This is a genomic window from Streptomyces asiaticus (assembly GCF_018138715.1).
In the GTDB taxonomy this organism is placed as follows: Bacteria; Actinomycetota; Actinomycetes; order Streptomycetales; family Streptomycetaceae; genus Streptomyces; species Streptomyces asiaticus.
Genome location: NZ_JAGSHX010000006.1, coordinates 8,801,152 through 8,916,494 on the forward strand (window position 1 = coordinate 8,801,152; position 115,343 = coordinate 8,916,494).

39 protein-coding genes (2 of these 39 only partly in view) are annotated in these 115,343 nt (G+C 70.6%); 12 read left to right on the forward strand and 27 right to left on the reverse strand.

The window, feature by feature from the left end; translation table 11 throughout:
- On the reverse strand, positions 1–187 hold the beginning of the coding sequence (locus tag KHP12_RS45320) for an ATP-binding protein (RefSeq protein WP_210608965.1). 2,351 nt of this gene lie to the left of the window's left edge; 187 of the gene's 2,538 nt are visible here — the first part of the coding sequence; it begins with the start codon at positions 185–187; the stop codon falls past the left edge of the window.
- Between the two features lie 204 nt (positions 188–391).
- Positions 392–1,006, reverse strand: coding sequence for an NADPH-dependent FMN reductase (locus KHP12_RS45325; RefSeq protein ID WP_244202776.1), 615 nt, complete (start codon positions 1,004–1,006; stop codon positions 392–394).
- A 177-nt stretch (positions 1,007–1,183) separates the two neighbouring features.
- Between KHP12_RS45325 and KHP12_RS45330 the strand changes: the two genes are divergently transcribed.
- Together KHP12_RS45330 and KHP12_RS45335 are read left to right on the forward strand one after the other, a co-directional pair.
- Positions 1,184–4,450, forward strand: a complete 3,267-nt coding sequence (locus KHP12_RS45330; protein WP_211834567.1) for an AfsR/SARP family transcriptional regulator — start codon at positions 1,184–1,186, stop codon at positions 4,448–4,450.
- 69 nt (positions 4,451–4,519) lie between these two features.
- On the forward strand, positions 4,520–5,365 hold the full coding sequence (locus tag KHP12_RS45335; RefSeq protein ID WP_086884375.1) for an NAD(P)H-binding protein: 846 nt from the start codon (positions 4,520–4,522) through the stop codon (positions 5,363–5,365).
- 27 nt (positions 5,366–5,392) lie between these two features.
- Here KHP12_RS45335 and KHP12_RS45340 read toward each other — a convergent pair whose 3' ends face one another.
- From KHP12_RS45340 to KHP12_RS45350, 3 genes are all read right to left on the reverse strand, one after another.
- Complete coding sequence (locus KHP12_RS45340) at positions 5,393–6,232, reverse strand: alpha/beta fold hydrolase (protein ID WP_086884374.1); 840 nt, start codon at positions 6,230–6,232, stop codon at positions 5,393–5,395.
- Positions 6,229–7,560: an FAD-dependent oxidoreductase gene (locus KHP12_RS45345; protein ID WP_086884373.1), complete on the reverse strand. Its 1,332-nt coding sequence runs from the start codon at positions 7,558–7,560 to the stop codon at positions 6,229–6,231. The genes KHP12_RS45340 and KHP12_RS45345 overlap by 4 nt, the downstream gene beginning before the upstream one ends.
- A 170-nt stretch (positions 7,561–7,730) precedes the next feature.
- A complete protein-coding gene (locus KHP12_RS45350) occupies positions 7,731–8,384 on the reverse strand; it encodes a TetR/AcrR family transcriptional regulator (RefSeq protein ID WP_086884372.1) in 654 nt (217 codons plus the stop codon).
- Between the two features lie 172 nt (positions 8,385–8,556).
- On the opposite strand from KHP12_RS45350, the gene KHP12_RS45355 reads away from it, so the two are divergent.
- Positions 8,557–9,429, forward strand: a complete 873-nt coding sequence (locus KHP12_RS45355; protein ID WP_086884371.1) for an NAD(P)-dependent oxidoreductase — start codon at positions 8,557–8,559, stop codon at positions 9,427–9,429.
- Positions 9,430–9,598: 169 nt separating this feature from the next.
- Here KHP12_RS45355 and KHP12_RS45360 read toward each other — a convergent pair whose 3' ends face one another.
- From KHP12_RS45360 to KHP12_RS45405, 10 genes are all read right to left on the reverse strand, one after another.
- Positions 9,599–11,023 carry a flavin monoamine oxidase family protein gene (locus KHP12_RS45360; protein WP_211834568.1) on the reverse strand — a complete coding sequence of 475 codons (1,425 nt, stop codon included), beginning with the start codon at positions 11,021–11,023 and terminating at the stop codon, positions 9,599–9,601.
- A 456-nt stretch (positions 11,024–11,479) separates the two neighbouring features.
- Complete coding sequence (locus KHP12_RS45365; RefSeq protein WP_211834569.1) at positions 11,480–12,655, reverse strand: acyl-CoA dehydrogenase family protein; 1,176 nt, start codon at positions 12,653–12,655, stop codon at positions 11,480–11,482.
- Positions 12,656–12,856: 201 nt separating this feature from the next.
- Entirely contained in the window at positions 12,857–13,267 is a 411-nt protein-coding gene (locus KHP12_RS45370; protein WP_167442674.1) for a (2Fe-2S)-binding protein, read from the reverse strand.
- Positions 13,268–13,269: 2 nt separating this feature from the next.
- A complete protein-coding gene (locus KHP12_RS45375) occupies positions 13,270–14,871 on the reverse strand; it encodes an aspartate aminotransferase family protein (protein ID WP_211834570.1) in 1,602 nt (533 codons plus the stop codon).
- 129 nt (positions 14,872–15,000) lie between these two features.
- Positions 15,001–17,187, reverse strand: a complete 2,187-nt coding sequence (locus tag KHP12_RS45380; protein ID WP_211834571.1) for a discoidin domain-containing protein — start codon at positions 17,185–17,187, stop codon at positions 15,001–15,003.
- Between the two features lie 56 nt (positions 17,188–17,243).
- Entirely contained in the window at positions 17,244–18,842 is a 1,599-nt protein-coding gene (locus KHP12_RS45385) for a glycoside hydrolase family 13 protein (protein ID WP_211834572.1), read from the reverse strand.
- 30 nt (positions 18,843–18,872) lie between these two features.
- Positions 18,873–19,748 carry a carbohydrate ABC transporter permease gene (locus KHP12_RS45390; RefSeq protein ID WP_086884364.1) on the reverse strand — a complete coding sequence of 292 codons (876 nt, stop codon included), beginning with the start codon at positions 19,746–19,748 and terminating at the stop codon, positions 18,873–18,875.
- A complete protein-coding gene (locus KHP12_RS45395; RefSeq protein ID WP_086884363.1) occupies positions 19,745–20,701 on the reverse strand; it encodes a carbohydrate ABC transporter permease in 957 nt (318 codons plus the stop codon). The genes KHP12_RS45390 and KHP12_RS45395 overlap by 4 nt, the downstream gene beginning before the upstream one ends.
- 4 nt (positions 20,702–20,705) lie before the next feature.
- A complete protein-coding gene (locus KHP12_RS45400; RefSeq protein ID WP_086884362.1) occupies positions 20,706–22,049 on the reverse strand; it encodes an extracellular solute-binding protein in 1,344 nt (447 codons plus the stop codon).
- Between the two features lie 217 nt (positions 22,050–22,266).
- Complete coding sequence (locus KHP12_RS45405; protein WP_208653165.1) at positions 22,267–23,265, reverse strand: LacI family DNA-binding transcriptional regulator; 999 nt, start codon at positions 23,263–23,265, stop codon at positions 22,267–22,269.
- Between the two features lie 331 nt (positions 23,266–23,596).
- On the opposite strand from KHP12_RS45405, the gene KHP12_RS45410 reads away from it, so the two are divergent.
- The 7 genes from KHP12_RS45410 to KHP12_RS53080 all read left to right on the forward strand — a co-directional run bounded on the left by KHP12_RS45410 (position 23,597) and on the right by KHP12_RS53080 (position 102,162).
- A complete protein-coding gene (locus KHP12_RS45410; protein ID WP_210608962.1) occupies positions 23,597–23,887 on the forward strand; it encodes a hypothetical protein in 291 nt (96 codons plus the stop codon).
- 140 nt (positions 23,888–24,027) lie between these two features.
- Positions 24,028–28,746 carry a non-ribosomal peptide synthetase gene (locus tag KHP12_RS45415; RefSeq protein ID WP_211834573.1) on the forward strand — a complete coding sequence of 1,573 codons (4,719 nt, stop codon included), beginning with the start codon at positions 24,028–24,030 and terminating at the stop codon, positions 28,744–28,746.
- 23 nt (positions 28,747–28,769) lie between these two features.
- Complete coding sequence (locus KHP12_RS52620; RefSeq protein WP_211834574.1) at positions 28,770–45,917, forward strand: type I polyketide synthase; 17,148 nt, start codon at positions 28,770–28,772, stop codon at positions 45,915–45,917.
- Positions 45,918–45,974: 57 nt separating this feature from the next.
- Complete coding sequence (locus tag KHP12_RS53075) at positions 45,975–67,391, forward strand: type I polyketide synthase (RefSeq protein ID WP_308289535.1); 21,417 nt, start codon at positions 45,975–45,977, stop codon at positions 67,389–67,391.
- Positions 67,392–67,435: 44 nt separating this feature from the next.
- On the forward strand, positions 67,436–83,515 hold the full coding sequence (locus KHP12_RS51935; protein WP_246648896.1) for a type I polyketide synthase: 16,080 nt from the start codon (positions 67,436–67,438) through the stop codon (positions 83,513–83,515).
- Complete coding sequence (locus KHP12_RS53885) at positions 83,404–100,869, forward strand: type I polyketide synthase (protein WP_246648901.1); 17,466 nt, start codon at positions 83,404–83,406, stop codon at positions 100,867–100,869. The genes KHP12_RS51935 and KHP12_RS53885 overlap by 112 nt, the downstream gene beginning before the upstream one ends.
- Before the next feature lie 99 nt (positions 100,870–100,968).
- Entirely contained in the window at positions 100,969–102,162 is a 1,194-nt protein-coding gene (locus tag KHP12_RS53080; RefSeq protein WP_211834575.1) for a cytochrome P450, read from the forward strand.
- Positions 102,163–102,312: 150 nt separating this feature from the next.
- On the opposite strand, the gene KHP12_RS45560 is transcribed toward KHP12_RS53080, so the two are convergent.
- From KHP12_RS45560 to KHP12_RS45585, 6 genes are all read right to left on the reverse strand, one after another.
- Positions 102,313–102,744, reverse strand: a complete 432-nt coding sequence (locus KHP12_RS45560; protein WP_211834576.1) for a hypothetical protein — start codon at positions 102,742–102,744, stop codon at positions 102,313–102,315.
- A gap of 47 nt (positions 102,745–102,791) precedes the next feature.
- The gene (locus KHP12_RS45565; RefSeq protein WP_308017028.1) at positions 102,792–103,508 is read right to left on the reverse strand and encodes a DUF1775 domain-containing protein; all 717 of its coding nucleotides are present in this window, start codon (positions 103,506–103,508) and stop codon (positions 102,792–102,794) included.
- A 172-nt stretch (positions 103,509–103,680) separates the two neighbouring features.
- Positions 103,681–104,190 (reverse strand): TIGR03618 family F420-dependent PPOX class oxidoreductase, encoded by a 510-nt coding sequence (locus KHP12_RS45570; protein ID WP_086881561.1) that lies wholly within the window; start codon positions 104,188–104,190, stop codon positions 103,681–103,683.
- Positions 104,191–104,236: 46 nt separating this feature from the next.
- A complete protein-coding gene (locus KHP12_RS45575) occupies positions 104,237–105,721 on the reverse strand; it encodes an MFS transporter (protein ID WP_086881562.1) in 1,485 nt (494 codons plus the stop codon).
- Positions 105,722–105,839: 118 nt separating this feature from the next.
- Entirely contained in the window at positions 105,840–106,328 is a 489-nt protein-coding gene (locus tag KHP12_RS45580) for a MarR family winged helix-turn-helix transcriptional regulator (RefSeq protein WP_086881563.1), read from the reverse strand.
- Positions 106,329–106,401: 73 nt separating this feature from the next.
- Positions 106,402–107,256, reverse strand: coding sequence for a LysR family transcriptional regulator (locus KHP12_RS45585; RefSeq protein WP_211834577.1), 855 nt, complete (start codon positions 107,254–107,256; stop codon positions 106,402–106,404).
- A gap of 68 nt (positions 107,257–107,324) precedes the next feature.
- Between KHP12_RS45585 and KHP12_RS45590 the strand changes: the two genes are divergently transcribed.
- The gene (locus KHP12_RS45590) at positions 107,325–108,332 is read left to right on the forward strand and encodes an EamA family transporter (protein WP_372455277.1); all 1,008 of its coding nucleotides are present in this window, start codon (positions 107,325–107,327) and stop codon (positions 108,330–108,332) included.
- 237 nt (positions 108,333–108,569) lie between these two features.
- Here KHP12_RS45590 and KHP12_RS45595 read toward each other — a convergent pair whose 3' ends face one another.
- The 4 genes from KHP12_RS45595 to KHP12_RS45610 all read right to left on the reverse strand — a co-directional run bounded on the left by KHP12_RS45595 (position 108,570) and on the right by KHP12_RS45610 (position 112,292).
- On the reverse strand, positions 108,570–109,340 hold the full coding sequence (locus KHP12_RS45595) for a nucleotidyltransferase domain-containing protein (RefSeq protein WP_208652977.1): 771 nt from the start codon (positions 109,338–109,340) through the stop codon (positions 108,570–108,572).
- A gap of 164 nt (positions 109,341–109,504) precedes the next feature.
- On the reverse strand, positions 109,505–110,554 hold the full coding sequence (locus tag KHP12_RS45600; protein ID WP_244202754.1) for an SDR family oxidoreductase: 1,050 nt from the start codon (positions 110,552–110,554) through the stop codon (positions 109,505–109,507).
- Between the two features lie 106 nt (positions 110,555–110,660).
- A complete protein-coding gene (locus KHP12_RS45605) occupies positions 110,661–111,125 on the reverse strand; it encodes a MerR family transcriptional regulator (RefSeq protein ID WP_051573824.1) in 465 nt (154 codons plus the stop codon).
- 96 nt (positions 111,126–111,221) lie between these two features.
- Positions 111,222–112,292 carry an MFS transporter gene (locus tag KHP12_RS45610; RefSeq protein WP_211834578.1) on the reverse strand — a complete coding sequence of 357 codons (1,071 nt, stop codon included), beginning with the start codon at positions 112,290–112,292 and terminating at the stop codon, positions 111,222–111,224.
- A 53-nt stretch (positions 112,293–112,345) separates the two neighbouring features.
- Here KHP12_RS45610 and KHP12_RS45615 point away from each other — a divergent pair, with 53 nt between their 5' ends.
- Positions 112,346–113,674: an FAD-dependent monooxygenase gene (locus KHP12_RS45615; RefSeq protein ID WP_086881567.1), complete on the forward strand. Its 1,329-nt coding sequence runs from the start codon at positions 112,346–112,348 to the stop codon at positions 113,672–113,674.
- A gap of 49 nt (positions 113,675–113,723) precedes the next feature.
- Here KHP12_RS45615 and KHP12_RS45620 read toward each other — a convergent pair whose 3' ends face one another.
- Together KHP12_RS45620 and KHP12_RS45625 are read right to left on the reverse strand one after the other, a co-directional pair.
- On the reverse strand, positions 113,724–114,179 hold the full coding sequence (locus KHP12_RS45620) for a DUF6010 family protein (RefSeq protein WP_244202756.1): 456 nt from the start codon (positions 114,177–114,179) through the stop codon (positions 113,724–113,726).
- 163 nt (positions 114,180–114,342) lie between these two features.
- Positions 114,343–115,343: the end of a beta-L-arabinofuranosidase domain-containing protein gene (locus KHP12_RS45625; RefSeq protein WP_086881568.1), read on the reverse strand. The gene runs 1,399 nt beyond the window's last position; 1,001 of the gene's 2,400 nt are visible here — the last part of the coding sequence; its start codon lies beyond the right edge, outside the window; the stop codon is at positions 114,343–114,345.

The following is a 115,343-nucleotide window of genomic DNA, read 5'->3' on the forward strand; positions in this document are numbered from 1 at the left end:
CGATCTTCCGGGCGGTGGCCGGGAGATCCTCCTCGGGCCACAGCGCGTTCAGCATCTCGCTGGTGGCCACCACCCGGTTCGCACGCAGGAGCAGCAGCGCCAGTACCGCGCGCTGTTTGAAGCCCCCCAATACCACGTGCTGGTCGGCGGACAACACTTCCAGCGGGCCCAGAATCCTGAATTCCACCTTATTTCCCCACACTCGAGGTGACGTTTCGACGAGAACACGTATCGGGACACCGGCGGCCCGGTCCAACAGTGGTCGGTGTGTGAGTCCGGCGGCGCTTCCCTCGAGCGCCCGGCCCGGAACGTCTTCTCCGCCGCTCGACGGCCACCCGTCCACCGGGGGCTTCGGACGTGTTGGCGGAGGTCCAGTGGGATCCATCCTGTTCTAGTGGTGATGTTCGCCCGGCGCATAGGGCTCCAGCGAGCGCGCGCGGCGCAGCGCGCGGGCCCACCAGCCGAGCCGGTCGAGCATGAGGCGGGCCGCTTCCCGGGCGGCCTCGTCATCGAACGGCAGACTGCCGGCCTCCAGGCGTGCCAGATACTGGTGGAAGCTGACGGTCTCGGAGACCGTGACCGCGTGGGCCTCGGCGAAGACCTGGCGGAGCTGGGCGACGGCACACAGGCCGCTCGACGCCCCGCCGTAGGAGAGGAAGGCGACCGGCTTGGCCCGCCACTCCTCGTCGTACCAGTCGATCACGCTCTTCAACGGGCCCGGGAAGCCCCGCTTGTACTCGGGGGTGACGATCACGAACGCGTCCGCCGCCGCCAGCCACGGGGCCAGGTCCCGCACCGCCTGCGGTCTGCCCGCCGAGGGCGCGGTGGACATCATGTCCGGGAGCCATGCGGTGGTCAGATCGATGACATCGATGTCAAAACCCTTTCGGAGCCGGGACACCGAGGCGAGCCATTCGGCGGCGGGGAGACCGAACCGGCAGTCCCGGACGCTGCCGATCAGGATCACCAGCCGCAGTCGGTCACCGCCGCTCATCTGCGTGTCCATCCGCTTACGCCCTCCCCTCGGTGCCTACTCGGCATTACTGTGCGGCATATGCCTTCGGGACCGCTTCGGCTTCGCTTCGGGTCTCCTTCGGACGCCTTGCGTGGCCCGAAGGGAGCGCTCCCAACTCGTCTCCTCACTGTCGTCTCGTCGCGGGTTGCCCTGAGTTACTGTGGATCAATGCGATTCGGGGTGCTGGGCCCGTTGGAGGTCAGGGCCACCGAGGGGAGACCGGTCAGGGTACCCGAGGTGAAGGTCCGTGCCCTGCTGGCCGATCTGCTCGCCCACAACGGGCAGGTGGTCGCGGTGAACCGGCTGATCGAGGATCTGTGGGGCGGTTCGACGCTTCCGGCGAACCCCGCCGGATCCCTTCAGGCCAAGGTCTCGCAGCTGCGCCGGGCGCTGGAGGAGGCGGAGCCCGGCGCGCGGGAGCTGATCGTCCACCACTCCCGGGGATACGCGCTGCGGGCGCCGTGCGAGACGGTGGACGCCGACCGGTTCCGGGCCCTGGTGGAGCGCGCCCGCACCCTCGACGACCCCCGGTCGAAGGCCGCCACCCTGATGGACGCGCTGGCCCTGTGGCGGGGACCGGCATTCGCCGACTTCGCGGACGAGCCCTTCGTCCAGGCCGCGGTGGCCAGGCTGGAGGAGGAACGGCTGACGGCGGTGGAGGAGCATGCCGAGGCCCGCCTCGAACTGGGCGAGCACAGCATGGTCATCGGCGAACTCACCGCCCTGGTGGCCGCCCATCCGCTCCGGGAGCGGATGCGGATGGTGCAGATGCGCGCCCTCTACCGGGTGGGCCGCTCCTCAGAAGCGCTCGACAGCTATGCGGAGTTACGCCGTCGGCTCGACGAGGAGCTGGGGCTGACCCCCAGCCCCGCCATCGACGCGCTCCAGCAGGCCATCCTCCGCCAGGATCCGACGCTCCAGCACACCGCCGACACCCCCCGCGCCGCCCCCGGCCCCCGCCCGCGGAGCAACCTTCCCCTCGGGGCGAACCCCCTGATCGGGCGGGAGGCGGCGGTCGCTGACGTGCGGCGGCTGATCCGGATGACGGATCACCGGCTGGTCACCCTGACCGGCCCCGGCGGCGTCGGCAAAACCAGGCTCGCGACCGCCACGGTGGACGGGCTGGACTCCGAATTCGAGGACGGTGTCTGGCTGGTGGAGCTGGCCGGGACGGGATCCCCGGAGCGGTCCACCGGGATCGGGCCGCTCGCCGAGCATGTGATGGCGGTGCTCGGCATCCGCGAGGAGTCCGGCTCCGGCGCCTTCGTGGCGGACGGCGGGGACGACTCCGCGCGCCGGCTGTCCGGTGCGCTCGCCAACCGCCGGCTGCTGCTGGTCCTGGACAACTGCGAGCATGTGATCGACGCGGTGGCGGAACTGGTCGGCCTCCTCCTCCGCACCGCCCCCCATCTGAAGATCCTGACGACCAGCCAGGAGTCGCTGCGGCTGCCCGGCGAGACGGTCTGGCCAGTGCCTCCCCTCGGAGTACCGCTGCCGGACGCCGGAGCCTTGGCGTGGGAGCGCTCGAGCGCCGTCCAGCTGTTCGTCGCGCGGGCCACCGCGGTGGACCCCGGCTTCACCCTCGACGCCGCCACCGGCCCCGCTGTCGCCGAGATCTGCCGCCGGCTGGACGGCATCCCGCTGGCCCTGGAGCTCGCCGCCACCCGCGTCCGCGCGCTCGGCGCCGAGGAGCTGCTGAGCCGGCTCGACGACCGGTTCAGGGTGCTCAACAGCGGCTATCGGGGTGCCCCGCCCCGCCAGCAGACCCTCCAGGCGACGATCGACTGGAGCTGGAGCCTGCTCAGCATCCAGGAACAGGGGCTGTTGCGCGGGCTGGCCGTCCATGCCGAGGGCTGCACCCTCCAGGCCGCCGAAGAGCTCTGCGCGGTTTCCGGGGTGTCCAGAGACCAGGTGCTCGACCTCCTGGCCCGGCTGGTGGACCGCTCCCTGGTGATCCGGGTCGAGGGAACCCCCGTGCCCCGCTACCGCCTGCTGGAGTCCGTGGCGGCGTACGCGCAGGAGAAGACGGAGCGCGCCGGCGAGGCGCGCCAACTGGCCACCTGCCACCTGAACCACTACGTGTCCCTCGCCGAGCGGGCACGGCCGCGTCTCCACGGCTCCGACCAACGTCGCTGGCTGCTCGTCCTGGATGCGGAATCCGCCAATTTCCAGCGCGCCCTGGAAGAGGCCCGTCGCACCGGCCAGGCCCATCCGGCGCTGCGCCTGGCCAACGCCCTGACCTGGTACTGGTTTCTGCGCGGTCGACTCGGCGAGGCTCTGCGCGCGATGGCGACCGCGCTCGCCATCGACGGCCCGGCACCGGAGTCCATACGGGCCGAGGCGCGGACCTGGTACAGCGGGCTCGGTCTGCTGCTTGGCAAGTGCAGTGTCGATCTTCCGCGCGCCACTGAGCCCCGGGATGCCGCGGAGCTCACAGAGGGCCGGGCCAGGGCGGAGTGGTTTCTGGCCCACGCTCTGTGGAGCCTCGGGGCCCTGGCCGCCGGTGAGGAGCAGGTCAACCGGGCCCTCGCAGACTTCCGCATGCTGCGTGACGCCTGGGGGGTGGCCGCCGCGCTGGGCACCCGGGCCGCCCTCGCCATGGCCCGCGGCGATCTGGAGGCGCTGCGCGGAAACGCCACGGAGGCCCATGTGCACTTCAGTGAACTGGGCGATGCCTGGGGTCAGTTGAAGGCGGCCGAGGTGCTGAGCGTGCTCGCCGAGGTCAACGCCGACTACGAGCAGGCGGCCCGGCTGCACCGCCAGGGGCTGCGGATCGCCGAATCGCTGGAGCTGTGGTCGGAGGTGTCCCGCACCCTCTCGGGGCTGGGCCGGATCGCCCTGCTGTCGGAGCGGTTCACCGAGGCGGACGAGCTCCACGAACGAGCCCGGCTGCTCGCGGCCGAGCAGGGCAATCGGCCGGTGGAGCAGTTCGCAGAGATGGGTCTCGCCCTCGCCGCCCGGCGTCAGGGACGCCTGGACACCGCGGAGAAACACCTGCGGCCGTGGCGCGAGTGGAACGAGCGCCGGGGCGCGTACACCGGACTCGCCCTGGTGCTGGCCGAGCTCGGCTTCGTCGCCGAGCAGCGCGGGGACGCCGCCGCCGCGCTCTCCCTCCACCTGGACTGCCTGGCCGCCGCGCGTGCCACGGGCGACGCGCGGGCCGTGGCGCTCGCGCTGGAGGGGCTCGCCGGGGCGCATGCGCTCGCGGGGCGGCACGAGCGTGCGGCGCGGCTGCTGGGCACGGCGTCGGCGACGCGGATCCGGTCCGGCGCGCCGCTGCCCCGCGCCGAACGCGGCGATGTCGAGCGGATCTCCACGCGGGCACGGGAGGCACTGGGGGAGGCGGCCTTCACGGCCGCCTTCACCGCCGGGGAGGCGACGGCCCACGGCGACGCGGCGAGCAAGGAGGAGGACGCGGCGGCCGCGGGCGCCTGACGGTCACCGCTGTCTTCAACTCGCCGCTCGCGCACCTGCGGTTCGACCCCGTCTGATTCACTCGTCGCCATGGAATCCACTGGCGGGCACAGACCCATCCTGGTCATCGGTGGCACCGGCAAGACCGGCCGGCATGTGGTGGACCGTCTCCGGCGGCGCGGCAAGGAGGTGCGGGCGCTGTCCCGCTCCACCCCGGTACCGTTCGACTGGTTCGACGAGTCCACCTGGAAGACGGCGGTCTCCGGTGCGGGCGCCGCATACCTGGTGGACGCGCAGAACGAGCACGCGGCGGAGCGGATGCGGGCCTTCGCCCCGTTCGCGGTGGCCCAGGGCGTCGAACGGCTGGTGCTGCTCTCGGCCCGAGGTTGGGCGGACTCTGGCGACCCCGGCATGCTCGCCACGGAGGACGCGGTGCGGGACTCCGGCGGTGCGTGGACGATTCTGCGGCCGACCTGGTTCATGCAGGGTTTCGCCGAGGACGACTTGATGCGGGCACCGGTGCTCGCCGGAGAGGTGAGGCTGCCGGCCGGGGACGGCCTGGAGCCGTTCATCGACACCGAGGACATCGCCGAGACCGCGGCCGCCGTCCTCACCCGTGAGGGAGATGAGGGGTGTACCTACGAGCTGTCCGGGCCACGTGCGCTGACCCTCGCGGAGGCGGTGGCCGCCATCGCCGAGGCGAGCGGCCGCCCGGTCCGCTATGTACCGGTGTCCGAGGAGGAGTACGTGGCGGGGCTCGTGGCCGACGGCACACCGGAGGACGCCGCCCGGTTCGTGGCCCGGCTGTGGGGATGGCTCCGGGACGGCGAGGACGCCCATCTGTCCGACGGCGTCCAGCGGGTGCTCGGCCGCGCCCCTGTTGACCTCACCGACTTCGTCCGCCGGGCCGCGGCCGCGGGGGCGTGGGCCGGCTGAGTCCGCGGGCGCGGCCATGCCGTACGGTCAGCCGCGCCCCACCCGGCGCAGGATCTCCGCCGCCACCGTCTCCGGGAACTGCTGGGGCTGCCAGTGCGACACACCCGCGAGCCGTACGGAGCGGTAGTCGCCCGTGACGTGGTGCGCGGTCTGCTCCGAGGCGAAGGCACCGACCGCCGGGTCGCGCTCGCTCCAGACGTAGGTCGTGGGCACCGTGACCGGGCCCAGCGGCTCATCGCTCAGCAGAGTACCGGCCCCGTACCACCGCAGTGCCGCCCGGAGCGTTCCCGGCGCGGTGTGGGTTCTCAGGTACCGCCGGATCTGCTCCTCGCTGAGCACACCCGCTCCCGGCTGTCGGTACCACGCCTCCAGTCGGGCCGCGCCGTCGGCGAGGAAGTCGGCCGCGGTGTTCTCGGCGCTGAGCGCCTCGATGTATCCCGAGTGCTCGCGCTGTTCGGGGTCCACCCGCAGCGCGTACCGGTAGGCGTCGAGATGGGGGAAGGCCACGGCGGTGAGGCTGCGCACCCGCTCCGGCGTCCGGGCCGCCAGATACCAGCCGACCACGGCACCCCAGTCGTGGCCCACCACATGCGCCGACTCGATGTCCAGCGCGCTCAGGATCCCCAGCGCGTCCCCGGCCAGCTCCCGTAGCGCATACGCCCCGGTCTCCGCCGGGCGGGCGTCGGGGGAGTAGCCGCGCTGGTCGGGGGCGATGGTACGCAGCCCGGCCGGGTGCAGCACCGGGGACACCTCGCTCCACGAGAGGCGGTTGTGCGGAAAGCCGTGCAGCAGCAGTACGGGCTCGCCGTCCTCCGGGCCCGCCACATCGACGTCGAACACCAGGTCCTCGACGGGGATCCGTGTCATGCCCGCACCTGCGGGAAGAGGTCCAGCGCCTGACGCACCTGGGGTGCGCGCAGCGTCCGGAACGGTTCGGTGAGGCTGATGACTCGTGCGTACGCCGCCATGACCTCGCTGTTCTCCCGCGCCACGGTGAGCAGCCGGCCGATGTAGTCCTGGACCTCCAGGACTTCGGGGGTCCTCGGGCCCTCGACGCCGGGGAAGCCCAGGTCATTGACGAGCGCCTGCTGCCACGCCTCGTCCACCGCGTCGCGGGCGAGATCGCGGAAGTAGCTGAGCGGGTCCGGCAGACCGTCACCGGCAATGTGCGCGCGCAGCACCAGCGCGCTCAGGGCCGCCACCGTCATCCCCTGTCCGTACGTGGGGTTGAAGCTGCACACCGCGTCCCCGGCGATCAGCAGCCCGGCCGGAAAGCCCTCCAGCCGCTCGTAGCGGCGGCGCAGACTGGTGGGGAACCGGTGGGAGACGGCATCGTCGAGCGGCTCTCCCTCGGTGACCGCCTCATAGATCTCGGGTGAGGGCAGCGACTTGAGGAAGGTGAGGAAGCCCTCCGGGTCGGTGGGCGGTACGTCGCCGAGGATTCCGTACGCGGTCACCAGATGGCGGTCGCCGTCGACACGGGCGCAGATCCCGCCCCGCGGATTGTCGGCCGTCGCGACGATGTCCAGGGAGAAGTCGCCGGGCGAGGGATCGGCCGCGAGGCGGTACGGGCGGGTGGTGTACACGAGGCCGATCCTGGTCCGTTCCTCCTCCGCCCCGGACCAGCCGGCCTCCGTCAGCCATCTGCCCGTCCGGGAGCCCCGCCCCATGGTGTCCACCACCATGTCGGCGTCGACCGTGGTGCCCCGGCCGGCGCCATCCACCGTCCGTACGCCCGTGACCCGGCCCCCATCGGGGGAGAACCGCAGGCCGGTGGCCTCGCACCGGTCCTGGAACCGGACGTTCGCCAGCGCCCGCACCCGGGCCCGGACGTGCCGTTCCAGGGTGGGGCGGTCGGCGGAGACGGTGAGCAGCCCGGAGTGGCTGTCGCCCATGGGCTCGCCGTCCATGATCCAGCGGACGTTGCCGGTCATGTCGCCGGTCACGACGCCGGACGCCACCAGCTCCGCCGTGATGCCGGGGAACAGTTCCTCGGCGATCTGCTGCCCCCGGGCCAGCAGTCCGTGCACATGGCGTCCCTGTGGTACGCCCCGCCGGTGGCCGGGGAGATCGGCCAGCTCATCACGGTCCACCACGATGACCTCGTCATAGACCTCGGACAGAACGCGGGAGACCAGCAACCCCGCCATGCTCCCGCCCAGCACCACGGCTCTTCGCCACTTCTTGTCCGCCATGGCGGGGTGCCTCCTCTGAATTCATCACCGCTCGTCTGGGCGCCACGCGTCACGGACGACACGGTGGCCCCAGAGGACCCAGGGAAGTTAACTCCGAGCGGTCATCGGAGGCACACGGCGCGGTAATGTTCCGCTCTCAGGCGGGGGATGCGGGATTGGTCGCCCCGGTGTCAGCCGCTGACCGGCTCCGACTGTCCGGCGGCCGGTTCGCCGCGCCGGCTCTCGACCAGCGCGGCCAGATGCCGTCCCGCGTGCAGCAGCGGCCCCTCGCTGCGATGCACCTGACTCAGCGTCTCAGCGCCCTCCAGGGTGCTGAGCACGGTCGAGGCGAGGGCGTCGGCCTCGGTCTCATCGAAGCCCGCACGCTGGAGCCGGTCCGCGATCACGTCCTGCCATTCGCCGAGTGCCTGGACGCACGCCTCTTCTATGGCGGGGATGCGGCCGAGCGTTTCCAGCGCCGTCGTGGTGACCGGGCAGCCGTCGGCCCAGTCGGATTTCCGCAGGGACTCGGCGAGATGCCGACTGCAGTTCTCCAGTGCCTGGGCGGCGCTGTCCTCCTCACGGCCCAGGCCGGTGCGGAGCATCTCGGTGAACTCCTGTTGGCCGTGCTGGATGGCGGCGACCGCCAGCTGTTCCTTGCCGCCGGGGAAGAAGTGGTAGACGGAGCCGAGCGTGGCGCCCGCCGCACGGGCGATCAGCTTGATGCCCGTGCCCTCGTACCCCTGGCGCTGCAGCAGCCGCGAGGCGGACCTGACGATGCGCTCGCGGGTGTCGCCGGTACCGCTTGCCCCGGGGTTCTCGGCGAGCTGCGACGTGGAAGACATGCACCCACTCTACTGGATAGAACGATCGCTCCAACCGGATAGAACGATCGATCCAGGCTCTGCTAGGGTCTGGATAGATCGTTCGTTCTACACGGCGATCCACGCCGTGCCCTGCCGTGTGTTCCCCCGCCAGGGCGCGGCAGCCCAGTCGCGAGAGATTCCGAGGAGAACCATGAGCAAGCAGCCCGTCACCGTGATCGGACTGGGCCCGATGGGCCAGGCGATGGTGAGCACGTTCCTGGAGCAGGGGCACGCCGTGACGGTGTGGAACCGGACGCCCGCCAAGGCCGAGGCCCTGGTCGCCAAGGGCGCCGTCCTGGCCTCCACCGTGAGCGAGGCCCTCGCCGCCAACGAGCTGATCGTTCTCAGCCTCACCGACTACGACGCGGTCTACGCCGTCCTTGAGCAGGCGCCGGACGCCCTGTCCGGGAAGGTCATCGCCAACCTGAGCTCGGACACCCCCGAGCGGGCCCGCGAGGCCGCCAAGTGGGCGGAGCGGCACGGGGCGGTGCACATCACCGGCGGTGTGCAGGTTCCCCCGCCCATGATCGGCAAGCCGGAGTCCTCCACCTACTACAGCGGCCCGAAGGACGCCTTCGACAAGTACGAGAGCACCCTGAAGGTCCTGACCGGCGCCGACTTCCGCGGTGAGGACCCGGGTCTGGCCGCGATGTACTACCAGGCCCAGATGACCATCTTCTGGACCACGATGCTCAGCTTCTACCAGATGGTGGCGCTGGGGCAGGCCAACGGAGTCTCCGCCAAGGAACTGCTGCCGTACGCGACGATGATGACGCAGATGATGCCGCACTTCCTCGAGCTGTACGCGGGCCACGTCGACTCGGGCGAGTACCCCGGTGACGTGGACCGGCTGGCGATGGGCGCCGCCAGCGTCGACCACATCCTCCACACCCACAAGGACGCGGGCATCAGCACCGCCCTGCCCGCCGTCGTCGCGGAGATCTTCCACAAGGGCATGGACGCCGGCTTCGCCGACAACAGCTTCTCCAGCCTGATCGAGGTGCTGAAGAAGCCCAGCGCCTGACGTCGGCGCGGGCCGGCCGCGGTGAGGTGGCGGCCGGGCCCCGTTACGCGGTGGCTCCCGCCGGACCGGTGTCCGGCGGGAACCACCGCCGCGGTGCGTCTGCCCCGGTGTCACGCGGGAGGCCTGGGCCAGTCCATCAGCCGGCCCCGGGGATCACGGGCGCGGAGCCTCAGATGAGACCGGCCGCCTGCTCGGCCGCGCGGAGACCGGACTCGATGGCCCCTTCGATGAACGCGCCGTGCCAGCCGCGGGCGATGTCCGCCCCCGCGAAGAGAATGCGGCCGTGCGGCTGCTCGATGGCCGGGAACAGCGTGAGGAGCTGATTGGGCTTGCGCAGACCCCAGCCACCGTTGATGTATGGGGTTTTGCCCCACTCCATCACGCGGTAGTCGAGGAGCTCGGCGCCGGGGATGTAGGCGCGCACCGCCTCGAGCACCTTCGTCCGATTGCTCACGTCCAGGGACGGCCCCGCGAAGCCGACCATGATCCGGCCCTTGGACGTCTGCTGCTGCGGGATCAGCATGGGGAGCGCCGAACCCTCGGCCGCCTGCCCCTGAACGGCCGGCACCTGGCCGCGGAGCTGTATCCACACCTTGGTGGCGAGTGGCACCCCGATCCCCTGGGAGGCCGCCTGGGCGTGGGCGGTGGGCAGTCCGGGGCTGAAGGTGATGGACCGCCACGTGTTCGTGGGGGTGGCGACGACCACCACCGGGGAGGTGAACGTCTGCCCGTTCGAGGTCTCGACCGTCACCACCCCCTTGGCTTCGGTGATCTTGGTGACCGGTGTGCTGAGCCGGACGTCCGCCTTGGACTCGTTCAGCATCGCGGTCAGCAGCGCGCCCATCCCACCGACCGGCCGCAGGGTCATGGTGGTGGTGTAGGTGCCGTAGGACCCGCCGGAGAGCTGGATCCACTGCGCCATCCCGGTCAGTGAGCCGAGGGTGCTCTTTCCGCCCGAGTAGACCGAGGTCTCCCCGCTCAGGGTCGCCAGCTCCTCGGGTGCCAGCGATAACTTGCCGAGGCGGTCCTGTAGGGAGAGCGGGTCGACCGAGGCGAGTAGATCCTTGCGGTACAGCGGGTCGTGCGGACGCTCGAAGTACTTCTCCGACCCCTCGTAGAAGCTGTTCCACAGCGGCTCGACCACGGTCGCGGCCTGCTCCGGTGACACGGTCCGCAGACCGCTGGGCCCGGGCAGCACCACCTGCTCGGCCACCGTGTCGAGATACGTCCCGATGCCGTACCGCTTCAGCTCGGCGTGGACGAGTTCCTGCTGCGGGCCCAGCCAGGCGCCGCCCAGCTCCACCTGCTCCCCGCCGAACGTGGCGGTGAATATTCGGCCGCCGACGCGGTCGCGGGCCTCCAGCACCACGGGTTTCAGCCCGCGTGCCGCCAACTCGCGGGCCACCGTACCGCCGGCGTAGCCCGCCCCGATGACGATGGCGTCCGCCGCCGTGGCCCCCGCCGCACTCGCCCGGCCGGACGCCATCGTGCTGATGGACGCTCCGACGGCGGTGGCACCAACTGCCTTGATCAGTCCGCGCCTGCTGAGCGGACGGCGGGTGGGCTCCGCGGGGGTGTGACTGTGATGAGACATGACTTTCCTCTGCTACGTGCGTGTGTGGTGAGTCGAAGACGGTGCCCCGGAGAAAGACGCGGAGGCTTGGCAGATCAATGCCGGGACATACGCGGTCCGCGAAAGGCCCAGGGCAGGGTGGGGAAGGCTTCGGATTCACACGGCACCGATGGCGGTGAACCCCCCAGCGCCCGGCTTTGATACGTCGGACGCGATGGATGAATTAGCCGCGCGCGCAACCACGCGTGTTTCTTCAAGCCACCCCCGTGAGGCCGAATCGCCCCCGAGCCGTCTTGCCGACTCGGGATCAGTATGGAGGAACCGAGCACCGGCGGCGGCCCTGATTTCCTCACTCCGGTAATCGTCCGGTCTTCGGGCGCTCATCGCTTCGTCCCGGGCGGGTAACAACCGGTAATTCCGCGGAAAGAGAAGAGCCGGCGGGATGCCCGCCGGCTCCTGGGGAGTGCTGTCGTCCGATCAGATGTAGTCCGTTCCGGGCTCCAGACCGACGAGAACGCGCCCATGTGCCTCCAGCGAGCTGACCGGTGTCAGCAGCCCGTGCAGGGAGAGGGCCGTGATGTCGCGGTAGACGCGCTGGAAGGGAACGCTGCGCAGAATGGTCGACGCGGAGCTGATGTTGTACAGGGTCTCCACGGCCTCCTTCGTGGTCTGCACCACATAGCCGACCTGACCGCGGATCTCGGCCTTCTCCTCGACCGTCAGCTTCACCCCGGCGTCCTCACGCTCCTGGATGGTCCGCAGCCACCGCTGCTCCAGCGCCTCACACGCGGCGATCTTGTTGGCTGCGACGGCCACCTGCACCTGGGTGTACGGGTGCTCCCGCTGCTCGGCCCAGTTGGTGTAGGTGATGCCCTTGCCGGGGAGGCGGCCCAGGAAGAGTTCCAGGGCGCTCTTGGCCAGGCCGATGTAGACGGGGGCGCAGGTCGCGAGGATGTAGCTGGTCAGGTTGTAGTTACGGCCGTTGATGTCGGCGTTCCACCGGCCGCGGGTGGACGCGTCGTACACCGATACGTCCACGACGCGGTGCTCGGGCACGAAGGCATCGGTGACCGTGGAGGTCGCGCTGCCGGTGCCGGCGACACCGAAGACGTCCCAGTCGTCACCCACCCGCACGTCGTCGATCGGCACCAGCGCGAAGAGCTCCTCATGGGTGCCGTCGGGCCGTTCGACCATCGCCGCGCAGATGTTCCAGTCCGCGCCGCGCACCCCGGTGTTGAATCGCCATGTCCCGTTCAGGATGTAGCCGCCCTCGGTGGGGACGAGGGTTCCGGACGGGGTGAATCCGCCGGAGATCCGCACGGAGCCGTTCGCGAACACCTCCTCCTGGGCCCGGTCCTGATAGAGGCTCGCGATCCAGGCGCTGGACAGCCACACCATGGACACCCAGCTGGTCGACCCACAGCTGCGGGCGATCTCCGACAGGAGCGCGGCCTGTTCGGCCACGGGGAGGTCCAGGCCACCGAACCGCTCCGGAACCGCGACGCGGAACAGCCCCGTCTTCGCCAGCAGTTCGATGTTCTCCTCCGGGATCCAGCGCGCCCTTTCCGCCTCGGCCGCGTTGCTCTGCAGGGCCGGGGCGATGCCTTCGAGCGCTTCGAGCACTTCGAGGTAGGCGTTCGTGGAGTCGGCCACGTGATTCTCCTTTTGATCCGATAGCGAATTTTCGCGGCTCTTTACGAGGGCTTTATCATGCCCAGAGCCTGCTGAAAGGGGAGGGTAAGGGGATATCGGGCGGTGCCGGCCTCGGGAAGGCCATGGTCCGGTAACCAGGTTCCGCCGCCCCGGCCGTTACCCGTCGGTGAATGGCCTGGCGCGAGACATGTCCGAGGGCTCTTACCGTTCGCCGCAGCGGCAGCGGTGGTCCTCCCGCCACGCGGCGATGCGCTCGGGCGAATCGGCCTCTCCGGAGGCCATCAGCATCACCGCGGACATCGCCCTGAGCGGTGCGCAGGACGGGCAGGCGAAGATGGACTCGTCGAGAAAGGCCAACTGGGCGGGCGACATCCGGCCCGGGGCGGCCAGTCCTTCCGCCGTGGTGATCCGGCCCCCGTCGCTCTGCCCCACCGGCGTGGCACAGGCACGTGTGGCACGGCCGTTCAGTAGCACCGTGCAGTCGCCGCAACTCTCCGTCTCACAGCCCCGCCGGGTGGTGTCCAGACCCACCTGGCCCCTCAGGACGTCCACCAGCGGTGCGTCGGAGTCACCCGTCAGCCGATGCGGAACACCGTTGACGACGACCGTCATCCTCATGTCCTCGCCGGGCACAGCCGGTCTCCGGCGTGTTCCTGGAGAATGCCGCAGACATCGCGCAGCCCCCTTTCGAGCTGGGCGATCTCGGCGTCGGTGACGAGGAGGGAGGGTTCGAAGCGGAGGGTGTTCACCGCGCTGGCGGTGGGGAAGGTGCGCACATGGTGGCGGTGGAGCAGGTGTCCGGCGAGGAAGTAGCCGAAGAGCCCGCTGTCGGCGGCGTCCTTGATGACGGGGCTGGGGGAGGCGGACCGGTCGTGGAACTCCATGCCGAGCATCAGGCCCTTGCCCCGGACCTCCTTGACCACGTCGGGGAAGTCGGCGCGGACGGACTCCAGCATGGTACGCAGGGCGTCACCGCGTTCGACGGCCTGGCGGTAGGCCCGTCCGCCGTCCTCCTCCAGCAGTTCCAGGACCTTCAGCGCGATATGGCAGGAGAAGCTGTCCTTGGCGAAGGTCGAGCTGTGTACGATCTCGAACTCCTGGCGGTAGCGGGCCTGGCGCACCAGCATCACCGAGGTTTTGGCGATGCCGCCGCCCAGGGTCTTGGCCAGGGTGTAGTAGTCGCCGCGCAGCCCGAGGTGTGAACTGGCCAGCAGGGCGCCGGTGCGGCCCATGCCGCTCTGGATCTCATCGATCACCACCGGGCAGTCGATCTCGGCGCAGAACCGCTGGATCTCGGCGGCGAATTCCGCGGAGAGCACATGGATACCGCCCTCACCCTGGATGGGCTCCAGCAGGAAGGCGCAGAACACCGGCACCTCACGCTCGACGATCTCCACCCGCCCGTTCACCACCACCGCGTCCAGCAGGCTTCGGCGCTCTTCGGCATGGATGGCCTTGAGGGCTTCCGGCTGGTCGCGGGGGACGAAACGCGCCTGTGCCCCCAGACCCTTGAAGGGAAGGCGGTAGCCGTGGTTGTGGGTCAGCTGGACACTGGCGCCCAGCTTTCCGTGGAAGCCCCCTTCCAGCGCCAGGAACAGCGGTGGGGCGGCCCGGTGCTCCTCCATCCGGGCCCTGATCTGTGCCGCCAGCGCCTCGAAGCCGTCCTCGCCCGGCGCCGGAGCGGTCAGCCCCGGGCGGGCGAACGTGGCGTGGTCGAGGGTGGCGGTGCCGGCGGCGAGCGCCTCGCGGGTCTGTTCCACGTGTGCGGCGACCTCGTCCAGGACGGCGGCGAGCCGCATACCGCGGTCCATCTCGGCGTGTTTGATCGCCGCCTCGACCGCCTCCGCGCCGGTGTTGGCGAAGATGGCGAAGTACGGCTCGGTGGTGTCCAGCTCACGCCGGATGATGCGGTTGAGCTCGCCCGCGAGGCGGTTGGCGTAGGGGTGGCGGGAGAACTGGGCGTGTACCGGAGTGTCCGCGGCCAGCAACTCCTGGGCGCACCGCACGATCTCCGGCCGGTTGTGGCCCAGCAGCACGGAGCCGTAGCCCCCGGCGAAATCCACCACCGGCAGCAGGCCACCGTCCTCGTCCCGCCGGTGGAGCGTGTTCCCCTCCGCCCGGACGTACTCCACCGCGAGCCCCGCGGTGTCCAGCACCGCCCGCAGATACGGCTCGGCGAGTTCCTGTTCGACCGACGCAGAATGCATCTCATCCATGCGCCCAGACTGCTCCCCACAGGTCAGCAAGCGGTCATCGCGCGGTCACACCCGGTCGGCCGGGGGAGGAAGGCTCCGCCGTTACCCGGCCATGGGGATCCGGACGCAGGCGGAGCGCGGGACCACCGGTCAGGACGTCAGGTACGCCTCCACCTCAGCGAACTGGGCCGCCGGCCAGCCGGTGTTGCCGGTGACGTTGAGCCTCAGGTAGCGCACGTTCGTGCTGTCGGGCAGGGCGACGGTGACCTTGTTGCCGGACGCCGGGTCGAAGCGGTAGCCCTGCGAACCCACCACCGTCGAGTACGCGGAGCCGTCGGCGCTGCCCAGCACGGACAGGGTCTGGGTACGGGCGCCCCACGCCGACGAGGGCGGCAGCTTCAGCACCAGCCGGCGGACCGCCTGGCTGGAGCCGAGGTCCACGGTCAGGGCCTGCGGAAAGGCGTTGTTGGTCGACTCCCAGTAGGTGTTCGCGTCGCCGTCGACCGCCTTGCCGGGGGTGTAGACGTCTTGGGAGCCGGTCGCGGTGGCCGGACGGCCCTTGGCGAGGTTGCGGCCCGGTTCGGGATCCGGGTTGCCCTGGCCGGGCCGGGGCCAGCTGGAGCAGTCCGACCAGGTGCTGCTCCAGCCGGAGTTGCCGCCGCCGTCGGTGAGGTTGAAGGTGCCGGAGCCGGACGGGTACGGGCAGTTGTAGACGCCTGCCGCGCCGACGCCGGCGGCCGTGACATCGCTGAACTTCGCCGCCCCCTGCGCCTCGGCCTGGACGACGACCGTCCCTGGGTTGGTCACGGTCGCGCCGGACACATTGACGTTCTTGACCGCGTAGCCCCTGCCGCCACCGGACACGAACTCGAAGGCGCTGTACGGGCTGTCGGTGATGGTCGTGTTGGTGATGTTGACGGTGGCCTCGATCGCGCTGTCGTAGGAGTCGACGCGCAGGGCGCCCATCGGATGGTTCCAGTTGGGGTTCATGGCGCCCGCGCGCACCAGCGTGTTGCCGTCGACCGTGATCGTGCCGGCCAGCGGGTGGAACGGGTCCATGAACTTCTGGTTGGAGATGGCGATACCGCTGCCCAGGGCGTTGGTGTCGGAGATCAGGTTGTTCTTGACCGTGATGTCCGTACCGCCGTAGATGGCGATGCCATTGGCGAGGTTCGGCTGCGAGATGGTGTTGCTCTCGAAGCTGCTGTTGGTGTCCGGCGAGTTCAGCGACCACATGGCGAGCGCGTCGTCGCCCTGGTTGCGCAGGAAGTTGTTCCGCACGCGTACGTTCTTCGCGCTGCCGTTGAGGTTGAGACCGTCGGCCGTCATGTCCAGGAAGCGGCTGTTCTCGACCACCAGGTTGTCGTTGTTGCCCATCAGCCACAGACCGACCTTCAGGTGCTGTAGCCACATGCCGGACACGCTGGAGCCGGGGCCGAGCGAGCCGTTGACGAAGTTGTCGGGGTTGGAGTCGACGCGCTCGGTGACCTCGCCGATGACCGCGAAGTCCTTGATGTGGACGTTGCCGGAGGAGCTGGGCTGGTCGATGAACCGCGAGGTGTGCACCACGGAGTGCCAGCTGCCGGCGCCCTGGAGGGTGACGTTCTGGACGCCGTTCAGCGAGGAGGTCAGCTTGTAGTCACCCGGCGGGATCCAGACCACTCCGCCCTGCGCTGCGGCGATGGCGTCCCGGAACGCCTGGGTGGAGTCGCCCTGCCCGCTGGGGTCGGCGCCCTTGGAGGTGACGGACACCGATCCGGCGGGCTGGGAGGCGGCCGCCGCGACCTGCTCGAAGTCGGCCACGTCCACGGTGACCTGGGTGTTCGCCGCCTCGAAGGCGATCTTGTCACCGGCCTGGACGTTCCGGCCGAGCAGCAGCCGTGCGTTGTCGTAGAGGTGGTGGGTCTTCGACCCCGCGATCCAGCCGGTGTCCACGTACGAGTACTTGGACGTGACCGCGATGGTCTTGGCCAGCTTGGTGCCGTTGACGTAGACGTTCAGCGTGCCGGACTGGCCGTCGGGCACGTTGTAGGCCACGTTCACCGCGTTGGCGGCGCGTGGCGCGGTGAACTCCACGCGCTGCCCGGCGGCGAGGCGGACGGCCTGGCGCCCGGATGCCTCGGAGGCGAGCGTGCCCTGGGTGAAGTCGGGACCGATCTTCGTCCCCGTGGTGGTGGCCGACTCGGCCTCGGCCGAGGTGAACGGCAGGGAGGCGCCCGCGGCCGCGTGTGCCGCGGTGGGGGTCAGGGTGACGAGCGTGCCGGCCGCGAGGGCGACGGCCACGCCGATCGCCGACAGGCGTTTGGTGGATGCCGATGTGGTACTGCTGCGGTGCATGTGCTGATCCCTTCATGGTGGGGGTGGTGGGATAGCGCGGTGTGGGGGGTGGCGGCTCAGCGGAGCAGCCAGGCCGCCGTGTCCCGCGGAAGGCGGCCCTGGTCGTCCAGCGGGCCGCTGCTGAGCAGAAGCCGGGAGGCGCCGTCCAGCTCGGCGGGGGTGTCCGCGAAGTTGACCACGCAGACCAGGCCGTCGGCACGGGCGAAGGCCAGGACACCGTCGGCCGAGGGGAGCCAGGTCAGCGGCCCGTCGCCGAAGCCGGGGGTGGCGCGGCGGACGCGGATCGCCGCGCGGTAGAGGCCGAGCATCGAGCCCGGGTCCTCCATCTGGAGATCGGCCGCGTACATCGCCCAGTGCGCGGGCTGCGGCAGCCACGGCTCCTCGCGCGAGCCGAAACCGGAGTACGGCGCGTCCGCCGCCCATGGCAGCGGCACCCGGCAGCCGTCCCGGCCCGGGTCGGTACCGCCGGAGCGGAAGTGCATCGGGTCCTGGATGCGGTCGCGGGGGATGTCGGCCTCGGGCAGGCCCAGTTCCTCGCCCTGGTAGAGGTAGACCGCACCGGGCAGGGCCAGCGACAGCAGGGCGGCGGCCCGTGCCCGCCGGGTGCCGAGGGCGAGGTCGGTGGGGGTGCCGAAGACCTTGGTGGCGAAGTCGAAACCGGTGTCCTCGCGCCCGTAGCGGGTCACCGTGCGGGTCACGTCGTGGTTGCACAGCACCCACGTGGCCGGAGCGCCCACCGGAGCGTGCTCGGCGAGCGTCTCGTCGATCGACGTCCGCAGCCGCCTGGCGTCCCAGGGGCAGGTCAGAAACGAGAAGTTGAAGGCGGTGTGCAGCTCGTCGGGGCGCAGATAGCGGGCGAAGCGCTCGCTGTCCGGCAGCCACACCTCGCCGACGAAGACACCGCCGTACTCGTCGGCCACGCCGCGCCAGGAGCGGTAGATGTCATGGAGCTCATCGCGGTCGACGTACGGATGGGGATCGCGGCCCTCGACGAAGTCGGGCAGCCGGGGATCCTTGGCCAGCAGGGCGGCCGAGTCGATGCGCACCCCCGCGACCCCCCGCTCCAACCAGAAGCGCAGGATGTCCTCGTGCTCCTGGCGCACGGCCGGGTGGGCCCAGTTGAGGTCCGGCTGCTCGGGGGCGAACAGATGCAGATACCAGTGGCCGTCCGGCAGCCGGGTCCACGCCGGGCCGCCGAACTCCGACGTCCAGTCGTTGGGCGGCAGCTCACCGTGGTCGCCGCGGCCCGGGCGGATGTGGAAGAGCTCGCGCTCGGCGCCGCCCGCGAGGGCGGCCCGCCACCAGGGGTGCTGGTCGGAGACGTGGTTCGGCACAATGTCCACGATCGTGCGGATGCCCAGCTCACGGGCCTCGGCGATGAGCTTCTCCGCCTCGGCCAGGGTGCCGAAGGCCGGGTCGATGGCGCGGTAGTCGGCGACGTCATAGCCGCCGTCCTTCATGGGCGACTGGTACCAGGGGCTGAACCACAGCGCGTCGACGCCGAGTTCGGCGAGGTACGGCAGCCTGGCGCGGACACCCGCGAGGTCGCCGGTGCCATCGCCGTCCCCGTCGGCGAAGCTGCGCACATACACCTGGTAGATGACGGCGGAGCGCCACCAGTCGTCGGGTGTCCGGGCAGGGGTGGGCTGGGCCACGGTGGGAGCCTTTCTGTCGAGGGGGCGGTGTCAGCCCTTCGTGCTGCCCGCGCTGATCCCGGCGATGATGTGCCGCTGGAAGACGAGGAACAGCGCGACCATCGGGATGCTGGCGATGACCATCGCGGCGATGAGCACGGTCAGCTGGATGTTCTGCGACAGCTGGACGAGTGCCACGCTGATCGGCTGCTTGCCGGTGTCGGAGAAGACCATCAGCGGCCACAGGAAGTCCTGCCACACCGCCACCAGCGCGAAGATCGACACAACGCCGAGCACCGGACGGGACATGGGCAGCACGATCGACCACAGGGTGCGCAGCTTTCCGGCGCCGTCGATCTCGGCGGCCTCCAGGACATCGCGCGGGATCTGGTCGAAGAACCGCTTGAGGAGATAGAGGTTGAAGGCGTTGGCGACGGCCGGCAGCCAGATCGCGAGCGGGTCGTTGAGCAGGCTGGTGTGGATCAGCGGCAGGTCGGCGACGGTCAGGTACTTCGGCACGACCAGCGCCTGGGCCGGGACCATCAGCGTGGCCAGGATGCCACCGAGGATCACCTTGCCGAAGGCGGGCTTCAGCCTGGACAGGGCGTAGGCGGCGGCCGTGCAGAAGACCAGCTGGAACAGCCAGGCGCCGGCCGCCTGGACCACCGTGTTCCACAGGTGCTGCGGAAGCTGCATCAGGTCCCAGGCGTCGCTGTAGCCGCTGAGGTGCCACTCCTTCGGGGCGATGGTGGGCGGTGTCCGCGCCACCTCGTCCGGCGACTTCATCGCACCGGTCACCATCCAGTAGACCGGGAAGAGGAAGGCGATCGCGAACAGCACCACCACGGTGGTGAAGACCGTCCAGTAGACCGCCCGGCCGCGGGGGCGGGCCAGGGTGGCGGGGGAGACGAGGGTCCGGGTGCTCATGCGTCGTCCTCCCCGGAGCGGGTGAGCCGCAGATAGAGGGCGGAGAAGGCGCCGAGCAGCACGAGCAGCATCACGCTCAGCGCACAGGCGCCACCGAAGTCGTTGTAGAGGAAGGCGTACTTGTAGATCAGGTAGAGGACGGTGACCGTGGCGTTCTCCGGGCCACCACCGGTGATCACGAACGGCTCGGTGAAGACCTGCATCGTCGCGATGATCTGCAACAGCATCAGCATGAGGATCACGAACCGCGTCTGGGGGATCGTGACGTGGCGGATGCGCTGGAGCAGGCTCGCACCGTCGAGTTCGGCCGCCTCGTACAGCTCACCGGGGATGGACTGGAGCGCCGCCAGGTAGATCAGGACGGTGCCGCCCATATTGGCCCAGGTGGCCACGATGACGAGGGAGATCAGGGCGGTGTCGGCGCCGTTGGACCAGTTCGAGGTGGGCAGGTGCAACCAGCGCAGCGCCTCGTTGGCCAGCCCGGCGCCGGGGTCGTAGAACCACTTCCACAGCAGGGCGCTGACCACCGGCGGGATCATCACCGGCAGATAGACCACGACCCTGAAGAACGCCTTGGCGTGCCGGAGTTCATTGAGCACGAGGGCGAGCAGGAAGGGGATCGCGAAGCCGATGAGGAGTGCCAGCAGGGTGAAGGTGAGGGTGTTCCGCCAGGCCGCGGTGAACTCCGGATCGTGCAGGACGCGGGTGAAGTTGGCGGTGCCGACCCATTCGGGGGACGAGCCGGGCGTGTACTTCTGGAAGGCGATCACGACCGCGCGGATCGCCGGATACCAGGAGAACAGCGCGAAGCAGATCAGGCCGCCGAGGAGGAAGCCATAGGCCCGGACCTGGTCGGCGAGACGGCGCCGCCCCCGCCCCCCGGCCGGGGGCGGCGCCTGCGCCGGGTGGACGGCGATCGCCTCGGCGGGCGGCCGCGCAGCGGTCTTGGTCATCGGGTCAGCCCCGGGCCAGAATGTTGTCGATCTTGTCGGAGGCTTCCTTCAGGAGCTGGTCGACATCGGCGTCCTTCTTGGTCAGGACGGCGGAGACGGCCCCGTCGAGCACGGAGTAGATCTGCTGGGCGTGCGGCGGCTCGATCTTCATCCCCAGCTTCTGGTTGCCGTCGAGGAAGGTCTGGTAGTTGCCCACGGGGACGTTGGCGTTGGCCTTCTTGATCTGCTGGTCCTTGGCGTCGGCGGCGCCGGTGAACAGCCGCGGCTCGGGCAGGCCCACCGGGGCGTGTCGCTTCTTGGCGCGGGCGTAGTCGCCGAGGAAGCCCTTGCCCGGGGTGAGGAACATGTGGTCGAGCCACTTGAGGCCGGCCCGGATCTGGGCGGGTGTGTCCTTCTTCTGGAACATGTAACCGTCGCCGCCGATGAGCGTGGCCTTGCCACCGGGCATGGGGGCGATGGCGAGGTCCTTGTAGTTGCCGCCCTTCTCCTTCACCAGGATCGGGAGGTTGTCGGGCGCGGCCAGATACATGCCCAGCTTGCCGGAGCCCATCAGCTGCTGGGCGTCGTTGATGACCAGGAGCTGCTTGCTGCCCATCGAGTCGTCCACCCAGCGCATGTCGTGCAGGTTCCGCAGGACGGCCCGCGCTTCGGGGGTGTCGATGGTGGCCTTCTTTCCGTCCGCGCTGACGACATCGCCGCCCTGTGAGTACAGCTCGGCCGTGAAGTGCCAGCCGCCCTGGTTCTGGGCGCTGTAGTCCGCGTAGCCGACCGTGCCACCGCCCAGCTGGGCGATCCTCTTGGCGTCGGCGCGGACCTCCTCCCAGGTCATCGGGGGCTTGTCGGGGTCGAGTCCGGCTTTCTCGAAGAGCTTGCGGTTGTAGATCAGACCCATCGAGTAGCCGGTGCGCGGGATGCCGTAGATCTTGCCGTCGACCGTGTAGATGTCGCGCAGCTGCTTGCTGAGGGTGGAGTAGCTCTTCAACTCCTTGATGTACGGGGTGAGATCGGCCGCCTGGTTGATGTCGACCACATGTCCGGCGTCGGTGAAGTACGTGTAGAAGACGTTCTCCATCTGGCCCCCGGCCAGCTTGGCGTCGAACGTCTTCGGGTCCTGGCAGGGGAACGCGTCGTGCGCGACGACGTCGATGTCCGGGTTCTGCTTCTCGAAGGAGGCGATGTCCTCCTCGAAGAACCTGCGGTCGACCTTGGCGCTCTTGGGCGGCATGCAGTTGACCGTGATACGCGTCTTTCCGCCCGCCGAGCCGTCGCCCGACCCGCCGCAGGCGGTGAGGGCGAGGGAGAACGTGCTGAGCGCGATGAGAGTACGACGGAACCCGGTGCTTCTCATGGGTGGACCCCTCTGTACAGGAGCAGGGAAGCCCCACGGCCGTGAGCGGGGCGCACACAACCGTGAGTGCGCCGCACACTCAAGCACCGACGACATCTGCCCGCAAGATGTCGCGTAGATTCTGTAATTATTCAACTGTGCTGCGAATCAGGCCGATTGAGGCTGTCGGTGTCTCTCGACCGCCCCTCCGGTCACCCCTCGACGGTCCTCCGCCCGCTCATTCCCTCGGCGCCTGGGCGGTGGAGCCGCGGACCACCAGCTCCGGCTCGAACAGCAGCTCCTCGGACGGCACGGACACCCCGCCGATCTGCGCGTTCAGCACCTCCACCGCCGCCCTGCCCATGGCCTCGATGGGCTGGCGCACGGTGGTCAGCGGCGGCTCGGTGCAGTTCATGAACGCGGAGTCGTCGTAGCCGACCACGGACACCTGCGACGGCACGCCGAACCCCTTGCGGCGCGCGGCGCGTATCGCGCCCAGGGCCAGCGGGTCGCTGGCGCAGATGATGCCCGTGACGCCCCTGTCGATCAGCCGGGAGGCGGCGGCGTGGCCGCCCTCGATCGAGAAGATCGCCCGGGCCACGAACTCATCCGGAAGGTGGCCGGCGACCGCCCGCGCGGCGGTCAGCTTGCGTGCCGACGGCATGTGGTCACCGGGTCCGAGCACCAGGCCGATCCGCTCATGGCCGAGGGAGGCCAGATGCCGCCACGCCTGCTCCACGGCCACGGCGTCGTCGCAGGAGACAGCCGGGAAGCCGAGGTGCTCGATGGCCGCGTTGACCAGCACCACCGGGATGTTGCGCTCGGCGAGCAGCCGGTAGTGGTCATGCGGCGCGTCGGCCTGCGCGTACAGCCCGCCCGCGAACACCACCCCGGAGACCTGCTGTTGGAGCAGCAGCGCCACGTAATCGGCCTCGGAGACCCCGCCCTTGGTCTGGGTGCACAGCACCGGCGTCAGCCCGAGCTGTGCCAGCGCCCCGCCGATGACCTCGGCGAACGCCGGGAAGATGGGGTTCTGTAGCTCGGGCAGCACCAGCCCCACCAGCCGGGCCCGGTCGCCCCGCAGCTGCGTGGGCCGCTCGTAGCCGAGGACGTCCAGCGCGGACAGCACCGCCTGCCGGGTGGCTGCGGAGACCCCGGGCTTGCCGTTGAGTACCCGGCTGACCGTGGCCTCGCTGACACCGACCTTCTTCGCCACTTCAGCAAGTCGTCGCGTCATGCACGCAAGCGTAGCGCAAATACTGCAAGTCGCTTGCGTAAGAGAGGTGCAGAACGTGTGACTCCGGCGGCGACTCCCGGCTCGGAGCGGAAATCGCCGCGCGCCGCTGACGCGCGGATCGGGCGGCCGGGTGAGTTCGCGCAGGTCGGCAATTCGCCCTATTTGCCGCCCCAAAAGTATGGGTTGACAGCGGATCAGCCAACGATCTAGGTTCCTTTCGAGGGGGCTCGTTGGACGGGGGACGGGGACTGTAGTGAGTGTTTCGGAGTTGCGTGCGTCCGATATCACCCGGACCGCGCGGCTGGTCGGATGTGCTGCGTCAATGGACCGAATGATCGACCGGTTGACCTCCGGGATTGTCGCCTCGGTCCGCGCGGAATACGACCACTCGGTGCGGCGTGGCGGATTTATCGGCAATATCGACGCCGATCGCACAATCGATGCCGGTCATGCGGCCTGTGCCGAGGGTGAGCGCCGGCAGTCGGCCGAGGTCACCGTATGCGAGTCCCTCGACTCTCCCGGCTCCATCGCCGCCACGCGAGTCACGCTCGAAGAACACTTCCCATTCGATCCCTTTCTCGGGTTTGCCGCCGCATGTAATCCCGGCCGTACTGCCGTTTAAGAAGCGTTACGCCATCAGTTGGCAAGCGAAAGCGACAGCATCAGCGGAATAACCGCGAAAAGCAATTTCCATCAGTCGTCGGGGAAGGCTGTGTTGTGGGGAATTCAGGCGCACCCAAATCCCGTGGTCTCAGCGCGGCCATGAGCAATCTCTTCGAGCGGACCAGGAGAAACGAATCCACCGGCATTGTGCCGATCGACCGGGGCAAGGAGCTGAGGGCGTCGTTCGCCCAGCAACGGCTGTGGTTTCTGGACCAGTTGGAACCCGGCAACGCCTCGTACAACCTCCCCTTCGCGGTCCGGGTGCGCGGCCGCTTGGACATCTCCCATCTCTCCCGGGCCCTTTCGCTCGTGGTCGCCCGGCACGAGGCGCTGCGCACCACCTTCGGCGAGGCCGGCGGTCAGCCGGTGCAGCGGATCGAGCCCCCCGCCCCCGTCCCGGTGCGCCTTGAGGTGGTGTCCGGCGGCTCGGAGGAGGAGCGGCTGGCCGAGGTCCGGCGGCTCGCCGGAGCCGAGATCACCGAGCCCTTCGACCTGAGCACCGGGCCCCTGCTGCGAGCCAAGGCGCTGCGGCTGGACGAACAGGATCACGTCCTGCTGCTGACGGTGCACCATGTGGCAACGGACGCCTGGTCACAGGGCATTGTGGTGCGTGAGCTGTCCCTCGCCTACGCGTCGCTCGACGCCGGGCGCGAGCCCGTACTGCCCCCGCTGCCCGTGCAGTACGCGGACTACGCGGAGTGGGAGCGCGACTGGCTGTCCGGCCCGACCCTGCGCCGCCAGCTGGACTACTGGACGAAGCGGCTCGACGGCATGGCGCCCGCGCTGGAGCTGCCCACCGACCGGCCCAGGCCCTCGGTCGCCAGCCAGGAGGGCGACGCGGTGCGCTGGGAGTTGCCGCCCGAACTGATCCGGGCGGCCCGTCGGCTGGGCGCCGGTGAGAACGCCACCCTCTACATGACCCTGCTCGCCGCTTTCCAGCTGGTACTGGGCCGGTACGTGGACAGCGAGGACATCACGGTGGGCACTCCCGTGGCCAACCGGGGCCGCGCCGAGGTCGAGGGGCTCATCGGGTTCTTCGTCAACACCGTGGTGCTGCGGACCGACCTGTCCGGCGACCCCACCTTCCGCCAACTGCTGGGCCGGGTCCGCGACATGGCGGCCGGTGCCTTCGCCCATGGCGACCTGCCCTTCGAGTATCTGGTGGAGCAGGTGCACCCCGAGCGGGACTTGTCGCGGAACCCGCTGGTCCAGGTGCTCTTCCAGATGATCAACGTACCGGCGGAGCGACTCGACCTGCCCGGCGCGCGGACCGAGCCCTACGACCACGGCGGCATCCTCACGCGAATGGATCTGGAGGTCCATCTCGTCGAGACCGGGGACGGGGTTCTGGGACACATCGTCTTCAGCAAGGCCCTGTTCGACACGAGCACCATTGAACGGCTGCTGCACCACGTCACCGTCGTCCTTCGGAACGTCCTGGCCGAGCCGGACCGGCGCATCTCCGAGATCTCGCTGCTCGACGAGGCAGAGCAGGCGAAGGTCCTGGAGAAGTTCAACACGACCACGGGCCCCGTACCCGCCGGATCCCTGCCCGAGCTCTTCACCGCCCAAGCCGAGCGCCGCCCCGACGCGGTGGCCGTGATCAGCGGTGGTGACCGGGTGACCTACGCCGAGCTGGATCAGCGGGCGAACCAGCTTGCCCATCTGCTGGAGGGCCGGGGGGTCGGCCCCGAGACCCTGGTCGGGCTCTGCGTCGATCGCGGCATCGAGATGATCGTGGCGATCCTCGCGATCCTCAAGCTCGGAGCGGCCTATGTGCCGATCGACCCCAACCACCCCCGGGACCGCGTCCAGTTCGTCCTGGCCGACTCCGGGGTGACCGTCGCCGTCACCCAGCGGCGCTTCACCAGCCTGCTCGAAACCCCGGAGGCGCCCGGGAGGCCCGATGCACCCGGGACACCCGATGGGCCCGGGACACCCGATACATCCGAGACGTCCGGGATCCGGCTCATCCTGCTCGACGCCGAGCGCGAACCGCTCGCCGGGCAGCCCCGGACCCCGCCCACGGCACGGCCCAGCGCCCAGAATCTCGCCTATGTCATTTACACCTCCGGTTCCACCGGAGTCCCCAAGGGCATCCTCATGCCCGCCACCTGTGTGCTCAACCTGGTGGCCTGGCAGAAGCGGGCCCTGCCGATCGGTCCCGACGCCAAGACGGCGCAGTTCGCCACGCTGACCTTCGACATCTCGTTGCAGGAGATCTTCTCGGCGCTGCTGTACGGCGAGACGATCGTCGTCCCCGACGAGGAACTGCGTATGGACCCCGTCGAGTTCGTCAAATGGGTCCACGCCCACGAGATCGACCAGCTCTTCGTCCCGAATGTGATGCTGCGGGCGATCTCGGAGGAGGTGGACCCGCACGGCACCGAGCTGGCCGCACTGCGCCACCTCTCCCAGGCCGGCGAACCCCTCTCCCTCCACCACGATCTGCGCGAGCTGTGCGCCCGCCGCCCCGAGCTGCGGCTGCACAACCACTACGGTCCCAGCGAAGCCCATGTGGTGACGTCGTACTCGCTCCCCGCCGAGGTGGCCGAGTGGCCGCTCACCGCACCCATCGGCCGCCCGATCGGCAACACCCGGGTGTATGTGGTGGACCGGCGGCTCCGGCCCGTCCCGGTGGGGGTGCCGGGTGAGCTGTGCGTGGCCGGAGAGGGGCTGGCCAGGGGCTATCTCGGCCGCCCGGATCTGACCGCTTCCCGGTTCGTGGCGGATCCGTTCCGCGGCGACGGATCGCGTATGTACCGCTCCGGCGACCTCGTGCGCTGGCTGCCCGACGGCAACCTGGAATTCCTCGGCCGGATCGATGACCAGGTGAAGATACGCGGCTTCCGGATCGAACCGGGCGAGATCGAGGCGATCCTCGCCCGGCACCAGGACGTTCTGCACGCGGCCGTGATGGTGCGCGAGGACACCCCCGCCGACAAGAGGCTGGTGGCCTATGTGGTGGCCGATGCCACCGCCGCGGACCGGCACGGCCGGCTGACCGAGACCCTGCGTCGGTACGTCGAGTCCGCGGTGCCCGAATACATGGTGCCCTCCGCGTTCGTCCTGCTGGACAGCATGCCCCTGACCTCCGGCGGCAAGATCGACCGGAAGGCGCTGCCCGCCCCCGATCTGCGCACCGTGCTCGAGGTCGGCTACGTCGCCCCCCGCACTCCCGAGGAAGAGGCCGTCTGCCGGGTTTACGCGGATCTGCTCGGCGCCACCAAGGTCGGCATCGACGACGACTTCTTCGCACTGGGCGGCCATTCCCTCATCGCCACCAGGGTGGTCGCCAGGCTCCGGTCCGCCGTCGGTATCGCCGTACCGCTGAAGACCGTCTTCCAGCAGCGCACCCCCCGGGAGCTGGCGGCCACGCTCACCGCCGCGGCTCGCTCCGCTCCCGAACCCGAGCTGCCGCCGCTGGTTCCCACACGGCGCGACCAGCCCGTCCCCCTCACCTTCGCACAGCAGCAGACGGACCTCTTCTTCGACGATCTCCTGAACGCCGGGCACTGGAACATCCCCATGGCGGTGCGGGTCTCGGGCGAACTGCACCTCGACTGCCTGCGACGGGCGATGGACCTGCTGATCGACCGCCACGAGGCCCTGCGCACCACCTTCGTCCGGGAAGCCGACGGATACGTCCAGGCGATCCGGCCGAGCGCGCCGGTCCAGGTGGAGGTGGCCGAGGCGCACGACGAGACCGAAGCCTCGGTACTGGCCGGCCAGGAGGCGGCCCGCCCCTTCGACCTCGCCCGCGGCCCGCTGGCGCGACTGCGCGTTCTGCGGCTGTCCGAGTCCGACCATGTGCTGGTGCTCACCCTGCACCACCTGGTCACCGACGGCTGGTCCCAGGGAGTGCTGGTCCGCGATCTGTCCATCGTGTACGCGGCGCTGCTGCACGGCACCGAACCCGATCTGCCACCCGTACCCGTCCAGTACGCCGATGTCGCGAGCTGGGAGCGGAAGTGGTTGCGCGGACCGCTGCTGCAACGCCAACTCGACTTCTGGAAGCGGCATTTCGAGGGCATGGCCCCCGCCGAACTGCCCACCGACCGGCCCCGCGCCGCATCGGCCCGCTACGAGAGCGACATCTTCCACTGGCGACTGCCGAAGGACGCCGTCGAGACCGCCCGACGGCTGGGCGAATCGTCCAACGCCACCTTGTACATGACGCTGCTGACCGCCCTGAAGGTGGTCATGTCCGCCCGCTCGGACAACCAGGACGTCCTCGTCGGTGTGCCCACGGCCAACCGTGGCCGGGACGAACTGGAGAACACGGTCGGCCTCGTCTCCAAGATGCTCGCGCTGCGCACCGAGGTGTCCGGCGCCACGGACTTCGGCACGCTGCTGGCCACGGTGCGCGATGCGATGTCCGACGCCCATACCCACCAGGACGTGCCCTTCGTATCCGTTCTCAAGCACATCGGTGACCACACCGCCGACCCCGCCGACCCCGCTGGCGGCACCGTCGGCGGCCGGGCCGGGACGCGGCTGTCGGACGATCCACCAGTGAAGGTGATCTTTCAGATCGTCAACACCCCGCCACGGCCACTCCGGCTCACCGGACTGACGGCCGAGCCGTTCCTGATGACCCACCCGCCGGTGACCGTCAACGTGGACATGGAGATCGACCTGTACGAGAGCGCGGAGGACGGCGGCCTCGCCGGCACCGTGCTGTTCAGCAAGTCCCTCTTCGACCGTGCCACGATCGAGCGGTTCTGCGACGACGTGGTGGCGGTCGTCTCCGCGGCCGCCGCGGATCCCGGACGGCCGGTCTCGCAGGTGTGGCAGGGCCGGGGCCGCGACCAGTGAACGATCCCGCCCCGAGGAAGCGCATGGAACCGGATGAGGCCGTCGCCGTTGTCGGAATGTCCTGCCGCTTTCCGCAGGCACCCGATCCCGAGGCGTTCTGGCGGCTGCTGAGCGAGGGCATCTCGGCCATCGGTGAGGTGCCCGCGGGGCGGTGGACCGACGACCGGCCCACGCCGTCCGGGACCGACGACCGGCCCACGCCGTCCGGGGCCGACGACCGGTCCACGCCGTCCGGGACCGACGACCGGTCCACGCCGCCCGCCATCCGCCGCGGCGGCTTCATCGACGGCGTCGACCGCTTCGACCCCGCGTTCTTCGGCATCTCACCACGGGAAGCCGCGGCGATGGACCCCCAGCAGCGGCTGATGCTCGAGCTGGCCTGGGAAGGGCTGGAGGACGCGGGCATCGTGCCCGCCACCCTGCGGGGCGCCACCGTCGGAGCGTTCATCGGCGCCGGGTCCGACGACTACGCCTCGCTGATCCGCGCCCGCGGCCGTTCACACCACACGCTGACCGGCACCCAGCGGGGCATGATCGCGAACCGGCTCTCCCATGTGTTCGGCCTGAGCGGCCCGAGCGTGACCGTGGACGCGGCCCAGGCGTCCTCCCTGGTGGCGGTGCACATGGCCGTGGAGAGCGTGCGCCGCGGCGAGTCACGGCTCGCGCTGGCGGGCGGGGTCAATCTGAACCTCTCGGCGGAGACCGCCGCCGATATCGCCGCGTTCGGCGCGCTCTCCCCGGACGGCCGCTGCTTCACCTTCGACGCACGCGCCAATGGCTATGTGCGGGGCGAGGGCGGCGGGCTCGTCGTGCTGAAGCCGCTCTCCGACGCTCTCGCCGACGGCGACACCGTCTACTGCGTGATCGAGGGCAGCGCGGTCAACAACGACGGCGGCGGCGCATCGCTCACCGCACCCGACCCGGACGGCCAGCGACAGGTGCTCCGGCTCGCCCAGCGGCGGGCCGCGATCTCCCCCGAGGCCGTTCAGTACGTGGAGCTGCACGGCACCGGAACGGCACTCGGCGACCCGGCGGAAGCGGCGGCCCTGGGCGCCGTCTTCGGCCGGAGCGGAGCGAGGCCGGTGCAGCTGGGGTCGGTGAAGACCAACATCGGCCATCTCGAGGCCGCCGCCGGTATCGCCGGACTTCTGAAGACGGCACTTGCCATCCACCACCGGCAGCTGCCGGCCGGCCTCAATTACCGCACGCCGAATCCCCGTATCCCCATGGGCGAGCTCAACCTGGAGATGCGCCTCGCACCGGGGGAGTGGCCGAGGCCGGACAACCGCCTGGTCGCCGGTGTCAGCTCTTTCGGGATGGGCGGCACCAACTGCCATGTGCTACTCGCCGAACCACTCGTCGGCGTCCCCTCCCACGCCTCCGCGCAGCACCCTGAGCCTGAGTCCCTCCCCAGCCCGATCCCGGCCCCGGCCCCGGCCCCGACCTCAATTCCGGCCCCGGCCCTGGTCCCGGTCCCGCTTCCGTTGTCCGGGGTGTCCGCTGCCGCGCTTCGCGGCCAGGCGATGCGGTTACGGTCGTATCTGGAGCGATCGCCGCACCTCACCGACCTCTCCTTCTCCCTCGCCACCACCCGAACATCCTTCGACCACCGTGCGGTGCTGATCACCGGGCAGGCGACCGACGCGGCACACGGCCTGGACGCGCTCGCCGAAGGCGGCACGGTGGCGGGTTTGGTGACGGGCACGGCGAGGGTGGCGGGAAAGCTCGCCTTCGCCTTCGCCGGCCAGGGCTCGCAGCGTCTCGGCATGGGACGTGAACTCAGCGCCGTCTTCCCCGTGTTCGCCCAGGCACTCGACGAAGTGTGCACGGCGCTGGACGCACACCTGGACCGGCCGCTTCGCGACGTGATCCACGGTGACGACGCCGAACTGCTCAACCGGACGGTGTACGCCCAGGCCGGACTCTTCGCGGTGGAGGTGGCGCTGTTCCGGCTGCTGGAGGATTTCGGCCTGGTACCGGACCTGCTGATCGGCCACTCCCTCGGCGAGGTGAGCGCCGCGCATGTCGCGGGTGTGCTGTCCCTGGCGGACGCCGCGGCCTTCGTCGCCGCCCGTGGGCGGCTGATGCAGGCCGTGACGGAGCCGGGCGCCATGGTCTCGCTCGAAGCCACCGAGGACGAGGTCACCCGGACGCTCATGGCGGGCGGGGCATCGGACGATGATGCCCGGGTCTGCGTGGCCGCGGTCAACGGCCCCACCGCCACGGTGATCTCGGGGGACGAGCGCGCCGTGCTCGACCTGGCGGTGGAGTGGACCCGCCGCGGACGCAGAACGAAGCGGCTCCGGACGAGCCACGCCTTCCATTCGCCCCATCTGGACCCCGTACTGGACGAGCTTCGGCACATCGCCGAGAGCCTCACCTACCGGGCGCCCCGGATCCCGCTGGTGTCGAATGTGACCGGCCGACGTGCCACGGCGGAAGAGCTGTGTTCTCCGGAGTACTGGGTCCGGCATGTCCGCCGGACCGTACGGTTCCTGGACGGTGTCCGCTGTCTGGAGGACGAAGGCGTCACCACCATCGTGGAACTGGGCCCGGACAAGGCGCTCACCACCCTGGCCCGCGACTGCCTGACCGGGCCCGGGACGCTGGTGGGCACCCTCCGTCGCGACCGGCCCGAGCCACCGGCCCTGGTCACCGCGCTGGCCGAGCTGTATGTCTCGGGTGTCGAAGTGGCATGGAGCCCGCTGGTGTCCGGTGGGCGGCGGATTCCACTGCCCACGTACGCCTTCCAGCGGCAGCGGTACTGGTTCTCCGCGCCCAGTCCCGAGACTCCCAGTCCCGAGACTCCCGGTCCCGAGACTCCCGGTCCCGAGAGCGGAACCACGCCTGGCCATGGGGTCACATCCGGGTCCGAGCGCACGGACACCGGCCTGAGCGGCGGCGAGGCACGCGACACCGGCACGCGCGACACCGGCCTGAGCGGCGGCGGGATGCTGGGCATGGTCCGGGCGCACGCGGCCGTCGTGCTCGGATACGAATCGGCCACCGCCATCGGCGCCGAGCACACCTTCAAGCAACTCGGGTTCGACTCGATCACCGCCGTCGAACTGTGCGAACGGCTCGGTGCGGCGACCGCCCTTCCGCTGCCCGGCACATTGCTGTTCGACTATCCGACGCCCGCCGCGCTCGCCGAGCATCTGCACCGCAGGCTCCACGGCCGGACGGATGAGCGGGCCGTGCCCGCGACCGTGCCAACACCTGACGGCGGCGATCCGGTGGTGATCGTGGGGATGGGCTGCCGGTTCCCCGGCCGGGCGCACTCGCCGGAGGACCTGTGGCGGATCGTGGCCGACGGCGAGGACGCCATCTCCGGCTTTCCGTCCGACCGGGGCTGGGACCTCGATGGCCTCTACCACCCCGACCCCGACCGCCCCGGCACGTCATACGCACGCGACGGCGGATTCCTGTACGACGCGGCCGAGTTCGACGCGGGGTTCTTCGGGATCTCACCGCGTGAGGCCGAGGCGATGGACCCGCAGCAGCGGCTGCTGCTGGAGACATCGTGGGAGGCGTTGGAGCGGGCGGGGATTCCCGCGGAGCACATCAAGGGCAGTAGCACGGGCGTGTTCATCGGCGCCTCGTCGGTCGGCTACGCGGCGGACGCCGGATCGGCGGCCGAGGGCTACCAGCTGACCGGCACCGCCGCGAGCGTGGCCTCGGGCCGGGTGTCCTACGCCCTGGGCCTCGAAGGCCCGGCGGTCACCGTGGACACGGCGTGCTCGTCCTCGCTGGTGGCATTGCACCTGGCCGTACAGTCGCTGAGGGCGGGCGAGTGCTCACTGGCTTTGGCGGGCGGTGTGACCGTGATGGCCACACCGGCGATGTTCGTGGAGTTCTCCCGCCAGCGTGGGCTGGCCACGGACGGTCGGTGCAAGGCGTTCGCGGCGGCGGCGGACGGCACGGGGTGGGCCGAAGGCGTCGGGGTGCTGGTGGTCGAGCGGTTGTCGGATGCTGAGCGGCTTGGGCATCGGGTGTTGGCGGTGGTGCGTGGTAGTGCGGTGAATCAGGATGGTGCGTCGAATGGGTTGACGGCGCCGAATGGTCCGTCGCAGCAGCGGGTGATCCGACAGGCGTTGGCGAGCGCGGGTCTTGTGGCGTCGGATGTGGATGCGGTGGAGGCGCATGGTACGGGTACGACACTGGGCGACCCCATCGAGGCGCAGGCTCTGCTGGCCACGTACGGTCAGGACCGGGATACCAATCGGCCGTTGTGGTTGGGGTCCCTGAAGTCGAACATCGGTCACGCGCAGGCGGCCGCGGGTGTGGCTGGTGTGATCAAGATGGTGATGGCGATGCGGCATGGGGTGTTGCCGCGAACGCTGCACGTCGATGAGCCGTCGCCCCACGTCGACTGGTCCGGCGGCCGGGTAGAGCTGCTCACCGCGACAACGCCATGGCCCACGAACGGTGGCCTTCGCCGAGCGGGCGTCTCCTCGTTCGGAGTGAGCGGCACCAACGCTCACGTCATCCTGGAGCAGGCCCCCGAGATTGCCCAGCCGACCGGGCCCATCGAGGAAGGCGACCGCGAAGCGGCGGCTGTCGCCTGGGTGTTGTCGGGACAGGGCGAGGCTGGACTGCGGGCCCAGGCCGAGCGGTTGCGCGCCTTCATGGCGGCCGATCCCCGCCCCACTCCGGCGGAAGTGGGATGGTCACTGGCGTCAACACGTACGACGTTGTCACACCGCGCGGTGGTCGTGGGCGCTGGACACGACGAGTTGCTGCGTGGTGTGAATGCGGTGGCGAACGGGACACCCGCGCCGGGGGTGGTACGGGGCACCGGATCCTCCGGGGACGTGGTGTTCGTCTTCCCGGGGCAGGGGTCGCAGTGGGCCGGAATGGCCTTGGAACTGCTGGAGCATTCACCGGTGTTCGCGGAGCGGATGCGTGAATGTGCCGATGAGCTGGCGCCGTTCGTCGAGTGGTCGTTGTTCGATGTGCTGGGCGATGAGGTTGCGCTCGGCCGGGTTGATGTGGTGCAGCCGGTGTTGTGGGCGGTGATGGTGTCGTTGGCTGAGCTGTGGCGTTCGTTTGGTGTGGTGCCGTCGGTGGTGGTGGGTCATTCGCAGGGTGAGATTGCTGCGGCGTGTGTGGCGGGTGGTCTGTCGCTGGAGGACGGTGCTCGTGTGGTGGCCTTGCGGAGCAGGGCATTGCTGGCTCTGTCGGGTCGGGGTGGGATGGTGTCGGTTCCGGTGGCTGCCGATCGGCTGCGGGGTCGTGCGGGGTTGTCGGTGGCGGCGGTGAATGGTCCGGCGTCGACGGTGGTGTCGGGGTCCGTTGAGGTGCTGGATGGGGTGTTGGCGGAGTTCCCGGAGGCCAAACGGATCCCGGTGGATTACGCCTCGCATTCGGTGCAGGTTGAGGGGATCCGGGAAGGGCTGGCGGAGGCGTTGGCACCGGTCCGCCCGTGTGCGGGTGAGGTGCCGTTCTATTCGACGGTGACCGGTCGGCTGATGGACACCATCGAATTGGACGCGGAGTACTGGTATCGGAATCTGCGTGAGACGGTGGAGTTCCAGAGCACCGTCGAAGCACTGATCGACCAGGGCCACACGGTGTTTGTCGAGGCCAGCCCGCATCCGGTGCTGACCCTCGGCATCCAGGACACCGCCGACGCCACTGACACCGACATCGTCGTCACCGGATCGCTGCGCCGCGATGATGGCACCGTCCAGCGGTTTCTGACCTCCCTGTCCGAGCTCCACGTGCGCGGTGTCCGGATCGACTGGGGCCCGCTCTTCGCCGGTGTTTCGCCCGTTGAGCTGCCGACGTACGCCTTCCAACGGGAACGGTTCTGGCTCGGGGCGGACATCGCCGAGTCCGCCGTGGACACGTGGCGATACCAGATCTCCTGGAAGCCGCTGCCGGACATGGACACCCCGGCCCTGTCCGGCACCTGGCTGGCCGTGGTCCCCGAAGGGGACGAGTGGGCCATGGCGGGCGCACGGGCGCTGGTCGAGTCGGGCACGGCCAGCGTCCGTACCCTCCAGGTGAGCCGCGACGCGGACCGCCGGACCCTGGCCGGGCTGCTGACGGACGCGGCGGGATCCGAAGACATCGCCGGTGTCGTCTCGTTCCTGGCCGCCGACGAAGTTCCGCATCCGGCCCACCCCGCGCTGTCCCGGGGGATGGCGCACACGGTCGAGCTGCTGTGCTCGCTCACCACTGCCGCGGTCGAGGCCCCGCTGTGGTGTGTCACCCGGGCGGCCGTCACGGCACTGCCCGCGGACCAGGCGCCGAGCCCCGCCCAGGCGGCGGTATGGGGATTCGGGCGGGTGGCCGGGCTGGAGCGACCCGAGCGTTGGGGCGGCCTGATCGACCTGCCCGTCCACTGCGACGCACACGTGCTGCGGCGGTTCGTCGCCGTACTCGCGCAGGCAGCCGGTGAGGACCAGGTGGCGGTGCGGCCATCGGCGGCCTTGGGCCGACGGTTGGAGCCTGCACCCAGGACCGGACCGGCCGGCACATGGCGCCCGCACGGCACGGTGCTGATCACCGGTGGCACCGGCGTGCTGGGCGCACATGTGGCACGGTGGCTGGCGCAGTCCGGCGCGGAGCACCTGGTGCTGCTCAGCCGCCGTGGCCCGCAGGCTCCTGGGGCGGCCGTGCTCGACGACGAGCTGACCGCGCTCGGCGTACGAGTGACCGTGACGGCCTGCGATGTGACCGACCGGGCCGCTCTCGCCGGGGTGCTGGCATCGGTGCCGGACCTCACCGCCGTGGTCCATCTCGCGGGGACCGTGCGATTCGGCAATTCCATCGACGCGGACCTCGACGAGTACGCAGGCGTCTTCGACGCCAAGGTCACCGGTGCCCTGCATTTGGACGCGCTCCTCGACCACTCGTCGCTGGAGGCGTTCGTCCTCTTCTCCTCGGCAGCGGCCGTCTGGGGCGGTGTCGGTCAGGCCGGTTACGCGGCGGCGAACGCCCTGCTCGACGCGGTGGCACAGCGGCGTCGCGCACGCGGTCTGCCGGCCACTTCGATCGGATGGGGCACCTGGGGTGGCAGCCTCGCGCCCGAGGACGAGGAGCGGCTGAGCCGCATCGGCCTGCGCCCGATGCGGCCGGAGGTGGCGGTCACCGAGCTGCGCCATGTCGTCGGATCGGCCGAGCCCTGCCCGGCCATCGCGGACGTCGACTGGGAGACCTTCGGCCCGGCCTTCACGGCAGGCCGGCCCAGTCCCCTGCTCAGCGAGTTGCCGCAGCTGCGAAACACCTCCGGCTCCATGGCGGTGGCCGGCGACCACGCCGCATTGCGGAGGCGACTGACCGGGGTGTCCGCGGTCGACCAGGCCCGGACGCTGGTGGACCTGGTACGCGAACACGCGGCCGAACTCCTGGGGCACCGCGGCCCGGCGGCGATCGACCCCACAGTGCCATTCCGGCAGCTGGGGTTCGACTCGCTGACGGCGGTCGAGCTGCGGACCCGGCTGAACGCGGCCACGGGACTGCGCCTCCCGGCCACCTTGCTGTTCGACCACCCGAGCTGCCGGGCGGTCGCCGATCTGCTGCGCTCGGAACTGCTCGGCGACCGGTCGGACTCTCTCGCGGCGTCGTCCGCCACGGAGGCTGTGCCCGCCGGCGTGGTGGCCTCCGACGAGCCGATCGCCATCGTCGCGATGAGCTGCCGCTTCCCGGGAGGCATCGAAACCCCCGAGGACTTGTGGCGGGTGGTCAGCGAGGGCCGGGACGTGCTCTCCGACTTCCCCGACGACCGCGGCTGGGACGTGGACGCGCTGTACGACCCGGACCCGGACCGGCCCGGCACCAGCTATGTGCGTACCGGCGGATTCCTCCACGACGCCGCGGAGTTCGACCCGGAACTCTTCGGGATCTCCCCGCGTGAGGCGCTGGCGATGGATCCCCAGCAGCGGCTGCTGCTGGAGTCGGCGTGGCAGGTCCTGGAGCGCGCCAGGATGGCGCCGACCTCCCTGCGATCCAGCAGGACCGGTGTCTTCATCGGTGGCTGGGGCCAGGGTTACCCCTCGGCCTCGGACGAGGGGTATGCCCTGACCGGCGCCGCGACCAGCGTGATGTCCGGTCGTATCGCCTACGCGCTGGGGCTGGAGGGCCCCGCCCTGACCGTGGACACGGCATGTTCGTCCTCGCTGGTGGCGCTGCATCTGGCGAGCGAGGCGCTACGGCGTGGCGAGTGCTCGCTGGCGCTCGCGGGCGGCGTGACGGTGATGGCGACGCCCAGCACCTTCGTGGAGTTCTCACGCCAGCGCGGGCTGGCCCCGGACGGGCGCTGCAAGCCGTTTGCCGGGGCGGCGGACGGCACGGGGTGGGGCGAGGGAGTGGGCATGCTGCTGTTGGAGCGGTTGTCGGACGCCGAGCGGCTTGGGCATCGGGTGTTGGCGGTGATGCGGGGTTCGGCGGTGAATCAGGATGGTGTGTCGAATGGTTTGACGGCGCCGAATGGTCCGTCGCAGCAGCGGGTGATCCGGCAGGCGTTGGCGAGCGCGGGTCTTGTGGCGTCGGATGTGGATGCGGTGGAGGCGCATGGCACGGGTACGACGCTGGGTGATCCGATTGAGGCGCAGGCGTTGCTGGCCACGTACGGCCAGGGCCGGGACGCGGATCAGCCGTTGTGGTTGGGGTCCCTGAAGTCGAACATCAGTCATACCCAGGCGGCCGCGGGTGTGGCTGGTGTGATCAAGATGGTGATGGCGATGCGGCACGGGGTGCTGCCGCAGACGCTGCACGTCGATGAGCCGACCCCGCATGTGGACTGGTCCGCCGGGGCGGTGCGGCTGCTGACCGAGCGGACCCCGTGGCCGGAGACCGACCGGCCGCGCAGGGCGGGCGTCTCCGCCTTCGGAGTGAGCGGCACCAACGCCCATGTGATCGTGGAGCAGGCACCGGAGGCCGAGTCCATCGAGCCGCCCCGGACCGATCCGGTGACGGTGCCCTGGGTGCTGTCGGGCGCGAGCGAGGCGGGCCTGCGGGCGCAAGTCGAAGGCTTGCGGGCCTTCGCTGACGACAACCCCGCGCTCGATCCGGTGGATGTGGGCTGGTCGTTGGCGTCCACACGTGCGCTTCTGCCGTATCGCACCGTCGTCGTGGGCACCGGCCTCGACGAGTTGCGGCGTGGGTTGGACGCGGCGGAGGTGGTGGGCGCGGCCGAGCCGGACCGTGGCGCCGTGTTGGTGTTCCCGGGGCAGGGGTCGCAGTGGGTTGGGATGGCGTTGGAGTTGGTGGGGTCGTCGCCGGTGTTTGCGGGGCGGTTGGGTGAGTGTGCGGATGCGTTGGCGCCGTTTGTGGAGTGGTCGTTGTGGGATGTGTTGGGTGATGAGGTGGCGTTGGGGCGGGTTGATGTGGTGCAGCCGGTGTTGTGGGCGGTGATGGTGTCGTTGGCTGAGTTGTGGTGTTCGTTTGGTGTGGTGCCGTCGGTGGTGGTGGGTCATTCGCAGGGGGAGATTGCTGCGGCGTGTGTGGCGGGTGGTCTGTCGCTGGAGGACGGTGCGCGTGTGGTGGCCTTGCGGAGCAGGGCGTTGCTGGCTCTGTCGGGTCGGGGTGGGATGGTGTCGGTTCCGGTGGCTGCTGACCGGCTGCGGGGTCGTGTGGGGTTGTCGGTCGCGGCGGTGAATGGTCCGGTGTCGACGGTGGTGTCGGGGTCTGTTGAGGTGCTGGATGGGGTGTTGGCGGAGTTCCCGGAGGCCAAGCGGATTCCGGTGGATTACGCCTCGCACTCGTCGCAGGTGGAGGAGGTGCGGGAGGGGCTGGCGGAGGCGTTGGCGCCGGTGCGGCCACGTGCGGGTGAGGTGCCGTTCTTTTCGACGGTGACCGGTCGGCTGATGGACACCGTGGGGTTGGATGCGGAGTACTGGTATCGGAATTTGCGTGAGACGGTGGAGTTCCAGTCCGCGATCGAGGGGCTGCTGGAGCTTGGCCATACGGTGTTTGTCGAGGCCAGCCCGCATCCGGTGTTGACCGTCGGCATCCAGGACACCGCCGACGCCACCGACACTGACGTCCTCGTCACCGGATCGCTGCGCCGTGACGGCGGCGACCTTGCCTCATTCCTCACCGCGCTGGCCCGGCTGCATGTCCGGGGTGTCGCGGTGGAGTGGCGGGAGGCGTTCTCCGGGCTGGACGCCCACGTCGTGGACCTGCCGACCTACGCCTTTCAGCGTCGGCGCTTCTGGGCGGCCTCCCTGCGGCAGACACCCGGGGCGGCCGAGTTCGACCATCCCCTCTTGGGCGCGGTGGTGCCCTTGCCCGATTCCGGCGGCGGTCTGCTCACGGGCGTGCTCACGCTGGCCGGACAGCCATGGCTGGCCGAACACTCGGTGGCCGGTGTGGTCTTGTTCCCGGGTACGGGGTTTGTGGAGTTGGTGTTGCAGGCGGGGTTGAGGTGGGGGTGTGGGGTGGTTGAGGAGTTGACTTTGGAGGGGCCGTTGGTGGTTCCGGAGCGGGGTGAGGTTGAGGTTCAGGTTTCGGTGGGTGGTGTGGATGGGGCGGGGTGTCGGTCGGTGTCGGTGTTTTCGTGTCGTGGGGGTGAGTGGGTTCGGCATGCGGTGGGTGTGCTTGGGGTGGGTGAGGGTGTGGTGCCGGGTGGGGAGGTGTGGCCGCCGGTGGGTGCGGAGTGGGTTGGGGTGGAGGGGGTTTATGGGGTTTTGGCGGAGCGGGGGTATGCGTATGGGCCGGTGTTCCAGGGGTTGCGGGACGCCTGGCGTAGGGGAGACGAAGTCTTCGTCGAGGTGGAGGTACCGGCGGAGGCACGGGCGGACGCGGCTCGCTGCGCCATCCATCCCGCGCTGCTCGACGCAGGGCTGCACGGCGTCGGATTGGGCGGCCTGATCAGCGACGACGGCCGGGCGTACCTGCCGTTCTCCTGGAGCGGGGTCAGGCTCCACGCGGTCGGCGCATCCGCTGTCCGGATGACGCTGACACCCGCCGGGCCGGACGCGGTGTCGCTGAGGGTGACCGATGAGGCGGGCGAGGCGGTGCTGACGGTGGACTCCCTCGTCCTCCGCCCGGTTACCGAGGGACAGCTCGCCGAAGCCGAGATCGGCAACCGCGATGTGCTTCATCGAGTGGAGTGGGTGGATGCGGGGGCGTGTTCGGTGGGGTCGTTCGTGGAGTGGGGTGAGGTGGCCGCTGGTGGGGCGGTGCCGGATTGTGTGGTGTTGGCCGGGGTTGATGTGGCGGGTGTGTTGGAGGTCTTGCGGGCGTGGGTGGTGGAGGAGCGGTTTGAGGGTTCGCGGTTGGTGGTGGTGACGAGGGGCGCGGTGTCGGTGAGTGGTGAGGGTGCGGAGGATGTGGGCGGTGGTGCGGTGTGGGGGTTGGTGCGGTCGGCGCAGTCGGAGCACCCGGGGCGGTTTGTGCTGGTGGATGCCGATGTGGACATGGATGTGGTGCCGGATGTGGTGGGGCTGGGGGAGTGGCAGGTGGCGGTGCGTGGGGGGCGGGTGTGGGTGCCACGTCTGGTGGATGCGGGTGTGAGCGTGGGTGGTGGTGTGGTGCGTGGAGAGCTGGGTTCGGGTGTGGCGTTGGTGACGGGCGGGACGGGGTTGCTGGGTGGGTTGGTGGCGCGTCATTTGGTGTCGGCGTATGGGGTGGGTGAGTTGGTGTTGGTGAGTCGTCGGGGGCCGGATGCGCCGGGTGTGAGGGCATTGGTGGGGGAGTTGGAGGGGTTGGGTGCGCGGGTGCGGGTGGTGGCGTGTGATGTGGCGGATCGGGGTGCGGTGGCGGAGCTGGTGGGGTCGATCGAGGGGTTGCGGGTGGTGGTGCATGCGGCGGGTGCGGTGGATGACGGGGTGATCGGTTCGTTGGACGCGGGACGGTTGCGTGGGGTGATGGGGGCGAAGGCGTGGGGTGCTTGGCATCTGCATGAGCTGACGCGCGAGTTGGATCTGTCGGCGTTCGTGTTGTTCTCGTCGGCGGCGGGTGTGTTGGGCAACGCGGGCCAGGGCGGTTACGCGGCGGCGAATGGCTTCCTGGACGCGCTGGCGGTTCACCGTCGGGGGCGGGGACTGCCCGCGGTGTCGATCGCGTGGGGCTTCTGGGAGGAACGCAGCGAACTGACCGCCGACCTGGCCGAGGTGCAGCTGTCGAGGATCTCCCGGTCCGTGGGGGCCAGCATCAGCAGCGCACAAGGACTGGATCTGTTCGACGCGGCGCTCGCCGCCGACGAGCCGATGGTGCTGGCCACACCCCTGAACCTGCCCGCGTTGCGGGACCAGGCCGCCGCGGGCACATTGCCCTCGATCCTGAGCGGACTGGTCACCGCTCCCGTCCGCCGGGCAGCCGACACCGGGCGCACTCCGGCCGGGCTGCGGCACCAACTCGCCGGGGTGACAGAGGCCGAAAGGCAGCACCAGGTCATGCGCCTGGTGCAGGAACATGTGGCCGGCGTTCTGGGCCATGCCTCCGTGGAGTCGGTCGACACCTCGCGGACCTTCCAGGAGATCGGCTTCGACTCGCTGACCGCCGTGGAACTGCGCAACCGGATCAGCGCCGCCACCGGCATACGGCTGCCCGCCACCGCGGTCTTCGACCACCCCACGCCCCGGCTGCTGGCCGAGCGGGTGCTGGCCGAGGTAGGGGGCTCCCTGCCGACCGCCGCCCCGATCGCGCCGGTGTCGGCTGTGGACGACGAGCCGATCGTGATTGTGGGCATGAGCTGCCGCTTCCCCGGCGGCGTCGAGTCCCCCGAGGACCTGTGGCACCTGGTCCACTCGGCCACCGACGCGGTCTCCGGGCTACCCACGGACCGTGGCTGGGACCTGGCCACCTTGTCCGGTGCCCAGGGCGGCGTCGGCGCTTCGTACGCCCGGGACGGTGGATTCCTTTACGACGCGGCTGCGTTCGACGCCGGATTCTTCGGGATCTCGCCGCGCGAGGCGACCGCGATGGATCCGCAGCAGCGGCTGCTGCTCGAGGCGGCCTGGGAGGTGTTCGAGCGGGCCGGAATCGCCCCGGACACGCTCAAAGGCAGCCGGACGGGCGTCTTCACCGGCGTGATGTACCACGACTACGGCTCGTGGCTCACCGATGTCCCGGAGGACGTCGAGGGCTATCTGGGCACAGGCATCGCGGGCAGTGTGGCGTCCGGGCGGCTCGCCTATACGTTCGGCCTGGAGGGGCCTGCCCTGACGGTGGACACGGCCTGCTCCTCTTCCCTGGTGGCGCTGCATTTGGCGACCGAGTCGCTACGGCGCGGGGAGTGCTCGCTGGCACTCGCGGGCGGAGTCACCGTACTGGCGACTCCGCAGGTCTTCGTGGAGTTCACACGCCAGGGCGGACTCGCATCGGATGGCCGGTGCAAACCCTTTGCCGCCGGTGCGGATGGGACGGGTTGGTCGGAGGGTGTCGGGCTGCTGCTGCTGGAGCGGTTGTCGGATGCTGAGCGGCTTGGGCATCGGGTGTTGGCGGTGGTGCGTGGTAGTGCGGTGAATCAGGATGGTGCGTCGAATGGTTTGACGGCGCCGAATGGTCCGTCGCAGCAGCGGGTGATCCGGCAGGCGCTGGCGAACGCCGGGCTCGCCGCCCGGGATGTGGATGCGGTGGAGGCGCATGGTACGGGTACGACGCTGGGTGATCCGATCGAGGCGCAGGCGCTGCTTGCCACGTACGGTCAGGGTCGGGATGTGGGTCGGCCGTTGTGGTTGGGGTCGGTGAAGTCGAACATCGGTCATACGCAGGCGGCTGCGGGTGTGGCTGGTGTGATCAAGATGGTGATGGCGATGCGGCACGGTGTGCTGCCGCGGAGTCTGCACATCGATGAGCCGACACCGCATGTGGATTGGTCCACCGGCGCGGTGGAGCTCCTGGAGGAGCACACGGGCTGGCCGGAGGCCGGGCGGCCCCGCCGAGCGGGTGTCTCGTCGTTTGGGGCGAGCGGCACCAACGCCCATGTGATTCTTGAGCAGGCCACCGACATGGCGGATGAACCTGAGCAAGGGCCGGAGCGGAACGAACTGCCGGCGATTCCCTGGGTGCTCTCCGCTGGCGACGAGGCGGGTTTGCGGGCGCAGGTCGTACGGCTACGGGCCTTCGCGGACCGGAATCCGGATCTGGATCCGGCGGATGTGGGGTGGTCGTTGGCGACTGGGCGTGCTGGGTTGTCGCATCGTGCGGTGGTGGTGGGTGCGGATCGTGAGGAGTTGTTGGGGGCTTTGGCGGGTGCTCCGGTGGTGGGTGTTCCGGTGGCGGGTGGGTTGGGTGTGTTGTTTGCGGGTCAGGGGTCGCAGCGGTTGGGGATGGGGCGTGGGTTGTATGAGGCGTATCCGGTGTTTGCTGCGGTGTGGGATGAGGTGTGTGGGGAGCTGGATCGGTATCTGGATCGGCCTGTGGGTGAGGTGGTGTGGGGTGATGATGCCGGGCTGATCGGGGAGACGGCGTATACGCAAGCGGGGCTGTTCGCGTTGGAAGTGGCGCTGTTTGCGTTGGTGTCCTCGTGGGGTGTGAAGCCGGACTATCTGCTGGGTCATTCGATTGGTGAGTTGGCTGCGGCGTATGTGGCGGGTGTGTGGTCGTTGGAGGACGCGGCCAGGGTGGTGGCGGCGCGGGGTCGTTTGATGCAGGCGTTGCCGTCGGGTGGGGCGATGGTGGCGGTGGCGGCGTCGGAGGATGAGGTGCGGCCGCTGCTGACCGATGGGGTGGCGGTTGCGGCGGTGAATGGTCCCGAGGCGGTGGTGGTCTCGGGGGATGAGGATGCGGTGCACGCCATCGAGGAGACGTTCGCCATGGGTGGGGCGCGGACGCGGCGGTTGCGGGTGAGTCATGCGTTCCATTCGGCTCGTATGGACGGCATGCTCGCCGAGTTCGGCGAGGTGCTGAACGGCGTTGAGTTCCGTGCTCCGAGCGTGCCCGTCGTATCGAACGTGTCCGGTGTGGTGGCGGGTGAAGAGCTCTGTTCGCCGGAATATTGGGTGCGGCATGTGCGGGAGACGGTCCGGTTCGCCGATGGGCTGGACACCCTCCGCGGGCTGGGGGTGGGTTCCTTCCTGGAGCTGGGGCCGGACGGGACGTTGACCGCGCTGGCCGACGGCGATGGACTGCCGGTGCTGCGCCGGGACCGCCCGGAGCCCCTGACCGTCATGGCTGCTTTGGGCGGGCTGCACGTCCGGGGCGTCCAGATTGACTGGGATGCGGTGTTCCCGGGTGCTCGGCGGGTTGATTTGCCGACGTATGCCTTCCAGCGTGAGCGGTTCTGGTTGGAGTCGTCCCCTGAGCGGTCTGCGACGAGCGCGGTGGACGCGGCGTTCTGGGATGCGGTCGAGCGTGGGGATCTCGGTTCGTTCGGCATCGATGCCGAACAGCCGCTCAGCGCCGCACTGCCCGCCCTCTCGTCCTGGCGGAGGGCGTGGCAGGAGCAGTCGGTTATCGACGCGTGGCGTTATCGGCTCGGCTGGACGGCGATCCCGGCGGTGCCGGGGGAGGTGGTCCTCACTGGCACGTGGCTGGTTGTGGTCGAGCCGGGTGCGGACGGCACCGATGTGGCTGCTGCGTTGCGGTCGGCCGGGGCCAGTGTCGAGGTTGTGACGGGCGTGACGTCGGCGGAGCTGGGCGCGGGGCCGGTCGCGGGTGTGGTGTCGTTGTTGTCGGTCGAGGCGACGGTGTCGCTGCTGCAAGCCCTTGTGGCGGCTGAGGTGGATGGCCCGTTGTGGTGTGTCACGCGTGGTGCGGTCTCGGCGCTCGACGGGGACCTGGTGGATCCTGACCAGGCCGGCATCTGGGGTCTGGGCCGGGTGATCGGTCTGGAGTATCCGGATCGTTGGGGTGGGTTGATCGATCTGCCTGCCGAACTGGACGATCGTGCTGGGAGGGCGCTGGTCGGCATTCTCGCGGGGGACGCGGGTGAGGATCAGGTGGCCATCCGTGCCGCCGGGGCTTGGGGCGCCCGTTTGATGCGGGCGGTGACGCCGATGGGGGGTGTGGGTGAGGTAGCGGCCAGGTGGTGTGGGCGTGGTACTGCGCTGGTCACCGGTGGTACGGGTGCTCTGGGTCGGCAGGTGGCGCGTTGGCTGGTGGACAGGGGTGTGGAGCGGGTTGTGCTGACGAGCCGTCGGGGGGGCGAGGCGCCGGGTGCCGGCGAGCTGGTGGCCGAGTTGGGGAGCCGGGTGCGGGTTGTGGCCTGTGATGTGGGTGATCGTGAGGCGCTCGCGGCTGTTCTGGCGACGGTTCCGGATGTGCGGATCATCGTGCATGCGGCGGGTGTCCTTGACGACGGGGTGCTTGAGTCGCTGTCCCCTGAGCGGGTCCGTGCGGTGATGCGGGCCAAGGCCGAGGGCGCCCGCCATCTCCATGAGTTGACCCGTGACACCGACCTTGATGCTTTCGTGTTGTTCTCCTCGGCTGCCGGGACTGTGGGCAATGCGGGTCAGGGGAGCTATGCGGCGGCCAACGCCGTTCTGGACGGGCTGGCGTGGCGGCGTCGGGCCGAGGGCCTGGTGGCCACGTCGGTGGCCTGGGGAGCCTGGGCCGACAGCGGCATGGGAGCCGGGCACGCACGGGCCATGGCACCACGGCTGGCGCTGGCAGCCCTTCAGCGAGCGTTGGACGACGACGAAACCGCACTGATGATCGCAGACATCGACTGGGAGCACTTCGGCTCCCGGTTCACCGCCGTACGGCCGAGCCCGCTGCTGAGCGAACTGCTGCCCCGCTTCAGCGCGCCGATGGAACCGGTCGAGGCACTCGCCACCCGGTTGCGGGGCATGTCGCGGATCGAGCGCGATCGGGCGGTGCTGGAGCTGGTCCGTGCCCAAGTGGCGGCCGTGCTGGGGCATGCGAAGCCCGCTTCGGTCGACCCCTCGCGGACCTTCCAGGAAGTCGGCTTCGACTCGCTGACCGCGGTGGAGCTGCGGAACCGGCTGGCCACCGCCACCGGCGTACCGTTCCCGGGGTCGGTCATCTTCGACTATCCGACTCCCGCGGCGCTCGCCGACCATGTCCGGGCCCGGTTCGTTCCGGACAAGGACGAGGACGAGGGCGGCGCGGCGTCCGTGCTCGACGAGCTGACCAGGCTGGAAGCCGTGCTGTCCGACCTGTCCCCGAGCGACGTGGCCGGTGCCGAGGTCGCCGCGAAGATCAAGAGCCTGCTGTCCCATTGGGGAGCGGCCACCAACAGTGACATCGACATGGATTCCGCGACGGACGAGGAGATGTTCGACCTCCTCGGCAAGGAGTTCGGGATCTCGTGAACCTGCCGTCGAGTTCGCCTCCGAGTGAGTCCAGCACCGCGTTGAGAGGGCCGTCCTGTGGAGAATGAAGAGAAACTTCGTCATTACCTCAAAGAGGTCACGAAGGATCTGCGGCAGACCCGCCAGCGCTTGCAGGACGTCGAGGCGAAGAGCCGCGAGCCCATCGCCATCGTCGGCATGAGCTGCCGTTTCCCCGGTGGCATCGCAACGCCGGAAGCGCTGTGGGACCTGGTGCGCCAGGGCGGCGACGCGGTGTCGGAGTTCCCGACCGACCGCGGATGGGACACGGAGGGCCTCTACGACCCCGCGGGCGGCTCCGGGAAGTCGGTCACCCGCCACGGCGGCTTCCTGTGCGGCGTCGCCGATTTCGACGCCGCGCTCTTCGGGATCTCTCCCCGTGAGGCCCTCGCGATGGACCCGCAGCAGCGGCTGATGCTGGAGACGTCCTGGGAAGCGTTCGAGCGGGCCGGTGTCAACCGTGACGCGGTGCGGGGCAGCCGGACCGGGGTGTTCATCGGCACCAACGGCCAGGACTACGCGACACTGCTCAGCGCCGCCCGGGACGATGTGCAAGGCCACCTCGGCACGGGCAGCGCGGCCAGTGTGCTCTCGGGACGGATCGCCTACACCTTCGGTCTCGAAGGGCCGACGGTCACCGTGGACACCGCGTGCTCGTCCTCACTGATCGCCCTGCACCTGGCCGTCCAGGCACTGCGCAACGGGGAGTGCGAGCTGGCGCTGGCGGGCGGCGTCACGGTGATGACGACGACGAACACCTTCGTCGAGCTGTCCAAGCAGGGCGGGCTGGCCCCGGACGGCCGGTCCAAGGCGTTCGCGGCGGCGGCGGACGGCACCGGCTGGGGTGAGGGCGCCGGGATGCTGCTGGTGGAGCGGCTGTCCGACGCCGAACGGCACGGTCACCCGGTGCTGGCGGTGGTGCGTGGTACCGCCGCCAACCAGGACGGCGCGTCGAACGGGCTGACCGCGCCCAACGGGCCCTCCCAGCGCCGGGTCATCCGCGCGGCGTTGTCCAACGCCCAGCTGTCCACAGGCGATGTCGACGTGGTGGAGGCACACGGCACCGGCACCCGGCTCGGCGACCCGATCGAGGCACAGGCCCTGCTGGACACCTACGGCCAGGGCCGGGACCGGCCGCTGTGGCTCGGATCGGTCAAGTCGAACCTGGGACACACCCAGGCCGCCGCGGGTGTCGCCGGGGTCATCAAGATGGTGCTCGCCATGCGCCACGGTGTGCTGCCGCGCACCCTGCACGTGGACGAACCGACCCCGCATGTGGACTGGTCCGCCGGGGCGGTGCGGCTGCTGACCGAGCGGACCCCGTGGCCGGAGACCGACCGGCCGCGCAGGGCGGGCGTCTCCGCCTTCGGAGTGAGCGGCACCAACGCCCATGTGATCGTGGAGCAGGCACCGGAGGCCGAGCCCATCGAGCCGCCCCGGACCGATCCGGTGACGGTGCCCTGGGTGCTCTCGGGCCAGGGCGAAGCCGGTCTGCGGGCGTTCGCGGCCCGGCTCGCCGACGTGGCCACCGAAGCGCACCCCGGCGACCTGGGATGGACCCTGGCCACCACCCGCTCGGCGCTGCCGCACCGTGCGGTGGTGATCGGATCCACACCGGAGGAACTCCGGAGCGGCCTCGCGGCGGTGGCCGCCGGAGAGCCGGCCTCGAACGTGGTGGAGGGAGTGGCCGGCTCCGACACCGGCGTGGTCTTCGTCTTCCCGGGGCAGGGCTCGCAGTGGGCCGGTATGGCCGTGGAACTGCTGGACTCCTCCCCGGCCTTCGCCCGCCGGTTCGCCGAATGCGCCCGTGCCCTGGAGACACACCTCGACTGGTCCATCGAGGACGTGGTGCGCTCCGCGCCCGGTGCGCCCTCGCTCGACCTCATCGAGGTCGTCCAGCCGGTCCTGTTCACCATGATGGTGTCCCTCGCCGAGCTGTGGGCCTCCTACGGGGTCACTCCATCGGCCGTGGTCGGCCACTCCCAGGGCGAGATCGCGGCGGCCTGTGTGGCCGGGGCGCTGTCGCTGGAGGACGCGGCCAAGGTGGTGGTGTTGCGCAGCCGCCTCTTCGCCGAAACGCTGGTGGGCAACGGCGCCATCGCCTCGGTCGCCCTCCCGGCGGAACAACTGGCCACCCGGATCGAGCCGTGGGGCGAGCGCCTCGTGGTGGCCGGGGTGAACGGGCCCGCGGCTGCCACGGTGGCCGGCGACCCCCAGAGCCTCGAGGAGTTCGTCGCCGCGTGCACGGCGGACGGCGTACGCGCCCGCGTCGTGCCCGCCACCGTGGCCTCCCACGGCCCGCAGGTCGAACCGCTGCGGGAACGGCTGCTCGCCCTGCTGGCCGACGTGGCGCCACGCCAGTCCACCGTCCCGTTCTACTCCACGGTGACCGGCGGACTCCTGGACACCACCGAACTCGACGCGGACTACTGGTTTTGGAACGCCCGTAAGCCGATCGACTTCCTCGGCGCGCTCCGGGCGCTGTTCGCCGACGGCCACCGCGTCTTCGTGGAATCGAGCACCCACCCCGCCCTGACCATGGGGGTCCAGCACACCGCGGACGCCTCCGGCGAGTCCGTGGAGGTCACCGGCTCGCTGCGGCGTGGCGAGGGCGGGCTCGCCCAGTTCCACTCGGCCGTGGCCCGGCTGCATGTGCACGGGGTACGGGTGGACTGGTCCGCGGCCTTCGGGGCGGCACGGCGGGTGGAGCTGCCGACCTACCCCTTCCAGCGGGAGCGTTACTGGCTGACGCCCCGGCCCGGCCAGGGCGACGCCTCCGCCCTGGGGCTGGGCGCGCTCGACCATCCCCTGCTGGGGGCCACGGTCGTGCTGCCCGAGTCCGGCGGTTGCCTGCTCACCGGCCGGCTGTCCCTGGCCGGCCACCCCTGGCTGGCCGATCACGCCCTCTCCGGTGTGGTGTTGCTGCCGGGTACGGGGTTTGTGGAGTTGGTGTTGCAGGCGGGGTTGAGGTGGGGGTGTGGGGTGGTTGAGGAGTTGACTTTGGAGGGGCCGTTGGTGGTTCCGGAGCGGGGTGAGGTTGAGGTTCAGGTTTCGGTGGGTGGTGTGGATGGGGCGGGGTGTCGGTCGGTGTCGGTGTTTTCGTGTCGTGGGGGTGAGTGGGTTCGGCATGCGGTGGGTGTGCTTGGGGTGGGTGAGGGTGTGGTGCCGGGTGGGGAGGTGTGGCCGCCGGTGGGTGCGGAGTGGGTTGGGGTGGAGGGGGTGTATGGGGTTTTGGCGGAGCGGGGGTATGCGTATGGGCCGGTGTTCCAGGGGTTGCGGGACGCCTGGCGTAGGGGAGACGAAGTCTTCGTCGAGGTGGAGGTACCGGCGGAGGCGCGGGGCGATGCGGCTCGCTGCGCCATCCATCCCGCGCTGCTCGACGCCGCGCTCCACGGTGTGCGATTCGGCGGCTTCGTATCCGACGACGACCAGGCTTATGTCCCGTTCTCCTGGACCGGCGTCACGCTGCACGCGGTCGGTGCGACGGCCCTGCGCGTCACACTGTCCCCGGCAGGACGCGACGCGATCGCCCTCCGGGCCACGGACACCACCGGTGCGCCGGTCCTGTCGGCACGCTCACTGGCCCTGCGACCGGTCTCCGCCCAGCAGCTGAACGACACGCGGGGGAGCAGGACTGATGCCCTCCATCGGGTGGAGTGGGTGGACGCACCTGGAACGGTGGCGGTGGGGGGCGAGGTGGCGCCGCGGACCGAGGTGGTGCGGGTCGTCTCCGACGGTCCGGATGTGGTGGGTGAGGCGTACCGGCATGTGCTTGAGGTTCTGGAGCGGGTGCAGGCGTGGGTGGCGGATGAGGATCTGGCGGGTGAGCGGTTGGTGGTGGTGACGCGGGGCGCCGCCGACGCGGGTGATGGTGTGGAGGACCTGGCTGGGGCCGCGGTGTGGGGCCTGGTGCGGTCCGCGCAGTCGGAGAACCCAGGGCGTGTGGTGCTGGTGGACACCGATGACCTGGACGGAGTCGACAGTCTGCTTCCCGGGGTGCTGGCTCTGGGTGAGGAGCAGGTGCTGGTGCGGTCGGGTGCGGTGCGGGTGCCGCGTCTGGGCCGGGTGCCGGGTGAGGTGCCGGGTGAGGTGTCGGGTGGGTTCGGTTCTGGTGCGGTGTTGGTCACGGGTGGCACTGGTGTGCTGGGTGGTTTGGTGTCGCGGCATCTGGTGGCACGGCATGGGGTGAGCAGGCTGGTGCTGCTGTCGCGGCGTGGTGCGGAGGCCGAAGGCGCGGCGGAGTCGCGGGAGGAGCTGGAGGCTGCGGGCGCCGAGGTGCTGATCGCGGCGTGTGACGCCGCGGATCGTGAGGCGCTGGCCGGGGTGTTGTCCGGGCTGCCGGCGGACTTCGCCTTGAGCGGTGTGGTGCATGCGGCGGGTGTGCTGGATGACGGGTTGCTCACGTCGCTGACGCGTGAGCGGGTCGAGCCGGTGTTGCGGGCGAAGGTGGACGCGGCGTGGAATCTGCACGAGCTGACCACGGGCATGGATCTGTCGGCGTTTGTGTTGTTCTCATCCGCGGCGGGTGTTCTGGGCAACGCGGGCCAGGGCAGTTATGCGGCGGCGAACGGGTTCCTGGACGCGCTGGCGGCTCATCGGCGGGCGCGGGGACTGTCCGCGGTGTCGATCGCATGGGGCTTCTGGGAAGAACGCAGCGAACTGACCCAGCACCTGTCGGCCGACGATCTGGCGCGTGCCCACGCGGTGCCGATGCCCACCTCCCAGGCACTGGACCTGTTCGACGCGGCACTCGCCGCCCACGAGCCGATGGTGCTGGCCGCACCCCTGAACCCGCAGGCATGGTCGGACGCCGGCCATCTGCCTCCCGTCCTGCGCGACCTGGTCCGGCCGCGGATCCGGCGCGCGGCGGAGACCACCGACGCCCCTGAATCGGCCTCCGCGCTCGGACACCGGCTGGCCGCCGTGGACCGCTCCGAGTGGGACCAGGTCGTACGCGAACTCGTGCGCAACCACATCGCGGCGGTGCTGCGCCATGCCTCCGCGGAGTCGGTCGACACCTCGCGGACCTTCCAGGAGATCGGCTTCGACTCGCTGACCGCCGTGGAACTGCGCAACCGGATCAGCGCCGCCACGGGCGTACGGCTGCCCGCCACCGCCGTGTTCGACTATCCGACACCGCAGGCGCTGGCCGAGTACCTGCTCGCCGAAGTCCTCGGAAAGGACAGCGCCGCCGCCGCGGCACCCGCCGGAACCGCCCTCGTCGCCGACGATCCCATCGTCATCGTCGGAATGAGCTGCCGCTACCCCGGCGGGATCACTTCGCCGGAAGCGCTGTGGGACCTGGTGCGCTCGGACGGCGATGCCATATCCGTCCTGCCGGCCGACCGAGGATGGGACCTGGACGGTCTCTACGACCCGGATCCGGACCGCACCGGTACGTCGTACGCCCGCAGCGGTGGATTCGTCTATGACGCGGCCGAGTTCGACGCCGCCTTCTTCGGGATCTCGCCGCGCGAGGCCGCCGCCATGGACCCGCAGCAGCGGCTGCTGCTGGAAACCTCATGGGAGGCGTTCGAGCGCGCGGGCATCCCCGCCACCTCCGTCAAGGGCGAGCGGATCGGCGTGTTCACCGGGGTGATGCACCACGACTACCTCACCCGCCTGTCAACCACACCGGACGCTGTCGAGGGCTATCTGGGCACGGGCGCGGCAGCGGGCGTCGCCTCGGGCCGCGTGGCGTACACCTTCGGCCTCGAGGGGCCGGCGGTCACCGTGGACACCGCCTGCTCGTCGTCGCTGGTGGCCCTGCACCTCGCCGTACAGGCGCTGCGCCTCGGCGAGTGCTCGCTCGCGCTGGCCGGTGGTGTGACGGTGATGTCCACGCCCACCGTCTTCGTGGAGTTCTCCCGTCAACGCGGACTCGCGCCGGACGGCAGGTGTAAGGCGTTCGCGGGAGCGGCGGACGGCACCGGATTCGCCGAAGGCATCGGCATGCTGCTGGTCGAACGGCTCTCGGACGCACGGCGCAACGGACACCCCGTCCTGGCCGTGGTGCGGGGCAGTGCGGTGAATCAGGATGGTGCGTCGAATGGGTTGACGGCGCCGAATGGTCCGTCGCAGCAGCGGGTGATCCGGCAGGCGCTGGCGAGCGCGGGGCTCGCGGCCGGGGATGTCGATGCGGTGGAGGCGCACGGTACGGGTACGACGCTGGGTGATCCGATCGAGGCGCAGGCGTTGCTGGCCACCTATGGTCAGGGCCGGGATGCGGACCGGCCGTTGCTGCTGGGGTCGATCAAGTCGAATATCGGTCACACTCAGGCGGCCGCGGGTGTCGCCGGTGTGATCAAGATGGTGATGGCGCTGCGCCATGGTGTGCTGCCGCGGAGTCTGCACATCGACGAGCCCACTCCCCACGTGGACTGGTCCACCGGCGCGGTGGAGCTCCTGAGCGAACAGACGGCATGGCCGGAGGCCGGGCGGCCCCGCCGGGCCGGTGTGTCGTCGTTCGGCATCAGTGGAACGAACGCGCACCTGATCCTTGAGCAGGCGCCGCTGCCGACGGCAGCGGAGCGGCCCGCTGACGCCGAGCCCGCTCCTGTCGAGCCCGCTCAGGTCAAGCCCGCTCAGGTCAAGCCCGCTCAGGTCAAGCCCGGCGACGCGGAGCCTGGCGACCTGGAGACCGGTGCGGCCGAGCCTGCCGCGGTGGTCCCGTGGATCGTCTCGGGACGCGACCGGCACGCCCTGCGCGCCCAGGCGGAACGACTGCGCGCACACGTGGTGAGCCACCCTGACCGAAGCGTGGCGGACATCGGTTTCTCGCTGCTGACCAGCCGCGCCGTGCTGGAGCACCGAGCGGTGGTACTCGGCGGTGACCATGCCGAACTGCTGGCCGGTCTGACGGCCCTGGCACGGGACGAACCCGCACCTGGCGTGGTGGAGGCCCTGGACGCGGCCGAGCCGGGACGCAAAGTGGTGTTCGTCTTCCCCGGCCAGGGGTCGCAGTGGGCCGGGATGGCGCTGGAACTGCTGGAGTCCTCGCCCGTGTTCGCACGCCGGATGGGCGAGTGCGCCGGCGCCCTGGCCTCGCTGGTGGAGTGGTCGCTGCCGGACGTGCTGGCGGATGAGCGGGCGCTGGCCCGTGTCGACGTGGTGCAGCCGGTGCTGTGGGCGGTGATGGTGTCGCTGGCCGAGCTGTGGCGTTCGTACGGTGTGGTGCCGTCGGCGGTGGTGGGTCACTCGCAGGGTGAGATCGCGGCGGCGTGCGTGGCGGGCGGCCTGTCCCTGGCGGACGGGGCGCGGGTGGTCGTGCTGCGCGGCAAGGCGCTGCTCGCCTTGTCGGGCCGGGGCGGAATGGTGTCCGTTCCGGTGCCCGCCGACCGGCTGCGGGACCGGCCCGGGGTCTCCATCGCGGCGATGAACGGCCCGTCCTCGACAGTGGTGTCCGGCGGCGACGAGGCGCTGGACGCGGTGCTGGCGGAGTTCCCGGCGGCCAAGCGCATCCCGGTGGACTACGCCTCCCACTCGCCCCAGATCGACGACATCCGGGACGAACTGCTGAAGGCCCTGGCGCCGATCGAGCCGCGCGCCGCGGCGATCCCCTTCCACTCCACGGTGACCGGACGGCCCATCGACACCGCCGACCTGGACGCGGACTACTGGTATCGCAATCTGCGCGAGACCGTGGAGCTCGAGCGGGTCACCCGTGCGGTGATCGAGGACGGCCACCACACCTTCATCGAGATCAGCCCCCACCCGGTGCTGACCACGGGCCTGCGCGAAACACTCGACGACGCGGACGCGCACGGCGGTCTCGTACTCGCCTCACTGCGCCGGGACGACGGTGGTCTCACCCGCTTCCTCACCGCCTTGGCCGAGGCGTACGCACACGGCGTCGAGGTCGACTGGCTGCCGCTGTTCCCGGGCGCCCGCCGGGTGGATCTGCCGACGTACGCCTTCCAGCGCGAGCGCTACTGGCTGGACGCGCCCGCCGCCGAGGCCCCCACCAGCGCGATCGACGCGGAATTCTGGGCCGCCGTCGAGCGCGAGGACCTCGAGTCGCTCGCCGCGACGCTGCGCGTCGACGGGCAGCCGTTGCGTGAAGTGCTGCCCGCCCTGTCCCAGTGGCGGCGCGAACGCCGTGACGTCTCCACCATCGACTCATGGCGTTACACGATCCGGTGGAAGCCGCTCACCCCGCCCGCCACTTCGGCCACCGGCATCTGGCTGGTCGTGGTCTCCCATGCCGAGGCCGGGCACGAGTGGGTCGCGGGGGTGACCGATGCGCTGACCCGTCACGGTGCCGAGCCGCTCGTGGTGGTTCTCGGCGAGCCCGAACTGGACCGTGCCGCGCTGGCGGCCCGGCTGGGCGGCGTACTGGCCGACACCCCCAGGATCAGCGGTGTGGTGTCGCTGACCGCGTTGGACGAGAGCCCGCACCCCGCGTACCCCTCGGTCCCCCAGGGATACGCGATGACGCTGTTGCTCTCGCAGGCGCTCGGGGACGCCGGGGTGGAAGCTCCGCTGTGGTGCCTCACCCAGCGCGGCGTCTCGCTCGGCGATGCCGGGGGCAGTGGCAGCGGCCGTGGCAGTAGCAGCGGCAGTGGCGACGGCACGGGCAAGGACAAGGGCGATGTGGCCGTCAGCCGGAAACAGGCCCTGACCTGGGGTCTCGGCAAGGTGATCGCCCTGGAACAGCCCCTGCGCTGGGGCGGTTTGATCGACCTGCCGGAGGGCGTGGCCCCGCAAACCCAGGAGCACCTTGCCGGTGTGCTGTCCGGCACCTCGGACGAGGACCAGGTGGCGATCCGCCCGACGGGGCTCTTCGGCCGCAGGCTGGCCCACGCGCCGGCCCGCGAGCGCGGCGGGAGCTGGCAACCCCGTGGCACCGTACTGGTCACCGGCGGCACCGGAGCGCTGGGCGGCCATGTCGCCCGGTGGCTGGCCGGACAGGGCGCTGAACACGTCGTGCTGACCAGTCGCCGGGGCATGGCCGCGCCCGGCGCCGAGCGGCTGGTCGGGGAGCTGGAGGCGCTCGGCGCCCGGGTGACGGTGGCGGCGTGCGACGTCGGTGACCGGGACGCCCTGGCCGGGTTGCTGGCCGAGATCGGCCCGCTGACCGCTGTGGTGCACACCGCGGCGGTGCTCGACGACGGCACGCTGAACTCGCTCACCACCGACCAGCTGCAACGCGTACTGCGTGTCAAGACCGACGGCGCGGTGCATCTGCACGAACTGACGCGGGACATGGAGCTGTCCGCGTTCGTGCTCTTCTCCTCGCTGTCCGGCACTCTGGGCGCACCCGGACAGGGCAACTACGCACCCGGCCACGTCTTCGTGGACACGCTGGCCGAACAGCGGCGGGCCGAGGGCCTGGTGGCCACCTCCATCGCCTGGGGGCTGTGGGCCGGCGACGGCATGGGCGAGGGCGGCGTGGGCGACGTGGCCCGCCGGCATGGCGTACCGGAGATGGCACCGGAGATGGCGGTCGCCGCCATGGCACGCGCCGTCGAACAGGACGACACCGTCGTCACGGTGGCGGAGATCGACTGGGACCGGCACTACGTCGCGTTCACCGCGACCCGCCCCAGCCCGCTGCTGGCCGACCTCCCCGAGGTGCGTGCGCTGGTCGACGCCGGAGTCGGCCAGGGGAGCGCCGACCCCGGCCACGAGCGCCCGGAATTCGCGGAGCGGCTCGCCGGGATGGCCGAGACCGACCGGAACCACGCGCTGCTGGACCTGATCCGGCGCCATGTAGCGGTCGTGCTCGGGCACACCGGCCCGGACGCGATCGACCCCGGCCGGGCCTTCCACGAGATCGGCTTCGACTCGGTCACCGCGGTCGAACTGCGCAACCGGCTCAACCGGGCCACCGGCCTGCGGCTGCCCGCCACCGTGACGTTCGACCGGCCCACCCCGCTGGCGATGGCGCAGTACCTCCGCGGCGAACTGCTGCACGACGCCCAGGACCGATCGGCCCCGGCCCTCCCGGTCCGCGCGACCGGTGCGGTGGACGACGAACCCATCGCGATCGTGGGGATGAGCTGCCGCTTCCCCGGGGACGTCGCATCCCCCGAGGACCTGTGGCGCCTGCTCGCCGACGGCTCCGATGCCATCGGCGAGTTCCCCGAGAACCGGGGCTGGGACACCGCGCACCTCTTCCACCCGGACCCCGACCACCGAGGCACCTCCTCCACCCGGGCGGCCGCGTTCCTCTCCGGCGCCGGTGAGTTCGACGCCGGATTCTTCGGGATATCCCCGCGGGAAGCGGTGGCGATGGACCCGCAACAGCGGCTCCTGCTCGAAGTGTCATGGGAGGCGCTGGAGCGGGCCGGGATCGACCCCATGACCCTGCGGGGCAGCGAGACCGGCGTGTTCACGGGGACGAACGGCCAGGACTACGCGTCGTTGCTGAAGGCGGACGAGACGGGTGACTTCGAGGGCCGGGTGGGTACCGGCAACTCGGCATCGGTCATGTCCGGCCGGATCTCCTACGTCCTCGGTCTCGAAGGCCCCGCGCTGACCGTGGATACGGCGTGCTCGTCGTCGCTGGTGGCATTGCACCTGGCGGTGCGGGCCCTGCGGTCGGGCGAGTGCTCACTGGCCCTGGCGGGCGGCGCGAGCGTCATGACGACCGCCGGCATCTTCGTGGAGTTCTCCCGTCAGCGCGCGTTGGCGGCCGATGGGCGCTGCAAGGCGTTCGCGGCGGCGGCGGACGGCACCGGCTGGGGTGAGGGTGCCGGAATGCTGGTGGTGGAGCGGTTGTCCGATGCGGAGCGGCTTGGGCATCGGGTGTTGGCGGTGGTGCGTGGCAGTGCGGTGAATCAGGATGGTGCGTCGAATGGGTTGACGGCGCCGAATGGTCCGTCGCAGCAGCGGGTGATCCGGCAGGCGCTGGCGAGCGCGGGGCTCGCGGCCGGGGATGTCGATGCGGTGGAGGCGCACGGTACGGGTACGACGCTGGGTGATCCGATCGAGGCGCAGGCGTTGCTGGCCACCTATGGTCAGGGCCGGGATGCGGACCGGCCGTTGCTGCTGGGGTCGATCAAGTCGAATATCGGTCACACTCAGGCGGCCGCGGGTGTCGCCGGTGTGATCAAGATGGTGATGGCGCTGCGCCATGGTGTGCTGCCGCGGAGTCTGCACATCGACGAGCCCACTCCCCACGTGGACTGGTCCACCGGCGCGGTGGAGCTCCTGAGCGAACAGACGGCATGGCCGGAGAACACACGGCCCCGCCGCGCCGGGGTGTCCGCCTTCGGCGTGAGCGGCACCAACGCGCATGTGATTCTGGAGCAGGCCCCCGAGCCGACCGCCGAGCCCGAGTCCGGGCCCGAGTTCTCGCCGGAACGCGACGAACCGGGGGCCGTGCCGTGGGTGGTGACGGGTGCGAGCGAGGCCGGTGTCCGCGCACAAGCCGCGCGCCTCATGGCCTTCGTCGACGACCGGCCGGAACTCCGCCCGGCGGACATCGGCTGGTCGCTGGCCTCGACCCGCGCGGCCCTGTCGCACCGAGCCGTCGTCGTGGGCGCGGACCGTGCGGAACTGCTGCGTGAGCTGGAGGCCGTGGCCAGTGGCAGTGCCACGGTCGGCGAGGCCCGCATGCGTTCCGGGGTGGTGTTCGTCTTCCCGGGGCAGGGGTCGCAGTGGGCCGGAATGGCGTTGGAACTGCTGGAGCATTCGCCGGTGTTCGCGGGGCGGATGCGTGAATGCGCGGATGCGCTTGGGCCGTTCGTCGAGTGGTCGTTGTTCGATGTGTTGGGTGATGAGGTGGCGTTGGGGCGGGTTGATGTGGTGCAGCCGGTGTTGTGGGCGGTGATGGTGTCGTTGGCTGAGTTGTGGTGTTCGTTTGGTGTGGTGCCGTCGGTGGTGGTGGGTCATTCGCAGGGTGAGATTGCTGCGGCGTGTGTGGCGGGTGGTCTGTCGCTGGAGGACGGTGCGCGTGTGGTGGCCTTGCGGAGCAGGGCGTTGCTGGCTCTGTCGGGTCGGGGTGGGATGGTGTCGGTTCCGGTGGCTGCTGACCGGCTGCGGGGTCGTGTGGGGTTGTCGGTGGCGGCGGTGAATGGTCCGGTGTCGACGGTGGTGTCGGGGTCTGTTGAGGTGCTGGATGGGGTGTTGGCGGAGTTTCCGGAGGCCAAGCGGATTCCGGTGGATTACGCCTCGCATTCGGCGCAGGTGGAGGAGGTGCGGGAGGGGCTGGCGGAGGCGTTGGCGCCGGTCCGGCCGCGTACGGGTGAGGTGCCGTTCTTTTCGACGGTGACCGGTCGGCTGATGGACACCGTGGGGTTGGATGCGGAGTACTGGTATCGGAATTTGCGTGAGACGGTGGAGTTCCAGTCCGCGATCGAGGGGCTGCTGGAGCTTGGCCATACGGTGTTCGTCGAGGCCAGCCCGCATCCGGTGCTGACCGTCGGCATCCAGGACACCGCCGACACCACCGACACCGACATCGTCGTAAGCGGGTCACTGCGCCGCGACGACGGCGGTCCCGTCCGTTTCCTCAGCACCGTCGGCCGAGTGTTCACCGAGGGTGTGCCCGTGGAGTGGCAGCCGGTGTTCGCCGCGACCGGAGCGCGACAGGTCGATCTCCCGACCTATGCGTTCCAGCATGAATGGTTCTGGCTGGATCCGGTGCGCGGTGCGAGTGATGTGGGCGGCGCGGGCCTTGCCGGTCTCGCTCACCCCTTGGTGAGCGCGGTGTTGCCCCTGCCCGAATCCGATGGCTGTGTGCTGACCGGCTCGCTCTCCTCGGCCACCCATCCCTGGCTGCGTGACCACGCCGTACTGGACAAGGTGTTGCTGCCGGGCACCGGGTTCGTGGAACTGGCACTTCAGGCCGGGCTGCACCTGGGCTGCCGGACGCTGGATGAGCTGACCCTACAGGCGCCGCTCGTGCTGCCCGCGCACGGAGACGTACAGATCCAGGTGGCGGTCGGCGGACCGGACGACAGCGGCCGGCGACCGGTCACGGTGTACTCCAGGCCGGGCCAGGACCGGACCTGGATACGGCACGCCACCGGCAGCATCAGCCCCGGCGGGGAAGCGGCCACCGTGGAACGGGCGGTGTGGCCCCCGGTCGGCGTCACACCGGTCGACCTCACCGATGTCTACGCCGAGATGAGCACACGCGGCTACGCGTATGGCCCCGTTTTCCAGGGGCTGCGCGCCGCATGGCGGCGTGGCGACGAGGTGTTCGCCGAGGTGGTCCTGCCCGAGACGGCCGAGAGCGACGCGGGCCGTTGCGCCATCCACCCCGCCCTGCTCGACGCCGCCCTGCACGGCGCCGGACTGGGTGCGTTCGTGGCCGAACCAGGCCGACCGCACCTTCCGTTCGCCTGGACCGGTGTCACTCTGCACGCCGTCGGAGCCACCACCTTGCGGGTTGTTCTGTCGCCCGCCGGGCCGGACACCATCTCGCTCCTGGCCATGGACGGCACGGGTGCACCGGTGCTGACGGCGGACTCTCTGGCCCTGCGCCCGGTGTCCGAGGGCGGGCTCGGTGGCGCTCACCACGACTCGCTGTTCCGCGTGGACTGGACCGAGCTCACCCTGGACGCCTCGGATACTTCGGACGCCTCGGATGAAGTTGCCTTCCCCGTCGTCGAGTCCTTGGCCCAGCTGACCGGGCTGACGGCGCCCCAGCTCGTACACGGGGCCGTGGTGTTCAGGCTTTCCACCGCGGAGACCACAGGAGGCGCCGCCGAGGAGAGCCCGGAGGACGTGTACGCGCTCACCAGCCGTGTCCTCGAGGTCACGCAGGCGTGGCTGGCGGACGACCGATTCGGGGACGCCCGCCTCGTCGTGGTGACGCGGGGGGCGGTCGCGACCACGCCCGGCGAAGACCCGCGGAGCCTTGCCGCCGCCGCGGTCTGGGGCCTCATCCGCACCGCGCAGACCGAGAACCCCGGCCGTTTCGTACTCGTGGACACGGTGGACGAGGATCCGTCGGCGTTGCCGACAGTGCTCGCCACCGATGAGCCGCAGGTGGCGATCCGGGCGGGGAAGGCGCTGGTGCCCAGGCTGGTACGGGCCGCCTCGTCGGCACTGCCGGTACCGGCCGGGACGGACACCTGGCGGCTCGAGACCGGCGGCCAGGACACGCTGGAAAACCTGGCCCTCGCGCCCTGCGCGGAGGCGTCCAGGCCGCTGGCCGCAGACGAGATCCGGGTGGCCGTGCACACGGCCGGGGTCAACTTCCGTGACGTCCTGCTCGCCCTGGGGATGTACCCGGACAAGGCCGGTCTGCTGGGCAGCGAAGCCGCCGGGACGGTGCTGGAGATCGGCTCCGGAGTGGCGGGAGTGGCACCCGGGGATCGGGTGATGGGTCTGTTCTCCGGCGCCTTCGGACCGGTGGCGATCACGGATCACCGGCTGGTGGCGCCGATCCCGGAGGGGTGGTCCTTCCCGCAGGCAGCCGCCACCCCGATCGCCTTCCTCACCGCGATGTACGCCTTGATCGACCTGGCCGATGTGCGGAGCGGCGAGTCGGTGCTGGTGCACGCGGCGGCCGGTGGCGTCGGGATGGCGGCAGTGCAGGTGGCGCGCTGGCTGGGCGCCGAGGTGTTCGCCACCGCGAGCCCGGCCAAGTGGGACGCGGTGCGCGCATGCGGGGTCGCCCCGCGGCGGATCGCCTCCTCCCGCTCGCCGGAGTTCGCGGACCACTTCCGCTCGGACGCACCGGACGGCGTGGATGTCGTACTCAACTCGCTGACCGGTGAACTCCTCAACGCGTCGTTCGGACTGCTGCGTCCCGGTGGACGGCTGATCGAGATGGGCAGGACCGACCTCCGGGATGCCGAGGAGGTCATGGCGCGCCACGGTGTGTCGTACCGGGCCTTCGAACTGCTCGACGCCGGTCCCGACCGGATCGGCCAACTGCTCACCGAGCTGCTCTCCCTGTTCCACCAGGGCGTGTTCACCCCGCTGCCCCTGCGCGTCCAGGACGTACGGCAGGCGAGTGACGCTTTCCGCCACCTCTCCCAGGCGCGCCACATCGGCAAGCTGGCCCTCACCATCCCGCGACCGCTGTCCGGCGGCACCGCACTGATCACCGGGGGCACCGGGACACTGGGCGGTCTGGTGGCTCGCCATCTGGTGCGGGAGCGCGGAGTGACGGAGCTGGTGCTGGCGGGGCGTCGTGGTGACACCGCTCCGGGCGCGGCCGAGCTGGTCGCCGAGCTGGAGGCCGCCGGGGCGCGGGTGCGGGTGGTCGCATGCGATGTGTCGGGCCGGGACGCCACCGCCGCACTCGTCGCCTCGCTGCCGAACCTGCGGAGTGTGGTGCACACGGCCGGTGTTCTCGACGACGCCGTGATCGGGTCGCTCACCCCGGAGCGACTGCGGACGGTACTGCGTCCCAAGGCGAACGCCGCATGGCATCTGCATGAACTGACCCGCGACCGGGACCTGGCCGAGTTCGTGGTGTTCTCCTCGGCGGCCGGAGTACTCGGTGGCCCAGGGCAGGGCAATTACGCGGCGGCCAACGCCTTCCTGGACGCGCTGGCCGCGCGCCGCCGGGCACAGGGACTGCCCGCGACCTCTCTGGCCTGGGGCTTCTGGGAGCAACGCAGCGGGCTGACCGAACACCTGACCACCGACCGGCTCGCCCGAGCCGGCGTCCTGCCGCTGTCCACCGACGAGGGGCTGGCCCTCTTCGACGCCGCCCGCGCGACCGGCGACACCCTACTGGTGCCGATGCGTTACGAACCGTCCTCGCAGGGCCCTGAGCCGGTACCCGCCCTGCTGCGTGGCCTCGTACGCGCTCCGCTCGCCCGTGCCCTTCCGGGCCCGGCCGATGGTGCGGGCAACGGTGTGGCTGAGGGCCTCGCCGGGCTGCCGACGGACGAACGCCTCGGCGCCCTGCTCGACCTGGTCCGCCGGCAGGCGGCGGCCGTGCTCGGCCACGGCGGTCCGGAATCCGTGACACCCCAGCGGCCGTTCAAGGAACTCGGCTTCGACTCGCTCTCCGCGGTGGAACTGCGCAACCGGCTGCGCACGGCGACCGGCCGACGGTTGCAGGCCACCCTCATCTTCGACCACCCCACTCCGGCCGCGCTCGCACACCACCTCGACGCCGAGCTGTTCGGCGCCACCGACGTGGCGGCGCCCGTACCGGCACCGGCGGTCGCGCACCCCGCCGACGAACCGATCGCCATCGTCGGCATGAGCTGCCGGCTCCCCGCCGGGGTGGACTCCCCGGAGGCGCTGTGGAAGCTGCTGGTGAGCGGCACGGACGCGATATCGGAGCTGCCCCGGGACCGCGGCTGGGACCTCGACGCGCTCTACGACCAGGACCCGAGCCGGCCCGGCACGACATACGCCAGGACCGGTGGCTTCCTGAAGAACGCGGCGGACTTCGACGCGGGATTCTTCACCATCTCCCCCCGAGAGGCGCTGGCCGCGGATCCCCAGCAACGGCTGTGGCTCGAGGCGTGCTGGGAAGCCTTCGAACGCGCCGGTATCGATCCGCTCGCCCTGAAGGGCACCCGCACCGGGGTGTTCGCGGGTGCCGCTTCGACGACGTACGGCGCGGGCCAGGCCGCCACTCCGGACGGCTCCGAGGGGTACCTGCTCACCGGGAACTCCACCTCCGTGATCTCCGGCCGCGTGGCCTACACCCTCGGCCTCGAAGGCCCCGCCGTCACCGTGGACACCGCGTGCTCGTCCTCGCTGGTCAGCGTGCACTGGGCGTGTGAGTCCCTGCGCCGGGGCGAAAGCACACTGGCGCTGGCGGGCGGTGTGGCGGTGATGACGACACCGGACCTGCTGGTCGAATTCTCCCGCCAGCGCGGACTCGCACCCGACGGGCGGTGCAAGTCCTTCGCCGCCGCCGCTGACGGCACCGGGTTCGCCGAAGGCGCCGGGGTGCTCGTCTTGGAACGGCTCTCCGACGCCGCGCGGAACGGCCACCAGGTGCTGGCGGTGATCCGTGGCTCCGCCGTCAACCAGGACGGTGCGTCGAATGGCTTGACGGCGCCGAATGGTCCGTCGCAGCAGCGGGTGATCCGGCAGGCGCTGGCGAACGCCGGACTCGCCTCCCAGGATGTCGACGCGGTGGAGGCGCACGGTACGGGTACGACACTGGGCGACCCCATCGAGGCGCAGGCTCTGCTGGCCACCTACGGCCAGGACCGGGATCCGGATCGGCCGCTGCTGCTGGGCTCCGTGAAGTCCAACATCGGGCACACCCAGGCGGCCGCGGGCGCCGCCGGCCTCATCAAGATGGTTCTGGCGCTGCGCAACGGCGTACTGCCGCGCACCCTGCACGTCGACGAGCCCTCCCCGCACGTCGACTGGGACGCCGGGGCCATGGAGCTGCTGACCGAGCAGACCGCGTGGCCCGACCGGGACCACCTGCGCCGGGCCGGGGTGTCCGCGTTCGGTGTGAGTGGCACCAACGCCCATGTGATCCTCGAGCAGGCCCCGAAGCCGGATGAGAACGGCGAACCGGACACCGTCCGGTCGGGGTTGCCCGCGGTGCCCTGGGTGCTGTCGGGCGCGGGAGCGGCCGGGCTGCGGGCCCAGGCCCAGCGGCTGGCGTCCTTCGTGCGCGAGAACCCCGAGCTCGACCCCGTGGACGTGGGCTGGTCCCTGGTCACGACCCGCGCTGCCCTGTCCCACCGAGCCGTCGTCGTGGGCGCGGACCGCATGGAACTGCTGCGCGAGCTGGCCGCGGTGGAATCCGTGGGCGCCGCCGAGACGGGGCGCGAAGTGGTGTTCGTCTTCCCGGGGCAGGGGTCGCAGTGGGTTGGGATGGCGTTGGAGTTGGTGGAGTCGTCGCCGGTGTTCGCGGGGCGGTTGGGTGAGTGTGCGGATGCACTCGCCCCGTTTGTGGAGTGGTCGTTGTTCGATGTGTTGGGTGATGAGGTGGCGTTGGGGCGGGTTGATGTGGTGCAGCCGGTGTTGTGGGCGGTGATGGTGTCGTTGGCTGCGTTGTGGCGTTCGTTTGGTGTGGTGCCGTCGGTGGTGGTGGGTCATTCGCAGGGTGAGATCGCGGCGGCGTGTGTGGCGGGTGGTCTGTCGCTGGAGGACGGTGCGCGTGTGGTGGCCTTGCGGAGCAGGGCGTTGCTGGCTCTGTCGGGTCGGGGTGGGATGGTGTCGGTTCCGGTGGCTGCCGATCGGCTGCGGGGTCGTGTGGGGTTGTCGGTGGCGGCGGTGAATGGTCCGGTGTCGACGGTGGTGTCGGGGTCCGTTGAGGTGCTGGATGGGGTGTTGGCGGAGTTCCCGGAGGCCAAGCGGATTCCGGTGGATTACGCCTCGCATTCGGCGCAGGTGGAGGGGATCCGGGAGGGGCTGGCGGAGGCGTTGGCGCCGGTGCGGCCGCGTGCGGGTGAGGTGCCGTTCTATTCGACGGTGACCGGTCGGTTGATGGACACCGTTGAGTTGGACGCGGGGTACTGGTATCGGAATCTGCGTGAGACGGTGGAGTTCCAGTCCGCGATCGAGGGGCTGCTGGAGCTTGGCCATACGGTGTTTGTCGAGGCCAGTCCGCATCCGGTGCTGACCATCGGCATCCAGGACACCGCCCATGCGATGGACACCCCAATCGCGGCCGTCGGTTCGCTCCGCCGGGATGAGGGAGGCGTCCGGCGGTTCCTGACGTCACTGGCCGAGGTGTCCGTCCGCGGTGTCGAGGTCAACTGGCAGACGGGCTTCGACGGCACCGGCGCTCGGCGAGTCGACTTGCCCACCTACGCGTTCCAGCGCGAGCGGTTCTGGCTGGTGCCGTCGACGGGCACGGGCGACGCGTCCGGTCTGGGCCTGGGCGCCGTTGACCATCCGCTGCTGGGCGCGGCGGTGCCCCTCCCGGACGCGGACGGCTGTGTGCTGACCGGTGCGCTGTCGCCGGCCGGGCAGCCATGGCTGGCCGACCACTCCGTCCTGGGCATGGTCCTGCTGCCGGGCACCGCCTTCGTGGAGCTCGCGTTGCAGGCGGGGGCGCGGTTCGGCTGCGACACACTGGAAGAGCTGACGTTGCATGAGCCGCTCGTCCTGCCCGAGCGGGAGACCGTGCAAATCCAGGTGTCGGTCGGAGGCTCGGACGACCTCGGAGGTCGTCCCGTCACGGTGTTCTCCCGCTGTGAGGGTGACTGGATACGCCACGCCGGAGGCACCCTGCGGGTGGGCGAGCGTGGCGATCCGCCCGCGAATCCGTCGGCCTGGCCACCGGCCGATGCCCGGCCGCTCGATGTCGCCGAGTTGCACACGACGATGGCTGAGCGGGGCTATCAGTACGGCCCCGCCTTCCAGGGTCTGCGGAAGGCATGGATCCGGGACAGCGAAGTGTTTCTCGACGTCGCGTTGCCCGAGCAGGTGCGGGGTGACGCCGCCCGCTGCGGAGTGCATCCCGCGTTGCTGGACGCGGCCCTGCAAGGCATCGGCCTCGGCGCCTTCGTCAGCGAACCGGGGCAGGCCCATCTCCCCTTCTCCTGGAGCGGGGTGACCCTGCACGCGGTGGGCGCCACCACCGTGCGGGTGACGCTCAGCCCGGCCGGTCCGGACACGGTGGCCATTCGGATCACGGACACCATCGGGGCGCCCGTGCTGTCCATCGACGCGCTGGCGATGCGTCCGCTCGCGGAGCAGCGACTGCTCGAGGCGGGCGGCAGCCGCGGCGATGCGCTGTTCCGGCTGGAGTGGAAGGAGCTTCCCGCTCCCATGGCCACCGGCCCGCGGGCCCTGTCCTGGGGCCTGCTGGGCGGCCACGACGAGCCTCGGCTGACCGCGGCGCTGACCGCGGCCGGTGTGTCGCCACAACGCCATCGGGACCTCGCCTCCATCGACCAGGTGCCGGATGTGCTGGTCCTGTCGTGTCCGGCCGAGGCGGATGGCGGCCCGGCTCCGGAAGCGGCCTCGTCCGCCCTCCGCCGAGTGCTGGAAGTGGTGCGGGAGTGGCTCGGGGACGCGCGGTACACCGATGCCCGCCTGATGGTGCTCACCCGCCGCGCGGTGGCCACATCCACCGATGACGACGTGGAGGATCTGGCGGCGGCCGCCGTACGGGGGCTCCTGCGCACCGCACAACGGGAGAACCCCGACCGGCTCGTCGTGATCGACCATGATGACTCGGACCTTGAGGCGCTCCCCGCAGTGCTCGCGACAGGGGAACCCGAAGCGGCCATCCGGGCCGGTACGGTGCTGGTGCCCAGGCTGGTCAAGGCGGCCGCACCGGACGGGAAAGCCCCCGCCTGGGACGCCGGCACCGTGCTGATCACCGGCGGGACGGGGACACTCGGCCGCCTGGTCGCCCACCATCTGGTGACCACTCATGGCGCGCGTGACCTGGTGCTCGCCAGTCGCGGCGGCGGGGCCACCGCGCCCGGCGCCGTGGAACTGGCCACCGAACTGGAGGCGCTCGGCGCCCACATCCGCGTCGCCGCCTGCGATGTGGCCGATCGTGCCCAGTTGACCGCGCTGCTCGACACCATTCCGGCGCTGCGCGCCGTCGTCCACACCGCCGGTGTGGTGGCCGACGGTGTCATCGGCTCGATGACCGCCGAACGCGTGGAAACCGTCCTACGGCCGAAGGCGAACGCGGCGTGGCACCTGCACGAGCTGACCCGTCGGCTGGACCTGGACGCGTTCGTACTCTTCTCCTCCGCCACCGGAGTGCTGGGCAGCGCGGGACAGGGCAACTACGCCGCGGCCAACGCCTTCCTCGACGCGCTGGCCGTGCACCGGCGGGCCCAGGGGCTCCCCGCGGTATCGGTGGCATGGGGCCTGTGGGAGCGGCGCAGTGGCCTGACCGCACATCTGTCGGAGCAGGACGTGACCCGTATGACCAGCACGGGCGCCGTTCCCCTCTCCGACGAACGCGGTCTCGAGCTGTTCGACGCCGCGTGCCGGAGTGGCGAACCCACACTCGTGGCCACCCCGTTGCACCTTCGCGCGGTGGCGGCCACCGGTACGGTGCCGCCCGTGCTCAGCGCGCTGGCACCGACCCCGCCACGCCGGGCCGCCGAGGCCGGTGACGGTGGGGTGGCCCTACGGCAGAGCCTTGCCGCGATGTCGGGCGCGGAACAGAGCCAGACCGTCCTGGGGCTGGTACGCGGGGAGGTCGCCGCCGTGCTGCGGCACCCGGACGCGTCGGCGATCGACACGGCGCGGACCTTCCAGGAGATCGGCTTCGACTCGCTGACCGCGGTGGAGCTGCGCAACCGGCTGGGCGCCACCACCGGAATCAGGCTGGCCGCGACCGCGATCTTCGACTATCCGACACCTGCCACGCTGGCGGAGCACCTGCTCGCCGGGATCGTGCCGGAGGCGGCCGACCCGATCGCGGCCCGGCTCAGCGAGCTGGACAAGGTGGCCGCCATGATTTCGACGATGGCCGAGGACGACACCCTGCGCGAGCAGTTGTCCTCGCGGATGGAGACCATCGTCGCGATGTGGGCCGACCTGCACCGTCCGGAGCGGCCGGGCACAGTTGAGCGGGACCTCGAATCCGCCTCGCTCGACGACATGTTCGGAATCATCGACCAGGAACTCGATGGGTCATGAGCAGCGAGAACGTCCGACCGGAAATCGAGGGGACTGGCACGCGGATGTCGAACGACGAAAAGGTACTCGAGTACCTCAAGAAGCTCACCGCCGATCTGCGCCAGACGCGTCAGCGTCTCCAGGACGTCGAGGCCAAGAGCCGCGAGCCGATCGCGATCGTCGGTATGAGCTGCCGTTTCCCGGGTGGGGTGAGCTCCCCGGAGGACCTGTGGCGCCTCACGGAGTCGGCGGTGGACGCGGTCTCCGGTTTCCCCACCGACCGAGGCTGGGACCTGGACGGCCTGTACGACCCCGACCCGGATCGCGCGGGCCGGTCGTACGCCCGCGAGGGCGCGTTCATCCCCGATGCCGGCCACTTCGACGCCGGCCTCTTCGGGATCTCGCCGCGTGAGGCGCTGGCGATGGATCCGCAGCAGCGGCTGCTGCTGGAGGCATCGTGGGAGGCCCTGGAGCGGGCGGGTATCCCGACCGATTCCCTGAAGGGCAGCCGGACCGGGGTGTTCGCCGGGCTGATGTCCTCCGACTATGTCTCGCGGCTGTCCGCGGTCCCGGACGAGCTCGAGGGGTACGTCGGAATCGGAAGCGCGGCGAGCGTCGCCTCCGGCCGCGTGTCGTACACGCTGGGGCTTGAGGGCCCGGCGGTCACGGTGGATACGGCGTGTTCGTCGTCGTTGGTGGCGTTGCATCTGGCGGTGCAGGCGTTGCGGTCGGGTGAGTGCTCGCTGGCGCTTGCGGGCGGTGTCACGGTGATGGCGACACCCGGCACCTTCGTCCAGTTCTCCCGTCAGCGGGGGCTGGCTATGGACGGTCGGTGCAAGGCGTTCGCGGCGGGGGCGGACGGCACCGGCTGGGGCGAGGGCGTCGGCATGCTGGTGGTGGAGCGGTTGTCCGATGCGGAGCGGCTTGGGCATCGGGTGTTGGCGGTGGTGCGTGGTAGTGCGGTGAATCAGGATGGTGCGTCGAATGGTTTGACGGCGCCGAATGGTCCGTCGCAGCAGCGGGTGATCCGTCAGGCGTTGGCGAATGCCCGTTTGTCGGCGGTGGATGTGGATGCGGTGGAGGCGCATGGCACGGGTACGGCGCTGGGTGATCCGATTGAGGCGCAGGCCCTGTTGGCCACGTACGGTCAGGGTCGGGATGTGGGTCGGCCGTTGTGGTTGGGGTCGGTGAAGTCGAATATTGGTCATACGCAGGCGGCTGCGGGTGTGGCTGGTGTGATCAAGATGGTGATGGCGATGCGGCATGGGGTGTTGCCGCGAACGCTGCACGTGGATGAGCCGTCGCCGCACGTGGATTGGTCGTCCGGTGCTGTCGAGTTGTTGACGGGGCAGGTGGCGTGGCCGGAGGTGGATCGGCCGCGTCGGGCGGGTGTGTCGGCGTTCGGGGTGAGTGGGACCAATGCCCATGTGATTGTGGAGCAGGCGCCCGCGGTGACGGAGGAGCCGCAGGTCGAACGTGTGGAGCTGCCTGCTGTGCCGTGGGTGGTGTCGGGTGCGGGTGAGGCGGCGGTGCGGGCGCAGGTGGAGCGGTTGCGGGAGTTTGTGGCGGGTGATCCTGGGCTGGATCCGGTGGATGTGGGGTGGTCGTTGGCGACTGCGCGTGCTGGGTTGTCGCATCGTGCGGTGGTGGTGGGTGCGGATCGTGAGGAGTTGTTGGGGGCTTTGGAGGGTGCTCCGGTGGTGGGTGTTCCGGTGGCGGGTGGGTTGGGTGTGTTGTTTGCGGGTCAGGGGTCGCAGCGGTTGGGGATGGGGCGTGGGTTGTATGAGGCGTATCCGGTGTTTGCTGCGGTGTGGGATGAGGTGTGTGGGGAGCTGGATCGGTATCTGGATAGGCCGTTGGGTGAGGTGGTGTGGGGTGATGATGCCGAGTTGATCGGGGAGACGGCGTATACGCAGGCAGGGTTGTTTGCGCTTGAGGTGGCGCTGTTTGCGTTGGTGTCCTCGTGGGGTGTGAAGCCGGATTATCTGCTGGGTCATTCCATTGGTGAGTTGGCTGCGGCGTATGTGGCGGGTGTGTGGTCGTTGGAGGACGCGGCGAGGGTGGTGGCGGCGCGGGGTCGTTTGATACAGGCGTTGCCGTCGGGTGGGGCGATGGTGGCGGTGGCGGCGTCGGAGGATGAGGTGCGGCCGCTGCTGACCGAGGGTGTGGTGGTTGCGGCGGTGAATGGTCCTGAGGCGGTGGTGCTGTCGGGTGATGAGGATGCGGTTCAGGCGGTGGTGGATGTGCTGGCTGGGCGTGGGGTGCGGACGCGGCGGTTGCGGGTGAGTCATGCGTTCCATTCGGCTCGTATGGACGGCATGCTCGCGGAGTTCGGTGAGGTGCTTCGGGGTGTGGAGTTCCGCGCCCCGGAAATGCCGGTGGTGTCGAATGTGTCGGGTGTGGTGGCGGGCGAGGAGTTGTGTTCGCCGGGGTACTGGGTGCGGCATGTGCGGGAGACGGTCCGGTTTGCTGACGGGCTGGAGACGTTGCGTGGGCTGGGGGTTGGTTCGTTCCTGGAGGTGGGGCCGGACGGGACGTTGACCGCGCTGGCCGATGGCGACGGTGTGTCGGTGCTGCGCCGGGACTGTCCGGAACCGACTGCGGTGATGGCGGCTTTGGGCGGGCTGTACGTCCGAGGTGTGGAGGTGGACTGGGATGCGGTGTTCCCGGGTGCTCGGCGGGTTGATTTGCCGACGTATGCCTTCCAACGTGAGCGGTTCTGGTTGGAGTCGTCCCCTGAGCGGTCTGCGACGAGCGCGGTGGACGCGGCGTTCTGGGACGCGGTCGAGCGTGGCGATGCGGAGGCCCTTGGGGTTGATGCTGAGCAGTCGTTGAGTGCCGCGTTGCCCGCATTGGCGTCGTGGCGACGGGCGCGGCAGGAAGAATCGGTCATCGACGCATGGCGGTATCGGCTGACCTGGGCCCCGGTCGCGGGTCTCTCCTCGCAGCTCTCTGGTGTGTGGTTGGTGGTGGTCGAGCCGGATGAGGCGGAGACGGGCGTTGTCGCCGCGCTGCGGGGCGCCGGCGCCGAGGTGCGTGTCGTAACGATCGATGAGCTGGACGCGGGCCCGGTGGCGGGTGTGGTGTCGTTGTTGTCGGTCGAGGCGACGGTGGCGTTGGTGCAGGCTCTCGGGGCGGCCGGGGTTGATGCGCCGTTGTGGTGTGTGACGCGGGGTGCGGTTTCCGTGGTGGACGGGGATGTGGTGGATCCGTATGCGTCGGCCGTCTGGGGTCTGGGCCGTGTGATCGGGCTGGAGCATCCGGACCGTTGGGGCGGGCTGATCGACCTGCCCACCGCATGGGGTGAGCGAACCTCCGGTCTGTTGTGCTCGGTGCTTTCCGGCGCCACGGGTGAGGACCACACAGCGATCCGTGGCGACGAGGTGTTGGGCTGTCGTCTGAGGCGTGCGACGACGTCGGGCCCGCGGCCGTCCACTGCCTGGGAAGCGTCGGGGGCCGCGCTGATCACCGGTGGAACGGGTGCCTTGGGGAGCCACGTCGCCCGATGGCTCGCGGATACCGGTGTTGAAGAGATCGTGTTGACGAGCCGACGAGGCGCGGACGCTCCCGGAGCACGGGAACTGGTCGCCGAACTGTCGGCCACGGGCGTATCGGCCCGCGTCGTGGCGTGTGATGTGGCCGATCGGGACGCGGTTGCGGAGCTGATCGAGACCATTCCGGACCTCCGCGTGGTCGTCCACGCCGCGGGGGTACCGAGCTGGGGTGCGTTGAGCGCACTTACCGCACAGGGCCTTCAGGACGGGATGCGGGCGAAGGTCGCGGGAGCCATCCACCTGGATGAGCTGACGCGCGATAGGTCCTTGGATGCCTTTGTGTTGTTCTCGTCGGTGGCGGGGGTGTGGGGGAGCGGTCATCAGTCGGCGTATGCGGCGGCGAACGCGTTTTTGGATGGGTTGGCGTGGCGGCGTCGTGGTGTTGGGTTGGTGGCGACGTCGGTGGCGTGGGGGATGTGGGGTGGGGGTGGTATGGCTGTTGGGGGTGAGGAGTTTCTGGTTGAGCGTGGTGTGTCGGGGATGGCTCCGGGGTCGGCGGTTGTGGCGTTGGGGCGGGCGTTGGGTGAGGGTGAGACGGCGCTTGTGGTGGCGGATGTGGACTGGGAGCGGTTCGGGTCGAGGTTCACCGCGTTGCGCCCGAGCCCACTGCTGAGCGAGCTGATCCCCGACGCCGCCGGCTCGGGGGCTCCGCTGGGTGACTTCGCGACCCGTTTCCGGACCATGTCCGAGGGCGAGCGCATGCGCGCGGCCGTCGAGCTGGTGCGTGTTTCGGCCGCGGCCGTACTGGGGCATCAGGGCCCGGAGGCCATCGATCCGGGCAGGACGTTCCAGGAGATCGGCTTCGACTCGCTGACCGCGGTGGAACTGTGCAACCGGATCGCCACGGCCACCGGTATCCGACCGCCGGCCACGATGATCTTCGACTATCCGACTCCTGTGGGCCTCGCCGAATATCTGAGCGTGGAACTGCTCGGTTCGCCGCAGGACAGTGTGCCGCCGTTGCAGGCGGCCGCGCCGGACGACGGTGATCCCATTGTCATCGTCGGCATGAGCTGCCGCTTCCCCGGGAACGTCGAGTCTCCCGAGGACCTGTGGCGGCTGATCGACTCCGACGGCGACGCCATAACGGCCTTTCCGACGGACCGTGGATGGGACCTGACCAGCCTCTTCGACACGGCTGTGGGGGAGTCGGGGACGTCGTATGCGCGTGTCGGCGGGTTCGTCCACGGCGCGGGCGAGTTCGATCCGGGCTTCTTCGGTATCTCGCCGCGTGAGGCGACCGCGATGGATCCGCAGCAGCGGCTGCTGCTGCACGCGGCGTGGGAGGCGTTCGAGCGGGCCGGTATCCCGGCCGCCTCGGTCAGGGGCAGCCGTACTGGAGTGTTCGTCGGAGCCTCGCCGCAGGGCTATGGCGCCGCCGAAGCGTCGGAAGGTTATTTCCTCACCGGCAGTTCGGGCAGTGTCATTTCGGGTCGGGTGTCGTACACGCTGGGGCTTGAGGGCCCGGCGGTCACGGTGGATACGGCGTGTTCGTCGTCGTTGGTGGCGTTGCATCTGGCGGTGCAGGCGTTGCGGTCGGGTGAGTGCTCGCTGGCGCTTGCGGGCGGTGTCACGGTGATGGCCACCCCCACGGCCTTCGTGGAGTTCTCGCGTCAGCGTGGGCTGGCCGCCGATGGCCGCTGCAAGTCCTTTGCCGCCGGTGCGGATGGGACGGGTTGGTCGGAGGGTGTCGGGCTGCTGCTGCTGGAGCGGTTGTCGGATGCTGAGCGGCTTGGGCATCGGGTGTTGGCGGTGGTGCGGGGTTCGGCGGTGAATCAGGATGGTGCGTCGAATGGTTTGACGGCGCCGAATGGTCCGTCGCAACAGCGGGTGATCCGACAGGCGTTGGCGAGCGCGGGTCTTGTGGCGTCGGATGTGGATGCGGTGGAGGCGCATGGTACGGGTACGGCGCTGGGTGATCCGATTGAGGCGCAGGCCCTGTTGGCCACGTACGGTCAGGACCGGGACGCGGATCAGCCGTTGTGGTTGGGGTCCCTGAAGTCGAACATCGGTCATACGCAGGCGGCTGCGGGTGTGGCTGGTGTGATCAAGATGGTGATGGCGATGCGGCATGGGGTGTTGCCGCGAACGCTGCACATCGATGAGCCGTCGCCGCATGTGGACTGGTCGTCCGGGGCGGTCGAGCTGCTGAGCGAGAGGGCTGCTTGGCCGGAGATGGGCAGGCCGCGTCGGGCAGGCGTGTCGTCGTTCGGGGTGAGTGGGACGAACGCGCATGTGGTGTTGGAGCAGGCGCCTGGAGTGGTGGAGGAGTCTCGGGGCAAGGGTGTTGCGTTGCCTGCTGTGCCGTGGGTGGTGTCGGGTGCGGGTGAGGCGGCGGTGCGGGCGCAGGCGGAGCAGTTGCGGGCGTTTGTGGCGGGTGATCCTGGGCTGGATCCGGTTGATGTGGGCTGGTCTTTGGCGGCCACTCGCTCTGCGTTGTCGCATCGTGCGGTGGTGGTGGGTGCGGATCGTGAGGAGTTGCTGGGTGGGTTGGGTTCGGTGGTGGTGGGTGTGCCGGTGGCGGGCGGGTTGGGTGTGTTGTTTGCGGGTCAGGGGTCGCAGCGGTTGGGGATGGGTCGTGGGTTGTATGAGGCGTATCCGGTGTTTGCTGTGGCGTGGGATGAGGTGTGCGCTCAGCTGGACCAGCATCTGGATCGGTCGGTGGGTGAGGTGGTGTGGGGTGATGATGCCGGGTTGATCGGGGAGACGGCGTATACGCAGGCGGGGTTGTTCGCGCTTGAGGTGTCGCTGTATCGGCTGATCACCTCGTGGGGTGTGAAGCCGGACTATCTGCTGGGTCATTCGATTGGTGAGTTGGCTGCGGCGTATGTGGCAGGTGTGTGGTCGTTGGAGGACGCCGCCCGGGTGGTGGCTGCTCGGGGTCGTTTGATGCAGGGGTTGCCGTTGGGTGGGGCGATGGTTGCGGTGGCGGCGTCGGAGGATGAGGTGCGGCCGCTGCTGACCGATCGGGTGGCGGTTGCGGCGGTGAACGGTCCCGAGTCGGTGGTGGTCTCGGGTGATGAGGATGCGGTTCAGGCGGTTGTGGATGTGTTGGCTGGGCGTGGGGTGCGGACGCGGCGGTTGCGGGTGAGTCATGCGTTTCATTCGGCTCGTATGGACGGCATGCTCGCGGAGTTCGGCGAGGTGCTGAACGGCGTTGAGTTCCGCGTTCCGAGCGTGCCCGTTGTATCGAACGTGTCCGGTGTGGTGGCGGGTGAAGAGCTCTGTTCGCCGGAATATTGGGTGCGGCATGTGCGGGAGACGGTCCGGTTCGCCGATGGGCTGGACACCCTCCGCGAGCTGGGGGTGGGTTCCTTCCTGGAGCTGGGGCCGGACGGGACGTTGACCGCGCTGGCCGATGGCGATGGTGTGTCGATGCTGCGGCCCGGTCGTTCCGACCCCACTGCGGCCATGACGGCTCTGGGGGAGCTCCATGTGCGGGGTGTGGAGGTGGACTGGGATGCGGTGTTCCCGGGTGCTCGGCGGGTTGATTTGCCGACGTATGCCTTCCAGCGTGAGCGGTTCTGGTTGGAGTCGTCCCCTGAGCGGTCTGCGACGAGCGCGGTGGACGCGGCGTTCTGGGATGCGGTCGAGCGTGGGGATCTCGGTTCGTTCGGCATCGATGCCGAACAGCCGCTCAGCGCCGCACTGCCCGCCCTCTCGTCCTGGCGCCGCCGTCACCAGGAGAGGTCACTGGTCGAGTCCTGGCGGTATCGCCTCGACTGGTCCCCGATCGGGGCCGCTTCTGAGCAGCCGAGTTTGCGCGGCACGTGGCTGGTGGTGGGCGAGGGCGGAGACGACGTGGTCGCCGTGCTGCGGGCTGCGGGGGCCGATGCGCGAGTTGTGACGACGGCGGAGCTGGGCGAGGTCGCGGCTGCGGGTGTGGTGTCGTTGTTGCCGGTCGAGGCGACGGTGTCACTGGTGCAGGCCCTGGGGACGGCCGGGATCGATGCGCCGTTGTGGTGTGTGACTCGGGGTGCGGTGTCGGTGGTCGATGGGGATGTGGTGGATCCGGGGCAGTCGGGGGTGTGGGGTCTTGGTCGGGTGATCGGTTTGGAGCATCCGGAGCGGTGGGGTGGTCTGATCGATGCGCCGGTGGTGGTGGATGAGGAGGCGGGGGTTTGGTTGTGCCGGGTGTTGGGTGGGGGTACGGGGGAGGATCAGGTCGCCATTCGTAGTGGTGGGGCTTGGGGTGCTCGGCTGGTGCGGGTGTCGGGGTCTGGGTCGGGGTCGGGGTCGAGGTTGGGGTCGGGTGGGTCGGGTGTGTGGCGGGGTCGGGGGACGGCGTTGGTGACGGGTGGTACGGGTGCGTTGGGTGGTCATGTGGCGCGGTGGCTGGCGGGTTCGGGTGTGGAGGAGGTTGTGCTGGTGAGTCGTCGGGGGATGGCTGCGTCTGGTGCGTTGGAGCTGGTGGGGGAGTTGGAGGGGTTGGGTGCGCGGGTGCGGGTGGTGGCGTGTGATGTGGCGGATCGGGGTGCGGTGGCGGAGTTGGTGGGGTCGATTGAGGGGTTGCGGGTGGTGGTGCATGCGGCGGGTGTGCTGGATGACGGTGTGCTGGAGTCGCTGACGTCTGAGCGGGTTCGTGAGGTGATGCGGGTCAAGGCGGAGGGCGCGCGGCATCTTGATGAGTTGACGCGGGGTCGGGAGCTGGACGCGTTTGTGTTGTTCTCGTCGGCTGCGGGGACTGTGGGTAATGCGGGTCAGGGGAGTTACGCGGCGGCCAATGCGGTGTTGGATGGGTTGGCTTGGCGGCGTCGGGCGGAGGGGTTGGTGGCCACGTCGGTGGCCTGGGGAGCCTGGGCCGACAGCGGCATGGGAGCCGGGCACGCACGGGCCATGGCACCACGGCTGGCGCTGGCAGCGCTTCAGCGAGCGTTGGACGACGACGAGACCGCACTGATGATCGCGGACATCGACTGGGAGCACTTCGGCTCCCGGTTCACCGCCGTACGGCCCAGTCCGCTGTTTGGTGAATTGCTGGGTGGAGCGGCCCATTCCGCGCCCGCGGCGGGCGAGTTCGTCGACCGGCTACGGGCCCTTCCCCCGGCCGAGCGGGAACGGACGCTCCTTGAACTCGTACGTGGCCAGGTGGCCGTCGTTCTGGGACACGCCACCCCGGCGGCGATCGACACCGCAGCGACATTCCAGTCAGCCGGTTTCGACTCCCTGACCGCGATCGAATTCCGCAATCGGCTCATGGCGGCCACCGGAGTGCGGACACCTGCCTCGGTCGTCTTCGACTACCCCACTCCGGAACTTCTCGCCGGCCACCTGCGGGAGCAACTGCTCGGGGCGGGGTCGGCAGCGTTCTCGCCGACGGTCGCCACGGCTCCGGTGGATGACGACCCGATTGCGATCATCGGCATGAGCTGCCGATTCCCTGGTGGCGTCGACTCGCCCGAGGAGCTGTGGCGGCTCCTGGAGTCGGGGACGGATGCCATTTCCGCCTTTCCACAGGACCGCGGCTGGGACCTCGTCGGCGGAGCCGATGGCGCGTCGGTCCGGGCGGGTGGCTTCCTCTACACGGCGGCCGAGTTCGATCCCGCGTTCTTCGGGATCTCGCCGCGCGAGGCGATCGCGATGGATCCGCAGCAGCGGCTGTTGCTGGAGGCGTCGTGGGAGGTCTTCGAGCGGGCCGGGATCGCCGCGGACGCGTTGCGCGGCAGCCCCACCGGAGTGTTCGTCGGCACCAACGGCCAGGATTACGCCGCCCTCGTCGGTAACGCGCCACAGCGTGCGGACGGCCATCTGGCCACCGGCAGTGCGGCGAGCGTGGCGTCCGGCCGACTGTCCTACACCTTCGGGCTCGAGGGCCCGGCCATCACCGTGGACACCGCGTGTTCGTCGTCGTTGGTGGCCATGCACCTGGCCGCGCAGGCGCTGCGCTCGGGCGAATGCCGTATGGCCCTTGCGGGCGGCGCCACGGTAATGGCCACGCCCACCGCGTTCGCCGAGTTCTCCCGGCAAGGCGCGTTGGCCGCTGATGGCCGGTGCAAGGCGTTCGCGGCGGGCGCGGACGGCACCGGCTGGGGCGAAGGCGTAGGCGTTCTGCTGTTGGAGCGGCTGTCCGACGCGGAGCGGAACGGCCACCGGGCGTTGGCGGTGATGCGTGGCTCCGCCGTCAACCAGGACGGTGCGTCGAATGGCTTGACGGCGCCGAATGGTCCGTCGCAGCAGCGGGTGATCCGGCAGGCGCTGGCGAACGCGCGGCTGTCCACGGTGGACGTGGACGCGGTGGAGGCGCACGGTACGGGTACGACGCTGGGCGACCCCATCGAGGCGCAGGCTCTGCTGGCCACCTACGGCCAGGACCGGGATCCGGATCGGCCGCTGCTGCTGGGCTCCGTGAAGTCCAACATCGGCCATACGCAGGCCGCGGCCGGTGTGGCTGGTGTGATCAAGATGGTGATGGCGATGCGCCACGGTGTGCTGCCGCAGAGCCTGCACATCGATGAGCCCACTCCCCACGTGGACTGGACGGCCGGACGGATCGCACTGCTCACCGAACCGTCCCCCTGGCCACGGACGGGAGCGCCGCGACGCGCCGCGGTCTCCTCGTTCGGTGTGAGTGGCACCAACGCGCATGTGATCCTCGAACAGGCATGTGCGCTGGCCGACCCCGAGGAGACCGACACGGCGCGAACGCCCGAACCGCCAGCTGTTCCGTGGATACTTTCGGCTCGGAGCGAGGCGGGGCTACGGGCGCATGCCCTCAGGATTCGGTCCTTCGTGAACGCCGATGCTGATCTGCGTCCGGTCGATGTCGGCTGGTCGCTGGCATCGGCTCGCTCGGTGTTGTCACACCGTGCGGTGGTCGTGGGTGCTGACCGCGAGGAGCTCCTCCGTGAGCTGGAGGCCGTGGCCAGTGGCAGTGCCACGGTCGGCGAGGCCCGCATGCGTTCCGGGGTGGTGTTCGTCTTCCCGGGGCAGGGGTCGCAGTGGGCCGGAATGGCCTTGGAACTGCTGGAGCATTCGCCGGTGTTCGCGGAGCGGATGCGTGAATGTGCCGATGTGCTGGCCCCGTTCGTCGAGTGGTCGTTGTTCGATGTGCTGGGCGATGAGGTTGCGCTCGGCCGGGTTGATGTGGTGCAGCCGGTGCTGTGGGCGGTGATGGTGTCCCTGGCTGAGCTGTGGCGTTCGTTTGGTGTGGTGCCGTCGGCGGTGGTGGGGCATTCGCAGGGTGAGATTGCTGCGGCGTGTGTGGCGGGTGCGTTGACTTTGGAGGATGGGGCTCGTGTGGTGGCCTTGCGGAGCAGGGCGTTGCTGGCTCTGTCGGGTCGGGGTGGGATGGTGTCGGTTCCGGTGCCCGCCGATCGGCTGCGGGGTCGTGCGGGGTTGTCGGTGGCGGCGGTGAATGGTCCGGTGTCGACGGTGGTGTCCGGGGCGGTTGAGGTGCTGGAGGCGGTGCTCGCGGAGTTCCCGGAAGCCAAACGGATCCCGGTGGATTACGCCTCGCATTCGGCGCAGGTGGAGGGGATCCGGGAGGAGCTGGCGGAGGCGTTGGCGCCGGTCCGGCCGCGTACGGGTGTGGTGCCGTTCTTTTCGACGGTGACCGGTCGGCTGATGGACACTGTGGGGTTGGACGCGGAGTACTGGTATCGGAATCTGCGTGAGACGGTGGAGTTCCAGAGCACCGTCGAAGCACTGATCGACCAGGGCCATACGGTGTTCGTCGAGGCCAGCCCGCATCCGGTACTGACCGTCGGCATCCAGGACACCGCCGACACCACCGACACCGCCACCGACATCCTCGTCACCGGATCGCTGCGCCGCGACGACGGCGGTCCGGCGCGCTTCCTCACCGCGCTGGCCGAGCTGTCCGTACGAGGGGTGGCGACGGACTGGCGGCAGGCGTTCGAAGGGACTGGCGCCCGGCATGTCGACTTGCCGACCTACCCCTTCCAGCGGGAGCGCTTCTGGGTCGAGCCCACCGCCCCGGACATGGCCCGGGACGCTGGCGTGCCCGCTTCGGACGGCGAGTTCTGGGCGGCCGTCGAGCGTGAAGACACCGCATCGCTGGCAACCACCTTGCAGGTCGACGGCGCGTCGCTGGATGGCTTGCTGCCCGCCTTGTCGGCCTGGCGCCGCCGACGGCACGAGTGGTCCGCACTGGAGGCCGTCCGGTACCAGGTCAACTGGAAGCCGCTCGTCGATGACCGACCCGCGGCGTTGTCAGGCGCTTGGCTGGTCGTGGTTTCCCAGGCCGACGCCGACCATGAGTGGGTCTCCGGCGTAAGCGAGACGCTCGCCGAGTACGGGGCAGAGCCAGTGGTGTGCCCGGTGGACGAGCGACACCTGGATCGTGCCGTGCTGGCCGACCGGCTGACGAACATAACCGGTACGAGCAGCACGACGAGCGCGGCGAGCATCAGCGGCGTGGTGTCGCTGGTCGCTCTGGACCAGCGGCCGCACCCCGACTACGCCTCCGTGCCCATCGGCTTCGCGATGACGGTCCTGCTGACTCAGGCGTTGGGCGACATGGGAGTAGAGGCCCCGCTGTGGAGCCTGACCCAACGCGCCGTGTCCACCGGGCCCGCTGACACCCTCCTCGCGTCCGCATCGGCGCAGGCACTGGTGTGGGGCGTCGGCCGAGTGATCGCACTCGAGCAGCCCCTGCGCTGGGGTGGTCTCATCGACCTGCCGACCGAGGTGAACACGAGGGCACGGGAACAGCTGGCAAGGGTCCTGTCAGGCGTTTCGGGCGAGGACCAGGTCGCGATCCGGACGGTGGGGGCCTTCGGGCGCAGGCTCGTCCATGCCCCCGCGTTGCGTACCGACCTGCCGTCCTGGCAGCCGAGCGGGACCGTACTGGTCACCGGAGGCACCGGAGCGCTGGGCGGTCATATCGCGCGGTGGCTGGCGCATCAGGGCGCGGAGCACCTCGTGCTGACCAGCCGGCGCGGTATGGCGGCGCCCGGGGCGTCCGCACTCGTGGCGGACCTGGAGGCGGCCGGAGCGGCGGTGACGGTGGCCGTGTGCGACGTGGCCGAGCGCGCCCAACTGGCCGAACTGGTGGCGGATGTCGGCCCGCTGACGGCTGTTGTGCACACGGCCGCCCTGCTGGACGACGCGACGGTCGAGTCCCTGACCACCGAGCAACTGCACCGGGTGCTCCGCGTCAAGGTCGACGGTGCGACGCATCTGCACGAGTTGACCCGTGACATGGAACTGTCCGCGTTCGTGCTCTTCTCCTCCTTGTCCGGGACGGTCGGCACACCGGGGCAGGGCAACTACGCACCGGGCAACGCCTTCCTCGACGCGCTGGCCGAGTACCGCAGGGCCCAGGGCCTGGTGGCGACATCGGTGGCCTGGGGCCTGTGGGCCGGTGGCGGGATGGGAGAGGGCGAGGCCGGCGAGGTGGCGCGGCGACATGGTGTTCCCGCACTGTCGCCGGAGCTGGCGGTGGCCGCTCTGCGTACGGCCGTCGAACAGGGCGACGCGGTGGTCACGGTTGCCGACATCGAGTGGGAACGCCATTACGCCGCCTTCACCGCGACGCGCCCCAGCCCCTTGCTCGCCGACCTCCCAGAGATACGGCGACTCGTTGACGCGGGGGCCGCATCGGTCGTCGAGGAGACGGACCTGGACCGATCCGGACTCAGCGGGCGCCTGGCAGGGCTCGACGTGGCCGAACAGCGGCGACTGCTGCTCGATTTGGTGCGCCGGAATGTCGCGATGGTGCTCGGGCACACCGACCCGGAAGCCGTGTCGTCCCACCGTGCCTTCCAGGAGCTCGGTTTCGACTCCGTGACGGCGGTCGAGTTCCGCAACCGGCTGGGTGCCGCGACCGGTCTGCGGCTCCCGGCCACTGCCGTATTCGACTACCCGACCCCGCTGGCCCTGGCGGAGTACGCGCGGTCGGAACTGCTGGGGACGGTCGGGGAGCCCCTTCGCGCCGAGCCGAGCGGCTCCTCCGTGGCCGACGATCCGATCGTGATCGTAGGAATGAGCTGTCGCTTCCCCGGCGGGGTGAGCTCGCCGGAGGACCTGTGGGACTTCCTCACCGAGGGCGGGGACGCGATGTCGGCGTTCCCCGAGGACCGTGGCTGGGATCTGGCCGGGCTCTTCCACAGCGACCCCGGTCACCCGGGTACCTCGTACACCCGGACAGGTGGCTTCCTCCATGACGCGACCGCGTTCGACGCCGACTTCTTCGGCATCTCGCCACGTGAAGCGGTGGCCATGGACCCGCAGCAGCGGCTGCTGCTGGAGGCGTCATGGGAGGCGTTCGAGCGGGCGGGGATCGATCCTCGGTCGCTGCGGGGCAGCGAGACCGGGGTGTTCGCCGGCACCAATGGTCAGGACTACGTCAGCCTTCTGGGCGGAGATCAGCCGCAGGAGTTCGAGGGACATGTCGGAACGGGCAACTCGGCATCGGTGATGTCCGGCCGGATCGCCTACGTCCTGGGCCTTGAGGGCCCGGCGCTGACGGTGGATACGGCGTGTTCGTCGTCGTTGGTGGCGTTGCATCTGGCGGTGCAGGCGTTGCGGTCGGGTGAGTGCTCGCTGGCGCTTGCGGGCGGTGTGACGGTGATGGCGACACCGGGTCTGTTCGTGGAGTTCTCCCGCCAGCGCGGCCTGGCCGCCGATGGTCGGTGCAAGGCGTTTGCGGGGGCGGCTGATGGCACCGGTTTCTCCGAGGGCGTGGGGATGCTGGTGGTGGAGCGGTTGTCGGATGCGGAGCGGCTTGGGCATCGGGTGTTGGCGGTGGTGCGGGGTTCGGCGGTGAATCAGGATGGTGCGTCGAATGGTTTGACGGCGCCGAATGGTCCGTCGCAGCAGCGGGTGATCCGGCAGGCGTTGGCGAGCGCGGGGTTGTCGGCGGTGGATGTGGATGCGGTGGAGGCGCATGGTACGGGTACGGCGTTGGGTGATCCGATTGAGGCGCAGGCGCTGCTGGCCACGTACGGTCAGGGTCGGGATGTGGGTCGGCCGTTGTGGTTGGGGTCGGTGAAGTCGAATATTGGTCATACGCAGGCTGCGGCGGGTGTGGCTGGTGTGATCAAGATGGTGATGGCGATGCGGCACGGTGTGCTGCCGCGGAGTCTGCACATCGATGAGCCGTCGCCGCATGTGGATTGGTCCACCGGCGCGGTGGAGCTCCTGGGCGAGCACACGGGCTGGCCGGAGGCCGGGCGGCCCCGCCGGGCGGGTGTCTCGGCGTTCGGGGTGAGTGGGACGAATGCGCATGTGGTGTTGGAGCAGGCGCCTGAAGTGGCGGAGCCTGAGGCTGAAGGTGTGGTGTTGCCTGCTGTGCCGTGGGTGGTGTCGGGTGCGGGTGAGGCGGCGGTGCGGGCGCAGGTGGAGCGGTTGCGGGCCTTCGCGGATCGGAATCCGGGTCTGGATCCGGTGGATGTGGGCTGGTCTTTGGCGACTGGTCGTGCTGGGTTGTCGCATCGTGCGGTGGTGGTGGGTGCGGATCGTGAGGAGTTGCTGGGTGGGTTGGGTTCGGTGGTGGTGGGTGTTCCGGTGGCGGGTGGGTTGGGTGTGTTGTTTGCGGGTCAGGGGTCGCAGCGGTTGGGGATGGGGCGTGGGTTGTATGAGGCGTATCCGGTGTTTGCTGCGGTGTGGGATGAGGTGTGTGGGGAGCTGGATCGGTATCTGGATAGGCCGTTGGGTGAGGTGGTGTGGGGTGATGATGCCGGGTTGATCGGGGAGACGGCGTATACGCAGGCGGGGTTGTTCGCGCTTGAGGTGGCGCTGTTTGCGTTGGTGTCTTCGTGGGGTGTGAAGCCGGATTATCTGCTGGGTCATTCCATTGGTGAGTTGGCTGCGGCGTATGTGGCGGGTGTGTGGTCGTTGGAGGACGCGGCCAGGGTGGTGGCTGCTCGGGGTCGGTTGATGCAGGCGTTGCCGTCGGGTGGTGCGATGGTGGCGGTGGCGGTCTCGGAGGATGAGGTGCGGCCGCTGCTGACCGATGGGGTGGCGGTTGCGGCGGTGAATGGTCCCGAGTCGGTGGTGGTCTCGGGGGATGAGGATGCGGTGCACGCCATCGAGGAGACATTCGCCATCGGTGGGGTGCGGACGCGGCGGTTGCGGGTGAGTCATGCGTTCCATTCGGCTCGTATGGACGGCATGCTCGCCGAGTTCGGCGAGGTGCTGAACGGCGTTGAGTTCCGCGTTCCGAGCGTGCCCGTCGTATCGAATGTGTCCGGTGTGGTGGCCGGTGAAGAGCTCTGTTCGCCGGAATATTGGGTGCGGCATGTGCGGGAGACGGTCCGGTTCGCCGATGGGCTGAACACCCTCCGGGAGCGAGGGGTTGGTTCGTTCCTGGAGCTGGGGCCGGACGGGACGTTGACCGCGCTGGCCGATGGCGACGGTGTGTCGGTGCTGCGCCGGGACTGTCCGGAACCGACTGCGGTGATGGCGGCTTTGGGCGGGCTGTACGTCCGAGGTGTGGAGGTGGACTGGGATGCGGTGTTCCGGGTGCTCGGCGGGTTGATTTGCCGACGTATGCCTTCCAGCGTGAGCGGTTCTGGTTGGAGTCGTCCCCTGAGCGGTCTGCGACGAGCGCGGTGGACGCGGCGTTCTGGGATGCGGTCGAGCGTGGCGATGCGGAGGCTCTTGGTGTCGATGCTGAGCAGTCGTTGAGTGCCGCGTTGCCTGCTTTGGCGTCGTGGCGACGGGCACACCAGGAACAGTCGGTCATCGACGGGTGGCGTTACCGGCTCGGCTGGACGCCGATCCCGGCGGTGCCGGGGGAGCCGGGCCTCACCGGCACGTGGCTGGTCGTGGTCGAGCCGGGTGCGGACGGCACCGATGTGGCTGCTGCGCTGCGGTCGGCTGGGGCCGATGCCGAGGTCGTGACGTCGGCGGAGCTGGGCGAGGTCGCGGCTGCGGGTGTGGTGTCGTTGTTGTCGGTCGAGGCGACGGTGGCGTTGGTGCAGGCTCTCGGGGCGGCCGGGGTCGATGCGCCGTTGTGGTGTGTGACGCGGGGTGCGGTTTCCGTGGTGGACGGGGATGTGGTGGATCCGTATGCGTCGGCCGTCTGGGGGCTGGGCCGTGTGATCGGGCTGGAGCATCCGGACCGTTGGGGCGGGCTGATCGACCTGCCTACGGAGGTGGATGCGCGTGTCGGTGCGTCGTTGGTCGGAGTTCTCGCCGGGCGCACCGGGGAGGATCAGGTGGCCATCCGGGCCGCCGGGGCGTGGGGTGCTCGGCTGAGCCGGGCGACACCGATGGCGGACACGTCTGCCGGGTGGCGTGGCCGGGGAACTGCCTTGATCACCGGGGGTACGGGGGCGCTGGGCGGCCATGTGGCGCGCTGGCTGGCGGGGACCGGGGTGGAGCGCATCGTACTGACGAGCCGCCGGGGGATCGAGACCCCGGGTGCGGCCGAGCTGGTGACCGAGTTGGAGGAGCTCGGAGTCCAGGTGACGGTGGTCGTGTGCGATGTCGCTGATCGGGATGCGGTCGCGACGCTGCTGGCCACCATCCCCGATCTCCGGGTGGTCGTACACGCCGCAGGGGTGCCGAGCTGGAGTGCGGTGGACAGCCTGACACCCGAGGAGTTCGAGGAGAGCACGCGGTCGAAGGTTGCCGGGGCGGCGAACCTGGACGCGCTGCTGGCGGACGCCGAGCTGGATGCCTTTGTGTTGTTCTCGTCGGTGGCGGGGGTGTGGGGGAGCGGTCATCAGTCGGCGTATGCGGCGGCGAACGCGTTTTTGGATGGGTTGGCGTGGCGGCGTCGTGGTGTTGGGTTGGTGGCGACGTCGGTGGCGTGGGGGATGTGGGGCGGGGGTGGTATGGCTGTTGGGGGTGAGGAATTTCTGGTTGAGCGTGGTGTGTCGGGGATGGCTCCGGGGTCGGCGGTCGCTGCGTTGGGGCGGGCGTTGGGTGAGGGTGAGACGGCGCTTGTGGTGGCGGATGTGGACTGGGAGCGGTTCGGGTCAAGGTTCACCGCGTTGCGTCCGAGCCCACTGCTGAGCGAGCTCATCCCGGACCCGCCCGAACCACTCGCGTCGACGGTGGGTGAGTTCGCGGTCGAGCTGCGCGGATTGCCGCGCGAGGACCGGGACCGTGCGGTCGTGGAGCTCGTACGGACGCATGCCGCCGAGGTGTTGGGCCACCGGAACCCGACCGCGATCGGCCTCGACCGGACGTTCCAGGAGCTGGGCTTCGACTCGCTGACCGCCGTGGAATTGCGGGACCGGCTCGGCACGGCTACTCAGCTGCGATTCCCGGCGTCCGTGATCTTCGACTACCCGACTCCGGCGGCACTCGCCGAGCATGTGTGCGGGGCGGCGCTCGGACTGGCCGAAGAGGTACAGGTACCGCACACGCCCATCGCGGTGGCCGACGATCCCATCGTGATCATCGGCATGAGCTGCCGATTCCCGGGCGGCGTGGACTCTCCGGAGGCGCTGTGGCGGCTGGTCAGCGCCGGTGGCGACGCCGTATCGTCCTTCCCGTCCGACCGTGGCTGGGACCTGGCCGGTGTGTACGACGCCGACGCCACTCGCTCGGGCCGGTCGTACGTCCGCTCGGGTGGGTTCCTCCATGACGCGGCTGAGTTCGACGCCGGATTCTTCGGGATCTCGCCGCGTGAGGCGACCGCGATGGATCCGCAGCAGCGGCTGCTGCTTGAGGCGTCCTGGGAGGCGTTCGAGCGGGCCGGAATCCCGGCCTCGACGCTCAAGGGCAGCCAGACCGGCGTCTTCGTGGGTGCGTCCGCGCAGGGCTATGGCGGCGGCGGGGACGGGCAGGCCCCGGAAGGATCCGAGGGATACCTTCTGACCGGCAACGCGGGCAGCGTGGTGTCCGGTCGGGTGGCCTATACGTTTGGGCTGGAGGGCCCGGCGGTCACCGTTGACACGGCGTGCTCGTCCTCGTTGGTGGCGCTGCACTGGGCGGTGCGGGCTCTTCGGTCGGGCGAGTGCTCCCTCGCGCTGGCCGGCGGAGTGACGGTGATGGCGACACCCGCCACCTTTGTGGAGTTCTCGCGTCAGCGTGGACTGGCCGCCGATGGCCGCTGCAAGCCCTTCGCTGCCGGCGCGGATGGGACGGGCTGGTCGGAGGGTGTCGGGCTGCTGGTGGTGGAGCGACTGTCGGATGCCGAGCGGAACGGGCATCCGGTGCTGGCTGTTGTCTCCGGCTCCGCGGTGAATCAAGACGGTGCGTCGAATGGTTTGACGGCGCCGAATGGTCCGTCGCAGCAGCGGGTGATCTGGCAGGCGTTGGCGAGCGCGGGGTTGTCGGCGGTGGATGTGGATGCGGTGGAGGCGCATGGCACGGGTACGGCGCTGGGTGATCCGATTGAGGCGCAGGCGTTGTTGGCCACGTACGGTCAGGGTCGGGATGTGGGTCGGCCGTTGTGGTTGGGGTCGGTGAAGTCGAACATTGGTCATACGCAGGCGGCTGCGGGTGTGGCTGGTGTGATCAAGATGGTGATGGCGATGCGGCATGGGGTGTTGCCGCGAACGCTGCACGTGGATGAGCCGACACCGCATGTGGACTGGTCGTCCGGCGCCGTTGAGTTGTTGAGGGAAGGCGCTGCTTGGCCGGACGTCGATCGGCCGCGCCGGGTGGGTGTGTCGGCGTTCGGGGTGAGTGGGACCAATGCCCATGTGATTGTGGAGCAGCCGCCCGCCGTGGCGGAGGAGCCGCAGGTCGAACCCGTGGAGCTGCCTGCTGTGCCGTGGGTGGTGTCGGGCGCGGGTGAGGCGGCGGTGCGGGCGCAGGTGGAGCGGTTGCGGGCCTTCGCGGATCGGAATCCAGGGCTGGATCCGGTGGATGTGGGCTGGTCTTTGGTGGCCACTCGGTCTGGGTTGTCGCATCGTGCGGTGGTGGTGGTTGCGGATGGTGAGGAGTTGCTTGGAGCTTCGGAGGGTGCTCCGGTGGTGGGTGGGTTGGGTGTGTTGTTTGCGGGTCAGGGGTCGCAGCGGTTGGGGATGGGGCGTGGGTTGTATGAGGCGTATCCGGTGTTCGCTGTGGCGTGGGATGAGGTGTGCGCTCAGCTGGACCAGCATCTGGATCGGTCGGTGGGTGAGGTGGTGTGGGGTGATGATGCCGGGTTGATCGGGGAGACGGCGTATACGCAGGCGGGGTTGTTTGCGCTTGAGGTGTCGCTGTATCGGCTGATCACCTCGTGGGGTGTGAAGCCGGATTATCTGCTGGGTCATTCGATTGGTGAGTTGGCTGCGGCGTATGTGGCGGGTGTGTGGTCGTTGGAGGATGCGGCCAAGGTGGTGGCTGCTCGGGGTCGGTTGATGCAGGGGTTGCCGTTGGGTGGGGCGATGGTTGCGGTGGCGGTCTCGGAGGATGAGGTGCGGGCGCTGCTGACCGATCGGGTGGCGGTTGCGGCGGTGAATGGTCCCGAGTCGGTGGTGGTCTCGGGTGATGAGGATGCGGTTCAGGCGGTTGTGGATGTGTTGGTTGGGCGTGGGGTGCGGACGCGGCGGTTGCGGGTGAGTCATGCGTTTCATTCGGCTCGTATGGACGGCATGCTCGCGGAGTTCGGCGAGGTGTTGAACGGCGTTGAGTTCCGCGTTCCGAGCGTGCCCGTTGTATCGAACGTGTCCGGAGCGGTGGCGGGTGAAGAGCTCTGTTCGCCGGAGTACTGGGTGCGGCATGTGCGGGAGACGGTCCGGTTCGCCGATGGGCTGGACACCCTCCGCGAGCTGCGGGTGGGTTCCTTCCTGGAGCTGGGACCTGACGGCACGCTGACCGCCTTGGCCGATGGCGATGGACTGCCGGTGCTGCGCCGGGACCGCCCGGAGCCCCTGACCGTCATGGCTGCTCTGGGCGGGCTGTACGTCCGAGGTGTGGAGGTGGACTGGGACGCGGTGTTCCCCGGCGGTCGGAGGGTCGATCTCCCCACCTACGCGTTCCAACGCCAGCGGTTCTGGCTGGAGTCGGCCTCGGACCAGCCCGCGACCAGCGCCGCTGACACGGTGTTCTGGGACGCGGTCGAGCGCGGGGACGCACGGGCGCTGGGCATTGACGAGGAACAGCCGTTGAGTGCCGTACTGCCTGCCTTGGCGTCGTGGCGGAGGGCGTGGCAGGAGCAGTCGGTTATCGACGCGTGGCGTTATCGGCTCGGCTGGACGGCGATCCCGGCGGTGTCCGGGGAGGCGGGCCTCACTGGCACGTGGCTGGTTGTGGTCGAGCCGGGTGCGGACGGCACCGATGTGGCTGCTGCGTTGCGGTCGGCCGGGGCCAGTGTCGAGGTTGTGACGGGCGTGACGTCGGCGGAGCTGGGCGCGGGGCCGGTCGCGGGTGTGGTGTCGTTGTTGTCGGTCGAGGCGACGGTGTCGCTGCTGCAAGCCCTTGTGGCGGCTGAGGTGGATGGCCCGTTGTGGTGTGTCACGCGTGGTGCGGTCTCGGCGCTCGACGGGGACCTGGTGGATCCTGACCAGGCCGGCATCTGGGGTCTGGGCCGGGTGATCGGTCTGGAGTATCCGGATCGTTGGGGTGGGTTGATCGACTTGCCTGCCGAACTGGACGATCGTGCTGGGAGGGCGCTGGTCGGCATTCTCGCGGGGGGCACGGGTGAGGATCAGGTGGCCATCCGTGCCGCCGGGGCTTGGGGCGCCCGTTTGACGCGGGCGGTGACGCCGATCGGTGGTGTGGGTGAGGTAGCGGCCAGGTGGTGTGGGCGTGGTACTGCGCTGGTCACCGGTGGTACGGGTGCTCTGGGCCGTCAGGTGGCGCGTTGGCTGGTGGACAGGGGTGTGGAGCGGGTTGTGCTGACGAGCCGCCGGGGGGTCGAGGCGGCGGGTGCCGGCGAGCTGGTGGCCGAGTTGGGGAGCCGGGTGCGGGTTGTGGCCTGTGATGTCGGTGATCGTGAGGCGCTCGCGGCTGTTCTGGCGACGGTTCCGGATGTGCGGATCATCGTGCATGCGGCGGGTGTCCTTGACGACGGGGTGCTTGAGTCGCTGTCCCCTGAGCGGGTCCGTGCGGTGATGCGGGCGAAGGCCGAGGGCGCCCGCCATCTCCATGAGTTGACCCGTGACACCGACCTTGATGCTTTCGTGTTGTTCTCCTCGGCTGCCGGGACTGTGGGCAATGCGGGTCAGGGGAGCTATGCGGCGGCCAACGCCGTCCTGGACGGGTTGGCGCGTCGGCGTCGGGCCGAGGGCCTGGTGGCCACGTCGGTGGCCTGGGGAGCTTGGGCCGAATCCGGTATGGCCGCGGAGGTGGCGCGGTCGCAGGGCATGGATCCGAGGTCGGCGCTCGCCGCCCTGGGGCTGGTGCTGGCCGCTGACGAGACCACGGTGATGGTGGCCGACATCGACTGGGCGACCTTCGGGGCCCGGTTCACCGCCGCACGGCCGAGCCCACTGCTCAGCGAGTTGCTCGGCGACGGATCCGGGCCGACCGAGGAGGCCGCCGGCGAACCGGCCGACGCGTTCGCCGCCCGCCTGGAGGCCATGCCCGAGCGGGAACGGGCGGCCACCGTGCTGGACCTCGTCCGTGCGCATGTGGCCGCTGTCCTGGGACACACGGCATCCGAGGCGATCGACCCGGCCCGGCCCTTCCAGGAGATCGGTTTCGACTCGCTCACCGCGGTGGAGCTGCGGAACCGGCTCACCGCGGCCACCGGGGTACGGTTCCCGGCTTCCGTGATCTACGACTACCCGACCCCGGCCGCGCTCGCCGAGCACGTGTGCCGGGAGGCGCTGGGCCTGGGCGGACGGACACCGGCCCCGGTGGTGCCACGTCCGGTGGACGACGAACCCATCGCCATCATCGGGATGAGCTGCCGTTTCCCCGGCGGGGTGAGCTCGCCGGAGGACCTGTGGGGGCTGCTGGCCGAGGGCCGTGACGCCGTGTCGGAGTTCCCGGCGGACCGTGGCTGGAACCTGGCCGAGCTGTACGACCCGGATCCCGACCACCCTGGCTCCTCGTACGTCCGGGCGGGCGGATTCCTCGATGACGCGGCCGCGTTCGACCCCGGCTTCTTCGGGATTTCGCCGCGCGAGGCGCTCGCGATGGACCCACAGCAGCGGCTGTTGCTGGAGGTCGCCTGGGAGGCGTTCGAGCGCGCCCATATGTCCCCCGCCACCCTCAAGGGCAGCCGGACCGGTGTGTTCGTCGGGACCAACGGCCAGGACTACGCCGCTCTGGCGAGCGGGGCCCCGCAGAGCGCGGAAGGGTATCTGGGCACGGGCAGCGCCGCCAGTGTCGCCTCGGGCCGGCTGGCGTACACCTTCGGCCTCGAGGGCCCGGCGGTCACCGTGGACACGGCCTGCTCGTCGTCGCTGGTCGCGCTGCACCTCGCCGCGCAGGCCCTGCGCTCCGGCGAATGCTCCATGGCCTTGGCCGGCGGCGCGACCATCATGGCCACTCCGGCGGCCTTCCTGGAATTCTCCCGTCAGCGCGCGCTGGCGGCCGATGGGCGCTGCAAGGCGTTCGCGGCCGCGGCGGACGGCACCGGCTGGGGCGAGGGCGTCGGCATGCTCCTGGTGGAGCGGCTCTCCGACGCGGAGCGCAACGGCCACCGGGTGCTGGCGGTGATGCGTGGCTCCGCCGTCAATCAGGACGGCGCGTCCAACGGGCTCACGGCGCCGAACGGCCCGTCGCAGCAGCGAGTGATCCGTCAGGCCCTGGCGAACGCCCGGCTGTCCGCCACGGACATCGACGTGGTGGAGGCACACGGCACCGGCACCAGCCTCGGCGACCCGATCGAGGCGCAGGCACTGCTCGCCACGTACGGTCAGGACCGGCCCGAGAACAAGCCACTGTGGCTCGGCTCGGTGAAGTCCAACATCGGGCACACCCAGGCGGCCGCCGGCGTGGCCGGTGTGATCAAGATGGTCATGGCCATGCGACACGGTGTACTGCCGCGGACCCTGCATGTCGACTCGCCCTCGCCCCATGTGGACTGGGCGTCGGGCCAGGTCGAGTTGCTCGTCGAGACGAGGGAGTGGCCGCGGACCGGCGCTCCTCGCCGGGCGGGTGTGTCCTCGTTCGGAGTCAGTGGCACCAACGCCCATGTGATCGTCGAGCAGGGGCCGGTGGTGGCCCGGCCCGATCGGGAGTCGGCGCGCGAGCCGTCACCGCCCGTGCCGTGGGTGCTGTCAGGTGCGGGAGAGGACGGGCTGAGGGCCCAGGTCGAGCGCCTGGCGTCCTTCATCGACGCCCATCCGGGCCTGGATCCCGCCGATGTCGGGTGGACGCTGGTGGCCGGCCGTTCGCGTCAGTCGCACCGCGCCGTAGTGGTGGGTGCGGACCTCGCGGAGCTACGACATGGACTGGACGCCGTCTCGACCGGTGGCGCCGCCCGGTCCGGCCGCAAGGTGGTGTTCGTCTTCCCCGGCCAGGGGTCGCAGTGGGCCGGAATGGCCTTGGAACTGCTGAAGCACGCACCGACGTTCGCGGAGCGGATGCGTGAATGTGCCGATGCGCTGGCGCCGTTCGTCGAGTGGTCGTTGTTCGATGTGTTGGGTGATGAGGAGGCGCTCGGCCGGGTTGATGTGGTGCAGCCGGTGCTGTGGGCGGTGATGGTGTCGCTGGCCGAGCTGTGGCGTTCGTACGGTGTGGTGCCGTCGGCGGTGGTGGGTCACTCGCAGGGTGAGATCGCGGCGGCGTGCGTGGCCGGTGGTCTGTCGCTGGAGGACGGTGCCCGTGTGGTGGCCTTGCGGAGCAAGGCGCTGCTCGCCCTGTCGGGCCGGGGTGGGATGGTGTCGGTTCCGGTGCCCGCCGACCGGCTCCGTGACCGTCCGGGGCTGTCGGTGGCGGCGGTGAACGGTCCGGCGTCGACGGTGGTGTCCGGGGCGGTTGAGGAACTGGAGGCGGTGCTCGCGGAGTTCCCGGAGGCCAAACGGATTCCGGTGGATTACGCCTCGCACTCCCCGCAGGTGGCCGAGATCCAGCGGGAGCTGGCCGACGTGCTGGCGCCGGTCCGGCCGCGCGGTGGACAGGTCGCGTTCCACTCGACGGTGACCGGACGGCTCACCGACACCAGCGAACTCGACGCCGACTACTGGTACCGCAACCTCCGGCACACGGTGGAATTCCAGAGCACTGTCGAAGCGCTGATGCACCAGGGCCACACCGTGTTCGTCGAGGTGAGCCCGCACCCCGTGCTGACCATCGGCATCCAGGACACCGCCGAGGCCCCAGGCACCCCTGACACCGCGGACGCCACCGGCGCCCCCGACACCGCCCCCGACACCGTCGACGTCACCGGCGCCGACATCGTCGTCACCGGATCGCTGCGCCGCGACGACGGTGGCCCCGCCCGTTTCCTCGCCGCCCTCGGCGATCTCCACACCCGGGGCGTGGACGTGGACTGGCGCCCGGCCTTCACCGGAGCCCGGACGGTGGACCTTCCCACCTACGCCTTCCAACGGGAACGCTTCTGGCTGAAGCCCGCGCGGGCGGTGACCCAGGCGTCCGGGCTGGGCCTCGGCGATATCGAGCACCCCCTGCTGGGCGCGGTACTGCCCCTGCCCGGGGACGAGGGGGGCGTGCTGACCGGACTGGTCTCCTTGGACGGACAGCCCTGGCTGGCCCACCACATGGTGCGGGACACGGTGGTCTTCCCCGGCACGGGATTCGTCGAACTCGCCTTGCAGGCCGGTCAGCACTTCGGCCACTCGGTGGTGGAGGAGCTGACCCTGGAGACCCCGCTGGTGGTGCCGGACCAGGGCGGGGTCCAGGTACAGGTGGCCGTCTCGGCGGCGGACGAACGGGGCCGGAGGCCGGTCACGGTGCACTCGTGCCGTGCCGGGGAGTGGGTGCTGCACGCCTCGGGCACCCTCGGCGCCACCGGAGCCCTCGACGTCACCGGAGCCCTCGACGTCACCGAGCCGCGCCCCGCCGAGGTGGCCCGCCCCCTGGACGTCTGGCCGCCCGAGGGCGCGCGCAGCCTCGATGTGTCGGGGATGTACGAGGCGATGGCGGAGCGCGGCTACGGGTACGGTCCCGCTTTCCAAGGGCTGCGCGCCGCGTGGACACGGGACGACGAGATCTACGCCGAAGTGGCTCTGGAGCCGGAGGCACAGGACGTGGCGGCGCGGTGCGGTGTGCATCCGGCCCTGCTCGACGCCGCGCTGCACGGAGTGGGGCTCGGCCGCTTCCTCACCGACCTCGGCCAGGCGTATCTGCCGTTTTCCTGGAGCGGGGTGGCGCTGCGCGCGGTCGGCGCCTCCGCCATCCGCGTGGTGCTCTCCCCGGCCGGTGCGGACGCGGTGTCGCTGGAGGTGACAGACCCGACGGGAGCGCCGGTGCTGTCGGTGGCGTCGCTCTCGTTGCGTCCGCTGTCCAGCGGACGGATCGCGGACACCCGAGGGGTGGACCAGGACTCGCTGTACCGCGTGGACTGGGTCGAGATGCCGCTGCCGACTGCCCCGGCAGGCTCGGCCCCAGCCGAGTACGACGTTCTCGCCCCCGACGCCCCCGACGCCCCCGACGCCCCCGACGGCCCCCACGCCCCCGACGACACCCCCGTGCCCGACATGGTGGTGCTGCCGTGTGAGTCGGCCGGTGACGCGGTGTCCACCGTCGTGTGCCGGGCGCTGGCGGCGGTACGGCGATGGCTCGCCGACGAGCGCTGTGCCCGGTCGCGGCTGGCCGTGCTGACGCGCGGCGCGATGGCGACCGCTCCCGGCGAGAGCGTCGAAGACCTCGGCGGGGCAGCGGTCTGGGGCCTGCTCCGCAGCGCACAGGCCGAGCATCCGGACCGCTTCGTGCTCGTCGACCACGACGGCCACCAGGATTCCCGTACGGTGCTGGCCGCCGCGCTGGCCGCCGCGGCGGACGGTGGCCATGCGCATCTCGCGCTGCGCCGTGGCCGTGTCCTGACGCCTCAGCTCGCTCCGCTCACCCCGCCCGCGACCGCCCTGTCCACCACCACACCGTCCACCACCACACCGCCCGCCGCCACCCCGACCCCGGAGGCCGGGGCACCGTGGCGGATTGACGTCACCAGCCAGGGCACGCTGGAGAATCTGGCCGCCGTCCCCTGCCCGGAGGCCGCCGGTGTCCTCGGCGCCGGAAAGGTGCGGGTGGCGATGCACGCGGCCGGGGTGAACTTCCGGGACGTCGTCGTCGCCCTCGGCATGATCCCCGGCCAGGACGTCATCGGCAGCGAGGGCGCCGGAGTGGTGCTCGACACCGGCCCCGGTGTGTCCGGCCTGGCGCCCGGTGACCGGGTGATGGGTCTGTTCTCCGGGGCGTTCGGCCCCGTGGCGGTGACCGATCACCGGCTGTTGGCGCGACTGCCGGAGGGCTGGTCGTTCGCCGACGCCGCGGCCACGCCGGTGGTGTTCCTGACCGCCATGTACGGGCTGATGGACCTGGCCGGTCTGTGCCCCGGTGAATCGGTGCTGGTGCACTCGGCCGCGGGCGGGGTGGGCATGGCCGCGACACAGGTGGCCCGCTGGCTCGGCGCCGAGGTGTACGCCACCGCGAGCCCCGGGAAGTGGGACGCGCTGCGCGCCGGAGGAGTGGCGGACGACCGGATCGCCTCGTCCCGTACCTTGGAGTTCGCCGATCGCTTCGGCCGGGTGGACGTGGTGCTGAACTCGCTGGCGGGCGAGTACGTGGACGCCTCGCTCGGCCTGCTCGCCGACGGTGGCCGTTTCCTGGAGATGGGCAAGACCGACATCCGCGACGGTGAGCGCGTGGCCGCGGAGCACGGGGTGCGGTACCGGGCGTTCGACCTCATGGACGCGGGGCCCGACCGGGTCGGGGAACTGCTCCGGCTGCTGGTGTCGCTCTTCGAGCGAGGGGTCTTCACCGCGCTGCCGACCCGCGCCTGGGACGTCCGGCAGGCGGGTGACGCGCTGCGCTTCCTCTCGCAGGCACGCCACATCGGCAAGCTGGTGCTGTCCATTCCGCAGCCGCTGCGGGAGGGGGACACCGTGCTCATCACCGGCGGCACCGGCACACTGGGCGGGCTGGTCGCCCGTCACCTGGTCGAACGGCACGGAGTACGGGATGTCGTCCTGACCGGCCGGCGGGGGCCGGACGCCCCGGGCGCGGCCGAACTCGCCGCCGCCCTGCGCGAATACGGCGCCCAGGTGCGGGTGGTGGCCTGTGACGTGGCCGACCGGGATCAGCTGGCACGGCTGCTGGACACCGTCTCCGGCCTGCGGATGGTGGTGCACACCGCGGGTGTGCTCGACGACGGGGTGATCGAGTCGCTCACCCCGGAGCGGGTGCGCGAGGTCCTGAGGCCGAAGGTGGACGCCGCCTGGTATCTGCACGAGCTGACGGTCGGTCGTGACCTGGCGGAATTCGTGGTGTTCTCCTCCGCCGCGGGTGTTCTGGGAAGCCCCGGACAGGGCGCCTACGCGGCGGCCAACTCCTGGCTGGACGCACTGATGGCGCACCGCCGGGCCGCCGGGCTGCCGGGTCTCTCCGTGGCCTGGGGGCTGTGGGCCGAGCGCAGCGGGATGACCGGCCATCTGTCGGACCGGGATCTCGCCCGGATGGCCAGGGCCGGTGCCACGCCTCTCGCCACCGATCAGGGGCTCCGGCTCCTGGACAGCGCCAGGGCGGCCACCGAGGCGCTCGTGCTGGCGACACCGCTGGACGCCACGGCGCTGTGGGCACAGGCCGACGCCGGGGCGCTGCCCGCGCTCTTCCGCGGTCTGGTCCGTGCGCCGATCCGCCGCGCGACCGGCGCGGGCCCGGTGGAGGACGAGTCGTCGCTGCGGGGCCGGATGGCCGCGATGCCGGTCGCCGAGCGCGAACAGCTGGTGCTGGACCTGGTCCGTACGCAGGTGGCGACCGTGCTGGGGCACGGCACCCCCGCCGCGGTCGACACGGCGCGTACGTTCGCGGAGACCGGATTCGACTCGCTCACGGCCGTCGAGCTGCGCAACCGGCTGCGTACCGCCACCGGGGTCCGGCTGTCGGCCACCGCGATCTTCGACTATCCGACACCGGCGGTCCTGGCCGGTCATCTCCTCCGGGAGCTGGACGGCACCGTCGGCGAGGCCGTGGCACGGCCCGCCGCCCCGGCCGCCGCCACCGACCGGGACCCGATCGTGATCGTCGGAATGGCCTGCCGCTATCCGGGCGGAGTGACGTCGCCCGAGGAGTTGTGGGAGCTGCTCGCCACCGGGCGCGACGCGGTCGCGGATCTGCCGGACGACCGGGGCTGGGACCTGGACGGTCTGTACAGCGCCGATCCGGACAGCTCGGGCACCTCGTACGTCCGCGCCGGTGGCTTCGTGTACGACGCGGGCGAGTTCGACGCCGACTTCTTCGGCATCTCGCCGCGCGAGGCGCTCGCGATGGATCCGCAGCAGAGGCTGCTGCTGGAGGTGGCCTGGGAGACGGTGGAGCGGGCCGGTATCCCGGCGGCGTCGCTGAAGGGGAGCCAGACCGGGGTGTTCGTCGGTGCCGCCGCACAGGGCTACGGAACGGGGGCCGGGCAGGCGGCGGAGGGATCCGAGGGCTACTTCCTGACCGGTGGCGCGGGCAGCGTGGTCTCCGGCCGGCTCTCGTACACCTTCGGCCTGGAGGGCCCGGCGGTCACCGTGGACACCGCCTGCTCGTCGTCGCTGGTCGCGCTGCACCTGGCGGCGCAGGCCCTGCGGTCCGGTGAGTGCTCGCTGGCACTGGCCGGCGGGGTGACGGTGATGGCCACCCCGGGCATCTTCGTGGAGTTCTCCCGCCAGCGCGGACTGGCCGCCGACGGCCGCTGCAAGGCGTTCGCCGATGCGGCGGACGGCACCGGCTGGGGTGAGGGCGTCGGCATGCTGCTGCTGGAGCGGCTGTCCGACGCCCGCCGCAACGGCCACCGGGTCCTGGCGGTCGTACGGGGCTCCGCCGTCAACCAGGACGGCGCCTCGAACGGCCTGACGGCGCCGAACGGGCCCGCGCAGCAGCGGGTGATCCGGGCCGCGCTGGCGAACGCCGGGCTGGCCGCGTCGGACGTGGACGCGGTGGAGGCACACGGCACCGGCACCAGCCTGGGCGACCCGATCGAGGCACAGGCGCTGCTGGCCACCTACGGGCAGCAACGCGAACGGCCGCTGCTGCTGGGCTCGGTCAAGTCGAACATCGGGCACACCCAGTCGGCCGCGGGAGTGGCCGGTGTGATCAAGATGGTGCTGGCGATGCGGCACGGGGCGCTGCCCCGGACCCTGCACGTGGACGAGCCGTCGACCCATGTGGACTGGTCGGCCGGTGCGGTGGAGCTGCTGACCGAGCCCGCGGAGTGGCCGGGGACCTCCCGTCCCCGCCGGGCCGGGGTGTCCTCGTTCGGGGTGAGCGGGACCAACGCCCATGTGATCCTCGAGCAGCCACCCGCGGAGTCCGGGCCCGAACCGCAGCCGGCACCCGAGCGGGCCCCGGCGGTGGTGCCATGGGTGCTCTCCGGCCAGGGCGAGCGCGGACTGCGGGCGCAGGCCGCCCGGTTGCGGTCCTTCCTGGCCGCGCGCCCCGAGTCCGGCCCGGCCGACGTGGGCTGGTCGCTGGCCGCCACCCGTTCGGCGCTCTCGCACCGGGCCGCGGTGGTCGGGGCGGACCGGGCGGAGCTGCTGGACGGACTGGCCGCGCTGGCGGCCGGCGAGCCCGCGCCGGGTGTGGTCCTGGGCACCGCGGACCCGGGCCGGGTGGGCGTGCTGTTCGCCGGGCAGGGTACGCAACGGGCCGGTATGGGGCGTGAGTTGTACCAGGCGTTCCCGGTTTTCGCGGCGGCGTGGGACGAAGTGTGCGCCGCGCTCGACCCGCATCTGGACCGTCCGCTCGGCGAGGTGGTGACGGACGCCACCGGCGCGCTGGACGCCACCGCGTACACGCAGGCGGGCCTGTTCGCCCTCGAAGTGTCGCTGTTCCGGCTGGTGTCCTCCTGGGGGGTGCGGCCGGACTATCTGCTGGGCCACTCCATCGGCGAGCTGGCGGCCGCGCATGTGGCCGGTCTGTGGTCGCTGGAGGATGCCGCCAAGGTGGTGGCGGCCCGGGGCCGACTGATGGGCGCGCTGCCGCCGGGCGGGGCGATGGTGGCCCTGGCCGCGCCGGAGGACCAGGTACGGCCGTTCCTGACCGACCGGGTCGCCCTCGCGGCCGTGAACGGGCCGTCGTCGGTCGTGGTGTCCGGGGACGAGGACGAGGTGTGCGGTGTGGCCGAGGCGTTCGCCGCCCGTGGGGTGAAGACGCGGCGGCTGCGGGTCGGCCACGCCTTCCACTCGCCGCTGATGGACGAGATGCTCATCGCGTTCGCCGAGGTACTCGACACGGTGGACTTCCGCACCCCGCGGATACCGGTGGTGTCGAACCTCTCCGGTGCGGTGGCGGGGGAGGAGCTGTGCTCCCCCGCCTACTGGGTGCGGCAGGTGCGGGAGACGGTGCGGTTCGCCGCCGGGCTGGAGCGTCTGCGGGAGCTCGGCACGGGAACCTTCCTCGAACTCGGACCGGACGGCACTCTCACTGCCCTGGCCCAGGCCCAGGTCACCGGGGCGGACGCCGAGTTCATCCCCACTCTGCGCGCCGACCGGCCCGAGCCGGTCACGGTCACCACCGCCCTCGCCCAGTTGCACACACACGGCGTGGAGCCGGACTGGTCCGCGGTCTTCCCCGGCGCCCGCCGGGCCGAGCTGCCGACCTACGCCTTCCAGCGCTCCCGCTTCTGGCTGGAGCCCTCCCGTACACCCGGCGACGCGGGCGACCTCGGGCTCGGCGCGCTGGACCATCCGCTGGTCGGTGCGAGGGTGCCGCTGCCCGACGCGGACGGCGTTCTGCTCACCGGCCGCGTCTCCGCCGACGCCCACTCGTGGCTGACCGGTCAGCGGGTGCTGGGCGTACCCCTGTTCCCGGCGACCGGCTTCCTGGAACTGGTGCTCCAGGCGGGGCTCCAGTGCGACTGCCGGACGGTGGACGAACTCACCATCCATGAACCACTCGTCCTCCCCGAGCGGGGCGGGGTCGAGGTGCAGGTGTCCGTCCGTGGCGCCGACGAGTCCGGCCGCCGCCCGGTCACCGTGTACTGCCGCCGCGACCAGCGGTGGATCCGGTATGCCACGGCCGTCCTCGGCGCGGACCTGCCGCCCGCGCCGGAGCGGCGCCCCGAGCCCTGGCCGCCCACCGGCGCCCGGCCGCAGGAGTCCGGCGGGACACCGGCGTGGCGCCGTGACGACGAGGTCTTCCTGGACATCGAGCTGCCCGAGGCGGCCGGGCCCGGGGCCGAACGCTGGACGCTCCATCCCGCCCTGCTCGAACAGGCGTTGCGCGGGGAGGCGCTGGCAGGGCTGGTGACCGCGGCCGAGGGGACCCATCTGCCGTTCTCCTGGACGGGGATCACCCTGCACACGACGGGTGCCACGAGGCTGCGCGCCACCCTCGCGCCCGTCGGCCCGGACACGGTCTCGCTCCACGTGGCCGACGCCGCCGGAACCCCCGTGCTGTCGGTGAACTCGCTGGTGCTCCGCCCGGTGTCCGGACATCGGCTGCGCCAGGCCAACGCGGCACTGTTCCGGCCGGTGTGGGCGGCTTGCCGTACGCGGGCCGAATCGGACACCGGCCCCGTCCGGTGGGGGCTCGTCGGTGACCCGGACGCCTGGAAACCGGACACGCTCGGCGCGCCGGTCGCGCTGTATCCGGACCTGTCGGCCATCGAGGACGTACCGGACGTCATCCTCCTCCCGTGCGTATCCGAGGGCGGAACGGCGTCCGAGGTGGCCGTCCGGGTGTCCGAGGCCGTGCGGACGTGGCGGGCCGGGGAGCGGTTCGCCACCTCGCGTCTGGTGCTGGTGACCCGGGGCGCGCTCGCCACGGCGGCCGGTGAGGACGTCGAGGACCTGGCCGCGGCCGCGGTGTGGTCGCTGGTCGAGCCCCTCCAGGCGGCCGAGGCGGGCCGGCTGACACTCGTCGACACCGATGCGTGTGATCTGCGTATGCTGCCCGCCGCGGTGGCCGTGGGGGAGGACCGGGTCGCGGTCCGGGCGGGAGCGGTGCTGGTACCGGACCTGGCCACGCAGGCGGCCACCGAGCAGGATCCGCTCGCCTGGGGTCCGGGGACGGTGCTGGTCACCGGTGGGTCGGCCATGGCCGTCTCCCGGCACCTGGTCGCCGAACGCGGTGTGCGGGACCTGGTCCTGGCCGGGGAGGGCGACATGGCCGAACTGGCGGGCCTCGGAGCCACGGTTCGGCTCGCCCCGTGTGATCCGGCGGACGGTCAGGCGCTGGCAGCGCTGCTGGAGGAGATTCCCGGACTGCGGAGCGTGGTGCACACCGCGGCCGACGCCCCGGAGCGGACCCGGGCCGGCGCGCTCTCGCCGGAATCCCTGCGGCCGTGGCTGCGGTCGGGGGTGGAGGCGGCCTGGAACCTGCACCTGGCCACGCGGGACCTGGAACTGGACCGCTTTGTGCTGTTCACTTCCGCCGACGGGACACTGGGCCCCGCGTACGCCGACGCGCTGGCCGCACACCGGCGGGCTCGCGGACTGCCCGCGGTGTCCGTCTCCACCGATCTGGGCCTCGCCCTGTTCGACGAGGCATGCGCCGGGCCCGGTGAGGCGGTCCGGGTCACCACCGCCACGCCGGCCCCCGCACGCACCGAAGCGGACCGGCGGCCGGTGGAACAACCCCCGGCGGCCGAGGCTTCCGCGACCACGCTGCTGGAGCGGCTGGCCGGGCGGACGGAGGACGAGCAGGACGAGATCCTGCTGGAGCTGGTCCGTGGCCAGGTCGCCATGGTGCTCGGCCATCCCGACGCCGCCATGGTCGACCCGGACCGAGGCTTCGTGGACATGGGCTTCGACTCGGTGGCGGCCGTGAAGCTCCGCAACCAGCTGGCCGGGGCCACCCGGCTCGACCTGCCCGCCAGCCTCACCTTCGACCACCCCACGGCTGTCGATCTCGCCCGCCATCTGCGCGCCGAAATGCTGCCCGACGACGCGGCGGCCGCCATTCTCGTGCTCGAAGAGCTCAACAAGCTCGACGATTCGATCCTCGTGCTCGACCCGGGAAGCGCGGCACGGGTGCGGATCTCGGCCCTGCTCCAGGACCTGACCGCGAAATGGGCCGAGCGGACGGATCGTCCATGACCACACGCATCATTTCCGACGCACACACGTGTCTGACGGACGCACGCACCGTGCCTGGACACACCAGTCGCCCATGATGGGCATACGAGGGAGTCAACAGTGAGCGAGACCTTGTCCCTTCCGGGGACCGTGAAGGCCGAACGGCGTTGTCCGTACGACCCGCCGGAGGCCCACCGCCGACTGCGGGACGCGGGCGAACTGGGCAAACTGGAGCTGCCCGGTGGTCTGGTGATGTGGTTCCTGACCAAGCACGACGACATCAGGGCCATGCTGGCCGACTCCCGGTTCAGCGGCGCCCGGGTGCCGTTCCCGGCGATGAGTCCGGAGATACCGGCGGGCTTCTTCTTCTCCATGGACCCGCCGGACCACACCCGCTACCGCCGCACGCTCACCGCCGAGTTCTCGGTGCGCGGTGCACGCGAACTGACCGGCCGGATCGAGCGGCTGGCCGACCGGCACCTCGATGCGATGGAGGCGGCGGGCACGAGCGCGGACCTCGTGGCGGCCTATGCCAGTCCGGTGCCCGCGATGGTGATCTCCGACATCCTCGGCGTGCCGTACACCTACCACCAGAAGTTCGACCACGAGGTCCGCACGCTCCGGGAGACCGGCGGCGACGATCAGGCCGTCGGCGCGATGGCCACCGCGTGGTGGGACGAGATGCGCGGATTCGTGCGTACCAAGCGGGCCGAGCCCGGGGACGACATGATCAGCAGGCTGCTGCATGATGAGGTCGAGGGCGGTGCGCTGACCGACGAGGAGGTGGTCGGCATTGCGATGACCATCATTTTCGCCGGTCATGAACCCGTGGAGAACCTGATCGGCCTCGGCATGCTGGCGCTGTTCCAGGACCGTGAGCAGCTGACCCGGCTGCGGGAGAACCCCGATCTCATTGACAGCGCCGTGGAGGAGTTCCTTCGCTACTTCCCCGTCAACAACTTCGGCACGGTGCGTACCGCCACCGAGGATGCCGTGATCAATGGTCACCCCATCGCGAAGGGCGAGATCGTGGCCGGTCTGGTGTCCACCGCCAACCGGGACCCCGAGCGGTTCGCCGACCCCGACCGCCTCGTCCTCGACCGGTCGCACACCTCTCACCTCGCGTTCGGGCACGGTGTGCACCAGTGTCTGGGCCAGCAGTTGGCGAGGGTGGAACTGAAGGTGCTCCTACAGCGGTTGCTCGTCAGGTTCCCCGCTCTGCGGCTGGCGGTGGCCCCGGAGGAGATCAGGTACCGGGAGAACACCTCGTTCTACGGTGTCCACGAGCTGCCGGTGACCTGGGCGGCTGAGTAGCCGCGGCCGGGGCCGGAAGGCACGGTGCGGGTGGTGGCCGCGGGGTCCGGATCAACCGGTGGCCGGGATGCCCGGCCACCGGTTGATCCGGCCCGGGTGACGGCCACTGCCGCCTTGAGATCCGCCCAGAACGCCAGTCGACCGCGGCTCTCAAGAGCCGAGCCGGCCGCCGGTCAGCCGGGCCAGCGGGCGGCGGCGGCGAGCCGCGCGCCTGCGCAGGACGACCGCGGTGGTGGCGCCCGCCGCGGCGGCACCCGCACCGGCGACGGCTGCCAGGACCTTCCGCGCCTTGATCATCATCCAGGCCGAACCCGCCGCCGCGGCGGCCTTCTTGGGCGCCTCGGCGGCCACGGTACGACCGGTGGCCACGGCCTTCCCGGCGGCCACTTGAGCCTTGTCGGCGGCGACATGAGCGGTGTGCGCCGCGGTCGTCGCCGCGCCGGCCGCGGCGGTCTTCGCCGTGGTCTCCGCCTTGCCCGCGGTGTCCTTGGCCTTTTCCGCGGTCTCCTTGGCCTTGGTGGCGGTGGCCTTAGCGTTCATGTTGGTGCTCCGGGCAGTGTGTGCGTTCTTCTTCTCGGTCATGTTCACCGCGTTACCACTCGACCCGACAGCAAACCCGCGCTCCGGGGTCATTGGTCCGAGCCGCGCCGCTGTTGGAACAGCACAAACCCTCCGGCCAGGGCGAACAGACAGACGCCGATGATGATGCCCACGGCGGGCCACGCGGATCCGCCGTCGGATGTCGCGGCCTTCGAAGGCTTCTTGCCGTCCGAGCTCGGTGCCTCGCTCTCCGGTTTCGGGGAGGGCGAGGCCGAGGTCGAGGCGTCCGGGGTGGCGTCGGCGGGCGCGGCCTTGAGCTTCAGCAGCGGGGCGGGATTCTCCGGCTCCGGCTCCCCGTCCCGGGCCACCTCGATCCACCGCGACACCTTGCCGCCCTCGTAGGTGTCCACGGTCTTGAAGGCCAGCGATGTGGCATCGGGCAACTGCCGTACGACGATGCTGTGTTCGGCGTTCTCACCGGGTGCGAGCGCCGGGCCGCCGACCGAGTAGCCGTCACCGGTGGGCTTCAGCTTCCAGCCCTTCGGGGCCTCCTTCAGCTCCACATCGCCGGGGTCGATGCCCTTGGGCAACACGGTCCGGATCTCGGTGAAACCGGCCCCATCGTCCTCAGCCTCCGACTCGAACGTCAGCGTGACGTTCTTCGCCAGGGCGCGCGAGTCGGAGGCGCTCACCTCGGTGTGGGCCAGGGCGGGGCCCGCCGTGGCAAGGACGAGCGCTGAGGCGGCGACGGCCAGGGCGCCGATCCGCCGTGGCCGCGGGCGCGACGGCAGACGATGTGCTTTCACGGTATCTCTCCTCGTCCAAGGGGCGGACACCAGAGCCCTCCTCACCGGTCACCCGGCGCGCTCACCAGGTGCGTTCACATTCCCCGGTACGTACGGCCCGGGTGCGATGTTCATCGTCGCCGAGACCGGAAGCCCGCTTGCCACGCGAGGGAGCCGGGCTACGACGAGGGGGTCAGGTGGTGGTCACGTCGAGGGCCGTTCCGTACAGACGGGACACCCGGATCCTGATCACGACCCGCCCGTCCGCCACCAACTGCTCCAGGAAGGCCGTCTCGTCGTGTGGATCGGCGAAACCGGGCGTCATGGACAGCAGTTCGCGCCCGACCGCGTCCCCGGGGATGGTCGTCACCTCCGACACCTCCGCTTCGCCTTCGGCGACCGCGAACGACCAGCCGTCCGGGGCGCCCACATGCACAGCGGCGTGAGGGTCGCGGCGCAGCTGACGCACCTTGAGCCGGTCGGCGGTCGAGGAGATGCGCAACACGCGCTCCTCGGGGCTCCACTGGTGGATCACGGTCGACAGATGGGGGTGGCCGCTGCGCTTGACGGTGGCGAGCACACTGAACCGCTGGTCCCGCAGCGTCTTGGACAGCTCCTCCTCGGTGAGCACCCGGGGCGCGGGTCCGGTGCCGGGCTTCGTCTCGGCGCCGTTCGCCGGGCTCGTGTTCTCGGTCGTCGTCATGAGGGTGAACCTTTCGCTGGTGGCGGTGGTAGCGGAGGAGGACGGATCAGGCGGTGGTGACCGGTGTGGCGGGGGGATTGGCGTTCCGCGGCATGGCGGGGGGCTTCCGCGCAGGTGCTCGCAGTACGGTGAACGCCACCGCGAAGGCCGCCACGATGAGCCCCGTTCCGACGGCGAAGGCCAGGTGGTAGCCGCCGGTCAGCGCCTCGGCCCGGCCCTTGCCCCGGGCGATCAGGGCGTCTGTGCGGGAGGCGGCCAGGGTGGACAGCACCGCGACGCCCAGCGCCATGCCGATCTGCTGGGTGGTGTTGAACAACCCGGAGACGAGACCGGCCTCGTCCTCCTTCGCACCGGACATGCCGAGGCTGGTCAGCGCCGGGAGCGCCAGCCCGAAACCGGCGGCGAGCAGCATCACCGGGAGGAGGTCGGGGACGTACCGGGCGTGCACGGGGACGCGGATGAGCAGGCCGAGAACGCCGGTCAGGAGGGCCAGCCCGGTCAGCAGCACCGCGCGGTCGCCGAAGCGGGCGCTGAGCCGCGCGGAGACGCCGAGGGACACCGCGCCGATGGCGATGGCGGCCGGGAGCATGGCCAGACCGCTTCCGGTGGCGTCGTACCCCAGCACATTGCGCAGATAGAGGGCGACGAGGATCTGGAACGAGAAGAGCGCGGCCACCATCAGGAGCTGGACCAGATTGGCCCCCGCCACCCCGCGTGACCGCAGGATCCGCAGGGGCATCAGCGGGGTGCGGGCGGTGGCCTGGCGGACCAGGAACAGGGCGATCAGGAGGATCGAGACGGCGCCGAGGACGAGTGTGCGCGCCGCCGTCCAGCCGTGGTCCGCCACCTTGACCACGGTGTAGATGCCCAGCATCAGCCCGGCCGTGACGAGCAGGGCGCCGAGGACATCGGCACCGGCCGCGAGGCCCGGCCCGCGGTCGGCGGGCAGGACGGGTATGGCGACCGCGAGCGTCAGCAGTCCGATCGGCAGATTGATCAGGAAGATCCAGTGCCAGCTGAGCGCGTCGGTGAGGAGGCCGCCGAGTACCTGGCCGATCGACGCTCCGGCGGCGCCGGTGAAGCTGAACACGGCGATCGCCTTCGACCGTTCGGCGGGTTCGGTGAAGAGTGTGACCAGGATGCCCAGGCTGACCGCGGAGGCCATCGCGCTGCCGACCCCCTGGAGGAACCGGGCGGCGATCAGCACCGCGGGGGAGGTGGCCACGGCCGTGAGCAGCGAGGCCGCGGTGAACACCGCGGTGCCGGTCAGGAACACCCGCTTACGGCCGATGAGATCGCCGATGCGGCCGCCGAGCAGCAGCAGGCCGCCGAACGCGATCAGGTAGGCGTTGACGACCCAGCTGAGCCCGGCGGGGGAGAACCGCAGATCGCTCTGGATGGCGGGCATGGCCACCGTCACGATGCTGCCGTCGAGGATCACCATCAGCATGCCGGTGGCGATGACCCCGAGGGCCAGTTGGCGTGAAGGGGGGATGCGAGGAGACGTCGGGGTGGATGAGGTGGCGGACATGCGGACACTCCCGTCAGTAGGCGCGACAGGAGTGACCGTAGCAGATGGTTTTGTTGCAGACTATTTGTTTCGGCTCTACTTGGCGCGTGGTGTGACGGGCCGCGCGGGTGTCTCCGCTCTACTTCTCGCGCTGCCGCGCCCTCCGGGCCGGGCGGGGGCTCTCGGCGGGCGTGGCCAGATGTCCCTCGGACAGCCGGGTCAACGCCCTTACCAATGCGGCGCGTTGGGTCTCGGGGAGTGCCGCCAGTGCCTCGCGGTGGACGCGGTCCACGATCTCCTGGCTCCGCTCGGCGATCCGCGCGCCCTCCTCGGTGACCGCGATGATCCGGGCCCGGCGATCGTGGGTCGAGGCACGCCGCTCCGCGAGGCCCGCCTTCTCCAGGGCGTCCACCGTCACCACCATCGTGGTCTTGTCCATGTCGCCGAGCTCGGCGAGCTGCGCCTGGGTGCGCTCCTCCTCCAGGGCGTGGACCAGTACGCAGTGCATGCGCGCCGTCAGCCCGATCTCGGCGAGCGCGGCCGACATCTGGGTGCGGAGGACGTGGCTGGTGTGGTCGAGGAGGAACGACAGGTCGGGTTCGGTCTTGGTGGGCGCCATGGCGGTCATGTGGCCCAGGGTAACAATTCGATCCGTACTGGATTATCCGGAACAGTCCATATGGATGGGTTGGGGCCAGGGGTCAGCCGTTGCGGTAGAGGGTGGTCAGCAGCTCGACCGCGGTCTGGGTGGCGGGGTGCGGGTCGTCCCGCCACCAGGCGAGGCGTACCGCGATCGGCTCGGCGTCGCGGACCGGCCGGTAGGCGATTCCGGGCCTCGGATACTGGTTGGCGGTGGACTCCGCCGTCATGCCGACGCAGCGGCCCGCGGAGATCACGGTGAGCCAGTCCTCCACGTCGTGGGTCTCCTCCGTGGCCGGCCGGGAGTCGGGCGGCCACAGCTCCGCGGTGGTGGTGCCGGTCCTGCGGTCGACCAGCAGGGTGCGCCCGCTGAGGTCGGCCAGCCGGACCGAGCGGCGCCTGGCGAGCGGGTCGTCGGCGGCCACGGCGCACAGCCGCCGCTCCAGTCCGACGATGGCGGAGTCGAAGCGGCGCTCGTCGAGCGGTCTGCGCACCACGGCCAGGTCGCAGGCGCCCTCCGTCAGCCCCGCGGTGGCGGAATTGACGCGGACGAGGTGCAGCTCGGTCTCGGGATACGCCTGGGCCCAGCGGCGCTGGAAGGCGGGGGTGTGACGGCCCAGCGCGGACCAGGCGTAACCGATCCGCAGATGGGCGTGGCCCGATACGGCCTCCCGGATCAGCCCTTCCACCTCGGCCAGCACCCGCCGGGCGTGTGCCACCACGCGCAGCCCGGTGCCCGTCGGGGTCACCTCACGGGAGGTGCGCCGCAACAGCCTTGTCCCCAGGGCGCGTTCGAGCGCGGCCAGGGCCCGGGACACGGCCGCCTGGGAGACGCCGAGCGCGATGGCGGCGTCGGTGAAGGTGCCCTCGTCGACGATCGCGACGAGGCAGCGCAGTTGCCGCAGTTCCACATCCATACGGCTAGCGTATAGACAGAGCGCTGAACGCATTTTGCGCATGCATGGGGCGGGCGCACGATCGACGCATGCGACTCGCCCCCGCGTCACGCACCCCGTCCCCACGAGCGACCGAAACCGCACACCGCACCGCGCCGACCCCTGCCGACTCCGACCTGGGGCAGGGCCTGGACTCGAGCCTGGACCCGAGCCTGGGGCAGGGCCTGGAGCAGGGCGTGGCCCCTGACCTTGATCAGCGGCCGACCGGACGGCGGTTCGCCGGTGTGGCCACGATGATCGGCAGTGGGCTCTCCAACCAGACCGGCGCCGCGATCGGATCCCAGGCCTTCCCCGTCATCGGCCCGATCGGGGTCGTCGCCGTCCGCCAGTACGTGGCCGCGATCGTCCTGCTGGCCGTCGGCAGGCCCCGGCTGCGGAACTTCACCTGGTGGCAGTGGCGGCCGGTGGTGGGGCTCGCCGTGGTGTTCGGGACCATGAATCTGTCCCTGTACAGCGCCATTGACCGCATCGGCCTCGGGCTGGCGGTGACCCTGGAGTTCCTCGGCCCGCTGTGCATCGCGCTCGCCGGCTCACGGCGCCGCGTGGACGCCTGCTGTGCGCTGGTCGCGGCGGCCGCCGTGGTGACCCTCATGCGCCCGCGCCCCTCGGCCGACTATCTGGGCATGGGGCTGGGGTTGCTGGCCGCCGTGTGCTGGGCGTCGTACATCCTGCTCAACCGCGCCGTGGGGCGGCGGGTCCCCGGCGCCCAGGGGTCTGCGGCGGCCGCGGGGATCTCCGCGCTGATGTTCCTGCCGGTCGGGATCGCCGTCGCCGTCCACCAGCCGCCGACCGTGAGCGCCGCGGCGTACGCCGTCGTCGCGGGCGTCCTCTCCTCGGCCGTGCCGTACCTCGCGGACCTGTTCACGCTGCGCCGTGTGCCCGCCCAGGCGTTCGGGCTCTTCATGAGCGTCAACCCCGTCCTGGCCGCACTGGTCGGCTGGGTCGGTCTGGGGCAGAGCCTGGGGTGGACGGAGTGGATCAGCGTGGGCGCCATCGTCGTGGCCAACGCGCTGAGCATCCTCACCCGGCGCGGCTGACTGACCAGCGGGGGTGGCCCGGTGACTCGGCTGACCTGGAGCCGGGGGGACCCGGGGGCGGAGGAGCGCTCTGCCCCTGGGCCACCGCTCAGCCCCCGGGCCCCTGTTCCGCCCCTGGGCCACCGCTCAGCCCCAAGCCACAGCTCCGCCCCCGGGCCCCTGTTCCGCCCCCGGGCCACCGCTCGGCCCCCGAACCACCGCTCAGCCCCCGGGCCCCTGCTCCGCCCAGGCCACCGCTCAGCCCGCGGCCTCGAACAGCGCCTCCGTGGCGGCGATCGCCTCGGCCAGGGCGGTGGGCTCCGGCCGCAGCCCCGCCACGATCGTGTCGATGGCACGCAGGTCCGCCCGCTGTAGGAGCCGCTTCTCATTGGTGACCCACTCACCGCGCGCCGCCAGCACCGCGTGCGCCGTCTGGAGGGCGGCGGTCGCCAGCGCCCCCGCGACCTCGGTGGCCTGGCCACGTCCCACGTACGCGGCCGAGGCGTACCGCAGGGTCAAGGCCGCGCGCCCGCGCCACATCGGGGGCGCCGCCTCACGCAGCGCCGCCGGGTACTCGGGGCGGGGCAGGGTGCCCCGCAGCACCTGGTTGAGGGCGAGTTCGGCCACCACCAGATAGCTGGGGATGCCCGCGAGATGGAACATCAGCGGTTCCCAGTGGAAGCGGCCCTGCCGTGATGCGGCGAGTTCGTGTTCCACCACCTCGAGGTCGCGGTAGTGGATGTCCACGCGCCGTCCGTCGATCGTCAGCCAGGCGCCCCCGTTGAAGACACCACCGCCCCACTCGCCGAGCTCGGAGACCTCGCCCTCCCAGCCCACGGCCCGCAGCGTGGCCGGGTCGAAGCCACCCCGGTAGTACAGGGCCAGGTCCCAGTCGCTCTCCGGGGTGTGGGTGCCCTGCGCACGCGAGCCCCCGAGGGTGACGGCGTGCACGGCGGGCAGGGCGGCCAGCCGCTCGGCGACATCGTCGAGGAAGATGTCGTCGGTCATGAGGAACGTGTCGTCGGTCATACGGATCCGATCGTGTGAAGTGAATGACGGGTGCCGCGGGCACACCGAACACACGCCGGAGCACGGGCTCCAACGGCGGCGTCCATACGGATCGGTGTGCCGGGTCATCACTCCATGACGCCGACCTTACCGCCCCCGTCAGGGGGCGGCAGCGGCCAGGGGTATCAGCCCTTCACCAGGCCCAGGCGGAACAGGCTCTCCGCGGTGTCGAGGATGGTCGTCACCGGGTCGCGCGGGGTCCAGCCGAACACGGAACGCGCCTTCTCGGTGCGCAGGATCGGTACCCGCTCCGTCACGCCGACCGCTTCCCGCGCTCGTTCGTCGTCGAACTCCCGCGTGGGCACCCGGGCGGCGCGCTCGCCGAGGTGTTCGGCCAGCACCCGGGCGATCCACAGGAGGCTGACGGCCCGGTCGCCGCTGGCGAGGAAGCGCTGTCCGGCCGCGGCGGGATGCGTCATGGCCCGGAGGTGGAGCTCGGCGACATCGCGTACGTCCACCATGCCGAAGTGCGCGCGGGGGACGGCCGGCATCTCCCCCTCCAACATCGCCCGGATGTGTTCCGTCGAGGCGGACAGCCGGGGGCCGAGCGCCGGACCGAAGATCCCGGTCGGGTTGAGCACCGTCAGTTCGAGGCCGTCCCCCTCCTTCGCCACGAAGTCCCAGGCGGCCAGCTCCGCGATGGTCTTCGAGCGGATGTAGGGCGGGTTGTCGTCCTCGGGGTCGGTCCAGTCGCTCTCGTCGTACTCGGCACCGTCCTTGTGGCTGTACCCCACCGCGGCGAAGGAGGACGTCATCACGACCCGCTTCACACCCTGGTCCCGTGCGGCCCTCAGCACACGAAGGGTGCCGTCCCGCGCGGGGACGATCAGCTCGTCGGCGTTGTCCGGCTGGACGGAGGGAAACGGCGACGCGACGTGGTGGACATGGGCGCACCCCGCCATCGCGTCGTCCCAGCCGTCATCCGTGGTCAGGTCGGCGCTGACGATGTCGAGCCGCCCGCCGGGATCGACACCGGAGGCCGCGACGGCCGACCGGACGCCGGCGGCGGCGCTCGTGGCCGAGCCGTGTGAGCGGACCGTGGTGCGGACCCGATGGCCGCTCCGCAGCAGGCCGCTGATCACGTGGGTGCCGACATAGCCGCTGCCTCCTGTCACCAGGACGAGTTCGCCACTGGTGGCGTCGCCACGGGTGTCGGCGCCGGCATCAGCGGACACGGGGGTTGTCCTGCTTTCCATGGGGTGCTTCGGATCCCTTCCAAGTGTGTTTCCCGTAGCCGTGTTTCTCGTAGCTGTATGACTCACGGCTGAAGCGCGTCGTTTCTCACGGCTGAAGCGTGTCGATGACGTCCGTCAGTTCTTCGATCGCCCGGTGCTCGGCACCGGCGTCGGCGCGCTCGCGCGCGTCCCACATGTCCGCCTTGAGCCGCAGATAGCGCAGGCGGACCTCCATGAGCGCGATCTCCCGCTCCAGGCGGTCCGCGTTGCGTTGGAAGAGGTCACGCAGGGGAGCCGCGCCCCGCGCGCCCTCGTCGAGGTGGCTGAGGTAGGCACGCATGTCCCGCACGCTCATGCCGGTGGATCTCAGGCACCCCAGCGCCTTGATGGTCTCCACCACGCGGGGGTGGTAGCGCCGGTGGCCACTGTCCCGGTCGCGGTCCACGGCGGGGATCAGGCCGATCTTCTCGTAGTAGCGCAGTGTCGGCTCCGAGAGGCCACTCAGCCTCGACACCTGCTGGATGGTCATCGGGGAGCCCCGGACCTCGGTCTCTGCCTCTGTCGCCGTCATATGACGAGCATCCGACACTTGAAGCGCTTGAGGTCAAGTGAGCTCGTCATGTCCTTGAGGGCAGCTGAACGCTCGAGATCAGGTGAGCGCTCGCGATCAAGGGTGCCGATCGGCCCTCGGCGCCGCCGCGGAGGCGGCGGGCGGGGGAGTGGGCGCACCCGGGCGCTTCCCGGCCGTGGCGACGGGGATGTCGCGCATGAGGAGCAGTGCCCCGAGGGCGAGGAGCCCGGCGGCGCCGCCGCTCCAGGCGACGGTGGAGCCGATGGCCGTGGCGGTGGGCGCGGCCGCGCCGGAGTGGCCGATCAGGGACTGGGCGCCGGCCGGGCCGACCGTGCCACCGAGCTGCTTGGTGAGCGCGGAGCCCGCGGTGGCGGTGCCCATGTCCGCACGCGGGACGGCGCTCTGGGTGGCGATGGTGAGCCCGCCCATGGCCGGTCCGGCGCCGAGCCCGACGAGCAGCAGCAGAACGGACGTCAGAGCGAGAGGCGTCGTGGCCCGCAGGGCGACGAAGGCGGCGGTACCGGCGGTGAGCAGCCCCGCGCCGATCAGCAGGACCGGCTTGACGTGCCCGATGCGCAGCACGGTGGCGGCGGTGAGCCGGTTGCCCAGGGTCATGCCGATGAGCAGGGGGAGCAGCAGCAGACCGGAGGCGGTGGCCGAGTGGCCGCGGATGTGCTGGAAGTACGGCGGCAGGAAGATCCCCACCGGCAGCGCGGCGACCTGGAAGAAGAAACCGGCGGTCAGCAGGGCGGTGTAGGTGCGGTGCCGGAACAGCCGCAGGGGCAGGACGGGGACGGCGGCCCGCCGCTCGACCGGTATGAGCGCGGCGAGCAGTGCCAGACCGCCGAGCAGACAGCCCAGCACGGCCGGGTCCGTCCAGGAGGGCGCGTGTCCGGCGGTCGTGTTGCCCTTGAGGCTGAGGCCGGTCAGCGCGAGCGAGAGCCCGGCGGCGAGCAGGAGGATCCCCGCCACGTCGAGCCGGCCGGACGGCGGGGTGGCGGGACGGCGGTCGGGCAGGGCCAGGGCGATGACGGCGCCCGCAACCAGCCCGAGCGGGAGGTTGAGCCAGAACGCCCAGCGCCAGCCGATGTGATCGGCGAGTAACCCGCCGAGGAGCGGGCCGCCCACCATGCCCAGGATCATCATGGCGGCCATCGCCGTCTGCATCCGGATCAGGCCCTGGGGGCGGGACGGCGGGTGGAGGCCGTGCCTTCGTCACCATGCCCCGCACCCTGGAGGTCCTCGACAGCCGTGGTCTGGCCGACGACCTCCTGGCCGAGGCGAACACCACCGAAGCCGTCCACCTGTTCGCGGGCGCCAAGCTCGATCTGACGCATCTGCCCTCTCGCCATCGCTACGGGATGATCACCCCGCAGACCAATGTGGACCAGGCGCTCGAACGCTACGCCCGGGACCAGGGCGCCCAGGTGCTGCGCGGCGCCGAGGTCACCGGCCTCGCACAGGACGCCGACGCGGTCACCGTCACCGCGCGCCCCAACGGCGGCGGGCCCGCGGCCACATGGCGAGCCCGGTACGTCGTGGGGGCGGACGGGGCGCACAGCACCGTCCGCGACCTCCTCGGCGCCGACTTCCCCGGCAAGACGGTCCTGACCTCCGTGGTGCTGGCCGATGTCCGCCTCACCGACGGCCCGGCCGGAAACGGGCTCACCCTGGGCAACACCCCCCAGGTCTTCGGCTTCCTCGTGCCGTACGGGAAGGCGCGCCCCTGCTGGTACCGGTCGATGACCTGGGACCGCCGCCACCAACTGCCCGACAAGGCCGCCGTGGAGGAGACGGAGGTGACCCGGGTACTGGCCGAGGCCATGGGGCGCGACGTCGGAGTCCGTGAGATCGGCTGGCACTCCCGGTTCCACTGCGATGAACGCCAGGTGCGCTCCTACCGGCACGACCGGGTCTTCCTCGCCGGGGACGCCGCCCATGTGCACTCCCCGATGGGCGGCCAGGGCATGAACACCGGCATCCAGGACGCGGCCAACCTCGCCTGGAAACTCGACCTCGCCCTCGGCGGCGCCGACCCGGCCATCCTGGACACCTACCACCGGGAGCGCCACCCCGTCGGCGGCCGTGTCCTGCTCCAGAGCGGTGCCATGATGCGCGCCGTCACCCTCAGGCCGCGCCCGGCGCGGTGGCTGCGCGACCATCTGGCCCCGGCCCTGCTGGGCGTCGGCCCGGTGCGCGACACCATCGCCGGAAGCTTCACCGGCGTCACCCTGCGCTATCCGCGCGGACGGCGACGGCACGCACTGGTGGGCACCCGCGCGACCGAAATCCCCCTCGTCGAGGGCCGGTTGACCGAATTGCAGCGGGCCGGTGGCTTTCTGCTGATCCGCGAGCAGGGCGCCTCGCGCGTCGACACCACGGTGGCCCAGGCCGAGCGCACCGACTCCGGCCCCGCCCTGCTGGTCCGCCCCGACGGTTATATCGCCTGGGCCGGACCCGGTGTCCGTACGGACGGCTCCGACGGCTGGCACACCACATGGCGGACCTGGACCGGCCCGGCCGCCGAAGCGGCACGCGCCGGGCGCTGAACAGCGCGTGCGGAGATGGCGCCGGGCGGGCGGCCCGGCGCCGACGCCCTCATCCGTTCCCCGCCGACCGCCCGGCGGACAGGGAGCCGGGCAGGGCAGTGGCGGCCGGCTCCCCGGACCGTTCCCTGCGGAAGAACCGGAGCAGCGACGGGCCGCCCCGGAAACACCACAGCGCGATGACCGGATCGCAGATCGCACAGCCCAGCGACGAGCCATGGGCGAACGGGACGATGGGATTGCCCTTGATGTGGTGCACGATGTCCCAGGCGGTGTGCAGCAGCCAGCCGATGCCGATGAAGGTCCACGACTCCAGGCCACGGTAGGCCACATAGGTGGCGACCACGGTGAAGGCGAACTCCCAGCCGTCCAGGCCGCCGCCGCTGAGGTAGGCCGCACCCGCTCCGCCGACCATGATCGCGTTGAAGCGCCGGCGGTGCGGTTCGCGGATCAGGGACATCAGGAGCGCGTAGAGGAGTCCGATGAAGACCGGAGCGATGTATTGGATCATGCCGAAGAACTTCCTGCGGGTGACGGAACGTTGGCCGCCCGGCCGGCGGCGGTTCATCACGCTAGATCCGTCCCCGGCCGCTCCACAGGACCATTCCCGACACGTTCCAACGGATAATCGCCGGGGTCACGGCCTCCGCCCGGCCGCGCTCAGGGCCCGGTCACACCAGCCGCCACAGATGGTCATCGGTTCCGTTGTCGTCGTACTGCACCACCTGGGCACTGTTGGCGGTGGACATGCCGTCGACCCCCAGCACCTTCTGGCTGTTCTTGTTGAGGACGCGGAACCAGCCGTCGCCGTTGTCCACCTTCCGCCAGAGGTGATCGACCGTGCCGTTGTCCTCGTACTGGACGACGATGGCGCTGTTGGCGGTGGACATCCGGTCGACGCCCAGCACCTTGCCGCTGTGGCCGTTGCGGATCAGGAACCAGCCGTCGCCCCGGTCGATCCACTGCCAGGCATGGTCGCCCGTCGGTGTGTTGTCGAACTGCACCACGCGGGCGCTGTTGGCCGTGGACATCTCGTCGACGGCGAGCACCTTGCCGCTGTGCTTGTTGAGCAGGCGGCGGAAGGGCGGCTCCGGGGTCCACGCCCGGCCGTCCGGCGAGGCCGTGGGAAAGCAGGTGATACGCAGCCGGGCGGCGCCCATGGGGATGAGGGTGACCGTCTCCGCCGGTGTTTCGGCCCGGGCCGGGCTCTGCTGTAGCGGGGTGACCACATGCTCGTCGTCCGAGACCCACTCGGGGATGCGGCGCGCCTGGGCGGTCATGCGGACCGGGGTGCCCTCGTGGGTGAAGGGGTTGGCGGCGAGCGGGCCGTCGTCGTGGGTGAGGACGGGGAGGGCGCCGGGGGCGAGGCCGTAGTTCCACGGTGTGGTGGCGTGCACCTCGTACTCGGGGAAGGTGTCCGTACCGGCGTAGCGCACGAAGTCCTCGCCGATGCGCAGGGAGTACGTCAGCGGGCCGTGGTCGACGCTGACCGCGCCGTGCCGCGCCGACCAGGTCCGCAGGGTGGTGCGCTGCGGCAGGCGGATCGTCACCACATCGCCGTCCGTCCAGCTCCGGTCGACCCTGACGAAGGCCGGGCCGCCGCGCGCGGCCACCGCCCGGCCGTTGACCTCGATCCGGGGGTTCTCGCACCAGCCGGGGACACGGAGATGGA

Bases quoted from the DNA above. Each gene is read 5' to 3' on its own strand.
- KHP12_RS45325 (WP_244202776.1), bottom strand. From the start codon at position 1,006: ATGGACACGCAGATGAGCGGCGGTGACCGACTGCGGCTGGTGATCCTG.
- KHP12_RS45330 (WP_211834567.1), top strand. From the start codon at position 1,184: ATGCGATTCGGGGTGCTGGGCCCGTTGGAGGTCAGGGCCACCGAGGGG.
- KHP12_RS45335 (WP_086884375.1), top strand. From the start codon at position 4,520: ATGGAATCCACTGGCGGGCACAGACCCATCCTGGTCATCGGTGGCACC.
- KHP12_RS45340 (WP_086884374.1), bottom strand. From the start codon at position 6,232: ATGACACGGATCCCCGTCGAGGACCTGGTGTTCGACGTCGATGTGGCG.
- KHP12_RS45345 (WP_086884373.1), bottom strand. From the start codon at position 7,560: ATGGCGGACAAGAAGTGGCGAAGAGCCGTGGTGCTGGGCGGGAGCATG.
- KHP12_RS45350 (WP_086884372.1), bottom strand. From the start codon at position 8,384: ATGTCTTCCACGTCGCAGCTCGCCGAGAACCCCGGGGCAAGCGGTACC.
- KHP12_RS45355 (WP_086884371.1), top strand. From the start codon at position 8,557: ATGAGCAAGCAGCCCGTCACCGTGATCGGACTGGGCCCGATGGGCCAG.
- KHP12_RS45360 (WP_211834568.1), bottom strand. From the start codon at position 11,023: ATGTCTCATCACAGTCACACCCCCGCGGAGCCCACCCGCCGTCCGCTC.
- KHP12_RS45370 (WP_167442674.1), bottom strand. From the start codon at position 13,267: ATGACGGTCGTCGTCAACGGTGTTCCGCATCGGCTGACGGGTGACTCC.
- KHP12_RS45375 (WP_211834570.1), bottom strand. From the start codon at position 14,871: ATGGATGAGATGCATTCTGCGTCGGTCGAACAGGAACTCGCCGAGCCG.
- KHP12_RS45380 (WP_211834571.1), bottom strand. From the start codon at position 17,187: ATGCACCGCAGCAGTACCACATCGGCATCCACCAAACGCCTGTCGGCG.
- KHP12_RS45390 (WP_086884364.1), bottom strand. From the start codon at position 19,748: ATGAGCACCCGGACCCTCGTCTCCCCCGCCACCCTGGCCCGCCCCCGC.
- KHP12_RS45395 (WP_086884363.1), bottom strand. From the start codon at position 20,701: ATGACCAAGACCGCTGCGCGGCCGCCCGCCGAGGCGATCGCCGTCCAC.
- KHP12_RS45400 (WP_086884362.1), bottom strand. From the start codon at position 22,049: ATGAGAAGCACCGGGTTCCGTCGTACTCTCATCGCGCTCAGCACGTTC.
- KHP12_RS45405 (WP_208653165.1), bottom strand. From the start codon at position 23,265: ATGACGCGACGACTTGCTGAAGTGGCGAAGAAGGTCGGTGTCAGCGAG.
- KHP12_RS45410 (WP_210608962.1), top strand. From the start codon at position 23,597: ATGATCGACCGGTTGACCTCCGGGATTGTCGCCTCGGTCCGCGCGGAA.
- KHP12_RS45415 (WP_211834573.1), top strand. From the start codon at position 24,028: ATGAGCAATCTCTTCGAGCGGACCAGGAGAAACGAATCCACCGGCATT.
- KHP12_RS52620 (WP_211834574.1), top strand. From the start codon at position 28,770: ATGGAACCGGATGAGGCCGTCGCCGTTGTCGGAATGTCCTGCCGCTTT.
- KHP12_RS51935 (WP_246648896.1), top strand. From the start codon at position 67,436: ATGTCGAACGACGAAAAGGTACTCGAGTACCTCAAGAAGCTCACCGCC.
- KHP12_RS45560 (WP_211834576.1), bottom strand. From the start codon at position 102,744: ATGACCGAGAAGAAGAACGCACACACTGCCCGGAGCACCAACATGAAC.
- KHP12_RS45570 (WP_086881561.1), bottom strand. From the start codon at position 104,190: ATGACGACGACCGAGAACACGAGCCCGGCGAACGGCGCCGAGACGAAG.
- KHP12_RS45575 (WP_086881562.1), bottom strand. From the start codon at position 105,721: ATGTCCGCCACCTCATCCACCCCGACGTCTCCTCGCATCCCCCCTTCA.
- KHP12_RS45580 (WP_086881563.1), bottom strand. From the start codon at position 106,328: ATGACCGCCATGGCGCCCACCAAGACCGAACCCGACCTGTCGTTCCTC.
- KHP12_RS45585 (WP_211834577.1), bottom strand. From the start codon at position 107,256: ATGGATGTGGAACTGCGGCAACTGCGCTGCCTCGTCGCGATCGTCGAC.
- KHP12_RS45590 (WP_372455277.1), top strand. From the start codon at position 107,325: ATGCGACTCGCCCCCGCGTCACGCACCCCGTCCCCACGAGCGACCGAA.
- KHP12_RS45595 (WP_208652977.1), bottom strand. From the start codon at position 109,340: ATGACCGACGACACGTTCCTCATGACCGACGACATCTTCCTCGACGAT.
- KHP12_RS45605 (WP_051573824.1), bottom strand. From the start codon at position 111,125: ATGACGGCGACAGAGGCAGAGACCGAGGTCCGGGGCTCCCCGATGACC.
- KHP12_RS45610 (WP_211834578.1), bottom strand. From the start codon at position 112,292: ATGCAGACGGCGATGGCCGCCATGATGATCCTGGGCATGGTGGGCGGC.
- KHP12_RS45615 (WP_086881567.1), top strand. From the start codon at position 112,346: ATGCCCCGCACCCTGGAGGTCCTCGACAGCCGTGGTCTGGCCGACGAC.